This is a genomic window from Phosphitispora fastidiosa, from assembly GCF_019008365.1.
Lineage (GTDB): Bacteria > Bacillota > Thermincolia > Thermincolales > UBA2595 > Phosphitispora > Phosphitispora fastidiosa.
Genome location: NZ_JAHHUL010000006.1, coordinates 57,672 through 173,014, shown reverse-complemented (window position 1 = coordinate 173,014; position 115,343 = coordinate 57,672). Strand labels below are relative to the sequence as shown.

Annotated in this window: 96 protein-coding genes, 1 tRNA gene, 2 pseudogenes and 1 riboswitch (2 of these 100 cut by a window edge); of the genes and pseudogenes, 14 read left to right on the top strand and 85 right to left on the bottom strand. The window is 47.4% G+C overall.

Annotated features, from left to right (window positions below):
• Positions 1-43 carry part of the coding region annotated (locus Ga0451573_RS08275; protein WP_435052286.1) for an Athe_2463 domain-containing protein on the bottom strand (this coding region is incomplete at its 3' end). The annotated region extends 607 nt beyond the left edge of the window, so 43 of the 650 annotated nt are shown.
• 1 nt (position 44) lies between these two features.
• Positions 45-794 carry a copper amine oxidase N-terminal domain-containing protein gene (locus Ga0451573_RS08270; protein ID WP_231683416.1) on the bottom strand — a complete coding sequence of 250 codons (750 nt, stop codon included), beginning with the start codon at positions 792-794 and terminating at the stop codon, positions 45-47.
• A 194-nt stretch (positions 795-988) separates the two neighbouring features.
• Between Ga0451573_RS08270 and Ga0451573_RS08265 the strand changes: the two genes are divergently transcribed.
• Together Ga0451573_RS08265 and Ga0451573_RS08260 are read left to right on the top strand one after the other, a co-directional pair.
• Entirely contained in the window at positions 989-1,282 is a 294-nt protein-coding gene (locus tag Ga0451573_RS08265) for a hypothetical protein (RefSeq protein ID WP_231683415.1), read from the top strand.
• Positions 1,283-1,459: 177 nt separating this feature from the next.
• Positions 1,460-1,678, top strand: a complete 219-nt coding sequence (locus Ga0451573_RS08260; protein ID WP_231683414.1) for a hypothetical protein — start codon at positions 1,460-1,462, stop codon at positions 1,676-1,678.
• Here the strand turns inward: Ga0451573_RS08260 and Ga0451573_RS08255 are convergent.
• The 5 genes from Ga0451573_RS08255 to Ga0451573_RS08235 are packed head-to-tail and all read right to left on the bottom strand — an operon-like array spanning position 1,644 to position 5,714.
• Positions 1,644-2,702 (bottom strand): threonine aldolase family protein, encoded by a 1,059-nt coding sequence (locus Ga0451573_RS08255; protein ID WP_231683413.1) that lies wholly within the window; start codon positions 2,700-2,702, stop codon positions 1,644-1,646. The genes Ga0451573_RS08260 and Ga0451573_RS08255 overlap by 35 nt on opposite strands.
• Before the next feature lie 20 nt (positions 2,703-2,722).
• On the bottom strand, positions 2,723-3,193 hold the full coding sequence (locus tag Ga0451573_RS08250) for an HAD family hydrolase (RefSeq protein WP_231683412.1): 471 nt from the start codon (positions 3,191-3,193) through the stop codon (positions 2,723-2,725).
• A 4-nt stretch (positions 3,194-3,197) separates the two neighbouring features.
• The gene (locus Ga0451573_RS08245) at positions 3,198-3,908 is read right to left on the bottom strand and encodes an ABC transporter ATP-binding protein (RefSeq protein WP_231683411.1); all 711 of its coding nucleotides are present in this window, start codon (positions 3,906-3,908) and stop codon (positions 3,198-3,200) included.
• Entirely contained in the window at positions 3,905-4,711 is an 807-nt protein-coding gene (locus Ga0451573_RS08240; RefSeq protein WP_231683410.1) for an ABC transporter permease, read from the bottom strand. The genes Ga0451573_RS08245 and Ga0451573_RS08240 overlap by 4 nt, the downstream gene beginning before the upstream one ends.
• Positions 4,686-5,714 (bottom strand): ABC transporter substrate-binding protein, encoded by a 1,029-nt coding sequence (locus Ga0451573_RS08235; protein ID WP_231683409.1) that lies wholly within the window; start codon positions 5,712-5,714, stop codon positions 4,686-4,688. The genes Ga0451573_RS08240 and Ga0451573_RS08235 overlap by 26 nt, the downstream gene beginning before the upstream one ends.
• A 727-nt stretch (positions 5,715-6,441) precedes the next feature.
• On the opposite strand from Ga0451573_RS08235, the gene Ga0451573_RS08230 reads away from it, so the two are divergent.
• Entirely contained in the window at positions 6,442-7,491 is a 1,050-nt protein-coding gene (locus tag Ga0451573_RS08230) for a rhodanese-like domain-containing protein (protein ID WP_231683408.1), read from the top strand.
• Positions 7,492-7,856: 365 nt separating this feature from the next.
• Here the strand turns inward: Ga0451573_RS08230 and mutT are convergent, their stop codons facing one another.
• The 40 genes from mutT to Ga0451573_RS08030 form a co-directional block, all read right to left on the bottom strand.
• Entirely contained in the window at positions 7,857-8,243 is a 387-nt protein-coding gene (gene mutT, locus Ga0451573_RS08225; RefSeq protein WP_231683407.1) for an 8-oxo-dGTP diphosphatase MutT, read from the bottom strand.
• A gap of 24 nt (positions 8,244-8,267) precedes the next feature.
• The gene (locus Ga0451573_RS08220; RefSeq protein WP_231683406.1) at positions 8,268-9,401 is read right to left on the bottom strand and encodes an HD-GYP domain-containing protein; all 1,134 of its coding nucleotides are present in this window, start codon (positions 9,399-9,401) and stop codon (positions 8,268-8,270) included.
• A gap of 94 nt (positions 9,402-9,495) precedes the next feature.
• Positions 9,496-9,578, bottom strand: a riboswitch (cyclic di-GMP riboswitch).
• A 104-nt stretch (positions 9,579-9,682) separates the two neighbouring features.
• Positions 9,683-9,880 (bottom strand): aspartyl-phosphate phosphatase Spo0E family protein, encoded by a 198-nt coding sequence (locus tag Ga0451573_RS08215; RefSeq protein ID WP_231683405.1) that lies wholly within the window; start codon positions 9,878-9,880, stop codon positions 9,683-9,685.
• A gap of 148 nt (positions 9,881-10,028) precedes the next feature.
• Entirely contained in the window at positions 10,029-12,206 is a 2,178-nt protein-coding gene (locus tag Ga0451573_RS08210) for a cell division protein FtsA (protein WP_231683404.1), read from the bottom strand.
• 57 nt (positions 12,207-12,263) lie between these two features.
• A complete protein-coding gene (locus tag Ga0451573_RS08205; protein WP_231683403.1) occupies positions 12,264-13,040 on the bottom strand; it encodes a CheR family methyltransferase in 777 nt (258 codons plus the stop codon).
• A 29-nt stretch (positions 13,041-13,069) separates the two neighbouring features.
• Positions 13,070-13,318 carry a hypothetical protein gene (locus tag Ga0451573_RS08200; protein WP_231683402.1) on the bottom strand — a complete coding sequence of 83 codons (249 nt, stop codon included), beginning with the start codon at positions 13,316-13,318 and terminating at the stop codon, positions 13,070-13,072.
• Between the two features lie 101 nt (positions 13,319-13,419).
• A complete protein-coding gene (hemL, locus tag Ga0451573_RS08195; RefSeq protein WP_231683401.1) occupies positions 13,420-14,712 on the bottom strand; it encodes a glutamate-1-semialdehyde 2,1-aminomutase in 1,293 nt (430 codons plus the stop codon).
• 173 nt (positions 14,713-14,885) lie between these two features.
• The gene (gene nirJ2 / locus Ga0451573_RS08190; protein WP_231683400.1) at positions 14,886-15,881 is read right to left on the bottom strand and encodes a putative heme d1 biosynthesis radical SAM protein NirJ2; all 996 of its coding nucleotides are present in this window, start codon (positions 15,879-15,881) and stop codon (positions 14,886-14,888) included.
• The gene (gene hemB / locus Ga0451573_RS08185; RefSeq protein WP_231683399.1) at positions 15,881-16,864 is read right to left on the bottom strand and encodes a porphobilinogen synthase; all 984 of its coding nucleotides are present in this window, start codon (positions 16,862-16,864) and stop codon (positions 15,881-15,883) included. The genes nirJ2 and hemB overlap by 1 nt, the downstream gene beginning before the upstream one ends.
• Positions 16,865-18,397, bottom strand: coding sequence for a uroporphyrinogen-III C-methyltransferase (cobA, locus tag Ga0451573_RS08180; protein ID WP_231683398.1), 1,533 nt, complete (start codon positions 18,395-18,397; stop codon positions 16,865-16,867). It abuts the gene before it with no gap.
• A gap of 2 nt (positions 18,398-18,399) precedes the next feature.
• The gene (hemC, locus tag Ga0451573_RS08175) at positions 18,400-19,332 is read right to left on the bottom strand and encodes a hydroxymethylbilane synthase (RefSeq protein WP_231683397.1); all 933 of its coding nucleotides are present in this window, start codon (positions 19,330-19,332) and stop codon (positions 18,400-18,402) included.
• 61 nt (positions 19,333-19,393) lie between these two features.
• The gene (hemA, locus tag Ga0451573_RS08170; protein WP_231683396.1) at positions 19,394-20,812 is read right to left on the bottom strand and encodes a glutamyl-tRNA reductase; all 1,419 of its coding nucleotides are present in this window, start codon (positions 20,810-20,812) and stop codon (positions 19,394-19,396) included.
• Complete coding sequence (locus tag Ga0451573_RS08165) at positions 20,781-21,428, bottom strand: precorrin-2 dehydrogenase/sirohydrochlorin ferrochelatase family protein (protein ID WP_231683395.1); 648 nt, start codon at positions 21,426-21,428, stop codon at positions 20,781-20,783. The genes hemA and Ga0451573_RS08165 overlap by 32 nt, the downstream gene beginning before the upstream one ends.
• Positions 21,429-21,644: 216 nt before the next feature.
• Complete coding sequence (ccsB, locus tag Ga0451573_RS08160; protein WP_231683394.1) at positions 21,645-22,493, bottom strand: c-type cytochrome biogenesis protein CcsB; 849 nt, start codon at positions 22,491-22,493, stop codon at positions 21,645-21,647.
• 52 nt (positions 22,494-22,545) lie between these two features.
• On the bottom strand, positions 22,546-23,880 hold the full coding sequence (locus Ga0451573_RS08155; protein WP_231683393.1) for a cytochrome c biogenesis ResB family protein: 1,335 nt from the start codon (positions 23,878-23,880) through the stop codon (positions 22,546-22,548).
• A 239-nt stretch (positions 23,881-24,119) separates the two neighbouring features.
• Complete coding sequence (locus tag Ga0451573_RS08150; protein WP_231683392.1) at positions 24,120-27,152, bottom strand: cytochrome c3 family protein; 3,033 nt, start codon at positions 27,150-27,152, stop codon at positions 24,120-24,122.
• Positions 27,153-27,175: 23 nt separating this feature from the next.
• Positions 27,176-28,147 carry an SMP-30/gluconolactonase/LRE family protein gene (locus tag Ga0451573_RS08145; RefSeq protein ID WP_231683391.1) on the bottom strand — a complete coding sequence of 324 codons (972 nt, stop codon included), beginning with the start codon at positions 28,145-28,147 and terminating at the stop codon, positions 27,176-27,178.
• Between the two features lie 330 nt (positions 28,148-28,477).
• The gene (locus Ga0451573_RS08140) at positions 28,478-28,966 is read right to left on the bottom strand and encodes a ribonuclease toxin HepT-like protein (RefSeq protein WP_231683390.1); all 489 of its coding nucleotides are present in this window, start codon (positions 28,964-28,966) and stop codon (positions 28,478-28,480) included.
• Positions 28,963-29,328, bottom strand: coding sequence for a nucleotidyltransferase family protein (locus Ga0451573_RS08135; protein ID WP_231683389.1), 366 nt, complete (start codon positions 29,326-29,328; stop codon positions 28,963-28,965). The genes Ga0451573_RS08140 and Ga0451573_RS08135 overlap by 4 nt, the downstream gene beginning before the upstream one ends.
• Positions 29,329-29,454: 126 nt before the next feature.
• A complete protein-coding gene (gene ccsA / locus Ga0451573_RS08130) occupies positions 29,455-30,309 on the bottom strand; it encodes a cytochrome c biogenesis protein CcsA (protein ID WP_231683388.1) in 855 nt (284 codons plus the stop codon).
• 1 nt (position 30,310) lies between these two features.
• Complete coding sequence (locus tag Ga0451573_RS08125) at positions 30,311-30,799, bottom strand: hypothetical protein (protein ID WP_231683387.1); 489 nt, start codon at positions 30,797-30,799, stop codon at positions 30,311-30,313.
• On the bottom strand, positions 30,796-31,809 hold the full coding sequence (locus Ga0451573_RS08120; RefSeq protein WP_231683386.1) for a cytochrome c biogenesis protein ResB: 1,014 nt from the start codon (positions 31,807-31,809) through the stop codon (positions 30,796-30,798). The genes Ga0451573_RS08125 and Ga0451573_RS08120 overlap by 4 nt, the downstream gene beginning before the upstream one ends.
• Positions 31,810-31,834: 25 nt before the next feature.
• On the bottom strand, positions 31,835-37,291 hold the full coding sequence (locus tag Ga0451573_RS08115) for a cytochrome c3 family protein (RefSeq protein WP_231683385.1): 5,457 nt from the start codon (positions 37,289-37,291) through the stop codon (positions 31,835-31,837).
• A 315-nt stretch (positions 37,292-37,606) separates the two neighbouring features.
• A complete protein-coding gene (locus Ga0451573_RS08110; RefSeq protein ID WP_231683384.1) occupies positions 37,607-38,854 on the bottom strand; it encodes a cytochrome c3 family protein in 1,248 nt (415 codons plus the stop codon).
• A gap of 28 nt (positions 38,855-38,882) precedes the next feature.
• Entirely contained in the window at positions 38,883-39,935 is a 1,053-nt protein-coding gene (locus Ga0451573_RS20040; protein ID WP_231683383.1) for a 6-bladed beta-propeller, read from the bottom strand.
• On the bottom strand, positions 39,932-40,621 hold the full coding sequence (locus tag Ga0451573_RS08100) for a tetratricopeptide repeat protein (RefSeq protein WP_231683382.1): 690 nt from the start codon (positions 40,619-40,621) through the stop codon (positions 39,932-39,934). Before Ga0451573_RS08100 ends, Ga0451573_RS20040 begins: the two co-directional genes overlap by 4 nt.
• 285 nt (positions 40,622-40,906) lie before the next feature.
• The gene (locus Ga0451573_RS08095) at positions 40,907-43,852 is read right to left on the bottom strand and encodes a B12-binding domain-containing radical SAM protein (protein ID WP_231683381.1); all 2,946 of its coding nucleotides are present in this window, start codon (positions 43,850-43,852) and stop codon (positions 40,907-40,909) included.
• A gap of 31 nt (positions 43,853-43,883) precedes the next feature.
• Positions 43,884-44,732, bottom strand: coding sequence for a c-type cytochrome biogenesis protein CcsB (gene ccsB, locus Ga0451573_RS08090; RefSeq protein ID WP_231683380.1), 849 nt, complete (start codon positions 44,730-44,732; stop codon positions 43,884-43,886).
• A 14-nt stretch (positions 44,733-44,746) separates the two neighbouring features.
• Positions 44,747-45,838: a cytochrome c biogenesis ResB family protein gene (locus Ga0451573_RS08085; protein ID WP_231683379.1), complete on the bottom strand. Its 1,092-nt coding sequence runs from the start codon at positions 45,836-45,838 to the stop codon at positions 44,747-44,749.
• 212 nt (positions 45,839-46,050) lie between these two features.
• Positions 46,051-53,724: a cytochrome c3 family protein gene (locus tag Ga0451573_RS08080; RefSeq protein WP_231683378.1), complete on the bottom strand. Its 7,674-nt coding sequence runs from the start codon at positions 53,722-53,724 to the stop codon at positions 46,051-46,053.
• 495 nt (positions 53,725-54,219) lie between these two features.
• Positions 54,220-57,336 carry a cytochrome c3 family protein gene (locus Ga0451573_RS08075; RefSeq protein ID WP_231683377.1) on the bottom strand — a complete coding sequence of 1,039 codons (3,117 nt, stop codon included), beginning with the start codon at positions 57,334-57,336 and terminating at the stop codon, positions 54,220-54,222.
• 345 nt (positions 57,337-57,681) lie between these two features.
• The gene (locus Ga0451573_RS08070) at positions 57,682-59,520 is read right to left on the bottom strand and encodes a cytochrome c3 family protein (protein ID WP_231683376.1); all 1,839 of its coding nucleotides are present in this window, start codon (positions 59,518-59,520) and stop codon (positions 57,682-57,684) included.
• A gap of 172 nt (positions 59,521-59,692) precedes the next feature.
• Entirely contained in the window at positions 59,693-60,772 is a 1,080-nt protein-coding gene (locus Ga0451573_RS08065; RefSeq protein ID WP_231683375.1) for a cytochrome c3 family protein, read from the bottom strand.
• 21 nt (positions 60,773-60,793) lie between these two features.
• Complete coding sequence (locus Ga0451573_RS08060) at positions 60,794-61,762, bottom strand: NHL repeat-containing protein (RefSeq protein WP_231683374.1); 969 nt, start codon at positions 61,760-61,762, stop codon at positions 60,794-60,796.
• Between the two features lie 13 nt (positions 61,763-61,775).
• Positions 61,776-62,417: a tetratricopeptide repeat protein gene (locus Ga0451573_RS08055; protein ID WP_231683373.1), complete on the bottom strand. Its 642-nt coding sequence runs from the start codon at positions 62,415-62,417 to the stop codon at positions 61,776-61,778.
• 79 nt (positions 62,418-62,496) lie between these two features.
• Positions 62,497-64,026, bottom strand: coding sequence for a cytochrome c3 family protein (locus Ga0451573_RS08050; RefSeq protein WP_231683372.1), 1,530 nt, complete (start codon positions 64,024-64,026; stop codon positions 62,497-62,499).
• A gap of 507 nt (positions 64,027-64,533) precedes the next feature.
• Positions 64,534-65,760, bottom strand: coding sequence for a cytochrome c3 family protein (locus Ga0451573_RS08045; RefSeq protein WP_231683371.1), 1,227 nt, complete (start codon positions 65,758-65,760; stop codon positions 64,534-64,536).
• 73 nt (positions 65,761-65,833) lie between these two features.
• Positions 65,834-66,901 (bottom strand): cytochrome c3 family protein, encoded by a 1,068-nt coding sequence (locus Ga0451573_RS08040; RefSeq protein WP_231683370.1) that lies wholly within the window; start codon positions 66,899-66,901, stop codon positions 65,834-65,836.
• Positions 66,902-67,124: 223 nt separating this feature from the next.
• The gene (locus tag Ga0451573_RS08035) at positions 67,125-68,093 is read right to left on the bottom strand and encodes a polyprenyl synthetase family protein (protein ID WP_231683369.1); all 969 of its coding nucleotides are present in this window, start codon (positions 68,091-68,093) and stop codon (positions 67,125-67,127) included.
• A gap of 246 nt (positions 68,094-68,339) precedes the next feature.
• On the bottom strand, positions 68,340-68,522 hold the full coding sequence (locus tag Ga0451573_RS08030) for a TatA/E family twin arginine-targeting protein translocase (RefSeq protein ID WP_231683368.1): 183 nt from the start codon (positions 68,520-68,522) through the stop codon (positions 68,340-68,342).
• A 195-nt stretch (positions 68,523-68,717) separates the two neighbouring features.
• Here Ga0451573_RS08030 and Ga0451573_RS08025 point away from each other — a divergent pair.
• Positions 68,718-68,815 (top strand) — tRNA-Sec (locus Ga0451573_RS08025).
• Between the two features lie 127 nt (positions 68,816-68,942).
• Positions 68,943-69,458, top strand: a complete 516-nt coding sequence (locus tag Ga0451573_RS08020; protein WP_231683367.1) for a hypothetical protein — start codon at positions 68,943-68,945, stop codon at positions 69,456-69,458.
• Position 69,459: 1 nt separating this feature from the next.
• Here the strand turns inward: Ga0451573_RS08020 and Ga0451573_RS08015 are convergent, their stop codons facing one another.
• The 5 genes from Ga0451573_RS08015 to Ga0451573_RS07995 all read right to left on the bottom strand — a co-directional run bounded on the left by Ga0451573_RS08015 (position 69,460) and on the right by Ga0451573_RS07995 (position 77,501).
• Positions 69,460-71,691 (bottom strand): diguanylate cyclase, encoded by a 2,232-nt coding sequence (locus tag Ga0451573_RS08015; RefSeq protein WP_231683366.1) that lies wholly within the window; start codon positions 71,689-71,691, stop codon positions 69,460-69,462.
• A gap of 175 nt (positions 71,692-71,866) precedes the next feature.
• A complete protein-coding gene (locus tag Ga0451573_RS08010; protein ID WP_231683365.1) occupies positions 71,867-75,040 on the bottom strand; it encodes an efflux RND transporter permease subunit in 3,174 nt (1,057 codons plus the stop codon).
• A 177-nt stretch (positions 75,041-75,217) separates the two neighbouring features.
• Positions 75,218-75,943: an amino acid ABC transporter ATP-binding protein gene (locus Ga0451573_RS08005; RefSeq protein WP_231683364.1), complete on the bottom strand. Its 726-nt coding sequence runs from the start codon at positions 75,941-75,943 to the stop codon at positions 75,218-75,220.
• Entirely contained in the window at positions 75,927-76,607 is a 681-nt protein-coding gene (locus Ga0451573_RS08000) for an amino acid ABC transporter permease (RefSeq protein WP_231683363.1), read from the bottom strand. Before Ga0451573_RS08000 ends, Ga0451573_RS08005 begins: the two co-directional genes overlap by 17 nt.
• Before the next feature lie 120 nt (positions 76,608-76,727).
• A complete protein-coding gene (locus Ga0451573_RS07995; RefSeq protein ID WP_231683362.1) occupies positions 76,728-77,501 on the bottom strand; it encodes a basic amino acid ABC transporter substrate-binding protein in 774 nt (257 codons plus the stop codon).
• 283 nt (positions 77,502-77,784) lie between these two features.
• Between Ga0451573_RS07995 and Ga0451573_RS07990 the strand changes: the two genes are divergently transcribed.
• Positions 77,785-78,693, top strand: coding sequence for a DMT family transporter (locus Ga0451573_RS07990; RefSeq protein ID WP_231683361.1), 909 nt, complete (start codon positions 77,785-77,787; stop codon positions 78,691-78,693).
• 27 nt (positions 78,694-78,720) lie between these two features.
• On the opposite strand, the gene Ga0451573_RS07985 is transcribed toward Ga0451573_RS07990, so the two are convergent.
• The 20 genes and pseudogenes from Ga0451573_RS07985 to Ga0451573_RS07900 form a co-directional block, all read right to left on the bottom strand.
• The gene (locus tag Ga0451573_RS07985) at positions 78,721-79,650 is read right to left on the bottom strand and encodes a DMT family transporter (RefSeq protein WP_231683360.1); all 930 of its coding nucleotides are present in this window, start codon (positions 79,648-79,650) and stop codon (positions 78,721-78,723) included.
• 157 nt (positions 79,651-79,807) lie between these two features.
• Positions 79,808-79,960 (bottom strand): annotated as a pseudogene (locus tag Ga0451573_RS07980) (SAM-dependent methyltransferase); the annotation flags it as partial.
• A 126-nt stretch (positions 79,961-80,086) separates the two neighbouring features.
• A complete protein-coding gene (locus tag Ga0451573_RS07975; RefSeq protein WP_231683359.1) occupies positions 80,087-81,346 on the bottom strand; it encodes a LysM peptidoglycan-binding domain-containing protein in 1,260 nt (419 codons plus the stop codon).
• Between the two features lie 130 nt (positions 81,347-81,476).
• Positions 81,477-82,118, bottom strand: coding sequence for a class II aldolase/adducin family protein (locus Ga0451573_RS07970; protein WP_231683358.1), 642 nt, complete (start codon positions 82,116-82,118; stop codon positions 81,477-81,479).
• A gap of 60 nt (positions 82,119-82,178) precedes the next feature.
• On the bottom strand, positions 82,179-82,742 hold the full coding sequence (locus Ga0451573_RS07965; RefSeq protein ID WP_231683357.1) for a GDYXXLXY domain-containing protein: 564 nt from the start codon (positions 82,740-82,742) through the stop codon (positions 82,179-82,181).
• Positions 82,732-84,099 carry a DUF2157 domain-containing protein gene (locus tag Ga0451573_RS07960; protein WP_231683356.1) on the bottom strand — a complete coding sequence of 456 codons (1,368 nt, stop codon included), beginning with the start codon at positions 84,097-84,099 and terminating at the stop codon, positions 82,732-82,734. Before Ga0451573_RS07960 ends, Ga0451573_RS07965 begins: the two co-directional genes overlap by 11 nt.
• A 27-nt stretch (positions 84,100-84,126) precedes the next feature.
• Positions 84,127-84,612 (bottom strand): DMT family transporter, encoded by a 486-nt coding sequence (locus tag Ga0451573_RS07955; protein ID WP_231683355.1) that lies wholly within the window; start codon positions 84,610-84,612, stop codon positions 84,127-84,129.
• A 27-nt stretch (positions 84,613-84,639) separates the two neighbouring features.
• Positions 84,640-85,458: an ABC transporter permease gene (locus tag Ga0451573_RS07950; protein WP_231683422.1), complete on the bottom strand. Its 819-nt coding sequence runs from the start codon at positions 85,456-85,458 to the stop codon at positions 84,640-84,642.
• An 11-nt stretch (positions 85,459-85,469) separates the two neighbouring features.
• Positions 85,470-86,273 carry an ABC transporter permease gene (locus Ga0451573_RS07945; RefSeq protein WP_231683354.1) on the bottom strand — a complete coding sequence of 268 codons (804 nt, stop codon included), beginning with the start codon at positions 86,271-86,273 and terminating at the stop codon, positions 85,470-85,472.
• On the bottom strand, positions 86,266-87,102 hold the full coding sequence (locus Ga0451573_RS07940) for an ABC transporter ATP-binding protein (RefSeq protein WP_231683353.1): 837 nt from the start codon (positions 87,100-87,102) through the stop codon (positions 86,266-86,268). Before Ga0451573_RS07940 ends, Ga0451573_RS07945 begins: the two co-directional genes overlap by 8 nt.
• Before the next feature lie 465 nt (positions 87,103-87,567).
• Positions 87,568-87,699 carry a type I restriction enzyme endonuclease domain-containing protein gene (locus Ga0451573_RS20275; protein WP_353740070.1) on the bottom strand — a complete coding sequence of 44 codons (132 nt, stop codon included), beginning with the start codon at positions 87,697-87,699 and terminating at the stop codon, positions 87,568-87,570.
• Positions 87,644-87,787, bottom strand: coding sequence for a hypothetical protein (locus Ga0451573_RS07935; RefSeq protein WP_231683352.1), 144 nt, complete (start codon positions 87,785-87,787; stop codon positions 87,644-87,646). The genes Ga0451573_RS20275 and Ga0451573_RS07935 overlap by 56 nt, the downstream gene beginning before the upstream one ends.
• A gap of 13 nt (positions 87,788-87,800) precedes the next feature.
• The gene (locus Ga0451573_RS20035) at positions 87,801-88,094 is read right to left on the bottom strand and encodes a PDDEXK nuclease domain-containing protein (protein WP_331459397.1); all 294 of its coding nucleotides are present in this window, start codon (positions 88,092-88,094) and stop codon (positions 87,801-87,803) included.
• 35 nt (positions 88,095-88,129) lie between these two features.
• On the bottom strand, positions 88,130-88,708 hold the full coding sequence (locus Ga0451573_RS20030) for a DUF1016 N-terminal domain-containing protein (protein WP_331459396.1): 579 nt from the start codon (positions 88,706-88,708) through the stop codon (positions 88,130-88,132).
• Positions 88,709-88,961: 253 nt separating this feature from the next.
• Positions 88,962-89,252 carry a hypothetical protein gene (locus tag Ga0451573_RS07925; RefSeq protein ID WP_231683351.1) on the bottom strand — a complete coding sequence of 97 codons (291 nt, stop codon included), beginning with the start codon at positions 89,250-89,252 and terminating at the stop codon, positions 88,962-88,964.
• An 86-nt stretch (positions 89,253-89,338) separates the two neighbouring features.
• Entirely contained in the window at positions 89,339-89,566 is a 228-nt protein-coding gene (locus Ga0451573_RS07920; protein WP_231683350.1) for a helix-turn-helix domain-containing protein, read from the bottom strand.
• A gap of 458 nt (positions 89,567-90,024) precedes the next feature.
• A pseudogene (locus Ga0451573_RS07915) lies at positions 90,025-90,213 on the bottom strand (IS30 family transposase); the annotation flags it as partial.
• Between the two features lie 291 nt (positions 90,214-90,504).
• Positions 90,505-90,645, bottom strand: a complete 141-nt coding sequence (locus tag Ga0451573_RS07910) for a hypothetical protein (protein WP_231683349.1) — start codon at positions 90,643-90,645, stop codon at positions 90,505-90,507.
• A 49-nt stretch (positions 90,646-90,694) separates the two neighbouring features.
• Complete coding sequence (locus Ga0451573_RS07905; protein WP_231683348.1) at positions 90,695-90,898, bottom strand: DUF3006 domain-containing protein; 204 nt, start codon at positions 90,896-90,898, stop codon at positions 90,695-90,697.
• A gap of 109 nt (positions 90,899-91,007) precedes the next feature.
• Positions 91,008-92,198: a hypothetical protein gene (locus tag Ga0451573_RS07900; protein ID WP_231683347.1), complete on the bottom strand. Its 1,191-nt coding sequence runs from the start codon at positions 92,196-92,198 to the stop codon at positions 91,008-91,010.
• A 275-nt stretch (positions 92,199-92,473) separates the two neighbouring features.
• Here Ga0451573_RS07900 and cotE (Ga0451573_RS07895) point away from each other — a divergent pair, with 275 nt between their 5' ends.
• The 8 genes from cotE (Ga0451573_RS07895) (at position 92,474) to Ga0451573_RS07860 (ending at position 101,293) form a co-directional block, all read left to right on the top strand.
• A complete protein-coding gene (cotE, locus tag Ga0451573_RS07895) occupies positions 92,474-93,001 on the top strand; it encodes an outer spore coat protein CotE (protein WP_231683346.1) in 528 nt (175 codons plus the stop codon).
• A gap of 30 nt (positions 93,002-93,031) precedes the next feature.
• Positions 93,032-93,664 (top strand): outer spore coat protein CotE, encoded by a 633-nt coding sequence (cotE, locus tag Ga0451573_RS07890; protein WP_231683345.1) that lies wholly within the window; start codon positions 93,032-93,034, stop codon positions 93,662-93,664.
• 144 nt (positions 93,665-93,808) lie between these two features.
• Positions 93,809-95,230 (top strand): YheC/YheD family endospore coat-associated protein, encoded by a 1,422-nt coding sequence (locus tag Ga0451573_RS07885; protein ID WP_231683344.1) that lies wholly within the window; start codon positions 93,809-93,811, stop codon positions 95,228-95,230.
• Positions 95,230-96,609, top strand: coding sequence for a YheC/YheD family endospore coat-associated protein (locus tag Ga0451573_RS07880; RefSeq protein WP_231683343.1), 1,380 nt, complete (start codon positions 95,230-95,232; stop codon positions 96,607-96,609). Before Ga0451573_RS07885 ends, Ga0451573_RS07880 begins: the two co-directional genes overlap by 1 nt.
• Positions 96,606-98,078, top strand: coding sequence for a YheC/YheD family endospore coat-associated protein (locus tag Ga0451573_RS07875; protein ID WP_231683342.1), 1,473 nt, complete (start codon positions 96,606-96,608; stop codon positions 98,076-98,078). Before Ga0451573_RS07880 ends, Ga0451573_RS07875 begins: the two co-directional genes overlap by 4 nt.
• 5 nt (positions 98,079-98,083) lie before the next feature.
• Positions 98,084-99,199 (top strand): YheC/YheD family endospore coat-associated protein, encoded by a 1,116-nt coding sequence (locus Ga0451573_RS07870; protein ID WP_231683341.1) that lies wholly within the window; start codon positions 98,084-98,086, stop codon positions 99,197-99,199.
• Positions 99,200-99,238: 39 nt separating this feature from the next.
• A complete protein-coding gene (locus Ga0451573_RS07865) occupies positions 99,239-100,777 on the top strand; it encodes a putative amidoligase domain-containing protein (protein ID WP_231683340.1) in 1,539 nt (512 codons plus the stop codon).
• A 90-nt stretch (positions 100,778-100,867) separates the two neighbouring features.
• Positions 100,868-101,293 (top strand): hypothetical protein, encoded by a 426-nt coding sequence (locus Ga0451573_RS07860; RefSeq protein ID WP_231683339.1) that lies wholly within the window; start codon positions 100,868-100,870, stop codon positions 101,291-101,293.
• Positions 101,294-101,749: 456 nt separating this feature from the next.
• On the opposite strand, the gene Ga0451573_RS07855 is transcribed toward Ga0451573_RS07860, so the two are convergent.
• From Ga0451573_RS07855 to Ga0451573_RS07795, 13 genes are all read right to left on the bottom strand, one after another.
• Positions 101,750-103,144, bottom strand: a complete 1,395-nt coding sequence (locus tag Ga0451573_RS07855) for a UDP-N-acetylmuramoyl-tripeptide--D-alanyl-D-alanine ligase (protein WP_231683338.1) — start codon at positions 103,142-103,144, stop codon at positions 101,750-101,752.
• 78 nt (positions 103,145-103,222) lie between these two features.
• Positions 103,223-103,603 carry a hypothetical protein gene (locus Ga0451573_RS07850; protein ID WP_231683337.1) on the bottom strand — a complete coding sequence of 127 codons (381 nt, stop codon included), beginning with the start codon at positions 103,601-103,603 and terminating at the stop codon, positions 103,223-103,225.
• Between the two features lie 120 nt (positions 103,604-103,723).
• Positions 103,724-104,641 (bottom strand): NrfD/PsrC family molybdoenzyme membrane anchor subunit, encoded by a 918-nt coding sequence (gene nrfD / locus Ga0451573_RS07845; RefSeq protein ID WP_231683336.1) that lies wholly within the window; start codon positions 104,639-104,641, stop codon positions 103,724-103,726.
• Positions 104,634-105,527, bottom strand: a complete 894-nt coding sequence (locus tag Ga0451573_RS07840) for a 4Fe-4S dicluster domain-containing protein (protein ID WP_231683335.1) — start codon at positions 105,525-105,527, stop codon at positions 104,634-104,636. Before Ga0451573_RS07840 ends, nrfD begins: the two co-directional genes overlap by 8 nt.
• A 27-nt stretch (positions 105,528-105,554) precedes the next feature.
• Positions 105,555-106,016, bottom strand: a complete 462-nt coding sequence (locus Ga0451573_RS07835) for a HyaD/HybD family hydrogenase maturation endopeptidase (protein ID WP_231683334.1) — start codon at positions 106,014-106,016, stop codon at positions 105,555-105,557.
• Entirely contained in the window at positions 106,013-107,560 is a 1,548-nt protein-coding gene (locus tag Ga0451573_RS07830; RefSeq protein ID WP_231683333.1) for a nickel-dependent hydrogenase large subunit, read from the bottom strand. The genes Ga0451573_RS07835 and Ga0451573_RS07830 overlap by 4 nt, the downstream gene beginning before the upstream one ends.
• Positions 107,561-107,563: 3 nt before the next feature.
• Positions 107,564-108,661: a hydrogenase small subunit gene (locus Ga0451573_RS07825; protein WP_231683332.1), complete on the bottom strand. Its 1,098-nt coding sequence runs from the start codon at positions 108,659-108,661 to the stop codon at positions 107,564-107,566.
• 252 nt (positions 108,662-108,913) lie between these two features.
• Positions 108,914-111,118, bottom strand: a complete 2,205-nt coding sequence (locus Ga0451573_RS07820) for a sigma 54-interacting transcriptional regulator (RefSeq protein WP_231683331.1) — start codon at positions 111,116-111,118, stop codon at positions 108,914-108,916.
• Between the two features lie 213 nt (positions 111,119-111,331).
• Positions 111,332-111,862, bottom strand: coding sequence for a hypothetical protein (locus Ga0451573_RS07815; RefSeq protein WP_231683330.1), 531 nt, complete (start codon positions 111,860-111,862; stop codon positions 111,332-111,334).
• 40 nt (positions 111,863-111,902) lie between these two features.
• Entirely contained in the window at positions 111,903-112,229 is a 327-nt protein-coding gene (locus tag Ga0451573_RS07810) for a YbaB/EbfC family nucleoid-associated protein (protein WP_231683329.1), read from the bottom strand.
• An 84-nt stretch (positions 112,230-112,313) separates the two neighbouring features.
• Positions 112,314-113,561: a nickel-dependent lactate racemase family protein gene (locus Ga0451573_RS07805; protein WP_231683328.1), complete on the bottom strand. Its 1,248-nt coding sequence runs from the start codon at positions 113,559-113,561 to the stop codon at positions 112,314-112,316.
• Positions 113,562-113,747: 186 nt separating this feature from the next.
• The gene (locus Ga0451573_RS07800; protein ID WP_231683327.1) at positions 113,748-114,692 is read right to left on the bottom strand and encodes a GGDEF domain-containing response regulator; all 945 of its coding nucleotides are present in this window, start codon (positions 114,690-114,692) and stop codon (positions 113,748-113,750) included.
• A gap of 191 nt (positions 114,693-114,883) precedes the next feature.
• On the bottom strand, positions 114,884-115,343 hold the 3' portion of the coding sequence (locus Ga0451573_RS07795; RefSeq protein WP_231683326.1) for a formate dehydrogenase accessory protein FdhE. 341 nt of this gene lie beyond the right edge of the window; the window shows 460 of its 801 coding nt (coding positions 342-801); its start codon lies beyond the right edge, outside the window; it ends in the stop codon at positions 114,884-114,886.

The following is a 115,343-nucleotide window of genomic DNA, read 5'->3' as shown; positions in this document are numbered from 1 at the left end:
TCATGAGTAAAAAGACTGCCAGACAGGTTATCCGCTTGAACATATTACACCCCCGGAAGATAAATAAGAATATATATCCACGCTTCTCCTGACAAGGAACCTACTTTAATCTGCTGGTTATTAATCTGCCAGGACCTGTCCGGCAAATAATCAAAACTGTCTTTTTTGCTGAAAACATAGTCGGTTATTTCCCGACCTGACTTTTCCCCGAATTTGCTTGCCAATAGGGCGTATAAATCATCCTCTTGTGAAGCCATATCTTTATACATCAGGACCAGGATTTCGATATCAACATCATTGAAGTTTTTCCCCACTGCAGGAATTTCAATATCTAAATCCGTCTCCTCGGGCAGCACATAGCCATTGTCCAGCACAATCATCACAGTCCGGGTCGCGCTGTCCCAGTTCACCGTACACCCCAGCGCTTCGGCTACAAACCTTACCGGCACCATAGTCCGGCCCGGCGGCAGAATCACAGGGACTGTATCCATTGTTTTGCTTTTCCCGTTGACGGTGTAGTCCTGCCTGCCCGCCCAAAGGTAGACTGCATTTTCCTTTCGTTTCACACTCACTCCCTTTGTTTTCTGGTTCCAGTCCACTTCTGAACCCAGGGCTTCAGCTACAAAACGAATGGGGACCATTGTCCTATCATTGGCATCGATATACGGCTTGACATCACTGGCTATTCTGCTGCCATTTACCGTGATTGTAATCTCCGGATAGGCAGCCAGTGCCGGTGGGGATATTGTCAGTAAGCATACCAGGGCGGCAAACAAAAACACAATTTTCTTCACAGTTCTCCACTCTCCCATCATTTTTGAACCCATCTGCTCCCAAAACACATATTATATTATACCATTTATTACATTTTATGCCAATATATCTTTTCCCGTGTGGCATAAAAAATATTATTTGTAACTTGTTATGTAACCAAACCAATCCGGACTACATAAAATGTATCGTGAACCAGAAAGGAGTGAAGCTGGCAATGAATAATGTCCAGAACTGCTATCCCTATGATGGAACGTATGGAATGATGCCTTCACCTCCCGGTACTGTTTTGAGGGTGCATATTCCTGCAGGTGCTGTGATAAACTTATTAAACATACTTGAGGTGACATCTCCGCAGGGTATAAGTCTTATTGTAAGAGTTCCTCTATTAGGAGGTTCAATGGGATTACAAAACCTGATGACATCTATAATGAGCGCAGGCGGTACAGTACAACAGGTAAGTGGTGGTAATTACGACTACTTAAACTATAACCAGCCGTATTACTATTAGATTTTGAACCGCAAAAAAACGAGGGGTTAACTATTCCCTCGTTTTTTCATCTGATGCCAAACACCGCATATTATTTTTTAACTCAACAATGTTCTCAAAAGCGGAAGGGTATTTCTATCTTTTATAGAATATATATCATGTATTGTCAAATACCGCAATTCTAAACGGAGGATTCAGATGCGCCAACAATATAATTGCATTATCTGTGGTCATGTCACCGGTCAGCCTTTTTGTCAAGGCTGCATGATCAGAGCAAAACAATATTATGATACAATTTCTGAGTTTATCAAAGCCAACCCCAATGCCACCGTTATGGAGATTTATAACAGTACCTCTGTACCGCTCTCTGTAATTAAGGGAATTATTCAGATTGGCTGGATGGAACAAAGCAGTTGATTGTCTCCCGCACCATCCCGGCAAAGCCGCGCACTTCCTCTTCACTCGTATCAAAGGAAGTCATCAGCCTAACTTCATTCTTTCCCTCATCCCACACATAAAAATAGTACTTTTCCTGAAGCCTGGGAATTACTTCCGCCGGAATGACCGCAAAAACAGCATTTACTTCAACCTGCTGTGTCAGCTTTACCCCTGGGATTTTTCCCAGCTCCGCGGCAAGAAGCTGTGCCATTTTATTTGCATGCCTGGCATTACTTAACCAAAGGTCATTTGTCAGCAGGGCTTCGAACTGTACAGCAATAAAGCGCATCTTTGAGGCCAGCTGCATCCCCTGTTTTCTGATAAATATGAAATCCCGTGCCAGTTCCCGATTAAAGAAAACAACCGTTTCCCCAAACATCAGCCCGTTTTTGGTCCCACCAAATGACAACACGTCGACACCGGCATCCCCGGTTAACTCCATCAGCCCAGTCCGGAGGCCTGCCGCCGCATTTGCCAGCCTGGCCCCGTCCATATGCACAAGCATACCGTTTTGATGGGCAAAACCGGCAATCTGGTGTATTTCTTCCGAAGTATAAACAGTGCCATACTCCGTGGCCTGAGTAACAGATATAACCCGCGGCTGGGTGTGGTGTTGATTGCCAAAGCCGTGCATATATGCCTTTATCCCGGCAACTGTTAACTTCCCATCTTTCGTGGGCACAGGCAGCAGTTTACAGCCGGTGAACTTCTCGGGAGCGCCGCACTCATCAACATTTATGTGGGCAGCATCAGAACAGATAATTGCATTGAAGGACTCTGCAGCTGCCTCCAGTCCCAGGACATTGGCAGCTGTACCGTTATATACGAAAAAAACCTCTGCCTCTTTCCCAAAGACATCAGCAAACCTCTCCCGGGCCCGCAAGGTGTATTCGTCATCACCATAAGATAACACGTGGCCCTTGTTGGCTGCCGTGATTGCCTCCATGACCCGCGGATGGACCCCCGCATTATTATCACTGGCAAATCCTTTAGTAACTGTCATAGCCTCTTCTCCTTTGAACTCTATTTCCGCAGAGTAGCAGCCAGTCTGACAGGATTGAGGAGCAGTCCCAGCCCTTCATTGATATCCCTTACTACCACATCTGCCCTTGCCAGGGCTTGTCCCGCACAGCCCTCGGGCCCCATAACGACAACACCCAACGCTGCCTTGGCCAGCATCAGTACATCATTTACTCCGTTTCCGAATGCTGCCGTATGCGCAGCCCCTATTTTTTCAATAAAGGCCTCTTTATCAGGTCCGCCATCATCCTTGTCAATCATCACCAATTCAGCCTTCAGACCGGCACACTCCCGCCCGGCTGAACCAAAGGTGTCTGCTGTCAGGACATATACTTTAAGCGACCCGGCTGCTTCATTCACCAATTCTCTGGTCTTACCGGACAGCCTGCCATCAGAGGCCAGAGTGCCGTTAAAATCCAGCACCAGATTCTCCAGGTTAATATTCTGGTAACCCGGTATAGATAGTAAAATCATAATATCACCCCTTCATACAATGATAAATCTCATTCTTAATGGCTTCTCTCAAGCTGTCTTCCGGGAAATATTCTCCATCACTTAGTGTAACTGCTATTTTTTTTATTATGCGAACCGGGGGTCCGCCAAAAATATAAATTTCATCACACAGCATAAGGGCTTCATCCACATCATGGGTAACGAACACAACTGTCCTCCGGTCAGTGTCCCACAGTTTCCGAAATGAGTTAATCAGGGACCTTTTAAGCTTCAGGTCAAGGGCCCGAAAAGGTTCGTCCATAACCAGTATATCTGAAGGATAGGCAAACGCCCGGGCCGCGGCTGCCCTTTGTCTCATTCCGCTGCTGATCTCCCGCGGGTAGTGACCGGCAAAGTCCCCCAGGCTGACCATTTTCAGCAGACCCGAGACAATTTTGCTCCTGTCATTTTGGGGAAAAAGGTCTTTTAAGACAAACTCCACATTTTCACTAACCGTCTTCCAGGGCAGCAGCCTTGGTTCCTGAAAGATACAGGAAACCCTTTTCCCTGCAAGGCCGAGGAATTCTCCCGAATCAGGAGCGATCGTTCCGGTAATCATATTCAACAGCGTTGTCTTGCCGCATCCAGAAGGGCCCAGGATTCCGGTTATCCTGCCTTCTCTGAATTCGATTCGAAAATCTTGGTAAAGGTCTACACCAGGAAAACTCTTATAAAGACCACTGATACTTAAATTCATACTATCTCCCGTCTCCAGGCTGCCGCCCTCTTTTCGAACAACCGGATGAGTACTTCAAATATGTAACTAAGCATAACGGCGATAACCGTCCAGGCAAGTAGTTCAGCCACCATCAGGTATGACTGGGCAGTATGCATCTGGGTCCCAATGGCAAACCTGGGCTGACTTAAAACCTCACTGGCAATTATTGCTTTCCACCCAATACCGGCAGCATTGGATATACCTCCTGTTATAAAAGGTGAAATTGCCGGAATGTATACTTCCCGGATGAGCCTTGAAGTCTTAACCCGGTAAGTTTTGGCCATGTCCACAAGTTCCCCGTCCACACTTTTTATCCCTTCGGTAACATTTGTCGATATTATTGGATACATTATCAGAAAACCAATAAAGACCGGTACCAGGTCAGTTGATAACCAAATCAGGGCCAAAAGAATAATAGAAATAACCGGTGTTGCCCTTACGGCAACCAGAACCGGTTTTATCATTACATCAAATGTTCTGTTTAAACCGGCCAAAATGCCGGTTATTATCCCAACGGCCAGAGAAAGCAAAAATCCCAGGAAACCCCGCAGTACTGTATACCCCACAGAGATAACAAATTCATCAGAGGCAACCAGCTTCACCAGAACCTGAAATGTCTTTTCAGGTGTGGGTAACAGCAGCTCCGAAGCAGCAGCCAGGGAGATTATCTTCCATAGAAAAATTAAGCTGATGACGGAAAGTACCACCAATCCCCTGTCCTTCATAAGCGCTGCCCTGTCTTTTGTACGGATTGCCCTACTTTTTGTAATAAAAACCTTCATCAGGCAGTTTGCCTCCAACAATATTGGGATCGAAATCATAGAAAACCTTAAGATATGCGTTAATGCCTTCTTTTACACTCGAGGCATCCTCATATCTCATATTACATCTTGGGATAGTATCTGAAGCCACATCTGCTGCCGGCATTATTCCGTGCTTCACTGCCAGCTGCCCGGCTTCTTCAGTGTTGGCATTAACCCACTGTATAGATTTCTCGTATTCCTTTAAAAAACCTGCAACAATTCCGGGATACTTCAGGGCAAACTCCTTTTTTACAAAGACACAGGTCTGGGCAAGAGGTATTTTATTTTCCGCAGTTTCATCCCATTCCCGGGTCAGATCCATAATGATTTTCAAGCTGCTGTTTTTGGCAAGCAGAGTGCTTACCATAGGCTCTGACAATACAGCGAGGTCAGCCCTGCCCGCCCCCACAGCGCCGGCCAGCTCCTGAGGCATAGGATACCTGTAATCGAGGATAACATCTTTCTCAGGGTCAATGCCTTTTTTCTCAAGCATATACCGAAAGGAAATATCAGGTGTCATCCCTTTAGCCATCAGGTAAATCCTTTTATTTTTCAGGTCATCCCATTGCCGGATAGCTGAATTATCTTTCCCGACCAGGTAGAGCGTCCCCCAAAGGCCGATAGCTGCAGTTTGATACTGTATACCTTTATTATATAATATTGAAGCAAGGTTAGTGGGTATTGTGGCAATATCAGCCTCCGAATGAATCAGCATTGCTCTTACAGTCTCCGGGCTGTCTTTTATGATATACTCCGCCTTTGCATCATTACCCAGGGAAGGGTTGTTTTCAATCATATGAATCATACTTAGAGCAGAAGGCCCCTGGATTGATGCCACCTTTAAGGTTACCCCGGTATCAGTAGCATTGCCTGAGGCCGCACCGTCCTCACCGCCCTTTTCCGGTGTACCGCTCCCCGTACATCCAGCCGTCGCTGCCAACAGCAGTATTGAAAGAAAAATTAGCATAAATCTCTTCATCATATAGTGCCTCCGTTCTGTAAACATAACCGGACTATGTGCTATATATATGCCGACACCCCCGGTCAATGACTATATTCTACCATTATTCTGCAAATACTGTCCAGTCCCTGGTAAAAACCCGGCAAAAACCCGGCTAAAAGTTTCAGCCGGGTTTTTGTCAGGTTTATATATTTTGGAAATGAGAGGCAGTTTACTACTGCACATAATATTCATTCTTCACAAAGTTATAAATTCCTGCTATACTAAGATACATCTAAAAATTATTTATTGCGACTTCACTAAATGCTATTATAGTATTTCCTGATTAAAAAACACCTTTATATAAACTTTTTTAATTGCTAAATTTATGGCTTACTGCAGATAGTACTAATGAAAGTTTTTTTATTTTTTTGAAAATTAAAACTTCCTTAGTCTAGCAGGAATTACCACAATGAAGAAGAATATTATGTTTATACTTATCGAATAATGTCTTATTTTATCAAAATATGTTTAAATTCACTATATTTTGGTTTAATTATAAGAGTGTTTGTTATGTGAATCACTTAACTTTATGAACTGGATGCTTCATTTGCTTTGAACTTCCGGTCATAAACAAGAATTTCTGAAAGGAGGTCGATGAGACCGGTATTGAGATTTAATTTTCCCCGGACCAATCATCTGGACTCTACCGTAGTCAGGAGAATTCCGGGAGCAAAATACTAATAAAATCTAAGGAGGCAGAAAAAAAATGTTAAAGAGAAAAGGACTTTATTCTGTAATGGCGCTGCTTATCGCCCTCAGCCTGATGGTAACACTGGCAGGGTGCGGGGGCACGGAAAATTCGGCAGATGATCCTGCAAAGGAACCGGTCGAAAACAATCAGCCCGCTGAAGAAAAAGTAGTTGAATCCGCCGCGATTATTGAAGCTACCGCTGCTTACCTCGGCGCAGATCCAGCTCCGGCTCCGACAATCAGCGCTGAAGAGGTTAACGAAAAAGTAGTTCAGGGCGGCGATGCCGGCTATTTCCTCCTCAGTATCCAAAAGCCTGAAGACTATGCCAAAGGCCATGTAAAAGGAGCAATCAATATCCCTTATGCTCAAATTGCTAAAGCAGAAAGCCTGGCCCAGCTTCCCAAGGATAAGAAGATTGTTGTTATCTGCTACACCGGCCATACCGCCAGCTATACCTCAATGTTCCTCAACCAGCTTGGTTATGATTCCTATGCAATGAAGATGGGGATGAACGGCTGGAACGAAGCATCACCGGGAATGGGCGCGGTTGTACCTTACGCCGGGTCAGCCGGTTTTGATGTGAACACCGAAGCTGTTGAAGCTCAGGCTGTTAACGAAATTCCTGAAGTTAACACCGGCGCTCAGACTCCTGAAGAAATCATTATCGCAGCTACCGATGCCTACCTGTCCGCAGGCAGAGGACCTACAGTAAGTCCTCAGGAAATTGATGAAAAAGTTATCAAGGGTGGAGATGACAGCTACTTCCTCCTCAGCATCCAGAAGCCTGAAGACTATGCCAAAGGCCATGTTCCGGGAGCAATTAATATCCCTTATGGCGCTATTGCCAAGGAAGAAAACCTGAAGAAACTTCCTACCGATAAGAAGATTGTTGTTATCTGCTACACCGGTCACACCGCAAGCTATACCTCAATGTTCCTCAACCAGCTCGGTTATGAATCTTATGTCCTCAAGTTCGGTACTATGGGCTGGAATGACAAAACTGAAGGAATGGGCGCTGTTAAAGCCTTTACCAAATCACCTGGATTTGAGACAGTCGCCAACTAATAAAATAGCTTACCAAAATACAAGCGGGTGTCCCATAATGGGACACCTTTTCTTTTGGCCTATAAAATTGAAGGGAGGGGCAGATATAATTCCTCCACGATGGCAACGATTCCGCTTGTTTGCGGCTCCCGCTTACGCGGATTGCCGACAAGCGGACATCAGTCTCATCGTTCCGGAACCATATCTGCCCCTCCCTAATTCATAGGCCTAATCCAGAGCGGGTGCCCCATTTGGGACACCCGCTCTATTATTACTTGGCTTTACTATTTTTCACTTGTGTTGTTGAATAGGGGTAGATGTGTTCCGCAAGGCCGAATACATCTACCCCTATCCAGATTACAATTGAAAAATAATAAGCCCAGGTTTTACTGACCCAGCAACTTCCGCACAACCGGGATATCTGCCGGGGCAAATTCATATCCCATCATTTCCTCAGGGTCAGCCCACTTCCAGTCCTGGCAGTCGATGCAGGACGGCTGGCCGCCCTTTAGGCTGCAAAGGTAGCAGAGCAGGATAACCTGCCTGTCCTCATAGATGTGGGAGACGACCTTGAAAATATCTCCCACTTCAACATTAATGTCAAGCTCCTCCTTGATTTCTCTTATCAGGCAGGCTTCGGGATCTTCTCCCTGCTCTACCTTGCCTCCGGGGAACTCCCATTTCATCCCCTGGTGAGAGCCTTTTTTCCTTTGGGCAATGAGGAACTTACCATTATTTTCTATAATTGCTGCCGTGACAACCAGTATTTTCATGGTTTTGCGGTAATCTCCTTCCGCCTACGAATTTACAACCTTTTGCCCCTGATTATAGATAACCCCAAGTTCATCGGCAAATCCACTGTCATCCTGCAGCGCCCTTGCTATATTCAGGCCGGTTTCTTTAACTAATTCAATTTCCTGAACGTAATCAGGACCGGCAGGAATTTTATTGCTATCGGTAAGTATCCTCACCACAGGCTTCTCTGGGTGAATGCGCCTATTGCATACAACAAGCCCTATCTCACCCGAGCTAAGCTCCACCAAAGAACCGGCAGCATACCGGGCGACATTTTGCAGAAAAAGCTCCATTAATGAGCTGTCTATTTTCAGCCCTGCTTCTTCATTCATCAGTTCTATAGCCTCACAGGTGCTGTAAGCCTTCCGGTGTTTCCGCTCACTGGTAAGGGCATCAAACAGGTCAGCAATGGCTGCAATCCTGGCAAATTCACAGATGTCAGTATTCTTTAGGGCTCTCGGGTAACCAGTACCATCTATGCGTTCATGATGCTGAAAAGCAACATGTGCTGCCAGCAGGTTAACATCTTTCTGGTCTCTCAGGAGGTTAAAACCTTTGATGCTGTGCTGCTGCATTTGACTGAATTCTTCGGGCGAAAGCCGGCCCGGTTTTTCCACCACCTTGGGATCAACATACATGGACCCGATATCGTGCATAACTGCCCCCACTCCCAGGTCCCGCAACTGAACCTCGTTATAGTTTAAGGCCAGACCGATGCGCAGTGACAGGATACATACATTCAGGCAGTGGGCATACAGGTAACTGTCATAAGAGCGGATATCACAAAATTCAAAAAGCAGCTGCCTGTTCTGCAGAACCTCGTCTGCCAGCCTGTTTACCAGATCCTTAATCAGTTTGGTATCTACCTTTTGGTACTTTTTAGCCTCTTCAAAAACCCTTCGCAATGTTATAATCCCGTCTAATCTTGTACTGTCAGAAACTACATCGGGGAACTCGATGTCCCGGCAAAAACCGTCAATAATAATGATTGTCGGGTAACCCAGGGCCTGCAGCCTTTTGGCATATGCAGGGTTAAGTTCACTCCCGGCAGAAAGCAAGACGCTCCCATTGGCTGAATAAAGACTTTTCCCCAAAATCATCCCTGACTGCAGCTTGCTTACAGATATTTTGCGCATAGACCTGCCCCCTCTCCTGTCATTTTCGTCACTTTCGTCATTTTAGGAAATAAAAATTCCGCCTTGCTTGCCGGAAAAGCAGACGGATCAGTTTTTCGGCAGCCTGGCTGTCATAGCAAAAGCTTTAGACCCATGGCTTTGCGTCCCTAACTTTCGGTAGGTTTGCCTTTACGGTAAAAAAATATGCGGTTAGCTTATTATATTTATACGTTACAAGCCAATGTAAACAGGGTGTCCGGTAAAGAAATATTAATCCCAATTGAGCAACTGTATCAAAAGCCCTAATTATAATAATTATTAAATAATGTTGTACTGATAAAACAGTTATATCTTTTCATATACTCTACTATCAAACAGTCAATTTCACAGCTCTTGTTGTACACATCCGGGTCATTTAGACCCTTATTCTTTACCAAACTGTACATTTCTCTCTGTTTTTCCCGGATCTTTTTCCGGAATTCCCGACGGTTTGTCCACATTTTCATCTCTCCCACACTTTATTGTGGTTGGATTGTTAATCTGTCCCAAACTGTGTTTTTTTTATGTTTTCTTCTAGGAATTATTGCAAATATCCTTCAGAGAAAATGTCGAATACCGTCAAATCGAAATTTTTTTTCCAAAATATTATTATTTCCATTCTAATAATACATTGTCACCATCTTTAAGTGGCGTTGTAAATTCAGCGGAGCTCCCGTTAACTTTTAGTTCAAGTCTCATTCCGGTTTCGGGAGGTATTAACTGAAGATTGGTCCGTGTCAGTACATCTGTAAGAATAGCATCCACCCCAGGAATTTCTACCGTTTCATTATTAACCGTGACAATAGTAAACCTGGGGACATTAGATTCGTCCTCACCTGCCGGATCTACTGTCTCTGCATGCTCTACTGTCTCTGCATACTCTACTGTCTCTGCATGCTCTGCCGTCTCTGCATGCTCTGCAAGCTCCGCCGCTTTCATTGGCTCTGCCGCAGTATCCGGCTCAGTTTGGATATCGCCGGTATCATCTCCTGGAACAGGCTCAACGTTTGGCATTGGTTCACCGGTCGGTATTGGTTCAGCAGCCCTTTCCAGGATTATGTCATCCCCGTCATTAACTTCAGCCATGGAATCAACCAAACGCTCGTTAATATATATGTAGCAATCGTCACCGGAATCAGCACAGCCCGCTATTTCCAGGACCTCTGTCACAGTCCTGGGTAAATAATGGACTACCCTGGCATTATCCACGAGCTCTTCGTGGTAGGCCGCAGGTTTACCGTTCATAGTAATCACCGGGTTAATCACAAAAGGTTCGCTGTTAACAGAAATATTCAAAGCAAAGATGTGGGGCACCAGATCGTAAATGTGTCCCCGGGCGTTTTCACCATCCCGGGCCTCAACAAATTCTATGATATCATTATGTTTTACCGGGACATCAATGGTAACGTCTTCCCCGTTCAGCCGGATAACTGCCGGTTTGCCTCTGCCGCCTTTGATGATCTTTAAATCTCCGTTGACCGTCAAAGTAAGGGCCATTCCCAGCCGCGGTTGTGTCTTGCGCATACTGATGCCTGCTGCCAGCAGGGCATCGGCCACTGTACCCCGGTTGACCTCAAAAAGCCGGATCTGCCGGTCATTAACCATCACCTTGGCAAACCCAAGGCCCTTATGTTCATATGCTGTCACAGCTATTCCAATTGGAGTTACGGCCTCAGGCCCCATCAGTTCCTGGGTACCGAACACCTCTGCAATCGCCTCCCGGCCCCTGACTGCCACTCTCTGCCTGGTAAGCCCAATATTGTCTGCCAGCATATCCTTTAATAGAGGAGTAAGGCTTCCTCCGCCAATACAAATAACGGCCTGCGGGGTCTTTCCGTTAAGTTCAATTATTTTATCACTTATCTGTTTCGTTAAATCCTGGACAGCTTCTCCGACAATATCAAGAACCTCCCTGGCGGAAACAGTATGCTCAATTCCCAGGACATCGGTAAAACCAATGTCACTGTTATCCTGCAGGGACCGCTTAATCCTCTCTGCCGTGTTAAAATCAAGCAGGTATATTTCAGAAATCTTCTCTGTTATTTCATCACCGGCTACCGGAACCATTCCGTAACCGGCTATGGACCCATCGTCGGTAATAGCAATATCCGAAGTTCCGGCCCCTATATCAACAAGTGCAATATTTAGCTGTCTCATACTGGGCGGCACCACCACCGCACTTGCGGCAATAGGCTCCAGGGTCAGGCTGGCCATTTCCAAACCTGCCTGCTGCAAAGCAGCAAAGAGAGAATCGACAACAACCCTGGGCAGAAAAGTTGCAATAACCTCAACACTCATATTCCTGCCCTTCTGACTGTATAAGCTGCCGATTTTATAGCCATCCAGCTCATAATAAACTACACTGTAGCCGACACAGTGATAATTCAGGGACTCTGCTGTCTGGGTATCTTCCTCATTTGCCAAACGGCTTTGAGCTTCCTGTACCGCCTGAAGTTCAAGCCTGAGGATATCATCCCGGTGTATCTCCCGGAATTCTGGAATATCTGCACTCACATTAAGCCTTGTAGTCTTCAGAGCCCTTCCTGCGGCTGCCACAGCAGCCTGTTTAAGGGTCTGGCCAAGTCTGTTCTCAAGCTTGTCCTTAATCGCCTTAATTGATTCGGCCACCTGTTCAATATCATGTATCTGTCCGTCAATCATAGCCCTGTTTTGGTGCTCCCTTTGTTCTGCTGCCAAAATTTCAAGACCTTTGGTTGTCTCCTGCATGATGACACCGGTAATTGACCTGGTGCCGATATCCAGGGCAAAAATTGTTTCACCAGACATAATTTAACCCCCCTCTCCGTTAAGGGCAAATTGAAATCATTGTTTGATTACCTTTCCTCAGTCACCTTTCTTGTAGAAAAAAGATGATACAAGAGAAAAGCCAATTTCCCTGGCCTGAAATATCTGTTCGGTACTCCCTGTAAAAAGGATTCCATTTTGTTTCAATCCGGTATAAAACTTCCGGTAAAGCTGGGCCTTACTTTCCTCTGTAAAATAGATAACCACATTCCGGCACAGAATCAAATCAAAATTTCTGTCAAAAGCATCTGTCAAAAGGTTGTGTTTCATAAAATTGACTCTTTTTTTTACTTCATCTTTTATTTTGAAGTTGCTGCCTTCCTTAGTAAAATTCCCATTAATATAATTCTGAGGCAGATTCAGGACAGCCTTATCATTATATACTCCCGTCCTGGCTTTGTTTAGCACCTCGTCATCAACATCGGTGGCCAGCATAGTGAAGTTTATATGGGGAAAACGGTTCATCATCACCATAGTTAGGGTATAGGGCTCTTCACCGGTGGAACACCCCGCGCTCCATATTTTCAACGACCGGGACGCCTGAATCAGTTCAGGCAGAATCTTTTCTTCCAGGACCTGCCACTGAGAAGGGTTCCTGTAGAATTCTGATACATTAATAGTTAATGTATCAAGAAACTTCCTCCAATGGGCTATTTCTTTTTCCAGCAGACCCAGATATATGCCGTAATCAGTGATTTTCAGACTCCGCATCAGACTGTTGATACGCCTCTCCATCTGGGGACGTTTGTAACCGGTTAAATCCAGACCTTTTTTTCTCCGTAAGCCATCCAGAAATGTTTCATATGCATCCGCCATAGTGTTCTACCTCTCTGCACAATAAATTATTACTTTACCGGTTCAACATTATTTGGTATATGACACTTATTACAGAAGTTTTCCTTGGTATGGCTGAACTTTTTACTGTGGCAGTCCAGGCAAAATCTCTCAGGGTCCCCGCGGCGTTCCGTAATCACACCGTGTTCCTTCATCCACTCCTCAGGGTTCCCGTGTTGAGTCCGGTTGATATTAAAATAAATAACAAACACCAAGGCCACTGCAAGCAGAATTGTGATAAGGTTCTTCCTGTTTACCACCCTACCCACTCCTTACCAATTTTTAATTATTCGACAAAAATTAACGTTTTTCCTCTCTTTTTTTGAAATATCTCCCTCTTTAGGAGTAATTTTTTAATCTTCTATAAGACTTCACGAAAGGCCTCAGAAGCCGCAGCAACTGTCCGGTCAATGTCTGCATCAGTATGGGCCAGGGAGACAAAGGCTGCCTCAAACTGTGACGGCGCCAGGTAAATACCCTTTTCCAGCATGATCCTGAAGAAGGCAGCAAATTTGTTGGTATCAGAGCTGCAGGCAGTCGCGAAATCGGTCACCTGCTCACCGGTGAAAAAGGTACATACCATTGAGCCGACCCTGTTAAAGGAGGCAACAGCGCCGGCCTTATCTGCCGCATCAGCAAGTCCTGCTGCCAGCCGGGAAGCCTTTTTCTCCAGTTCGTCATAGATACCGGGTTTTTGCAGTTGTTTTAAGGTAACCAGCCCTGCTGTCATTGCCAGGGGGTTCCCTGACAGGGTACCGGCCTGGTAAATGGGGCCTGAGGGAGCAATCCTTGACATGATTTCCTGTCTTCCGCCATAGGCGCCTACCGGGAGACCGCCTCCGATAACCTTACCCAGGCAGGTCAGGTCAGGCTCAATGCCAAAACGCAGCTGAGCTCCGCCATAGGCCACCCTGAACCCTGTCATTACTTCATCAAATATCAGCAGGGCGCCATATTTCCCCGTTATTTCCCGGAGTCCTTCCAGAAATCCGGGTTGGGGCGGGACGACTCCCATATTGCCGGCTACCGGCTCTACGATAACGGCCGCAATGTCCTCACCCTCTATTTCAAATATCTTTTTTACTGTGTCCAGGTTATTAAACTGGGCCGTAATTGTGTTCACAGCGATATTCTCCGGCACCCCCGGGCTGGTGGGGACTCCAAGAGTCAGCGCTCCTGAACCTGCCTTAATAAGCAGGGAATCGGCATGTCCATGATAACAACCCTCAAACTTGACTATCTTGTTCCTCCCGGTATATCCCCGGGCAGCCCTTAAGGCGCTCATTGTAGCCTCTGTTCCTGAATTAACCATCCTGACCATATCCATAGCCGGAAAGGCAGCAATAATGGTTTTAGCCATTTCAGTCTCCAGTTCGGTTGGCGCTCCATAGCTGGTTCCTTTATCCAGGTATGCTTTGAGGGCCGCAACAACCTCAGGATGCTGGTGTCCGAGAATCATGGGGCCCCAAGACCCTACATAGTCTATGTACTCATTTCCGTCAGCATCATAAATTTTGGAGCCATTGGCTTTCTCGATGAAAACAGGGTCGTGTCCGACAGATTTAAAAGCCCTTACAGGACTATTGACTCCACCCGGAATATATTTTTGGGCCTCCTCAAAAAGTTTGACAGATTGACTGTAGCCTTTATGCATTATTTGTACCGCCTTTCACTAGATTTGCGCCGGAAATAAGCGCACATTTATTGTTCCCACAGGTTTACTTTTAATTATGTAAAAGGTAGAGAAGTACCTCGGCTGCCAATCAGTCCGGGCAGCCCGGTGCCTCTCTACCCTATTTGTGTTAGCTGTCATTGCGGCCTACGCCCTCAATAACCTTTTCTCCCCTGATACAAGCACCATGGTTCTTCAGCCATATAGTCGCCGTCATTGTAAAATGCGGCTCTGGCACGGCAGCCGCCGCAGATTTTCTTATAGCCGCAACTGCCGCAGCCACCCTTGTAATCCAGTGTCCTCAGGGTCCGGAAAACCTCACTGTCAGTCCATATTTCACTGAATGGGGTTTCCCTGACATTGCCGACCTCCATGTCCATATAGGCACACGGCTGAACCTTGCCCTTAGGACCGATAATGCAGTATGAGGTCCCCGCCAGGCAGCCGCGCCCAAACCTGAGGTCCATCCCCATCTGTTTGGCAATCCTCATGAACTGGGGCGCACAGGTGGGTTTCAGTTCAATATCAACCTGCTGCTGTTTCTTCATAATCCGGGTCAGAATTTCTTCGTATTGTTCAGCCCTGAGGGACTCTTCTTCAATATTTTTGGCCCTTCCGGTAGGAACCAGGAAGAAGAAGTGGTGGGCCTTAGCCCCCAGCTCAATAGCAAAATCTGTAATTGCCTCGGCCTCGTTCCAGTTCCAGTCCATCAGGGTAGTATGAATCTGGAAAGGAACCCCGGCAGCATGGCAGTTCTTCATTCCCTGTACAGCCCCGTCCCAGGCTCCTTTAAACTTCCTGAGCCGGTCGTGTTTCTCCCTATCCAGGCTGTCCAGGCTGATGCCAACCCCATCCACACCGATTTCTTTCAACCTTTGAGCCACCTCGGGGGTAATCAGGGTGCCATTGGTACCGAAAACCGTAATCAGGCCCAGACTTTTTGAGTATTCAACCAGTTCGAAGATGTCTGGCCTCATAAACGGTTCCCCGCCGCTGAATATCATGATTTTGAACCCGGCTTTTTTAATCTCGTCAAGCAGGGCCTTCCCTTCCTCGGTATTCAGTTCTTCATCTGCCCTGGCGCCGGCATCCCGGTAACAGTGATCACAGTACATGTTGCATTGATTTGTCGTATTCCAGGAAATGATCATTACTGTTCCTCCTTCAGCCATTTGGCAACATCTTTTGCATGATAGGTAATTATAATATCTGCCCCGGCCCTTTTCATACCCGTCAGGGCTTCCATGACCACTCTTTTTTCGTCAAGCCAGCCGTTTTGGACAGCTGCCTTAATCATGGCAAACTCGCCGCTGACATTATAAGCTGCCACAGGCATATTGAATTCATCTTTAATTCTCCTGATAATGTCAAGGTAAGGCAGGGCCGGTTTAACCATCACAATATCCGCCCCTTCTTCCACGTCAAGCCAAACTTCCTTCAGAGCCTCATCACCGTTCGCCGGGTCCATCTGATAGCCCCTGCGGTCACCAAACTGTGGGGTTGATTCGGCAACATCCCGGAACGGCCCGTAAAAACCTGAAGCATACTTGGCTGAATAAGACATAATCGGTATATTACTGTAACCATTGGCATCAAGGGCCTTCCTGATTGCGGCAACCCGCCCGTCCATCATATCTGAAGGGGCTACCATATCTGCTCCGGCCATTGCATATGACAAGGCAATCTTGGCCAGAATCTCAATTGTCTGGTCATTCAGCACATTACCCTTCTCGTCAAGGAGACCGCAATGCCCGTGACTGGTGTATTCACACATACAAAGGTCCGGAATCACCAAAAGCTCAGGATATTTCTGCTTTATTTCCCTGATAGCGCGCTGGACTGCTTCATTATCATCATAAGCCGAAGAACCCTGGGCATCTTTGTAGGCAGGGATGCCAAACAGCAGCACCCCGGGAATGCCCAGTTTTACAATCTCATCTGTTTCCTTTAAAATATTGTCAACTGACTGCTGAAAAACCCCTGGCATTGAAGCAACTGGATTATTGACACCATCACCGTTTGTTACGAACAGGGGATATATGAGGTCATCAGTTGTCAGGCGGTTTTCCCTGACCAGACGGCGCATATTCTCAGAACTTCTCAGCCTCCTCGCCCTTACAACCGGAAAACTCATTTACTCCGCCTCCTGTGTTTTTATATAGTCCAAAACAGCCTGCACCAGGCCATCTATAGTATATACCTCGGCCTCAACAGCAACCTCAAGGCCCAGTTCCCGGGCTGCCGCTGAAGTAATCGGCCCGATACTGGCAACTATAACACCTTCTGTAAGTCTGGGGATATTATCTGCCCCGATTTTCCTGACAAAATTCTTCACAGTTGACGAACTTGTGAAGGTGAGGACATGTATCCGCTTCTCCTCCAGCATTTTAATAACCTCGGCGCTATCTCCGGAACCCATCACCGTCCGGTAGGCAGTTACCTCATCAACTATCGCCCCCATGGATTCAAGGGTATCAGGCAGCACCTTCCTGGCGATATCAGCACGCGGCAGCAGGAATCGCTTGCCTCTGAGATCGTGTTCCCGGAAGATGTCAATTATTGCTTCAGCCACAAACTCCTCAGGCATAAATTCGCAAAAGACCCCATATTTCTCAATCTCTTCCCTGGTTTTGGGGCCAATGGCAGCAATCTTGGTATCCTTCAGGCATCTGACATCTTTTTTAATCTCCCTCATGCGATTCATAAAAGACTGGACACCATTGACACTGGTCAGGACCAGCCAGTCATATGAGTCAATATCCGTAATAGCTCTGTCCAGCGGTCCGTAATCCTCGGGAGCTGTGATTTCAATGGTCGGAAACTCCCAGGGTTCACCGCCCAAAAGCTCAATTTCCCGGGCCAGCGCACTGGCCTGGCTGCGGGAACGGGTCACCAGAACTCTTTGCCCAAATAACGGTCTCTGTTCAAACCACATCAGTTTTTCCCTCAGAGAAACCACTTCACCAACCACAATTATTGCCGGGTGTCCCATCTGGGCCTCCCTGGCCTTTTCCACAATGTTGCTGAGGACGCCGGTCACCGTTTTCTGTTCCGGCCTGGTGCCCCATCTGATAACTGCTGCCGGAGTTTCCGGAGGTCTCCCGTTGGCAGTGAGCTTTTCCACTATATAAGGAAGATTGCTCATGCCCATATAGAATACGATAGTCCCACATCCGGTGGCCACCTTATCCCATTCGACTGATGTATCCTCTTTGGTGGGGTCTTCATTTCCGGTAATAATTGCCAGAGTGGAATTAAAATCACGGTGGGTTACCGGAATTCCGGCATAAGCGGGAACTGCTATCCCGGAAGTTATTCCGGGCACTACCTCAAAGGGAATATTATTTTCCAGGAGGAATTCCGCCTCCTCGCCCCCCCTGCCAAAAACAAAGGGGTCGCCACCCTTGAGCCGGGTAACTGTTTTCCCTTCCTGGGCCTTATCAACCAGGACCCGGTTAATCTCGTCCTGCTTGAGGGTATGCCTGACAGGAGACTTTCCCGCATAAATCAGTTCCGCTCCCGGTTTAGCATGAGACAGCAGCCGGGGACTGGACAACCGGTCATATACAATGACATCTGCGGTCTGAATACATTCCAGGCCTTTTACAGTAATAAGTTTGGGGTCTCCGGGACCCGCGCCTACCAAATAGACTCTGCCATTTTCCATAATTATAATAACTCCTGCCTTACAGATTTTAGGATTCGGTCCGCTCCCATCTCAATGAGCTTGTCAGCCAGCTGCTGTCCAAGTACAGCAGCATCACCAACAGGACCGGATACACTTGCCTTGATTAGTTCCTTACCGTCCAGGCCTGCCACAACACCCTCCAGGGTCAGCTTGTCACCGGTAACGGTCCCAAGCGATCCGATAGGAATCTGGCAGCCGCCTTCAAGCTTCCTGAGCATTGCCCTTTCGGCAGTAATTGCAGCCTGTGAGGGAAAATGATTAAGCTTGCTGACAATCTCATGGACCTCCCGGTCATTTTCCCTGATTTCTATACCAATAGAACCCTGTCCGACAGCGGGCAAACTGACATCGGTTGCGAGGTATTCAGTTATTCTGTCCCCCCACCCCATGCGTTCCACCCCGGCAGCAGCCAGGACTATGGCATCAAGATTATTGCGCTCCAGTTTGGCCATTCTTGTGTTCAGGTTCCCCCGTAAGGGTTCTAGCTGCAGGTCAGGTCTGAACTTCAAAAGCTGGGCACACCTCCTGAGACTGCTTGTCCCTACTCTGGCACCCTCAGGCAGTTCTCTGAGAGTCTTACCCTGCCTTGAGATGACCACATCCCGCGGGTCTACCCGCTCACATATGCAGCCTATCATCAGGCCCTCAGGAAGCACGGTTGGCAAATCTTTCATGCTGTGCACAGCCAGGTCAATATCACCTTCCAGCATCCCTACTTCAAGTTCCTTGGTAAACAGGCCCTTATCACCGATCTTTGCCAGGGCCACATCAAGAATCTTGTCCCCCTGAGTTTTCAGGCTTACAATCCGGAAGGAGTAATCTGGATTATGCTTCCTGAGGCTATCCACAACCCAGTTTGTCTGCCACATCGCCAGTGCGCTGTCTCTGGTGCCGACTATAATTTCCCTTGCCATGATCCTACCTCCAAATCAACTGCCATATATTTTAAAGTCATTCACTTCAAAATTCCCTGTCTTATTCAATGCCCACTGCATGATTACGCATCGGGTGTTCTCCGGGATGTTCTCCGGGGTGTCCTCCCGGATGTCCTCCCGGATGTCCTCCGGAATTGCTCTCAGCATCAAGAGGACATTCTTCCGGCCTTTCTGCAGCAAACTTCTTCTCATTAGGGACATCAAGGTTAAACAGATTCTGCAGGATTTCAGTATACAGATGCCCCTGTTTGGTCAGGGCATATTTTTTCAGTTCCATTACCGGATCATGCAGCAATTGGTTGACAATAGAGTTTGTCATGGAACTGATGATCTTTTTCTCCCGATCTGTAAGGTTACCCAGACGGTTATAAGCCTTCTGCATTTCTTTCTGCCTGATTTCCTCACCGCGCTTCTTCAGTGCAGCAATGGTAGGGGTAACAAACTGCATGCTCAGCCATTTCCAGAACTCGTTAATTTCCTCTTTAATAATCTTTTCAGCTTTATGGGCTTCCTTCTTCCTCTGTTCCAGGTTACTGTCAACAACATGCTGCAGTTCATCAATATCAAAAAGGTTTACCCCCGGAATTTCAGCCACAGCAGGGTCAACATCCCGGGGAACCGCGATATCTATGATAAAAATTTTCTTTCCATTTCTCATTTCCATAACCTTTACCAGTTCAGGCTTTTCTAAAATACAATGGGGTGCGGCTGTCGCCGTTATTACAATATCTGCGGCAGCCATATGGTCAATGAGTTCATCAAACCGTACCGCCCTGCCGCCAAATTGTTTTGCCAGAGCCTCAGCCTTAACAGCAGAACGATTGGAAACGATAACACTCTCCACTCCATTGGCCACAAGATGCTTGGCTGTCAGTTCACTCATCTTGCCAGCCCCTATAACCATCACTGTTCTCCCGTCCAGTCCTTCAAAAATCTGCCGGGCCAGCTCAACAGCCGCATAACTGATAGATACGGCATTCCGGTCAATCATGGTTTCAGTCCTGACTTTCTTGCCTACAGTAATTGCCTGACGAAAAAGAGTATTCAGAACCCTATTGGTGGCGCCGTGTTCACATGCCACCTGGTAGGCAGTTTTAACCTGTCCCAAAATCTGGGTCTCTCCGAGAATCATGGAATCAAGTCCGGAGACAACTCTAAACAAGTGAGGGATGACATCAAACAATGTGTAGGTATAGAGATAGTTCTTCAGTTCACTATGTTCACTGCGGCAGCATTTGGCAAGATGTTCCCTTATCCTGGTCAGTCCTTTATCAACATCCAGAACGGCAGCATAAATCTCGGTGCGATTACAGGTAGACAGAATAACACAACCGCGGACTATCCCGCTGGATGTCAGCTTGTCCAGATGCTTAGGCAGCGAATCCTCGGTAAAGCTGAGTTTTTCACGGATTTCCACCGGCGCAGTCCTATGATTGAGTCCAACTGTTACCAAGTACATAACTTATCCGCTCCTTCACTTTTTCACGCTGACCATCTTTCAGCAATTGAATAATATCTGAATAAACAAGCTCTTTAAACATATCCCGGCGCTGTTCCTCATCAGGAACAGTCCTTATAATGTGCTCTCTTATTTCACACATCAACTCAAGAAATTCGTGATATTCGGGCCCGAATTCCATCTCCAGCTCTTCCCTGATGCGGCGGGCCAGCATCGGGCTTTTACCATCGGTGGAAATACTGATACTCAAAGATCCCTGCCGGAAAACTGAAGGGACAATAAAATTGCAGTCTGCAGGACTGTCAACTATATTCACCAGGATATTCCGGTCATGACAGTCACGGGCAACCCTGCTGTTAATAACAGGGGCATCGGTAGCGCCAATAACCAGGAAAGCATTTTCCAGGTCAGTTGTAGTATAATTTCTTCTTATTACTGTAACTGTGCCCATTGCAGCAGCCTCTTCAAGCCAATTGGTAAGTACCGGGCTGACAACATATACCCTGGCACCTGCCTCCAAAATGCTCCTGACTTTTCGCTCAGCTACCTTACCGCCGCCCACCACAAGACACTTTTTGCCATCAAGCTTCAAATATACGGGATAATAATTAAGCAACCAAACCACTTCCCTAAACAGCCTTTTGCCGAAAGTATTGTGTATATATTCTCTACTGTGTCAAATATTCCTGCAACCAAAAACCACAGTTCTTATTATAACGCAAAGGCGCACACTAACCAAGGGAAAATCTTTTCCAAGTTATCCCCGGCACAAACTACAAACATCAGCAAGCCATGGGATTGCCATGGCTTGTTAATTTCCTGAAACTATATCTTAGAGCCCTCCATAAGCGTGAAGCCCTGACAGGAAATAGTTTACTCCAAAGAAGGTAAACAGGACAAAGGCAAATCCCAGCACAGACATCCAGGCTGCCTTATTGCCCCGCCACCCGTAAGTAAAGCGGGCATGCAGGTAGGCGGCATAAACTAGCCAAGTGATCAGGGACCATGTCTCTTTGGGGTCCCAGCTCCAGTAACGGCCCCAGGCAAATTCAGCCCATATGGCCCCGGTTATAATTACAGCTGACAAGAGGGGAAACCCGATAGCAATGGCCTTATAGCTCATATCATCCAGGACGTCAAGTGAAGGCAAGCGCTTATTGAAGCTGCTTTTGGAATTATTATCTTCCAGTACCTTCTTAACAATGTACATAATACTGGTTCCGCAGGAAAGGGCAAATGCTCCGTATGATACCATGGCAGTAGCCACATGAATGGTCAGCCAGTTGCTTTGGAGCGCCGGCATCAGGTTGCCTGCATACCTTGCCTGTTGCGGCATTTTCATAGCTACCCAGGCCAGGAGAAACCAAGCAATGGGCATTACAAAAGCCCCGATTATTTTTGTCCGGTAGCGCCATTCAGCAAACAGGTAAATCACGGCAATCCCCCATGTAAAAGAGAGGAGGAACTCATACCCGTTGACAAAAGGTGCATGGCCGCTTATCTTCCATCTTAGAATAAGAAATGCTGTATTAGTAATTAAACCGATTATAGTAGCAATAGTTCCCAGGCGGGCAAAACTTTCATTTTTATACCCCAGGTATATTACGTAAATCAGTGATGCCACTCCATAAGCAATAAATGTCGCCGTAAACGATTGCTGTTCCAGTGTAACCAGGTCCATTAATTTCACCCCTTATATTAGTTGGCTCCTGAAGTTCTCTTAGGAACTCCGGCTACTTCTTCAGAGCTGCCGTTATTTCTTCAAGGTCGCTGTCCAGACCGCGCTTATCCTTTGCTGATATGCCGCCAATCTGAACCAGGGCTCCCTTGGCATCAGGCCTGATAATGGACCAAATTTTTCTCTGCCTGAGGATAAAAGAAATAACAACTCCCACAATCAGCAGAATAGAACCGGCGCCTATAATAGGAACTCCGGGGTCTTTCTTGGCTGAGAGCACAGTATAGCTCCTAACCCCTTCAAAAACAACTTCCACATTTTCATATTTAACCGGCTGGTTCAACACTGCATCAACTTCATCAACAATTTGCTGTCCCTTATATATCTGCAGCTTGACCCTTTTAGTCCCATCCTCGAAGCCGGTTGGCACAAATGCCAGATTGGTCTCTTCATCCCAAAGATAATCCTGCCCTCCCTGGCCTATAGTAAACTCATGAGTATCCTCAGGATTATGGGAATATTTCCCAACATATTGATGACCGTAAGATGACTGGTAAAACTTGATTCCATTATAAACGAGAGGTTGATTCACGAAGATGCTGAAATCAGTTTCCTTATCCCCGTCAATTACCGTCACATCACTGAACCACTGTTTTATCTCATGACCGTCCGGCCGGTATTCTGTCCGGAAACTGTTCACCCTGATATCAAAATAATCGTCATAGTCAACATTTTGGATGCCCTGAACATCACCCAGGCTGTAGGTTTCCCCTTCCCAGCCGGCGAATTGGCCGTCAAAGCCCACCAAACCACTGAATTTAACCACAATAGCAACTATCATAATAAAAAAGCTCAGGTGAGTCAGGTAAGGCCCCAGGATGCCCAAATGCCCTTTATCTGATGCTATCTTAATTGCATCACCTTCCTGGCTCGAAAAAATACGATATCCTTTTCTTTTAAGCAAATCTCTGACTTTCTCCGCCGCCTGAGCGGGATCTGCCTTAATCTTAAGGGCTTCCCCCGACTTTTTAACAACGTTTTCGGCAGCGGCAACACTCGGACCACTCAGGGTACTTTTGATTAATCTCCACCTATTGATGCTGCAAACCAGGATATTGAGCGCCAGCAGGGCCAGAATAATATTAAACACCGGGTGGTTATAAAACTTAAGGTAATCAGGCTGGCCATACATATCCCTGGGTACCCAGATAGTCCCGATAATTGAAGCCGCAGCTAACACCAGCAGGAGAATAATCCCCAGCTTCATGGAACTGAGAAAGTTCCAGACTACGTCGATTATGTTCCTGTCAGCTTCTGAGCCACCCTCTTTGCCTGTCAGGAGATTTCTTTCTTCGGTTCCGGTTGCATCTTTTTTCCTGTTTTCGGGCATTAATGATAATCCTCCTTCATGGTCGGTAGTCCAGACGTGCTTAAAGCAACAATAACCTCACTTTCTTAAATTCGCCTGAAACCTTATTTTTCCTTCAAAATTATACTATTGCTCAGCGTAGTTTACAACCCTTCCTGTCAATATTATCACTATTTTGTGGCAAAAGTATGGCAATAACGGAACAAACATTTATCAAAATTTATTATGCCCGTCATGAACACAATTATTGAATAACTTCATTAATTTAAATTGTGCGGGCTGCCGTGACAATTGAGGCATGCTGCCCTGCTGCTCTGGCGGTGTCCCCCTACTTTTTGGGGCGGAGGGGACATGGCTATTCCGACCACCGTTTTACCGTCTTGGTGGCATGCCAGGCATTCATTCCTGCCATCTCCCAGGCTAACACCAAGATTATCTTTTAGAGAATACTTATTATTGTTAGCAGAACCGTGCAGGGAGTGACAGGTCTCACAGGGCATCACAGAGCCAACTTCAAGTGTGCCTCCTGCTGTCTTGATTCGGTGTCCTCCTTCAGGTGCATTATACTGACTCTGGATATCATAATCAGGATTCAGGCTGCTTTCGTTATGGCATTGAAAACATATCCCGAAGTCTGCGGCAGCAAAACTGGTTTTCCCGTCATTATATACTCCTCTCAGGGTTTTTACTCTGACTCCTGAGGTACCGTCAGCCGTCCCGTGGACATCATGGCAGTTGGCACACTGACCTGCCTGACCTGCCGCACCCGGCAGTTCGGTATTGGTATTCAGGCTGCTTACAAGACCGTGTTTTGATCTGTCAAATACAGCCTGTCCGGGATATCTGCCATCGGAACTCGCTGTGTTGTGGCACTCGTAACAAAAATTCCGGTCATTGGTCTTTACGCTGACAGCATCTCCATTGGGATTCTCTTTTAATATTGAAGATATCCCTGAACCATGATTATCATGACAGCCCAGACAGGTGATATCAGTACCTGAACTGCCGTTAAAGGGCTGCATTCCGTTGATTGTGAAATCAGGGTCATTATGCCCCTCCCCAGTGGCAGGATAGTTGTCCGGTTCAATAGCCCTTGCTCCGTCCTGAGCTGTCCGGTGGCAGCTAAAACAAAACTGATTGCCCCCATTGGCGCCAGGGTCTGCAGAACTCTGCAGCAGCCTTGGCCAGTGTATAAAGTTACCGTCAGCATCCTGCCCTCCATCATGGGGATTATGGCAGTCGGTACATCTCTGAGTTTCCTGGGGAACATCGTGATAGCTGGTACTGTTAATTTCATACTGTCCTGCCGTGTCATACCGGCTTTGACCACCGGCATCATGGCACAGGTAACAGAGGGAATTAACCGATTCCACTGATATCAGGCCCTGTCCCTGGCCGTCATGGGTTATATGGCATTTGGAACACTCATTAGTATCATCAAGGTAGCTCCCATGAGGAGTCCGGACTGCTGCCGCCGATCCGTTGAAACCGGCAGTGTTTTGGGTGGTGTCGATAACATTGCCGGCAGGGTCTCTGACGCCCTGCACCGTTACCGTATATGCCTGCCCCGGGGTGTGGGATCCTGTGGTAAGACTCACAGTCATACCATCAGGCTGCAGATATGCTTCAATGACACTAAGCTCCGGAGATATGGAGTAATTGGCGGCAGCTTGTGCTGTGTAAGGGTTAACCGCCCCGCTGAAGACCACATCAACCCGGGAACTGTTGGGTGCTGAAGCAGATAATACAGCTAGCGGCACACTGTCTGTTACTGCTCCGGTAAATGTACCGGAATTCCTTGCACCCACTGAATTCCCCGCAAGATCCTTGATATTTGAAACTTTTACTGTGTAAATGACATCAGGGGTCTGTGCCGCTGTGGTCAGGACAACGGTTTTGCTGTCCTGCTGCAGGGCAGCGCTGTTAACCTCCATGTCCGGAGTAACAGCATAGTTGGTAATATCCTCAGCTGTCAGCGCCTCCACTTTTTCGCCGAATTCCAACCTTAAGGTGCTGTTATTGGTAACGGTTACATACATGAGTTCAGGGGGAAGATTATCCACTGCCGCGAAATCCACTGTGTTCCCTTCAGTACCGGATATAATATTACCCGACACATCACTTACACTGTTAACCGTAAGGGTATACTGAGTCCCCCACCCCTGTGGCTGTGTTGTCAGCCTGACTGTCTTCCCGTCAGGCTGAAGGGCTGCCTCGCTTACCGCCAGTTCAGGGGCGATGGCATAATTAACCGTATTTTCTGCAGCTGTCCGGTCCAACTGCTCACTAAAGACTACGTCCACAGCAGTACTGTTAACCGAAACCGCTGAGACTATCACGGGCAGCGTAGTATCAATACCCGTAAAACTGACAGTCTCTTCTGCAGACATGATATTTTCGGAAACATCTTTTATCCCGTTAACCGCAATAGAATAACCGGCATCCTTCGCCTGGGCAGCGGTTTGCAGTCTTACCGTGACGCCGTCAGCCTGTAACACCGCTGTATTAACTGCCAGTTCAGGGGTGAGCGCATAATTTGAGGTATTTTCAGCAGTAATCCGGTCAACCTTCTCATTGAAAACAATGTCTGCCGAACTGTCGGTAACGGCAGCAGCAGATACCGGAGCAGGAGGTGTGGTATCATATGCCGCATTGATCTTTACCTCATCAAACCACACTGTCATCCCGGCCGCAGGGTCACTGCCGGTTACCCCCTTTTGAATCAGCCTGAGTTCATATTGAGTATTTGCTTCATTAATCACATTCAGTTCCTCAGATGGCAAAGCAGTAAAATCGATATTGGCATTGCCCGCATCGATAGCAATGGTTTTTAGCGGCTCAGTTGCGCCAACTTTCCATACCTCTGCCAGGACATCCCATTCTCCGGTCAAAGGCTGAACTGTGCCGGAGTTTTTCCGGTACACCAGATCCAGGGTAACCGATACCGGAGCCCTGTCAGATGTAGTAAAACGGTAATAAACATAGCTGTCAAAAACAGCATCTGCCCCTACAGATGAACTGAGCCTGCCGGAACCGCTCCCGGCAAACATCTGGGTATCATCCGGGTCCCAGGCGCTTATCCCGGCGGCGTTTACCAGAGTCCAGGCGCCTACCTGTGCTGCACTATCCATTGCGCCGTCACCATTAAGCGCTTCCTCAACCGTTCCTGAAGCCGGCATCAGGAAATAGCCGACAGCCATCCCGGCCGCCAGCACTGTTGAAACCACGGCAATTATTGTTTTCCTTTTAATAAAACGGCCAAAGGTCCTGATATCCCGCTCTGGTTTCTTCATATATCATCAACTCCTGAACCGATTTAATTTGGTGAAAAGACCTTGATATCACCGGTGCCGCGGTCGACAACATACAGACTGCCATCATCGTGGATAAAAATCCCGGTAGGGAAAACCAGAGTCCCTTCACCTTCTTCTGTGCCGGGAAATACGGAAATTTGCCTTCCTGTGGAATCAAATATCCTGATATGGTGAGAGATGGTGTCAGAAATGTAAACCCTCCCCACTTTATCCACAGCGATGCCGCGAACCATCGAAAAAGGGGTTTCCGGTTCCCCGCCTCCGGTTATTTTTTTGATGAAAGTACCCTGATGGTCAAAAATACCGACCGAGAAATTACCACTGTCTGCAACCCAAATCCTGCCTTCTTTGTCAACTGCCGTACCCTGGGGATAACTTAATGGCTCCTGGGTATCGGAAACTTCCTTAAGATTCCGGCCATTTTCATCAACAGCCAGCACCCGGTTGTTCATCAGGTCGGAGACATAAATAACCCCGTCGCTGCCCCTGGTAAGGGAACCCGGCTTAACACCTGCGGTGTTTTCCATTATTGTTCTGAGATACCGGCCTTCCGGACTGAAAACCCGGATGTTTTTCTGCACTGAATCGGCAATTATAAGGTTTCCGTCACCGGCAACAACAAGGCCATTGGGAAAACTGAAATCAGCCTCACCGTTTCCCGGCCCCCCAAACTCGGATATCTTCCTGCCCTTGGCCGAATAAACAAAAACCTTGGCTGTTCCGGCATCAGTTATATACACCCGATGCTTACGGTCAACAGCAACTGCATTTGGCCTCACCGGACCGTCTTCTTCGCTGCCGATGGAATAAAGGTATTCAGGCGTCTGTTTGTCCTCGTCCCCGGTAATCCCCAGTTCAGTTAAAAGCGGATTGGAACCGGCCAGGCCGGGCCATAAAAAAACTCCGCCATAAACAATTAACCCGGTCACCAGGCACAAGGACGCAATAGATGCCGCCACTCTTGCTGCCCGCATTTCTGCATCATCTCCCGAGGTAATATTGGAGGCTGAGATCTTTAATTTGAGAAATTTTTCTTAAATTTAATAATAGAAAAACCTATTACTTGTCTGTGCTCTATTTTCTAGAATCTATACGCGATTCCTGCCGATTCCCCTGAGAATTTGTCTGAAAATTTCGGGAACTTGAGTTAAACTCTGCCTAAGCTGCCAGTAAAGTGTCTGTAGGCCTAATTTATCCAGAGAAAGTCTACAAAAAAACACCCTCTTTCACTACCTGAGGGTGCTTGTCAACTTTAAGTTTGGTTTTTTATCTTTAGGGTTGGTTTTTTATCTTTAGGATTGTTTCTAATTAATTTGACCTTTGGTTATATCTTCAATGATTTTTACAAAACTATCTGCCTCGTCTCTTATCCAATCAACTACTTCCGGCAAGTCTTTAGCCAGATAGTCCATCTTTGCCCATTCCAGTTGGAAACCGTAAATATTGCGGACCAGATGCCTAAATGCAAGGTATTCCATCAATTTGGCGCCTAACTTTTCACTAATAACAGCAGGTCTTCTCTCTTCAAGCGATAATGTCATTTGTTCAAGTAATAATTTATGCCAGTTATCCCCATCCGGCACATATTCATCTAGACCTTTAGCTACAGTCTGAAACATTCTTTCCACACAGGTATAAAAATCATGCAGCAGTGATGAAAAAGCCCTCTTCCTTTCCGAATCATTCTCTGCACCACCCCGTTCCAACATTTCGACAATCTCTTTCCTGAGCATGTCAAGATTTTTTAATTCTTTTCTTATCCGTGCCGTAACAACCAATACAGTCCCTGTCATAAGGCCACTCCCCTGCTCCTGATCTCATTACGAAAATCATCATCAATATCCTGAAACATCACCAGGTCAAGTTCAAAAGGTGATACCACTTCCCAGGCTTCACCAAAGACCTTCAAATATTGTTTGGGATCATCCAGCCCTTCCAATGCCAGGTCAATATCCGACTTCTCCCAAAACCCACCCCAGGCAAGAGAACCAAAAAGATATACCTCTACTCCATATTTCTCTTTGAGAAATTTTGCAGCAGCCCGGGCTTTTTTAAAAGCTTCTGTTTTTCGCTTTCCCAGCAGCTGTTTTCTGGCATCTTCTCTCTTACGCCAACCAAGGGAATATTTTCTTTTCTTCTCCGGTGTCAATAACATAGTAACATCTCCTCAGGAGAAAATAGATCATAACATCCGCTTGAGACAGTTTTTAATCAACTTAATTATACCAGTGATTAGCCCTGCTGGCAAAAGGAAATGCTGTCGAAAACCACCTGCGCCTGCTTATATAAAATACGGCGCATGAACAGACTGATACACCCAGCCTATTCCGGCCAGGATGAAAACCAGCACCAGAAAAGCGGCAAAGGAAAACCAGGCCGCCCTTTTTCCGGCCCACCCATGGATTCTTCTTAAATGCAGGTATATCCCGTACAGGAGCCATGAGATAAGTGACCAGTTTTCCACCGGGTCCCAGCCCCAGTACCTGCCCCAAGCATAGTTGGCCCAAACGGCTCCGGAGGCAGTCATGACACCGACAGCCAGGAAGGCAAACCCATGAAACCTGTAGCTCAGCCTGTCCATGTTTTCCAGTGTAGGCATGTTCCGGTACACTCCTGTCACGGCCCCTCTGTTCTGGGCCTTTTCTTTCAACAGGTACAGCAGCGCCAGCCCTGCCCCAATCAGACCGGAACCGTAAGAGGCCTGGGCAAACAGGACATGAAGCACAATCCAGACATAATTAAAGCTGGCCGGCATCTCCACAACCGCTGATGATGAAGTCAGAGCCAGGCCCATAATTATCAGGGACACAGGCATCACAAAAATCCCCGCTGACCTTAAGCCGGGACGCTTTTTCAGGACTCCCAGGTACATGTACATGGCTATCAAAACATATGATGACAGGATCTCATATTTTTTCATAAACGGCCCATGCCCGGCAGCCGCCCACCTGACACCCAAGGCGGCTGTATGGACAACAGCGCCGCAAATTATCAGGATTACCCCCGTTTTTGACCATCCATCTTTTTTAAAGGCAAACCCCAGGAAGAACAATACTGTGGCGGCAGCATAAAACACTACTGCCGCCCAGTGAAACCCTGCTGCTGTCAGGAGTAAAATGTCAGCCCCATTATTCATTTCAATTCACCAGTTCTTCCTCAAAATCAATATTGTCAACCAGCCAGCCTTTGTCACTGCTTACAAGAAGGTAAACGGCCTTATATCTGATTTTGCTCCATTGGCCCAGCGGTTTAAGTGTAGCGCTGTCCAGATGGCGGTACTCCCATATTTCAAGAGCTTGTACAGATACCTCCCCTGAGGAATCCCGTTCGATTTCATTAACCTCCAGGGAGACCGGATTTACTCTGATTACCTTATTCTCTTCAGCCAACTGAACCTTAAACAGCTCCACTCTTTGCATCTCCCGCTCAGTAGCCACACTTTTCAATATCGCCGTCTCCCCTGCATAAGCCAGGGGCAGGGTTTCATTATATTTGATAACAGTATTTCTGATCTGGCCGTCATCCTTACCCTCCAGCCGGCTGCACCCACTCACCATACTGAAGGTGAGCGCCGCCAGAATCAAGAGCGCCTTCGCCCATACAGTTAAGAATTTAACTTTTCTCACAGGTCCCGCCTCCCATAGAGGATCAACATCCCGGCTGCAGCAATAATCATACCGGCATAGATGATATAAAAACCATATTCGTACCTGGTGCGGAATATCATCCAGGGAGTAAGGTGACTCAGGGTGATGTTGTGCCGCTCCAGTGATACTGTGTCCCCAACTGCAGCCGTGCCCTGATAGACAGTTTCCGCCTGCCTGCCGGTGCCGTTTTTGTCAACTGTGATATCAAATTCCGGAATATCCCGGGACCTAACCGAAATCACGTAATCTGTTCCGAAAATTGTCCTGCTGCCGCTGTATGCGCTGCCGCCGGGTGTCTCCATACTCTGCAGAAGCAGGGGATAAACAGACGTTTTACCCAGGGTGTCGGAAAAATCAAGCATAAGATAATAACCCATCCGGTTAAAGGCAATATCCATCCGTTTATAGGACAGGCCCCCCCCCTTACCAACCCAGTCTTTGGCAACAACCTCCCCGTCCCTGACCAGAGCAAGCAGACCCTTGGCCTCTTCAGGGGCATTACCAGGCGGGATATCTGTCTTTTGCAGGAACAGTTCTGATTTTCCTGGTTCCTGCAGGTGAAAAATTCCCTCTCTGGCAATATAGTACTGGTTCGGGCTATTCTCAATGACAGCTCCTTCAGTGATACGGACATATCCGGTAAAGCCAAAGGCAAGTTGAATCAGGGCCCCAAAAACTATAATAATCAAACCTGTGTGGAACAAAACCGAGGCCTTCATGTGGCGGGTAACCGCCTTTTTCAACTGCCTGACGGTACAACTGATAAGGTTAATCTCAAACATGAGAACCACTGCCAGGAACAGGGGAGAAAAAAATATCTCGGAACTAAGGCTGTCGGTTCCTGATGCGCTCTTAAACATACCGGTCGTCCCCAAATACAGGAAGACAAGCAGAACCGCCAGAAGCACAAGGGTCAGTACAGGGCTTGCCGGTAATCCTGCCAGTTTCCTGATAAACTCCTGGTTACTGCTATCTGCCGGTTTTGTCATGTCTGCCGCCCTCCGCTGCTAATCTTTAATGCTTGCTGGTACAGGCCGGGTCTGAAGATGTACAATTCTGCCAAATCAGCTCATCAGGGTGTGGAACTGCGCTGTCAATCACTGACTCGGGGTCATAACTTTCGTCAGCAGGGTTATTGGTCCTGATGATATGTGCCCTGTTAGCCCCATGGACCTTAATTCCATGGCACTTCTTACAGGAGGCGACTATATGGGCCGGGTTGCGGTTCACATGTCCCGTCTTGTACCATGTCTCATCATGACACTGGAAACAGATGAAGTCAGATGGCAGGTCCGCCCTGGTTTCAATGGTAGTATCATAGCTCCCCTTAAGGAGCCCGGGGTTCGGTGAACCGTGGGGCCCCCTGGCCCCTGAAGGTGTGCCGTGGCAGTCGGTACAGTACATTTTGCTGGTATTTGTCCATGGATTACCTTCATGGTCAACAGCGCCCGCGGCCAGGTGCAGGGTAACATTGGCGCTGGCATTGGGGTTTGAGGTTAATTCCACAAAGTGGAATGAATATACGCCGCTGGTGCTCCCGATAGTTGCCGTCCGGTAAAATTCTGCAGCAATGTCCCTGCTCCCATCAAGATTGCCCCAGTAGTCAGAATGGCACTTGTAGCATACCTCCCAGTCCTCGGCCGCCGGGTTTACTTCTGTTAAGCTGCTGCCCGAACGGGTAACACCGGAAACGTTCAATAGGGGTCCTGACAGGTTATCTGTAGAATCCTCCCTGGCAGCATGAGGGTCATGGCAGTCCACACACTCAACATGGCGCGCTGCAGTGCCGAGGTTTTCTGTGTCAACGTGGACCCCGGTACTTGAAAAGATAGGGTGCTTACTGGGTTGCTCAAACCCATTGGACCACACATCAAGCCTGCTGACATCATCTCCCGGGCTGCCGGCTATATCGCCATGACAGCGTAAGCACATCCCGTCAGATGACGGTCCTCCGGAAGTATCCTCATCATATTTGGACAATCTGACATATTCCGACCCATGAGGGTCATGACAGTTATCACACATTACCGGGTCCAGAGCAGAACTCCTGGTCGGGTTGTAATGCCCGGCCTTGGTGCTGCTGGTAATGTCAAAGTATTCTTTTTTGTTCCAGCTATAACCAAAGTTGCTTATACTCAGGGAACCGTAATTTATGGTAAACGGCCTTATCTTGTCAGCTGAGGTCACTGCCGTCAACGGCTCACTATACAGCGGAATCCCCCCAGAATCAGGAACATTATGGCACTTGTTGCAGTAGCCGGCCATGTCCTGAGTATCTGACCTGTACCAGTTCTGTTTGGTGTTTTCCGGGTCTGAAATTGCCGCAGGCGCTGCACTCCCTGACTCTGCAAACGGCCTCCCAGCGATACTATGGGGCCCGTGGCAGCTGCTGCAGGTCAGACCTGTATTCAGGGGATCATTTATTTCATGAGTACTGGCCAGGCCGAACTTTGCCTGGATATCCTCACCACTCATGGTGTTTGGGGTGAAATTGTTATGGCATTTGAAACACAGATCCTCCCTGTCATTACCCGCCAGGGAATTATCAATCAGGCTGCGGTACTGGGAACCATGCCGCTCGTGGCAGCGGACACAGGTTACATCTGACCGGGAATCAGGGCTCATGTCCGTATAAGCCTCGGAATAGTGCGGGATTGGCTGGAAGCCCGGCAGGGGGCTGCCGTCAACACCCATACCCCAGGCATGGCTCCCTCCGATCTCATCCCAGTAAACCGCCATACTAACTGAAGTCCCCAGCGCCTTGCCCTCGGCGCCGTCGCCGTGGCATCCCAGGCAGAACCCATTACCCTGTGTATACACCGTCCCGGCAACATCGGCAACCCGGAGCAGTTTGGGGTAGATATTGTTTGTCCCGGGGCGTTTATCCCCATGTGGGTTATGGCAGTCAGTACAGTAAAGGAAATTGTACCCGGCATCATCCAGTGACCTGTGCAGGGTATATGACATTGTGGAACCATCTGCCGTGCGGTCGGTAAATTCATCCTGGACCTTGTAAACACTGATACCTCCTGTCCCATGGCAGATGAAACAAACCTGCTGGATAGTTGCCCTGTTGACCAGCCTTTCCCCGACAGCGCTGTGGGCGCTGTGGCACTGGCCGCACAGCATGGTATTATTCAGGTCGGTAGCATTGACTTTGGAATACTTGCCATGAGGACTATAGCTATCCCAATAAGCATAATTATATACTGTATCGATAACATTCCCCCTGAGGTCATAGACCCCGTTGACCATAACCTTGTAGCGCTCCGGATTGGGGTATTGGTTGCCCGGGTCCTGGTCCACCCCTTCAGCCAGAGCGACCCTGGCTATCCTGCGGTCGGCATCAATAAGCTCAGGCGCTTGGTAAGCTACGGTGAATTCTTCATCGGAAACATATTTATAAATAGCCCAGTTAACCGGCGGGTCAGGGTCAAAACTGACAGGCTCACTGAAAGTAAGGTAAATGAGCTGTTTACTGGTGGCTTCAGCCTTAATCAGGGCCGGCGGAATATTGTCCGGCACCCGCAGGGTCACTTCTACAAAAGCGCTGACCCCATTAGGGCTGTAGGTGACCTTTACCTTGGCCTCACCTGCCGAAACCGAGGTCAGGGACACAACTGCCTCACCTGACGAGTCGGTAACAGCAGTAGATGAGGACAAGTCCCCAAGGGTTGTAGTAAAAGTGACACTTAACGGGCTTTGCATGGGCACACCGTACTGGTCAAAAAGTACAGCCGTTATCGCCGCTGCATCAGCGCCATCAGCGTCGATGATGTCAGGGGCCGGCGAAACCTCCGCAGAACTGACCTCCTGGGCAACAAAATGTATATCTGCAGTATTATTGGAACCATCCAGGGAGGCGCGTACTGTAACTGTACCCACCGTTCCTGATTTCACCTGGACTGACGCCCGTCCGAGGCCTCCCGTAATGGGCGCTTGTGTGCTTACCGTGCCATCACTGAAGGTTCCTGTTCCTGCTGTAATCTCAAAAGTAATCAGTGTCCCGTCAGGAAGCGGGATACCACCGGCATCGTTCACTTCTGCAGTAACTGTGGAGTTCGTGGTATTGTTGGCCGGAATGTTATCAGGCAGAAACGCCATAGCAATGGTCTGTGCCGGTGGATAAAAGGTTAGCTGTACAGACCCGGTCACTGTTGTCCCGTTAACTGTCCCGGTTACTGTTGCAATCCCGGAGGTCCCGGACTTCAGGTCTACTGCAGCAATCCCGGCAGCATCTGTTACGGCGGCAGCAGCAGAAGTACCGCCGGCAAAAGTCCCCAGGTCTGTAGAAAAATCAACTGTCTTCCCCGCCATCAGATTGCCATACTGGTCGGTAAGCAGTGCAGTAATAGCTGCTGTAGAAACATTATCATAAGGCACGGAAGTGGGTACAGCCGATATCTCCACATTTTCCGGAGCCGGAACGGTCCTTAAGGTTACGGCCGCCCCTGGAGAAGGGACCCCGGAATAGGTGTTCCCGGCCACATCTTCACCTGTAACTGAAGCTGCCAAGCTATCCCCGTCATCAGCAATACTGACTTCCCAGTCATATTTCCAGGCCTCTGTAGCAGCATCCCAGGTAAATGCCGCACCGGTTATATCATTTACTGTGCCGGGAGCATCAAGGGAAACCGTATTCACCCCAGGTGCAGAGCTCAAAGATTCATTGGTAACAAGCTTGATATAGGTGGTTCCTGCCTTAACAACCGGTTTCCCTCCGGAAACCGGCAGAGGGGTTGTCAAACCGGCATCTGAGTAATACTCCAGTCCCAGGACCGGCTCTGTTGTATCAATCCTGACAACATCCCCGCTCTCCGGAGCCCCTGTAGTCTCATTCCCGGCCAGGTCTGTTCCCTTCACGGTAATGGCAATGGTGTTCCCATCACTGCCGGCAGAAACTGTCCAGGGATAAACCCAGGTGCCCGTTATTCCATCCCAGATAAAGTTGGCATTGGAAATATCATTGTTTATTCCTATCGCATCAATACTTATCTGATTGTCCCCGCCGGCAGAACTCAGCGACTCATCTGCACTCAGCCTGACATATACCGTTCCGGCTTTGGCAGCGGGAATCCCTCCGGAGACCGGCAGCGGTTCAGTCAGAGCGCTGTCGGAATAATACTCCAGGTTTAGGGTTGGCGCCGTATTATCAACAATAACAGTAATATAACTGCTTGTCAGACTGTTACCCGCAGCATCGGTAACCACTGCCCTGATATAACGGGTCCCGTCACCCATTGTGGATGTATCAAAGGAAGCCGCCGTCCATGTACCATCAGTAATTGTCCCCCCGGTCAGCTCTGCTCCGCTGACTGTTTGCGCTCCGCTGAACACGGTATTGTCTGCCCACTCAAAAGCAACTGAACTGACCTTCATATTATCCTTTGCCGTGGCTGCGAGGTCAATAACACCCCTGACCCGGGCCGCATCGGCGGGTAAAATCACTGTGGCCGTATCCGGCGTCGTATTATCTATATAGTAAGTGAAGTAACTGCCCGAGGTTACCGCAGGATTAACCCCGTCATCTGCCTTAGCCCTGACATAATAGGTCCCGTTAAGGCCTGTGGTGTCCCAGTTTATCCCCCAGACACCGTTTTTAACGGTTCCGGAAGCCAGTGTGGCCCCTGACAGAGTTGTGGCCCCTGTAAATGCAGTATTGTCGGCATATTCAAAATCAACCTGGGTTACTCCAAAATCGTCACTGCAGGATGCCAACAGTGTTATGGTGCCTTTTTGGCTGCTCAGATCAGCAGGTGAAGACATACTTACTGTAGGAGCATTATCTGTATAGACAGCATTTAAAACCACATCATCCCAGTTAACGGCAATACTGGAAGTACCGTATCTCTGAGCCTGATGCTGAGCATCAACAATCAGGCGGAGCTGGTATGTGGTGTTTGGCTCCAGCCCGGTAACATTGGCCGAGTAAGGGGTCCCCCCCCAGAGAACGCTGACAGTGGCTGAATCAATCACCGCACCGTAATTGATCACAGTTGTGCCCGCAGCATTCATCACCTGCCACTTGAGGTCACACTTGCTGACATTGGTTGTCCCGGATGAACCCGGAATAATACTTATCAGCTTGTTATAGTACAGGCTCAGGGTCGCTGTAAAATCAGCCACATCCGGTGTGGTAAAAGAATACCTGTACCCGCCGTTTAATGTCCGTGCCGTAACCCCATATCCTGATGTAATGCTGCTGGACTGCCCGGCAGAATACGTGCCTGACTTGAAGGTACTGCTGTCCTGGGCATAACTCCAAACTGTATCCCCGCTGTCAAAATCATGCAGCCAGCTATTGTAGTGGTTTGGAGGATTCAGGTCTTCAAAATCCCCCTCACCGTTTAGTATATCTATAGTTACCTGTGCCGCACCGGCTCCCATTACCTGGTAACCGGCAACTGCTGCAATCACCAAGATCAGGCCGATGGCGAGCATCATTTTCTTCCGCATTATTTTTTTCCGCATCTACTTCTCCCCCCATACCAAAGCATCCCTACAGATTCTTGCTACTATTTCCTGTAATATTACGTATAATATTCAATTTATTACCATCCTTAGTAGGCGAAAAAAAACAGCCGCAGCATAAGCTGCGACTAGTAAGAACAATATTAATAATGCGCCCGGAAAGAATACCATTTTTAGCAAACTCACTACCAACCTTTCGGAAACAAATGGCTAACTCCTATACTTATAATATCGTATCAATTATAACACAGCTAAAGTTGTTTTTGTGTCGAAATCTGTTACCGTACTATCCTGATCCAATACCGGTTAACAGTCCTACTTCTTATGGCAGGACTGGCAAACTCCGTAATTGTCCAGTCTGAGCATTTTTTGGCTCGATATGGTTTCACCGGTGTCAGGGAGAGATACATTAAAGGATTTGTAGGTGCCATGTGCAAAGTGGCACGTCTCGCAAACCACAGCATTTCTCTTGTCAGTGGTGCCTGCCCCCGGGTCCACCTGCAGCGGCAGATAATCCCCCGCAGCCGGCCAGAAGCCTTTAGCTTCAGCAGAATAGACAATTGACCCGACTGTCACCGGATGTTTGTAGACACTGTTGTATACACCGCCGGCATAATGAGCCGACCCTTCGTCATAGTCCAGGTGACAGGCGGCGCAGAATTCGGTGTTTCCGGAAATAAAGTAGACATCCTCACCGACAGTCGCATCCCTGACAACTGCATATGCTCTGAAATCGACTTCCTGGGGATTCCATTCCTCATCAGCAGGGTAAACTGTTTTCTTCAGCAGGCGGTAATTATCGTTTTTCCCCCCATGGCCCTTATGGCACGACACACACGTAAAGGTCAGGAATTTGCCCGGTTCGCTTCCATATACGCTTGTCATAACATCAGCGGTATCATCCACATCATGTTTGGAGGTTATCCCGGTGACCCCGCTTCCTATGGGACCAGCCAGAGAATCAACCCATCCCGTTTCCGAACCCATATAAACCCTGCCGGTTTCCACATCATATTTACTTTGAGAACTGCTGTTTCCATGACACAACAGACAGAGTTCGTAATATGTTGCCTGTCTTAACAGGTATTCGCCCAGTGCGGCATGGGTGGTATGACACGCCGCACACATACCGGTGCCAGGGCCAAAGTTACCGTGTGCGTAATCGTTCTGGTATCTTTCAGAATTGGTACTGTTGTTAAAATCGACCGGAAATGCACGGGCAATGGTGACCTTGTTTCCATCACTGACCCTGAAAAAATAATTAATGTATTTGGTTACCGGAAGCTTAAAGACCGCATTGGCCGTTCCGGCATTATCAGGCGTTTCGGTCTGCCAGTCCAGGTCATCACCACTGGCCAGCACATCATCTGCCCAGGCAAAACTATACGGCCCTCCATTTTCAGCGGAATCATTCCAGTAGACATAAGTATCCACACCGGTCCCATTATTGAAATACCTGATGTATACATATGGTCCATCATCAGCAGAACCAATTCCCGTAAAAACTGCCATGACCCCTAGCGCTATTATGAAAATCAATAAATATTTAATCTTAACATTCATGCCCAACATCCCCCGCAGCAGTTCCCATTCAGTACCCCCACACCTGAATGCGGTTATTCCCCCAGTCAGCTATGTAAATTTTCCCTGAATCATCAACATGAATTCCTACAGGATAAACGAATTCTCCGTCACCGGAACCAGGTTGGCCAAAACTGAATAAATATCCGCCATTTTTGTCAAATACCCTGACCCTGCCGCTGATGGTATCAACCACATACAGGCGGCCATTTCCATCAACAGCAACTCCCCTGACCATACTAAAGCGATTTCCGGGCGTAATTGAATCAATTACCCGTTGTGGTTCTGTTACCGTCTCTCCCAATTCTCTTTCAGTCTCTCCCTCAAGTTCATAAACCTTTACAACTGATGCTCCGGAGTCACTGACATAGAGTTTATTTCTTTCCACATCAACTGCTATTCCATGTGGGTATGAAATATTCCTGAATCTTTCCAAAACCCTGGCATTCCTGTCGAACTTTACCACCTGGTTCCCCGAAAGATCGCCAACGTAAATATGTCCCCGTTTATCAACACAAATCGGACCGGGTTTTTGGATCCCTGCTTTATTGCCCGGTTCCAGAAAATTTTTCACAAACTTCCCCTCAGGACTATACTCCTGTATCCTGTAATTACCTGTCTCAGCAATTAGGATTGCGCCATCCGGCAAAAAGTCAATCCCATAAGGAAACATCAAGTCCCCGGGCAAATCACCGGCTCTCCCAATGACACCTTTGGACTTTCCGTTTGGGCCAACTATTTCAACTGTATGATTTCTGTTATTGCTTATGTAAATATTTGAACTGTTATATACAGCAACTGCGATTGGATGTGAGAACCTGTTTTGGCCTTCGTAAATACTAAATCGAAACTCCGGTGGTTTGTTATTTATTAACGGTAAAACGCTGTTAACAGGTTTTTGTTCGAGGTAATACAAATACCCAAAAACTGCAGAAATTATTATTGAAGTAAATAAAAGCAACAACAGCAGGGTTTTCAGGGTTACTGTCTTCCTCCTCCGCGGGCGGTTCCCCTTAAACTCCCCTAATTTGCCGGCTAAATTTTCGTCATTATGCTCCTTCACCGGCCTACCACCTTCTTCAATGCCAACTCAGCCTCTTTATATTCATTATTAATGGCCAATGCCCTCTCATATGCATTAATGGCATTTTGCCTGTCATTTAGTTTTTCGTAAGCCTGCCCCATATAGTAATAAACAACAGGGTTTGCCGAATCAATCTCAGCAGCCTTACTGAGAGTGGTTACGGCAGGACCGATGGCGCCTGTTTCAAGATAGTTCCGTCCCAGATATAACAAGGCAATTCTGGTTTCAAGTCCCTGATTTTTCTCCAAATATCTGGTCAGAAAAGCTATGGATTCCCGGTAATTTTTCTGTTCTGAAAGAATCAGCCCCAGGTATAATACAGCAGTATCATTTTCAGGCTCATCTGCCAGCACTTTTCGCAGAACTCCCTCTGCCTTCTCCGCTTGCCCGTCAAGGTAATATGTCATTGCCAGTTCAACCCTGACACTGGTGGATGCGGAATTTTCGGCAAGCCGGTCTTTTAAAGATTCGATGCGGTACTCATAAAGGTTTTGATCTTTAACCCAAAACCACTGCTCCCCGATGTAGTATCCGGAAAGCGCCATAATTACAGCAAGAAGGGCAACCAAGACAATGGCCTTGCTGCGGCTTATCCTTTGGTCAAAATTTATTCTAAAATGGATTTTGTGGTTTATTAGTGAATTAACGAGGTGCAGCAATCTCACATTTTAACCCCTTCATCGCAATAATTTTCAGGAGCAGTTTATATTTTCAACATTTATTCGGTAATTTCCTGCCGCAGTTAATAAATCTATGCTAATATTTTGCAATTTTCTTAACTTTCTCAAATATTTAAAATCCCAGGTTATTAGATTGCAAAACATTTATAACATTCAGTATTGAATAATTCAAGATTCCCCCCACTATTTCCTTTTCAAATTTATGCACAGTTGTTAAAAGGCTGTTAACAATTTGTTAACGACCTGACAGCAGCCAGGTATACAGCCCCATTATTTCACCTCTGCTTTACCTTTTATCATCCCATCGGCAACTGTGGAGCACGGCGCTCCATGGGCCTTCATCATCCCGTCGGCTACTGTAGAGCACGGCGCTCCATGGGCCTTCATCATCCCATCGGCAACTGTGGAGCATGGCGCTCCATGTGATCTCATCATCCCATCTGCTACTGTAGAACACGGCGCTCCATGGGCAGGTGCCAGCATTTCAGCCGTTGCAGCCGAACAACCCTGGCCGGGATGTCCATCTCCGGCAGCTGGGTGACCATGACCAATGGCTGGGTGGCCATGGCCTGTCGTGGGATGTATCCCGGCTGCACTATGGTCCTCCCGATGGCCTGCCAGTATCCAGTCCTTGACACTGGTCGGCTCAAGGCCAAAGCCCAGGAGATTGCCCTGTGCCCTGCCGATTATTTCAAACCCGCCTTCTGTTTCATAACCGATATTGTCAGTTTGCACAGCCAGTACCGTAGCCCGGTTAGTCAAATCGTAATGCCGGATCAGCCCTATTTCCCCTTCGGGCAGCCGCTGTCCGGTTCTGGGGCCAACCACAACAGTCCTGGTCCAGGGAAGAGCAACCTTATAACGTTCTTTTTCCGCCACACCATTAAAGAAATTCCTGATTGTATTGTCAAAATAGTTTGTCCCGCTTTCACTCATCCCCAGGGTATTTATGCACATATGAGGGGGTACCCCCAGGTACTCCGCGCATCTGGCATAGAAATCATTCCGGGAACAATCACCGAAAGTACCCTGGTAACCACCGCCGTCACAAAGCCGGCTTCCTTCCGGGAGCCGGAAGGCGAGTCCTTTTTCAATACAACCGTTGAAGAAATGCACAAATCCGGAGGTTGCGCCTACCAAAGTAACAGGAGCGCCGCTTTCCTCAGCCTCACGTAAGGCCTCAATCAGCGCTTCGGTCTCAAAGCCGTTGGGTGTTATCAAATACATGCTGTCATCAGTACCAAACTCGTTTTTCATCTGTTCCAGTCCAAAAGCCATAGCCATAGCCGGCGCTACTTTTGGTGATGGAACCAGAAGCAGAATGCGCATCCGGTCAATATCAGGAAACAGGAGGGATTTGGTTATCATCTTATTAGCCTTCAGAATCATATCCAGACTGGGCTTATCCCGGTAAATTTTGCCCCTCATGCCCGGTTCGGTGGTCCCACTGGTCAGTAAAGCCAGTTCGGCATCCTTTAAGGGGAACGAGGTAATTATGTGCTCTTTGAAGGCAGAGGTGGGAATCGCAGGTATCTCTGACCAGTGGCTTACTGTTTCCGGCGTACGTTCCTGTTTCTCACAATACTCCCGGTAAACGGAACCGGCCATAAACTGAATCCTGAATTCCCTCAGCGCCAGCAGGTTAAATTTTTCTTCATCGTTGTTATCCAAGCCCTGTTGGATAAATTCAACAATATCAGCATCAAGCTCGCTTGACAGTGCGGTCACTTCTTTCTCATTTAACATCTTGCCGTCCTCCTTACTCATCCCAATTATGGAGTCTATAATATTGCCCATTTCAGCAGGCAGTGATATCGTGTTTTTCCCAAAATTATTAACAAAAAAGTGGGTATGCATGATGCGGACCGATTTCAGCATATAGTCCTTCTTAAACCCGTCCTCCATCAATACCAATTGCTGCACCTTATTGAGGTAAAATACCCGGAAGCAGTTAACCAATGCCGACCATAAGCGCGGTATTTCCATTTGTGCCGGCTTTATCACCGGATAAACAAAATGGTATTTGGAGTAATCGTTCTCTACAATATATTCCCTTACCTGGTCATACATTTCGGTATAAGGCCATGGCGTCAGCAGCAAAAAATGTGCCAGGTCAGAGGCATAGTCCAGTGCGGTCTGCAGGGTTGTCTCAATATCCTCTTCAGTGTCACCGGGATTCCCAATGATAAAAGAACATTCGGTAATAATATCATGCCGGTTTAACAGATCGATAGCCCTGCGGGAGATGTCAACCGTGAGCCCTTTCCCGAAACCATCCATGGTTTTCTGGTGCACTGTTTCCACACCCACATAGACATGTACAATCCCTGCCTGGCGGTATTTGTGCAGAATGCTGCTGTCCCTGACAACCGCATCTGCCCTTGTCTCCAGACTGATGTGAATATCAAGCCCTTTAGTGATAAGCAGGTCCAGGACTCTTTCCCAGACCTCCGGCTCACAGGTGGCGAATTCATCAGCCATCATAAACATACCGACACCATAATCCCGGTGCAGCATTTCCAGCTCTGCGACAAAGTTCTCAGGGGTTCTGGTGCGGTAGGTACCCTTCCAGAACAGGTGCTGGGAACAAAAACTGCAGCTGTGCGGGCATCCCCGTGACAACCCCACCAGAGCCAGCCTTCTTCCGGTTACATTATATTTATACAGGTTCCAGTCCAACAAATCCCATGCCGGGATAAGATGGTCCATTTCTTTGGTAAATTCGCGCTCAGGGGTCATGATAACAGCGCCATCAGCAAGCCAGGCCAGGCCCCTGACATGGTCAGGTGTCTCCCTATCACTAATAGCCTGTGCCAGTTCCACAGCGGTCTGCTCCCCCTCACCCCTTACTATATAATCGATAATTCCGGGCATTTCCTTAAGTAGTTCGCAGCCGCAGAAGGTAGCGTGAATACCACCGAGACAGGTTACCATATCCGGATTGATATCCTTGGCTGCCTTCAGGACTTCAACAGCAGCATTAATACTTGAAGTAAATCCCCCAATCATTATCACATCCGGGTTTTCCTCTGAAATAACCCTGCTGACATCATTGATATCGTGGTCCAGGGACATGGCATCATATATCTTAACCTGAAATCCGTTTGCTCTCAGGTGACCGGCCAGGTACACCAGGCTCAGCGGCGGCCATTTTCCGGTAACTTCAATTATGCCGGTATGATACGGAGGTGTTACCAGAAGGATATTCAATGACATAAACAAAAGCTCCTTTTCTGCCCTGGATGTGTTATATCATGGCATATTTCAAGTGTTCGTGAACACTGGGATAAAACAGGGGAATGCCAAAAAACGCAAAAACAATCATAATAAGTGCAAATACAGCCAGCCAGGAAGCGCGCCTGCCCTTCCAGCCGAGAGTTACCCTCAGGTGCAGGGAAAGGCCATATACCAGCCAGCTTACCAGGGCCCAGGTTTCGATAGGATCCCAGCCCCAGTAGCGCCCCCAGGCCTTATAAGCCCAGACAGCCCCTGAAGCAATCATTATTCCCAGCATTACAAAAGCAAAGGCGGTAAACTGATAGCTCCAGTGGTCCAGTTTGGTCAGGTCCGGCATTTTCAGCAGAAATGGATGGACCCTGCCCCTGTCCTCCTGCCGCCTCTTCAACAGGTAAATCACTCCCAGACCTGCTGATACCAAAGCCGCTCCATAGGAAAGCTTGGCAAATAATATATGAATCCCCAGCCAGTATGTGAAAAACGTGCGGGGAATTTCTTTCATCTCTGAAGAACCCATCACGGCTATACCCACCATCAGCATGACCACCGGAAGAACAAAAGCGCCCAGAATCCTGAGCTTTGGTTTCCAGAACCAAACTACAAGGTAAAAGAAAAGCGCTCCCCAGGCATATGACATCATCACCTCATAGACACCCCAATAAGGGAAGTGTCCTGTCTGTACCCACCTATTCACCAGTCCCGCCGTTAAAGGGATAAATGCCAGCAGCGCAAGACCGCCGCCATATTTTTCAAAATTGTCTTTTTTAAAAATGAATCCGGCAATAAAGAATACCGTTCCTAAAAAGCAACAGCCTACTGACATCCAATAGAGGATGAGCTGAATTTTTACATTAAACATTGCTTCCTAACTCCTTATTTTTGCCGGGCATTCTTGGATGCCGGCAGGTACATAATTACCAAACCTGCCAGAGCAACCCATAAACCGGCAAACACAAAATTCGCTCCCAGGTCATTGACCAGGTCAAAGGCATTCCAATGCCTGATATCACCAATTTTAACCCGATACCCTGCAAATTCCATAAACCCACCGCTTCTCACAACCTCCCTGGCAATAATTTCAGCGCCATCGGTGACTGTGATTACTGCTGCGGGATTACTGAGGATATACTTTTCGGTGGTTATTTCCGCACCCTGCTGAACCATGTCGGGGTAAAACCTTATATTTAATGAATATGGTGTCCCCGGCACAGTGAAACCTTCGAAGCCAAACTCCGTTTTACCCCCGGTTTTTCTTGACTCCAGCAGGAGATATGTACTAACCAGGACTTTATTTCCGGGTCCGCTTATTTCTATTGATGGGGCAAATCCTGCCTGTCCCTGATAAATCCTGATGCCCCGGTAAACCAGGGGTTCCTTTTGCGATATGGCTTCCTGTCTGACCACATAACCATTCTCCAGAATTGCCAGGTGGGAAATAATTTCGTCAACATCTCCGTTATCATCGGGTATAACCTCCTGACTATTCAGCCTAAGACCAAACCCCCGATGCCGGCGCTCCCTGAAAAACGGGCCTTCATTAATACTGTCATAATTATGGTGCAGCTCATACCGTTCTTCACCTTCCGCCAACTTGATCTGTCCTGCCATTTTGGCAGAACCGCTGACCAGACCTCCTACAACAATAATGATCAGACCTATATGAAAAATACCGCTTCCCCATAACCTCCAGGGTCCCTTAACCCGGAAAGAATTCCTTCCGTTATCCGAAACCGGCTTTTTCCTCACCAACCTGAAGCAGTTGATAAGCTGCTGAACTGTACACGCAGTCAGATTAATCAAAAATATAATTCCAATCGCTGTAAACCAGGGGGTTTGAAAAATATTCGCCTGTTGGATGACCATTCCGGCAGCAGATACCAATGTCAATAGCAGTATCATCACCGCCGCAAGTTTTTTCGACCTCACAAAACTCCACACATTTTGAAGGGAATAGTTTCCCGCCATCAGATTGTCCCGCTCCTTAACCCTTATTCCGTTAATATAGCAATGAGTTTTACATCCAGTAGGAGAAAAAATGGTACTAAAGCTGTGCCGTTTTAACAGCACAGCTTTAGTTATCCTGATAAAAAACACTAAATAAGCATTAAATCTGGTTCAATGATATAATTCGACATTTATTGCCATTATCCTTTTTCAAAAATAGCATCCAATTTCTACTAGTATTCATCATGCTCATCACATTCATTGACATTTGAACCACAACTGCTCTCCCGGTACTGACCGCTGGCCGGGTGGGTGAAGTTGGTCAACACGTTACCCTTGGAGTTGGGTTCACCAATGGTAACTATGAGATGTGCCTTGTTGGTGCCATGCGGCATAGATGCGTGACACCAGGAGCACCGGAGACCATCCTCGTTATGGTCGCCAATATTATGCAGGTTATCTCCGTCGCTGAAACCGGTTCTGCCGGCACTTTCGCCACCGACGCCATATGTATATCTGTCATGGCACATGAAGCAGAGCATATCAGATTGCCTGGAGCTGCTGGTGTATGTATATGGCCTCTTTAGAATATTTGCATAGGCCAGGGTGCCTCCAGGGGTACTGGCGCCGTGACAGCCCTGGCAGCCAACATAGCTGGTTGCCGTCCATGGGCTGACATAGGTGCCATAACTACTGTTGGCCTTACTGGTTAAGGTGTCAACTACATGGTAAGAACCCTTGGCAGATACGAAGTCCTGCTGCTGTGTGCTGTGGCAGTTGAGGCAATCACTATCAGTAGCAGTCGGGAAAATTCCTGTCAGGTGAGCGCTGTTCAGGTCACTGTGAATTACGCCCGCGCCGTCGGCAGTTCCGGTATGGCAGTTACTGCACCTGCGGTTGCTGCCATCGGCAGCAGTAGTTGCAATTGCTCCCTGAACCTTGGCCTTGGCGCTGTCGTGACATGTTGCGCAATCCAGACCGCGGTTGGCGTGTTCATCTGTCAGCACGGTGGTATGACACTTGCCGCAGTTCCAGGTATAGCCGCTGAAACCGTATGCCGGTGCGGTATGCATTGTGCCTATATCGCCATGGATGGTGTGACAGGCGCTGCAGTTGGCATTGCCGCCGGCTACCGCTGTCTTCACATCTGCCCTGACAGTACTGCTGTGACAGAGAGCGCAGGTCCGGGCTTCTCCCTCGACAGGTGTGGGAGCAGGCCGGCTGCTATCGGTGGATGCTGTCCAGGCAAGGTCAAGCTGAGCCGAGTTGTATGCACCTGCTGTCAGGCCTGTCGGGTCTGTCGGCGGAACCGTATCTGTTCCGCTGTTATCAGCAGGAACAGTGGTTGACGATGTAGTAACTGAGTCTTCAGAGCCGGTTGAGCCCTGGCTTTCCAGAATGAAGCTTACTTCACTGAGCTTGGCCCTTTCTGCGCTGCCGTCCCTGCCCGGCTTGATGCGGAATTTAATGAACCCATAGCCGTCCATAGCATGAGCGGCCTCGGTCACATCAACCTCATACCATGTATAACTGGTGCTCGGCCTGCTCAGTTTATAGTCCACAACAGCTCCGGTATTGATGTTTTTCCCGTCACTCTTATACGGGTAGAATAGCATATTCCCTGACCAGTCACTGTCATCCCAGCGGAACCTGACTTTCAGCTTCACTGACGAGTAATCCCGGGCATCCTTATCTGCCCTGACATATACCCACCAATCACCGTCACCGTTTTCCCTGATTTCCACATTACTGCCGTCGTTATTGTCACTTAAGCGGGAAGTAACGGTAGAGTCAATGTTCCGGTCATAATACCTGTCGGCATCGATATTTTTCCCCCATCTGGCATCATCAGGGCCAACTGTCTCGGATGGCGACGTTACAGGCGCTGCCTTGGTCGTTGCCGTGGCGGTATTGCTAAATCCGGAAACATTGCCTGCGGCATCATATGCCTGAACCTTAAACCAGTACTGGGTAACAGGGGTCAGTCCGCCTATTGAGAACGCGGTTCCCGTTGTTGTCCCTGCCTGTGACCAGGTAGAGCCGTCACTGCTGCGGAACACTTTGTAAGCCACCTTGCTGCCAGTTTCATCCGTTCCACCGGTAGAGTCCCCGGTATCAAAATACCTGGTATGCTCTCCCGGCAGGTAATTGTTATGGCAGTTGGCACAATTCATATCGGTATCTGTCGGGAATACGGGTTTATGCAGTTGTTCCCAGCCCAGGTGAATGACACTGTGGCAATCCTCGCAGTCATATATGGGGTTATTCTGACCGGTCTTTGCAGCCACAAGAATTTTTACATCACTTCTGACATTATCACCGTGGCAGGTAACACATCCATCGCTATGTACCGCAGCTGACTTAATATCCGCTGCTTCCCCTGCAGCTGCAGAGAACCCGTGGCAGCTTGAGCAATCCATATTGGTGGCACTGTGTTTGGCCAGGTGTTCCGGCTGGTGTCCTGAATCCACGGTATTTGTCAGTGTTCCATTGTGGCAGTCGGCACAGTAAATGGACTGTCCGTTCCTGTTCATGTTCAGGCTTCCGTCTCCGGAAATCACCTTACCTGTCCCCTCAAAAGTACTGTTATGGCAAGTGCTGCAGCCATATCCGGTAATACCCGCATTTTCGTGCAGGGATGCCAACTCAGTTTCACCGGTCGATACATCAGTGGCATGACAGGTGGAACACTCTGCTGAGCCTGCCCCTGCCTGGCCGGACTGATAACCGTTTTTAGCTACCCGGTGCTGGTGGGAAACACTGCCGTGGCAGTCTGTACAGGTATATCCGGTCCGGTTCACATTTGAACTCAGGTTTGACGTGATTATCTCCGGTGTCTCCGGCAGTGCTGCCGCAGCTCCGGCACCATGGCAGGTATCGCAATTAAGCCCTGCCTTGAAGCTTTCACTATGCTGAGCAGTGACATCCTTCTGGTGACAGTTGGCACACCCGGTGGCTCCATCTGCAGTGAATGCGGTTACTTCGTGCATCTTGTTATGCTTCGGTGTAATGGAATCATGGCACGCGCTGCAGGCATAAACCGAATTGTCCTGACCTGTTCCCGCGTCGATAAAGGCCTGAACCACGCTGTTGGCAGTGGTATGACACTTGTTGCAGGTCGGGTGGATATCGCTGTCACTTACAGTGGCGGTTGTTCCCGCAGGTGCATTGAATGCTCCGGTCACCGCAGTTCCGTTATGGCATCCGCTGCAGGTTACCGGCTCATCACCTGTGCCGGTATGTTCATACCGGTGGCCGTAAGTCAGGGAGTTATGACAGTCTGAACAGTTGTAACCCGCCTTATCTGCCGTACGGCTCCAGTTGGATTCAATAACACCGACCACTCCCGCCGCTGTATTGGCATGGCAGGAATTGCAGTCTGCCGCTGAACCCGTATAAATATGGTTGTCATAGATATCCAGCGTTGTATGGCACTGGGCGCAATCCACACTGGAATCCCAGTTATACAGCCCGTAACCATTGGCAGTTGTTGAGTGATTGCCATCATGGGCCGGGTACTTGGTCCCAAGGGCATCTGCCAGTGTGCCGTTGTGGCAGTCGGTACAGTAAATCGGTGTTCCGTTACTGAGCATATCCAGGCTGCCATCCATGGGAATTACGATACCTTCGAATGCTGCATTATGACAGGTATCACAGCCATAGTCTGTAATCAGGCCTCTGTCAGCCGCATCTTGGTGTACCGCAGCCAGTTCGGCGGTCCCGTCTGCCGTATCCGAATGGCAGGCGCTGCAGTTAACTTCGGGGGCTGCCGCATAACCATTTGCGGCAACGGGGTGGCTATGCCCCTGTTGGATACCTGTGTGACAATCCTGGCAGGTGAACCCGGGTGGGGCAGTTTTATTGCTTAGGTTAGCCCATATAGTGGGCAGAGTATCCGGCAGGGCCGGTTCCAGTGTATGGCAGGTCTGGCAGCTCATGCTGACATCCCAGAGACCGCTGTGCTGGAAGGCCACGTGGTTTGTATGACACTTGGAACAGCTTGTGTCAGCGCTGTCCTTCAGGTAGCTGGTTACCTCATGCTGTTCATTGTGTCCGGAATGGCAGTTCTCACAATAGTATGGCGGTGAAACTCTGTCCTTAAAGTGGTTAATATTCCAGACCACGTTTTCCTTGGTGCTGGCATGGCATAGGTTACAGTCTTTGGTCCCATCTGCAGCCAGGTGAATATCTGTGACATTCGCCGTAGTATACCCGGGCAGGTTGGGAGCATTAAAGTTCCCCACCGCATTAGTCCCATCGTGACAGCTATTGCATTCTATTGGATCCATTCCATATGATTTGTGTTCCGGCATATGTTTGTATGGCAGAGTGTTATGGCAGTCAGAACAGGTATAGGCGGCCGGCGTATCGGCACGGCTCCATGAACCCTTAATCACTGACTGTACAGCCGCGTTTGTGCTGTTATGACAAAGGTTGCAGTTCAGATTGTCTTTGTCATGCACAACCTTGGTATCCAGGCTGGGGTGGCACCCAACGCAGCTTAACATACTGTCATTAAAAGCAATGCCGTTATATGTTCCCTGGTAAGCACCATATCCTGTGGCATTGATATGATTGCCATCATGGGCCGGGTACTTTGTCCCAAGGGCATCTGCCAGTGTGCCGTTATGGCAGCCGGTACAGTAGATGGGAGTTCCGCCACTGAGCATATCCAGGCTGCCGTCCTTGACAATTACAGTTCCTTCAAATATCGGATTATGGCAGGTACTGCAGCTATAATCTGCTATCAGCCCCCTATCAGCCGCATCTTGGTGTACCGCAGCCAGTTCAGCCGTACCATCCGCAGCATCCTTATGGCAGGCGCTGCAGTTAACTTGAGGTGCAGCCGCATAGCCATTTGCCGCAACATTATGTTCGTGACCGGTCCCGGTTCCGTGACATGCCTGGCAGCTGATATTATTGGCAGCAATAGCATCCTTGGCAGTCTGCCTGGCAGCAGCGCCGTGGCAGGTATCGCATGATACCGTGGAAGCGCTGTCCTTCTTATGCACTCCCAGGAGGCTCTGCCCGTCTGCAGTGGCATCTCCGGCGTGGCACTCAAGACATCCGGTTGTTTCCGGATATGTTGATAAATCAGCAAAATGGAACTCCTTATGAGTATCCACCATATCCATAGCCGGATTGATATCAGCGTTATGACAGCCGCTGCAGTCAACACTAAGGCTGATTACCGCAGGCTTATAGGCCTCGATATAATGGCAGGTATTGCAGCCCACATAAATATCTGAATGCAGTGTAATCAGTGAATTATTGGTATGGCAGGTACTGCAGTCAGTATCGTATTCCGGCATAAAGACCGGGAAGGGATTTGCTATGTGTCTCGGATAATACTGGCTGTCGGGGTGAGACCTCTCTGCATCTGTCCCGTTATGGCAGTCTTCACAGCGTGTAAGCCCCAGAGCTATCTGATCCCTGACCGGTGAAGCCGGGTCATGACAGGTAGCACAATCCATTGCCCTGGGCAGGTCAATACCGGGATTAACGTGTGTATCAATCAGTTGGTTTGAATGACACCATGAACAGTTAATCATCCCACCGGTAAGCGAGCTTGTGCTGACATGCCTGGTTTGAATGTCACCATGGCAGTCACTGCACATGTATGAGTCTGAAACCCCTTTATTGCTTTCAATGAATCCCGATACATCAGCATCCCCGCTGCCGTGGCAGGTTAAGCAGTCCGGGTGGTAGGCAACGGTATCAGCAGGCCCAGATGCAGTATCCATATCAGCCTGGTGCAGCGCCGCATAGGTAACTGTACCGTTATGGCACCGGCTGCAGTCATAACTGCTCTGGCCTATGAGTTCCTTGATTACGGGCTTGGCCGCAGCGCTGTCGTGACAACTCTGACAGGCGGCATGGTAACCGGTGGTATTTTGGTCAACAGCAGCAGTACCGAAATCAGCAGTATGGCTGTACGTAATCACCGAGTCGGGTGTATGACAGTCATCACACAGGTATGCCGTCTCAGTCTTCAGAGCCGCTATCGTCCCTTCCGGCAGCCTGGCAGAGCCATGGCACATCCCGCATGCGGTCTCTCCATCTGCATCAAGGTGATAATCGGTAATCGTTGCTTCTGCTGTATCTGCAGCTACCATTTTAGCCTTATGGTTCGGTGCCATGTCCAGAGTTTCATTATGACACTCAGAACACAGGTATGGCGCAGTAACTGTTCCTTTGAGTCCATCCAGTACCTGCCGGACAACTGAATTACCATGACACGTACTGCAGGCCTGGTGATATGTGGTGGAAACATCCTCAGGATTTGCTGCAGCGTCAGCCTTTGCCTGGTGATAAGGGTCGTTGGCTATAGTCCCATTGTGACACTCGGTACAGGCATAGCCAGATGCCGGCAGGTTGTCCCTCATGGGGTCAAGGCTGATCACATATTGACCGTTCGCTGTACCATGGCAGGTATTACAGGATTGCGGGTGGAAGCCGACAATCTCATCTGACCCTGCGGCATGCGCCGGGTAATACGGTGAATCACCTTTTAAGGCCACAGCCGTATGGCAGGCTGAGCAGTCATAGCTGCCCCCGAGTTTAACCTCATCCTTAAGCCTGGTGATGGTGGACTTATAGGTTGGCTTGTGACAGTCTGTACACTTTAGGTGGAAGGCAGTTGTGTCATCATAGACAACACCTTCAAAAGCGGCCTTGTGGCCGGCTGATAAATCAGTGTGGCATTCTGTACAGGAATAACTGTCACTGCGATTTTCCGCAATAATTGTGTCAATTGCTGCAGCATATGTAGTGTCCGGAGTATGACAGGTTGCACAACTGGCATGAACATCCATGATATTCATCTGCTGGCCGTTATAGTCAGCGCTGTGTACCGGAGCCTTGGGATTGGAACCGCTGGTCCCGTCACCGTTGTGGCAGTCAAGGCATGAGTAGTTCTTTACAGAACTACCTGCCAGTGCGGCAATCTTAGGAAAGATTTCCTGCCTCTGGTGACAGGTGTTGCAGGAATCATGGGGCGCACCGTCAATCCGCAGATTGCTGCTCTCTGTAGCAATGTGGAAAAGGGTATGTTCTTCAGGCACTGGGATCACTCCGGCATTAAAGTGACACTTGTCACAGGAGCGGTTGGCTGCCAGACCGCCGGCTGTATCAATTACGTTGAGTATGGCGGTGTTTGTTGAGTTATGGCAGGTAAAGCAGTCTATATCCTGATTTGCGTGCTCAGTATCAAGAGTACTGTTGTGACAACCGGAACAATCTACCGGGTAAAAGCCTGTTAATTGGCCGGAAAACATGAGTTCACTGGGAAATGTTGTAGTATGTACTGCTGCGAGTTGGGTATCATCATGACCGGTTTTATCGGTGCTATGACAGTTAAAGCAGAGGTTTGTTGTATCGTCAGGACCTGATGGAACAATGCCTGGGGAGTAAAATTTGTGACAATTGGAAGCGGAACAGCTAATGTCCTGAGAACCAAAACCTATGCCGATAGCTACGGTATATGATGGATAACTCTCCATTTCGGTACTGCCGTGTGGCTTATGATTGACCGGAGTATGACAGGTTTCACAAGATGCTGCTCGATGACACCTGGCACAGGCATCGCTTCCAGCAGGCGTATTCATACCGTTGTGATATGAGTGTATATTGGGGGGACCGGTTAAAACACTGTCCGGTGATTTAAAATATCCCGCACCATCCACATATGCTGCTATCCATCCAGGTGAAGAATGCCGTGCACTAATCACTCCATGGCAAACTGTACAAGTCTCGCCTAGCACAGGTGATGCTACCGTAAAATCAGAAACATTTGTTCCATGGCAATTGGCACAGTCAGCGCCAGCAGCAGATGCACCTCCTCCACTGGAAGCGAATAGTGTCATGATAACAAACAAACCCAAAACTGCCAAAATTATTTTCTTCAAATACCCAACCTCCTTTCGGCACATTTTTCTTCTACATTTTAGCATTATCTTTATCTCACCTCCTCTCGTAAAGTCGAATAACCTGTTTATTACCCTCTTTCCATTTACTACCTTTTTGTGAAGCAAGAAAAATTGCTAACCCGTCCATGTTGTTAGCAAATAATGACAATTTTTCTTAATATATCTAAATATATTTCCCAATATTATTATCGTAGATTTAGAAAAACTAGTTTATAGTCGGATTTCATATTTTCATACATATTTATATAATTGCATTTCAAATCTTTTACACTTTGTAATATTACACAATGTGACAATTTTTCCTGCTACATTTTTTCAATTTTCAATTTCTTTAGTATCTTTAACACACATGATGTAGAACCTGCCTTTTGTAGCAGTAGTATTACTTTCCTTAGGAGTTTTCGCCTGTTCAAAGCTGTGCCTGTGACCGGCACAGCTTAATGAACTTATTGGTCTTCCTTATAAAACAGCAGTTTACCTTCCGATCCGCTTCTGGGGAGCGGACTCCTGACCGCCCCGCTGGTGGGAAACAGACTGGTGGCAGTCGGTACAGCTATATTCCTTAACGGTAGTATTCGAACTGAGATTCTGCTCAATGACTGTTGTGGTAATAGCTATAGCGGGGCTGGCTGTATGGCAGGTGGCACAATTTCCGTTATGTGCTAAAACGACATCATTAGCGCCATTACCGTGACAATTGATACAACCTTCGCTATTAACAACCCTATGCAATTTCACATGTGTTTTTGCATCTGAACCGTTGTGGCATAAAGTGCAATTGTAGTTATTACTCTCACCTACCATGGGATTAATAATCTCCTGAATACCTGTATTACCGTGACAGGTATTGCAGCCTCCCTCATGGACAGCAGATCCCTGACCGGTGAAAACATATTCTGTACCGGCTGTAATGTTAAAGGAGTGACACACACTGCAATCCAAATCCGTCTGTTCAATATCCTGAACAGCCTTATGTTCAGGCAGGTGAGCAGCATCCCGTGTTACCGGGTAGCCATCTGCCGTATTACCGTTGTGGCAGTCACTGCAATAAATGGAGGTTGATCCGTTTATCAGCATATCAAGCTCTCCGTCCCTGGCAATGACTTCACCATAAAACGGCTCAGTATGGCATGCCGCGCAGTCTTTATCATACGCGTTATGAAGTTCAGCCAATTCCGTATCGCCACCGGTAGAATCAGTAGCGTGGCAAGCAGCACAATCTACTTCCTCAGGTTCCTCGTAAACAACTACGTTATGGGTGTGGTCTCCTTCCCCATGACAGGCCTGGCAGCTTACATCCCCAGCTGCAATAGCCTCTTTCACCGAATCCCTGGCTATTGTCCCGTGACAGGAGTCACAGGTCACTGTAGAACTGCTGCGTTTCTTATGCACGGCCAGGAGATTCTGCCCTGCAGCTGAATCATCTGTCTGGTGACAGTTAAGACAGAATACGGTATCCGGATAAAGCGCGGTATCAGCGTCATGGAAAGGTTTATGAGTTTCCGCCATATCCATTTCAGCATTGACTGAGGCGTCATGACAGCCTTCACAGGATACATCAAGACCTACCACTGCAGGTTTAAATCGCTCATCAGTATGGCAGGCGCCACATCCAACACTGACAGCTGAATGGATGTCTATTAAGGAGTCGGCATGACAGGTACTGCAATCAGGACTGTATTCAGGCATAAATACCGGGAACAAATCCACCTCATGCTCTGGAGCGTATTGGTCTTCCGGGTGTTTTGCAGGTGCGGAAACATCATTATGACATGCTTCACAGGCTGTCAAACCGGTGTCAATCTGAACCCCTACCGGAGCATCCGGGTCATGGCATACACCGCAGGTATAGTCTTGGTTTAAAGTGATATTTGGCTCCACATGAACCCCGATGAGGTTATTTACGGCATAGGTTTCGTTTGTTGATGTGTGGCACCAGGAACAGTCAACCGGCTTATCTGCAGCAATGAGGTCAGTTGTTGCCAGGTCTGTCGTGCTTTGATGCATTGTGGCAATATCCCCATGGCATGCGGAACATGAATAACCTGGTACAGGGACATTGTCTCTGATGGGGTCAATATCAACCCGGTACTGTCCGTCAACCACTCCATGGCATGTTTCACAGGACAATGGATGGTAGCCTACAATCTGTTCTCCGTCAGCCTGGTGAACAGGATAATATGGTGATGTGCCTTTTTCATTATCTTCCAGGTGACAGGCAGAGCATTCATAACCTGTACCATCTTTTACATCTTCCTTCAGCCCGGCAATAACACTCTTATAGGCCTCATTGTGGCAGTCTGTACATTTCAGGTGGAAGGCGGTTGTATCATCATACAGAACCCCTTCAAAAGCGGCTTGGTGGCCTGATGATAAGTCAGTATGGCATTCTGTACAGGAATAACTGTCACTGCGGCCATCAGCAATGATTGTGTCAATCACTGCGGCATATGTGGTGCCCGGAGTATGACATGATGCACAACTCGTGTGTACGTCCATAACAGCCATCTGCTGACCGCTGTAATCGGCGCTGTGAACAGGCGCCTTGGGATTGGACCCTGTGGTCCCGTCACCGTTGTGGCAGTCAAAACATGAGTAGTTTTTAACTGAACTGCCTGCAAGTACTGCAATCTCAGGAAGGATTTCCTGCCTCTGGTGACAGGTATTGCATGACTCATGCGGCACGCCGTCAATCCGCAGATTGTTACTCTCTGTGGCAATATGGAAAAGTGGATGCTCCTCAGGTACTGGGATAACTCCGGCATTGAAATGGCACTTGTCACAGGCGCGGTTGGCTTCAGTGTTGTCGGCTATATCAATCACGTTAATTACAGCAGCGTTGGTGGATTTGTGACAGGCCATACAGTCTTTATCCTGATTTGCGTGTTCAACATCAAGAGTACTGTTATGACATCCTGAACAATCAACCGGATATATACCTGTCAGTTGGCCGGTAAACATGAGTTCACTGGGAAATGTGGTAGTATGTAGTGCTGCAAGTTGGGTATCGTCATGACCTGCTTTATCGGTGCTGTGACAGTTGAAGCAGAGGTTGGTTGTATCGTTTGGGCCTGATGGGACAATGCCCGGGGAGTAAAATTTATGACAGTTGGAAGTGGAACAGCTAATGTCCAGAGAACCAAAACTTATCCCGGTAGCTACAATGTATGATGGATAACTTTCCATTTCGGTACTGCCGTGAAGTTTATGATTGACAGGAGTATGACAAGTTTCACAGGATGCTGCTCGATGGCATCTGGCACAGGCATCACTCCCAGCAGGAGTATTCATTCCGCTGTGATATGAGTGTATGCTGGGGGGACCGGTTAAAACACTGTCTGCTGATTTAAAATATCCTACGCCGTCAACGTACACAGCAATCCATGCAGGGGAAGAGTGTCGTGCGGTAATCACTCCATGGCAGACCGTACAGGTCTCTCCCAGCGTAGGTGACGCTACCATAAAATCAGAAACAATTGTTCCGTGGCAGTTGGTACAGTCATCACCGGCAGTAGCTGCACCGACTCCACTGGAAGCAAATAGTGTCATGACAACAAACAGACCCAAAGCTGCCAAAATTGTTTTCTTCAAATATCCAACCTCCTTTCGGCACATTTTTTTTCTACTTTTTAGCATTACTTTTATTTCACCTCCTCTCGTATGATTAACATTTTTTCCTTGGTTATGTTACATATTTTTCCATTTCCCGACGACAATAAAAATTGCCAACCGGTCAAGTTGTTAGCAATTAAAATAAAATTTCTTACTTTTAAACCTTATACTTGGTAATATTAAACAATGTTATAATTTCTCCTGCAGTATTTTTGTAATATTCGTATTTTTAAAACTTTATGTTAACGTTTATTCTTTAGAACCTGCCTTTTGAAGTATAATAAGCCGGTATAAAACTATACCGGCTTATCCGCATGCAACAAACTACTTGTAAAGTATTTCCAACCGGTAACCACCAGGCAATATTGGTTCAGCAGCGTGATTTTCACCACCGTAGAAAAACACGGTGACTTTTCTCCTGTCTTTTACAAATTCAGCTATAAAGGAATTTGTGGACAGTTGTACTGAAGGCATTGACCATCCATTTGACGACATTTCTTCCCTGTAATAATCCCATACTTCAACCCTGGAAACGTTCGTACGGTTGGATATAATTAACTTTGCCCCTTCGTAACCTGAAGGCATCCAGGCTTCATCAGCCCAGATCAAAGCCGATTGTGGTGTTGACCATTGGAAACCCGGATAAAGAGCGATATCAACCGGCACTTTCTGAATCATATTGAAATTATGTGCCTGATTATGACAGGCCGTGCAATCAGTATTTCCGGTCGTAATAGCTATTTTTATTTCTATAGTATTATTTTTATGGCAGGTGCCGCAAGTGAGGGGATTATCCTCATTGCTTACCTGGGTAATGGGGTTGTCTAAATGCTCCAGTGTAAGTGCGCTCTTATGGCATGTTGTTGTACAATTAGCATCAATTATCCCGTTATGTTCTTCGTCAAGAGTTTCACCGGAATGACATTCCATACATTCATATCCGCCCGTACCATTGCTCAGGTCGGTAAGAATTTCCCCTACCTTTTCAGAATACTCACTTCCTGGAGTATGGCATGTGCCGCACCCTGGATGTACCTCGGTAATCTCAGTCTCATCCCCATCAAAACCTGCCAAATGCACAGGTTCCATATCAAACTGTTCATTGTGGCATGTAAAACAGCTATAGCCCCTGTCTGATATTGGGGTTTTAGCCAGACCATAAATCGTGGACATCAAATCTGTATTGGCATGACAGGTGTTGCAGTCCTCATGTGGCGCTCCCGAAATATCAATATTATCACTTTCTGATGCGATATGATAGGTCACATGTTCCAGTGATCTGCCCGGGAGGACAACCTCATCAAAGTGGCATTTAGAACAGTTCCTGTTCTCAGCCTGGATCCCCGGATCATCAACAGAACTGTTTATTTCCTTAATTTCATATACAACACTGTTAACCTGAGGCGCTGCCGAACCGCCGTGACAATACCCACATTCAGTGTCCTCCGGTAAACTGTCATTTTGTACTGCTGCTTTATGTTCTGCTGTCAAGGTATCGGCATGGCAGCCTTCACAGGATACAATATAGTCTGCGACGCCCAGCCTGAGAGCAGCATTCTTAGAAGAGTGAACCCCGGCTAAGTTAGCTTCATTATGTCCGGATTTATCTGTACTGTGGCAATTTATACATAACTGCTTTCCGTCTTTTCTAATATCAGTTACCCCCGGAACATAAAAGCTGTGACATTCCGACGTTGAACAGGACAACGTTTGGCTACCCCATACCGAGCCGGTGGCTAATGTGAAAGAAGGGTAATCAGCGTACTCGGTACTGCCGTGTTCCGTATGAGCTACCGGCTTATGACAGGCTTCACATGTTACTGCTGAATGACATCTTTTACAGGCATTACTGCCAGCAGGGAGGTTACTGCCATTATGATAGCGGTGAATAGTGGCAGCAGGGGTTAGAATACTCTCAGGACTTTTAAAATAACCTGCCCCATCAACTAAAACCGCCCGCCAACTGGGAGACGGATGTCTAGAACTGATTACGCCATGACATGCTAACATACACGTCTGGCTGGTTACCGGAGGATCCACAGTGAAGGTGCCTATTACCGTCCCATGACATTTGGAACAATCGTCAGAAACAGCAGCAGCGTTTCCCATGCCCACCATCATAAATATTGCCGTTAAAGAAATCAGCAGGAGTATTTTTTTCAAATTAACTCCTCCTCTCATAAACGATTACACTATCAATCTATATGTTAATATGCTTTAGCAGCTTGTTTTCTAAAGTTATATATATGGCCTTTATTCGTATCACATGACGCATTATTAAAACTGTGGTAAAGTGCCCGGTAAAATCACCGGGCACTCACCATTTGGATGCAAATTATTCTTGCTGGCTCGGTTTGTTGAATTCAGCTGCACCGTGGCAGTCAAAACATACATCTCTTTCTTTTTCCCGCAACAGAACTGTAGATTCCTGAGTGCCGCTTTCAGCTGTTCCATCACCATGCAGGTAGTTCCATGCCCGGTTAAAGACAGTGCCTGCAGTGACTGTTGAAGCAGTACCATGGGCCCTGTGGCAGGTCAAACAGGTCAAATCGCCGCCAACCGACAATGCCAGCTTTTCTAATGTAGCATTTGTAATGTCACCCACGTTAGCAGCATTCACGGTAAAGTTCATGCGGTGCATGTACTTGTCCGCATTTCCGGTAGAAGCATTATTCACTGCTACCTGACCGGCATCATGGGCTGTCTGGTTAAACAGGTCATGACACCCGGCACACCAATTACCTGCTTCGTCACCATAACCTGTAAGCACCTTGGCTCTCAGGTCGGTCCCGGAAGAGGCAGTCTCAGCAGAAAATGTCCAGTCCTGGAAGTCAGCTACAACAAAGTCAGTACCGTACAGGTTGGCTTTCAGGAGACGGGGCATCACACCGGCTGCCGGATAGGTACCTCCGGCGTGAGGGTCATGGCAGGAACCGCACCTAAAATTCCCTACCAGTGTGTTGGTACCACCCGGGATTTGGGCTCCAATATCCCAATCACTGTCTCCGGCTGGACCATCATATGATTCAACCCCGTGGACTGAACTAGAAGCTATGTAGTTAGCCCCAACCGCACCGTCGGTAGCATCATAGTTCTTAGTGTCAAAATCAAAGGAACTGTCAAATCCACCGGCCAGAGATGGCCATACTTCAAGGTCTGTCTGGATTTTACCCAGAGCTGCGTCATAAGGGTTTTTAGTGATGTCGGCATGACAATAATAGCAAAATTCCGTTTGAGTTGGGCCGGCAATCAATAAAGCTGCGGCACTACCGGCGTGAGTAACGTGGCACTTGGCACACCCTACGGAGTTGGTGTCAAAATCTCCATGATAATAGGGTTCAAGGGCCACTGCGGATGATGCAAAAATTAATGTCATCAGTAACGACATCATCACCAAAATTAATACCTTTCTCATCTTTTTCACCTCCTTTCCAGGCTATTTTCTTTTATAAACCAATACACGCTTAAAGGCGTGTTCTAGCACATACATCCGCCCAACTTCATCAAAAGTAACATCAGTCGGTAAAGTAATATCCTGGGCCTGGTCCTCAATTGTTTCGCTCTTGGTCACTCGCAAATCAATTTCTCCCTGGTCATTGATGGCCGTCACCTGATGAGCCATACCTTCAACAGTATAGAGCCTGCCGTCATCGTCAAAGGCGATGCCATGCGGAACATAGAGCCCGCCGCCTTTGGCCCCTTCCTCGAGTTTGGGCAATTTCTTAACAAAATTACCTTCAAGATCATATATGTTGATTCTGTTGTTGAGAGAGTCAGCTACATATATATTGCCTTCTCTGACAGCAATTCCATATGGGTAGTACATTTTCCCTTCTTCAACACCGCTACCGCCAAAACTCGTGACCATTTCCCTGGTGTTCAGGTCATATTTCAGTACATTCATTCCGATGTTATTCAGGACATACATAAACCCACCGTCAATCGCCACATCAGATGGAAGAGTGTTTTTTTCCATCTTGAAACTGTCAATTATAACACCATCGGGGTTCATCATAACCACCTGTTTGGCTTCAGGGACAGCCACCCACAGATTAGTCCCGTCCCAGCACATCCCGGCAGGTGAATAAGTTTCTTCAGAGACTATTTGCCTGGTAAATTTGCCTGTCCGGTCATAGACCGCTATTCTGTTATTCTTCCGGTCTGACACATAGACCTCATCATCAAATGCCAGCACCTCATATGGGTTGTTAAAAGCGGTATCGCCCCCATAAATAGGAAAGGCAAACTCGTACTCAGGTAATGACTGAAATGGTACTGCTGCAGTCATTACTTCGACCGGACTGAGTTTCTTAATGTAAAAGTAGCCAAAAATCGCAACCACAACCAATACAGAACCTAGTATTAAATTTAGTAATGCATGTTTAGATATTCTTTTCTTGCTCATATTCGCCACCATTTCATTTTAGTTCATTCAGAATTTTCACTGCATCCTCGTAATCTGGAACTAAACTTATAGCCTTCTGCAGGTTTTCCTTAGCTTTTTGGGTATCTTTCATAGCTACATATACTTTGGCTTTTTCCACAAGAATATCGGCTGCGCCAGGTTCGATCTTTAGTGCCTTATCAAAAGCTGCCAAAGCCTCATCATTTTTTCCTTCTTCACGAAGTATCATGCCATAATTAACATTGGCCATCACAAAGTAGGGTGACTGCTTTAACACCTTTTCGAGCAGCCTCTTGGCCTCTTTGATGTCACCGGCTTCTTTTTTGAATACAGCATAATTAATCAATACTGCAGTATCCTTAGGAAAGCGCGTTTCCAATTCCTTAAATCTCTTAGATGCCTCTTCCTCTTCACCCTGGGTGTAAAGCGCGATAGCATAAGCAAGAGCCGCATCTTTTGATTGGGGGTATTTTTGGTAGACCTGTTCGGCCACTGCAAATTTCTTTTCAAGTATATTTTTTTCTTCAACCGGTTTCCAAAAGTACGTATTACCTAAATAGAGACCAACAGATACAACCACGACAATAACTACTACTACAGAAATTACAGCTGTGCGCAGAGATACTTCTGAAACCTTCTGCTCCTTTTCTTCCATTTCTTGCCCTCCTACCAGGTTAGCCGGTTTTGGTTGGTAATTAACCGGTTTCTATCATCCAGATGAAACAATTATTTTGTTATGTTCCGGCCTTCTTATTAATGACATCGGTCCGGTTCTGTTCCCTTGGCGGAACTGTGGTATCTATGGTCTTTTCCTTGGGTTCATTTTTGGGTTTAATAACCTTATGAACACTAAAATACTTCTCATTGTCCTTTCGCCTTTCCCCATGACACTTCAAACACAATTCGTCATCAGAGAGCAGCGTAAACTGCTTATGCTCTGTTCCATGCGGCCCGTGGCAGCTAGTGCAGTGGAGTGTGCCTCCACGCCAGGGATCGGTGTACTTATCCCCAAAGGGGTGGTTTATTCTGGCCTTACCTATAGCAGTATGGCAGCTGTTGCACATCGGTTCCTGCTTATCCAGCAGCAGGGGCTTATACTCGGACCCATGTGGTACGTGACAGTTGGTACAGGCTCCCAAGCCTCCTTTCCCTTCGGCTTTGGTAGCATGCTGGAGCTTTTCATAGGTACTTTCGAGTCCTAAATGGCACATATAACACAAATCGTTCCCGGCTTTTCTGACCAGGTTGGGCCCTGGGCCCACATGCGGGTCATGACACCCGTCACAGTCCAGGAGGCCGTTGCCCACCGGGTGGTGGGAGGCTTTTGCAAATTCAGGTCTCATGGATGAGTGACATAGGTAACACAGTTCCGTCCTGGCTTCAGGAAGCAGGGCCGGTTTTGCCGATGCGTGTGGAACATGACAATTGGTACACTTTTCTTTCACCGGGGTATGGATATACCCGTTTTTCGCACCTGCCTGTATTTTTTCATTTAAGCCATAATGGCAGCTTAAGCAAAGTCCGTTTCCCGCCACCAGGGTCAGTTTCTCCCCTGGGGTTGCATGAGCGCCGTGGCAGTTGACACAGTCGCCGTTTGCATAGGGCTTGTGCTGCACCGGCAGCAGGAGCTCATTTTGCCTGTCATAGTGGCAGGTAAAGCATAACTGCTTACCCGCAAGCCTGGTCATGCCTCTATTTTTTGATGCATGGGGGACATGGCAGTCGGAACAGGCGCCAATTTCGTAAGGTTTATGTTTAACTGGGAAATCGTAAACCAAATCCAGTTTATGGCAGGCTGTACATAAAGTAGTAGGTGAGGTCCTTAACAAATACCGGTAATCAGATGCATGTGGGTCGTGGCAGTCTGTACAGTGTCCCAGCTGATATGGCTTATGCTGGTAAATATATTCGGTTTCATCAAGCCTGTTAAAGTGACAAGTGGTACAAAGCTGGTCAATATCAACTACAAACTCGTGTTTCCCTGAACCCACATTATGCGGCACATGGCAGTCTTTGCAGTACCATTTGACAAAAGGCGCGTGCTGAAACTGCTTGTTAAAGTCTCTGCTTTTATCTGAATGGCAGATGCCACAAACCTCTTTATCAGATTCTCTGTCAGCCAGTTTTGGCCCTGTATCAGTGGAAACAGTCTGGAATGACTGTAAAAACTCGCTGATCTGTTTGCGAACGGCAGGCAGGGATATTAATATACCAACAACCATCACCAACAGCAAACCGAATACCAATATCCTGTTGCGTTCCATACTGAACCGGCTCCTTTCGCCGTTCTTGGACCATGACAAATATGTGAGTCCTGTTATATCAATTGGTATTCTTTGGGGAGTCCCCCGAGGTTATGTCAATACCATTATTTACTCTCTATGTATATATCGTCAAAACAGCCTGTTAAGTTTAGAGAAAGACATCTTATTTAATCTTTGATGTTCTAATTAATAGAGTACGACACAACATACCAACTTTCCTTCTGGATGTTAAGAAATTTTTCTTCAGAACCCAAATATTTGTCATAATACCAGTAATTCACAATATTATCTTATTTCCTCCCTGGGGCTCTCGACTGATTATTCTGAAAATTAATTTCACTAAACCAGGTACTAATAAGCCGCAAAAGCATTCCCAAGGCAATTTATGCATAACCAGGGGTAATCATCCAGTCAAAAAGGGCCCGGTAAAAGCAGGGAAACTAAGTTCCCCTGCTTTTACACATGTCCCTGAGTAAATATTGCTGATTATCCCTTGTAATTTAGGTTCTATAAGCTGTTGGTATGGCATCTTGAACAGTGTGTGGTATCATGGCAGTTCCAGCAGCCTTCGTTGCTGGCGCCTTTTTCTTTGACAACAGTCGGATGGTAAGTCCGCCATCCACCCGGGTGATATTTTTCAAACTTAACTGTCCCGGGTTTAACATTAGCGGGAGGATTATCCGGATCACCCGATTTTGCATCCCCTCCTGCAGGCTCTGTACCGGCACTCTGACTGCTATGACATTTGGCACAATACGTAGGTACTGCCTTGTCCTCAGGTTTCGGTTTGGCATTATTGTGGCAAACCAGGCATCCTGATACATCTCCATTGGTAACATCCTGTTTATGGATCATCCGCCAGTCCCCGGTATGCCCCGCCGGTCTTTTCTGGTGACAGTCATAACAGAAAACATTGCCCCTGGCATACCTGGCAACCGGATCATCCGCCGGAATATCCTTAGCCTCCAGTGAATAGGAGTGGCACTTATTACAGTAATCCAGCCCTTCACTTTCCACCAGCGGACTATGATTTGAGTCAAACTTCTCAACCTTGTGGTCAGCCGGCATGCTAATCTGTGTATGGCAGGCCTCACAGGCCTGGGTAACACTCTTGATATTTTTAATCCCAAACTTGACCGGTTCCATATGACAGGCCAGACACCTGTTCATTTTGGGTTCAGTAAACTCTTTGGTCATCTGAGTCCTGCCTGCTTCCACGGTCCATGCCTCATACCTGCCGTCTTCGGTAACCTTCCTGGCAGCTATGGCACCATGGGCCACGCCATCATGGCACTGAACACACAATACATTTTTGGCGGCATGTTTATCATGTGGAATAATCAGGTCCCCAGACGGAGTGAATTCCCTTTTCATAGAATGACAGGCGGTACAGATTTGATCCTCTAGCATATGATTCATCTTAATCGGGCGCTCATATGTGCCGGTAAAATATAGATAGAGTTCCTTTGTTGCCGATAAATTATTAATCAGAAGATTACCGAGTCCCGGTTTGATATGACAGTCAGTGCAGGAAATGTAGGCATGTGAGGATGCCTTCCAGGTAACATATTCAGGTGTCATCACATGACATTTGGAGCAAAACTCAGGGCTGATTGTCATTCTGACAGCTCCCGCAGTCAAAACCAGCAGTATGGTTACTACGCCGCTGATAAGGACAAATGCCTTTAAACGATCTTCTGTTCGCTCCATATTAAGCTTGAGCCTTTTAAACATCCCCATCCCCCACTGAAGACCCCCGTTAAGCCTGCACCGGGACCCTGATCAGAATTCCATAAATAATATTGACTTACTTAAACCAGTGACAGTTGTTGCAGGCAACTTCCTTGGCAGGTGATTGCAGAGTTTCTCCTGCCTTTGGCTTCTGAATACTGTGGCATGCAATACAATTATTCATCCCTTTACCGGCAACGGCTTGCTTATGATTTGGCATCCACTGGGACTTATCCTTGTGGTCATCTGGCTTTTGACTGTGGCAGTTAATGCAGAACTCAGTGGTCCACGCAAAATCCTTTGCAGTCGATCCGGTTTTGATAACATTATTTTTCACACCGTCAGCGGCAAAGGTAGGTTCCACACCCATGGCATGGCAGCTGACACAATCCTTAAGCTGTCCGGCTGCATCCAGACCATGGTTCCTGGTCCAAGTGGCTTCTTTGTGTGAATTCGGGGTGAATATGTCTTCATGGCAGGCGCCGCAATCCCAGGTAACACTCTCTATTCCTTCAACCCCATATTTGGCAGGGTTGATATGACAGGCAACACAGGTGTCCATATCAGGCCTTACAAACTCCATAGCCATGTTTTCCTTGCCTTCTTTGTCGCTCCAGGCAGCAAGTTCACCTTCTGTGGTAGCAGCTCTGCCGGCAATATTACCGTGGGCCACACCGGAGTGACACTTGACACAGCTAACGCCGACCTTTTCATGATATTCATGGGGATCCTTAAGATCTCCTGACAGGGTAAATGACCTGGTTTCAACTGAGTGGCACTGTTCACACAAGTGGCTGGGAAGCTCATGCTTCATTTTGATAGGCAGTTCTTCCTCATACGCTGCAGTAATGTAATCATAGAGATGTCCGGTAGCCACAATTTTTTCCTTCATGATATTAATGACTCCCGGTTCCATATGACAGTCCACACATGCTATATTGCTGTGGGAAGAATACTGCCAGGTCACATACTCCGGCTGCATGGCATTATGGCAAAGTTTGCAGAAGTCAGGTGACATGGTCAGTGAAATTCCGCCAACTACAGCCACCAGCAGGAATAACAACGTACCACTAACCAGAATAAATAATTTTAACTTATCTTCAGTTTTTGACAGGTCAAACTTAAACTTATCTCTTATACCCATCTTAAACCAGCCTCCCTCAACCGTTAGATTTCTTGCACTACAAATCACATTCCATCCAAAAAAAATTAAGAATCTTATTAGAGCCAGCATTACTCCGGATTCTTGTCTGTGAACTTATTCTACGTAAAATGACAAAACCCTTCTTTTGTTTGGAATTTTTTGATTAGTAGGTAAATTCATACAAAACAAATGTCTGGCCTCTTATTGGCGATTTTTTCTTTTTTCAGAACCTTCTTCTACCAATAAAATCTGCAATAGTTCTCAAACTGTTGGTTGCTCTGCCAGCAGGTAGATACTCTAACTGCTTTTTGGCTTTAGCAAGATAGCGGTCTGATAGTTCGATAGCTTTGTCAATGGCTCCGCATTCCTTGATAATCTTAATAGCCTCTAGGACTTCACCCTCCTTTTTTTCCTTTTTCCGAATAATTTCCGCCAGCCTGGTTCGCTCATCCGACCAAAGAAGTGCATAAATAGCCGGCAAGGTAACAATACCTTGTCTTAAATCACTCCCGACGGGCTTGCCCAAATCCTGCGCACTGGCAGTGAAATCTAGGATATCATCAGTGATCTGGAAAGCCATGCCAAGGTAATGACCATAGCGTTTCAGGGCTCTTACATGATACATAGGGGCCTCACACGCAATAGCTCCCAGTTCACAACTAGCTGAAATAAGTAAAGCCGTCTTCCTCTTGATGCGGAAAAAATAGTCTTTCACTGTCTGTTGTGAATCAAAAGTTGTCACAATCTGCTGAATCTCTCCCTCACACATCATAGCGCTGATGTCTGCCAGGATTCTGCTGATAACAGGATGATCGCATCTGGCAATCAAGACAAGAGACTGGGCAAAAAGATATGTTCCGGTGTAAATGGATACCTGGTCTCCCCAGCTTGCCTTGACAGTGGGTATGCCTCGCCTGGTATAGGAATCATCAATCACATCATCATGTACCAGACTGGCCATATGGATAAGCTCCAGAGCAGTGGCCAGAGGTATCAATTTGTCAGAAGGTCTGGCACATGTTTTGCCGGCAACCAGAGCAAAGGCCGGTCTTAACCGCTTGCCTCCCGCATTAAGCAGATGAGCAGATGTTTCCGTAAGTAAAGGGTCATTAGTTCTAACAACCTTATGCAATTCTTTTTCCACAACATCTAGTTCGTCTTTTATGATATTAAAAAACCCAAACCCCTTCATTGTTCCACCCGCCCGCTAATTCCACCTTCTTGTTGTAATAAAAGCTCATCATAAGCTTTTTGGGGGAATAATTTGTCCGAATTAATCATCTAAATTACTCAATTGCAATATATTCGATATATCACGGAAAATTCCTGCCGGTTGTAAAAACTGTTGGACAAAAAGGTGTTCTTGAAGTAATACAACTAAGATTATTCCTTTTAATGTATCCAAAAAAGGAGCAGATTCATCCTGCTCCAAAACTGATTATTTATTATCGGGTTCTTTGACCGCTTCATCGATTTCCTTCTGGATATCCTTAGAAGCGCTTCTGAACTCATTTAACGCCCTACCCATTGCCCGCCCTACTTCCGGCAGTTTGCGGGGGCCAAATATGACAAGAGCAATAACGAGTATTAATGCCAACTCCTGAAAACCTAGGCCGAACACCAAGCCACCCCCACCAAGACACTGATAATTATACTGCCCGCAAAAACCAATCCATTAACAACCAATCCATTAACAATAGAGACAAGGTTCTTTCAAACATATTATCTCACAAACTTCTCAAAAAGTAAACTGATATTACCACCAATTCTCTGTTTGCTTTGTTATTAGGCTTATGTTATAATAAAATTTGCCTGTGGGAGCGGATTGGGCCTGGTGGCCCGCCTGGTCTTCAAAACCAGTTGACGGGCAGCGATCCTGTCCGTGGTGGGTTCGATTCCCACACGTTCCCGCCAAACTATGTTTTTTTATTTTCCCCAAATACCGGTAATAATATCAATGGAGCAATTTGCTGTCTTTTGGCAAATTGCTCCGTTTTTTTGTATATACATATAACAACTACACATTTGGAGGTATCCTTTGTTGAAAAATAAAAATATTTCTGTTACCGACCTGGTCCGTTACTCGCTTTTAGCCTCACTTACCGGATTGCTTCAGGTTTCGGCAGCCCTCTTTCCGGGCCCGGGGAATATGCTAAGCTTTTTCAGTACCCTGCCCATAGCCCTGGCAGCATATATCAACCCAGCGGGAGGTTTGGCATGTACCGTTATCTCCGGTTGGCTGACACTGGTCATCCGCCCCGTCGGGTTACCGGCCTTTGCCCTGATGATGGCGCCACTGGGACTTGTTACCGGCATAGGCCTTCATTATTCCGTAAAACGGTCTGCTGCCATCCTTGCCGGAACCGCTGCAGTTACGGCAGGACTGCTGTTTATCACTTATGTCCTCGGGTTTCCCGCATTCGGCTATTACCTGGAACGAAGCACGGTTGTTGTGGCACTACCGTTTTATGCTTCCTTTTCACTGGTGTACAGCTATGCCTGGTATAATTTTATCAAAAAAGTAATCAACAGGCTGACCAGATTTATCAAATTGTGACTCAGCCCACCTTGACTTTTTCTGCCTGAAGAATGCTCAAAAAGACATCAACCACTTCCGGGTCAAATTGTGTACCCGAACATTTCCTAAGTTCTTCTATGGCTTCATCAAGATTTTTACTCTTCGTGTACGGCCTATTGCTGGTCATGGCATCAAAGCTGTCGGCAACAGCCATTATCCGGGCTTGCAGCGGTATCTGCTTCTCTTTGAGACCTAGCGGATATCCGGTGCCGTCAAAACGTTCATGGTGGTACTTGATTAGCGGAAGTGTGGGATGAAGAGACTCCACAGCCTTGATAATCCCCGCTCCCCAGAAGGGATGCTGCCTGATAGTTTCAAATTCCTCCTCGGTCAATGGTCCCTTCTTCATCAGGATACTTCTGCTTATTTCGATTTTCCCCACATCATGCAGGAATGCTCCCATCCTAATTGTCTGCACTTCTTCAGTTGTCAATCCAATTGCCTCAGCAATGGAAACAGCGTACTTACCAACGCGTTCTGAATGGCCGAAAGTATACTTGTCCTTCGCGTTTATAATCCTTACCAGCATTTTTATGGAATTAATCAATTCGGCCTCTGACTTATTGAGATCGTGCTTCAGGTCATCAAGTACCGAGAAATATAGCTCGACCTTGTTCCTCGAACAGCACTTGGCCTTGTACAGAGCCTCATCAGCCAGCCTGACAAGTTCTTCCTTGCTTTTTGCATTCTCGGGGAATGAAGCCACACCTATCGATACAGTCACTCTGCCATCAGGCTGCTGCTCCCGCCCCGGAAAGGGAAAAGCTTCCACTGCAGCCCGGATTTTTTCTGCTGCTAAAATTCCGTTCCTGTTATCGGAATCATATAATATAACTGTAAATTCCTCACCACCGTACCTGGCAACCATATCATTGGGTCCCAGTTCCCGGATTAAAAGCTGGGCCAGTTCCTCAAGCAATTTGTCACCTGCCTGGTGTCCAAAGAGATCATTATAGTACTTGAAATAGTCAATATCAAGAATCATCAGGGTTATCGACTTAACTTCCTCTTGGGCCAGGGAGACGGCTTTGCCCAGACAGTCCTGAAAATACCTGTGATTATATAACTTAGTAAGGCCATCGGTTATGGCCATAATCTGCAGCTCGATATTGGCCTTTTCCAGCTTTTCCTGTTTTTCCAGGATGTCCTCTCTCATATCCTTGATTCGTTCCACCATTGCATTAAAGGAATCGGCCAATATACCTATCTCATTATTGGAGGAAACATTTACATTAAAGTGATAGTCGCCGTCGGCAACTCTCTTGACACCTTCCATGAGTTTCTCCAAAGGCTTCGTAATAGCTTTTGATTCCCGGTAGACGATGCAAAAAATCAGTATACTTAGCAGTATGGTAACAATTGCAATCAGGTTTCTGAGATATATTGCCGATCGGAAGGCGGCTTTTGAAGGATAGGTGACGATTACTCCCCACCCTAGTTTCTCCACTGGAGCATACCCTATCAGATACGGTTCATCACCGATTTCCAGAGCACAAGCACCGGCCTTACCTTCAAAAAGAGCCTCTGTAACGATACTTGGTTCGGCTTTCTTCATAATAAGCTGTTTATCCGTATTGTAAATGAACATCCCTTTGCGGTCGATTATCTGGATAACCATTTCGGGATTATATGACCTGCTGCTGATAATAGTGGAAAACTTGGTGCTTTTCTTCAGGTCCATACTACCCCCGATAACACCAATAACCTTGCCGGTCTTATCTTTAACCGGAGTGGCGGTTACAACCACCTCATTGCCGGTTGCAGCTATATACGGTTCAGAAATAAACTGTTGGCCGCTGGTAAGAACCTCTCTAACCCAACTGCGCTGTGACAGGTCCAACCCGATTATTCCCGGCTGATCAGGAACAAAAGCCACCATTTCCCCTTTGCTGTCCGTGAGGGCCAGTCCGTCAAAAATCCCGGCAATCGGAAATAACCGCCGCATTTCCGGCTGCAGAACAGCGGAATCCATTTCCCTGACAGCAGGGTCCATAGCTAATAAAGCGCCGGCATTTAAAGCGCGTGACATGCGGACATTTATTTCATTGGAAATATATCCGGCAATTTCCCTGTTTCTGTCCAGCACCTGTTCTTTGGATTGCTGGTAAAATACCAACAGGGCACATACACCCAATACGAATGATGCCCCAAGAGCCACACTGAGGGTTAATGCAAGTATTTCCTTGTTTAGACCCTTTAGCCAGGATTTCAACTGTTTCACCCCGGATTCATAATACCTTCTAACATGTTTTTTTCGACAAATTATTGATATTTCCTTTAATTGCCTCTGCTTTTCCTAAATAAAACAAAAGGGGAATGCCCCATATGCAGTCACGGAAGCATTCCCTTTGTATTCCCCTTTTGCGCCCTCCCGGCGCCCTTGCGTTTTACAGGGTCTCGCCTGTGGAGGCTTCTACGGCTGATTTCCTGAATTTTCTCTTCAAAAATTTTTTAAAGTCATCCATAAGGGTATAAATTACCGGAATTATAATTAGGGTAAATAACGTTGAGGTCAGCAGCCCGCCAATCAGAACCCATGCCATTCCGGACCTGGTCTCAGCGCCTTCTCCCAGCGCCAGGGCAGTTGGCAGCATCCCGACTATCATGGTAGTGGTAGTCATTATAATAGGCCGCAGCCTGGTCCTTCCTGCTTCCAGCAGCGCTTCTCTTAATGGTACGCCGCGTTCCATTACAGTATGGGTGTAGTCGATCAGGAGTGTGCCGTTCTTGGCCACCAATCCGTCCATCATAATCAGACCAATCATGGAAAACAGGTTCAGGGTATTCCCCGTCAAGGCCAGAGCCAGAAACGCCCCTACTACCCCCAGGGGCAGGGCCATCATTCTTATGAAAGGGGTCATAAAGGATTCATAAAGCATCACCAGAACCATGTAGACCAATACAATGGATAATACCAGCGCCGAAATAAGGTCAGCAAACGTTTCCTGCATCCCCTGGGCCTGACCGGCAAAACTAACCCTGTATCCCGGGGGCAGTTTTATTCCCTCCAGTTTTTCAGTAGCCTCCTTGAGAAAGTCACTCTGAGATCTCTCCCGCAGGCTTCCGCCAACGGTTATGGCCCTCTGCCGGTCAATCCGGTTAATCTGTGTCGGCCCACTCCCGGGACCAATGTCGGCAACCTGCTGCAGCAGCACAACTGAACCGTCCACGGTGTTTAGGGGCAGATTCCTGATATGGTCAATATCAGCTTTGCTGAGGCCGGCCATTTTTACCACAATATCTGTCTCATCATTACCTTCGCGGAACTTACCGGCCGCATCACCGGTCAGGGCTGCCCGTACCGAACGTGATACTTCATCAACAGAAAGGCCCATTGAAGCCGCTTTTTTGCGGTCAATTTCCACCTGAATCTCCGGCTGGCCAAGACGCCAGTCCGTATCCACATCAATGGCCCCTTCTATTCCAGTGATAATCTTCTTAACCTCTTCTGATATTGCAATTAGCTGTTGGGTTCCCGGGCCGGTTACTTCTATCTGGATATCCCCGCCCGGAGGTCCCATCGAGTCTGCCTCACTAACAGATATCTTGCCCTGAACAAAACCTTCCCCCCATTTTCGTATCTGGTCACTAACCTCCCAAACCGAACGTTCCCGCTCTTTTTTGTCATGAAGCTGGATACCCACACGTCCAAGGTGAGAGCCAGAAGAGGAACTCATTCCTCCTGATGAACCGAGGGTAGTATGATAGTACTTTATTTCATCAATTGTTTTGAGGTATTCTTCAATATCCAATAACACATCATCGGTTTTCCCGATGGGTGTGCCAATGGGCATCTCCAGGTTAACGGTCATTTCTCCCTGGTCAATCTTGGGCATCTGTTCAGCTCCGATAACATTAAGAGCCGGGAGTAAAAGACTGGCGCTAAACAGCGCTGCAGCGATACCCAGCACAGTCCACCTACGCCTGAGGGACCATTCCAATAAGGAGATGTATTTTTGTTTCATCCCTTTACCCAGGGGCGTCGTCCTTTTCCACAGCCATCCCAGCATTGATTTCCTGCCTGAACTGGTCAGGTCTCCATTCGCCTTCGTAACTTCTTCCGATTCACCCGGTTTATTATTGCCGTTTTCTTTCTTGAAAAGCCTGGCTGCCATCATAGGAGTAAGGGTGAAGGAGACAAACAGGGAAAAAATTGCAGCAAACACCACCGTAAGGCCGAACTGGCGAAAAAACTGGCCCACCATGCCCTGCATAAAAGCAATCGGGGTAAAGACAACAATATCTGAAAGGGTTATGGCCACTGCAGCCATCCCTATCTCCATCCTCCCGTCCAGAGCGGCTTGGGCAGGCTCCTTGCCCATTTTCAAATGCCTGTGGATATTTTCCAGAACAACTATGGAATCATCAACCAGGATCCCGATACACAGGGCAAGGCCCATCAGTGACAGCATATTAAAGGTGAAGCCGGCGAAATACATCATCATCAGGGCAGCCAGGAGAGATGTGGGGATGGCCAGAGCAACAATAACCGTGGAACGCCATTCTCTCAGGAACAGGTAGAGGGCCAGGGCAACAGTAATTATTCCTTCAATAATTGAATTTCTGGTATCATCGAGGGATATTCTGATAAAATTCGATGTATCACGTGACACCATAATTTCCACATCTTCGGGCAGATCCTGCTGCAGCAGCTCTATCTCCTCTTTAACCCGTTCCCCGACCTCGACAATAGAAGCATCACTCTGCTTAAAAACCATCAGGGAAACGGCGCTGATACCGTTAATCCGGCTGTATTCCCGAACTTCCTGAAATCCGTCTGTAACAACCGCAACCGCGCTTAAAGGAACTGAGCCTCCCCCCGAGAGAGGAATATCAAGATTACGGATGTCTTCAATATTTTTAAATTCACCAAGCACCCGGACATTATACTCCGCTTCCGGACGGTCCAGCCTTCCACTGGGCTGGTTCATATTTTCTGCCCTGAGTCTGCCAATAATCTGGTTGAGGGATAAGCCATAGCCTTCCAGTTTAGTCCTGTCAACAGCAACCAAAATCTCACGCTTCTGCCCACCAACCACTGAAACATCAGCCACCCCTTCAATTCGCTGCAGGCGGTCTTTTATCAAGTCCTCTGCAAATTCCTTAGTCTCATAAAGCGGGCGATGGCTCTGCAGGGCCATAATGAGCACCGGCTGGTCGTTCATATCCTGTTTGTAAACAATCGGGTCAGAGGCATCCTCAGGCAGACGCCCCTTAAGCATGTCAATCTTTTTCTGAACATCAAGGGCAGCCTGGTCGGCATCTGCTGTCATTTCAAATTCCAGTACCGTAAAAGTAAAGCCCTCAGAAGCCTGTGAATTAATTCGCTTCAACCTGCTCAGGGAAGCCAGTTCATCCTCCAAGGGTTTGACTACCTGTGTCTCTATCTCCTCGGCCCCTGCTCCGGGATAAGTTGTCACAACTGCTACATATGGCAGGTTAACGGCGGGAAACAGTTCAACCCCCATCTTGTTATATGTATAGAGTCCCAAGACCACAAAAACCATGATTATCATAGACATCATGGCAGGCCTTTTAATAGCGATTTTAGTAAGGTTCAAGAAGCATCAACCTCCGGAAATATTTTCCGACCGACTAGTCGGTCTGATACGATTTTACCATAACAGGTAAACGCTGTCAATCATTCTGTTTCCAAAGCCTTTCTGTTTCCCTGTCATCATTGACAAAGCAGACAGAAAAAAATCCACTGCCATATGCAGTGGATCGGTTCAATTCATTTAAATCAGGATTTTGCTGAGAAAAGACTGAGTTCGTTCATGCTTGGGGCTGCCAAATACATCTTCAGGGGTTCCCTCTTCGATAATAATACCCTCATCCATAAAAAGAACCCTGTCACCGACCTCTTTGGCAAAACCCATTTCATGTGATACGACAACCATAGTCATTCCTTCCTTGGCAAGTTCCTTCATGACTGCCAGAACTTCTCCGACCATTTCCGGGTCCAGGGCTGATGTAGGCTCATCAAACAACATCACTTTCGGTCTCATGGCCAGGGCCCTTCCAATTGCAACTCTCTGCTGCTGCCCTCCTGATAACTGACCGGGATAATTATCGGCCTTATCACTCAGGCCTACCTTTTTAAGCATTTCAGCAGCAACGGACTCCGCCTGGGCTACAGGCATCTTGCGGACTTTTTCAAGAGCCAGGGCTACATTCTCCAGGGCAGTCATGTGGGGAAACAGGTTGAAATGCTGAAATACCATCCCGACCTCTTCCCGTACTTTATTAATATTGGTATCCTTGTCTGTCATGTTAAAGCCGTCTACAACTATTTCACCATTTGTCGGCATTTCCAAAAGATTAATACACCTAAGAAACGTACTCTTTCCAGAACCGCTGGGTCCAATGACAACAACAACTTCCTTAGGCTTAATATGACAATCTATCCCCCGCAGAACTTCAAGCTTATCAAAACGTTTATGGAGGTTACGCACGTATATCACTCTTGCCAAACCTCCTTTCCAGATAAGCCACAAATTGTGATAGAATCATTGTCAGTATCAGGTACATAATCGCTACCGGAACATAGGCTTCAAACGGTCGTGCCGTTCTTCCGTTAACCAGGGACCCGGTCATTGCCAATTCCTGAACGGCAATAACAGAAACCAGTGATGAATCCTTAAGCATGGCAATAAATTCATTTCCCAGGGCCGGAAGCACTCGTTTAATAGCCTGGGGTATGATAATATATCTCATTGCCTGGGGGTACGACATCCCCAGAGATCTGGCAGCCTCCATCTGTCCCCTGTCAATTGATTGGATACCGGCTCGGAATATTTCAGCAATATAAGCCCCGCTGTTAAGACTTAGGGCCACAAAACCGCTCACTATGTTGGGGAAGCTCCCTACGGTGGGAAGTACAGCAAAGTGAATAAACAGTATTTGGACCAACAGCGGAGTGCCGCGGAAAAAATCAATATATACTTTTGAAACCAGGGAAAACAACCTGAAATGGGAAAGGCGCATTAAGCTTAGAATAAGACCAAGCAGAGTTCCGACACTTACGGCAACAACAGTCAGTTCGAAAGTGGTCTTGACACCGATTTTCACCAGCATCGGCATGTAATCTGAAATGATATCCCATCTGATAAGTCCAAAAGTAATCATGTTTAGAAAAATCACCTTTCTAGATTTTCATCCACATCCATGAAAAGGCGTAATGCCTCAAAGGCATCACGCCGGGCTAAACAACTATGTTGTCAGATTTTCATAGACTTGACGGATTTTTTATTCACTGAACCACTTGCTGTATACCTTATCATATTCACCATTGTCTTTAATCTTTTGCAGACCGCTGTTAATTTTCGCAAGCAGTTCAGCATTACCCTTGGTAACTGCAATACCATAGAACTCCTTGGGGAAATTCTCATCCTTAACTATCTTCAAATTGGCATCCGGGTTGTTTTTCACGTAGTTACCCACAACTCCGGAATCTGCAACAGCAGCATCGGCTTTGCCGTTTCTCAGCTCCAGAAATGCTTCGGGGGTACCTTTAAACCTCTTGATATCTTTGTAATCCTTGCCCAGGAATTCAGTAAGAACTTCATCTCCGGTGGTCCCTTCCTGTACGGATATAACTTTGCCGGTCAGGTCTTCCATGGAAGCAATTGCAGAATCCTGAGGTACAGCAATGTAGTTTGTGGACTCAAAATACGGTTCGGAAAAATCCATTTCCTTTTTACGGTCGTCTGTGATTGTTACAGCAGAGATAACAATATCATTCTTACCGTTAAGGGAGGAAAAAATCCCTTCCCAGGCGGTATTAACAAACTCAACCTCAAAACCTTCGGCAGCTGCAACCGCCTTCATAATATCCGTGTCAAAACCTTCAATTTCTCCGCTCGGAGATACTGATTCAAAGGGGGCATATGCAGCATCGGTGCCAACTTTGTACACTGCACCCTCATCTGTGGCAGCCTTTTCACCGCCACATCCGACAGCAAAAATAAGACCTAAAACAAGGATACTAAGGGTAACTAACTTGAGAATCTTTTTCATCATCGTCCTCCTTTTTCCTTTTCCATTTGCACATGGAGCGAATTTGTTTTTCAAACTGTATTTCGCTTAAATTAACAAAAATCCTGCAAAAAACCACATTTTATTTCCAGAACATTTTTAACTGTCACTATAAATAGGCCACTTATTATAACAATTATTATTTTTCAGAGATTAAATCCTTGACACTGCGATACCAATATGTGAGAATTATTTTTATAGTCGCAATTTAGGAGCATATTATTAGGAAGCATATTATTAGGAAGCATATTTTTCTGGAGGTACATCAATGGGAAGCAGAAAAGTACAAATAATGGCAGACCTGGCCCTTGTCTTTGTCGCCCTTGTCTGGGGGGCCACTTTTGTTTCCGTTAAAGAAGCGATCAAACACATCGAACCTTTCTATTTTCTGGCAATAAGGTTTGCCATAGCTGCCGTGATCATGCTTGTCGTTTCCAACAGACGTCTTCTCAGACTGACTCTGCCCGCGTTGTTTAAGGGGATTCTAATAGGGCTTTTTCTCTTTGCCGGCTATGCCTTTCAGACCTTTGGCCTGAAGTATACCACGGCATCCAATGCAGGATTTATCACCGGGCTCACAGTAGTACTGGTCCCCGTTTTTTACACCCTGCTCACTAAAAAAGCCCCCGGTATGATATCACTGTTTGGCATATTATGTGCAGCTGCCGGTCTGGGGCTGTTAACAATAAATGAAAACCTGCGGTTTAACTATGGTGACATTCTTGTCCTTTTCTGTGCCGTTTCATATGCCCTGCATATCCTGGTGGTGGGCAAATTTTCTCCTGACAATGACTCTTTTATCCTGGCAACGGTACAAATAGCCACTGTTGCCGTCGCCAGCTTCATTGCCGCGTTATTTAAAGAAACCACCCCGACCCTGGGGAACTTTAACACCCAGGTATGGAGCGCTATCCTGATTACAGCGGTTTTTGCCACTGCACTGGCCTTTTTTCTGCAGACCTGGACTCAGAAATATACCTCCCCTTCTCATACGGCGGTAATCTTTACCATGGAACCTGTATTTGCCGCTTTATTTGCTTATCTTATCGGCGGGGAATCATTTACTCCCAGACAGGGGCTGGGAGCCGTATTTATCCTGACAGGAATGTTGGCATCAGAGTTGGGCAGCCAGAGGGAAAATAAAAAAGCTATCATTGAAGATACAGTCAACGTCTGACAAAGTGATGGGGTACTTATGCAGTACTTACGCAGCATTTCTATTGATACCGGCAAGAATAACCCGGAACCCCTTTTTAAACCATGTTCCAATATCAGTCAGATAAACAGCAAATACAACAAGGCCTCCGCCCGCAAGCTGGGTGTGGGTTATTTTTTCGCCAATAATAAAGTAACTGGCAATTACGGTCACCACCGGAATCAGGTTGATAAAAAGGGATGCCATGCCTACTCCGATTTCCCCCATGGCATACACATAAAAATAATAGCCAATGGCTGAACAGAATACCCCGAGGAACAGGACATTACCGGCAACAACCCAGTTAACCGAAGCCCATTTGTTTGATTCAAAAAAAACAAAGGGAACAATGGCAAGGGTCCCGAACAGTGTCTGGTATGTAGTTATAGCAAGATTCGAGTAGCGTTTTGCCATAGGCCGGGTCAACAGGTTGTAGGCCACCCAGGCAGCCGCGGCCCCCAGCATGGAAAGGTTGCCTAGAAAGTATTCAGATGCAAAACTTAACTCTCCCCGGTCCCTGAATATCAGGTAGATCCCCAAAAAAGACAGTACCACTCCCAGGGCCTTTGGCCAGGTGATCCTGTTACCGCAGAAAATAAAGTCTGCCAGCACCGCCAGCACCGGTATTGTGGCTATTATTATAGAAGCGGTGGAAGCAGTAGAAAGTCTTACACCGTTGTTCTCAAAGAAAAAATACAGGGTAATCCCAATTATCCCGGAAAAGGCCATCCGGGGAAGGTCCACCCGGTTAAGTTTCGCATCCGGCTCCTTGATTTTCAGAATAAACAAAAGCATTACTGAGGCTATTACAAACCTGCTCAGGGCCAGGGTCATAGGACCAAGGACAGCCACCGACACCTTGATACTGAGAAAAGACAGGCCCCAAACAATCATTACAAAAGTGATTGCCGCAAAAGGCAGCGCTCTGTTCTTTGCCATCTCGTTACTCCTTCTGGAAAATTGCTCCTGCATAAATTCTTGGAACTATAGTATTAATTCACTTTTCCATATCCTATACTATATTACTACAAAAGACTGTTACTAACAATACTAATACAAAGACCTGGGAATGAAGCAGTAAAATAGCCTTGATCTCTCAAGGCTGATTGTCATCACATTCATACATATACTTTCTGGTTAAAGGCAGTGAATTATTAACACCCCTGGTGAACAGAAACTGATGAACATCAATATTGCCGGTATGAAATGAAGCTGCACAAGAGTTTAGATAAAGCCGCCACATTTTTAAGCATAGCTGACTGCACTTGGCGGGTACACAGTCAGCTTTCATCCACAACTGAACCTGTTCCAAAAAAGCATCCGGGGATCGTCCCTTATAAGACAATCCCCGGCCTCATCATCTCCTGAACATATCCTAATTTCCCGCCGCCTTTTGCACCATTGCCTGGTGTTCCGGGTCAATACTATTGGTACTGTGTTTCCTGCTGTTCAGAAAGTGCAGGTCAAAATGTCCCGGAAAATCGTTGTCAGATATGGTCTGAATGTCGTGGGGCATCCCTGCCATTGACCCGGCGATTACCTTTCCGTCTACATAAACCAGCACTGCCCGCCGGTTCCAGTTCCAAGAACCCCCGAAAATCTCCTTCATAATGCGCGTATCTGCTGCAGTCAGGGGCTCCATATCAGCATGGTTTGAACCGCCAAGGCGCCTGGCCTTAAAGCTTTTTCCCGTTACCAGGTCTTTTAAAACCGCAGTATTTTTTGTATCCAATATCCATGACACATACTCCCAGTCATAAAGCATGCCATAACCCGCTTTTTGCACCGCTTCCGGATATGGGATATTAACCGGACTCTGGCTGTTGGCAGGAATAAATAAAGGCTGGTTTACCTGGAGGAGATCTGTATGTAAGTGGTTTGTTGTCATAATAGCGGCCTGAGTGGTCTTATACCGCTGTGCCAGTTCCCAGAGGGTTTCACCTGACCTTACATGGTAAAGACTCACACCTTCAGGAACAGGACCCCACTGCCCGCCAACCGGTACAGGCGCTGTGCCGCCATCGCTGCCGCCCCCATTATCCGTATCCGGCTGTGTAGTCCCGGTTTCACTGCCAGGAAGCAGGAGAGCCTGTCCGGGCCATAACTCCGTGGTTTTCAAGCTGTTTACCCTCACCAGGGCATCAATGGATGTACCATACCTTTTGGCAATCAGATATAGGGTATCTCCGGCTTTGACAATATGCTGCCTTTGCAGCTGTCCGGGTATGGCCAGGAGTTGGCCGGGATAGATCTCAGTTGATTCAAGCCCATTGGCCTGAATTATGGCAGCGGCATTTGTGCCAAACTTCAGTCCGATGAGATAAAGGCTGTCACCGGGCTGTACAGTATACCGGACGGCTTCCGGAACGTCACCGGGAGAGTCTGCAGCGCCGGTAATCCTCAACTGCTGGCCCGGATATATCTCGGTCGAAGTCAGATTATTGATTGCCATGAGGGCTCCGGGGGTTGTGTGATACTTTAATCCAATCAGCCACAGTGAATCTCCCGGCTGAACCCGGTAATAATTACTTTCCGGGTTTACCGCTGCCGCTGCCGGAAATGCCGACAGAAACAGGGATAGGGTAACAGTGGTAACAAGAAGGATAACGCGGAGCATAATTTTTTTAGCAGTCATTAATTACCTCCTTATTTCATAATTGGTGGGTTTGGTAATTTTTTCGACATTTTTCGTGCTTTTTCCTCTTGGTAATTTGAACCAAATAAAAACAGTGAGGCGCTTTTCCTCACTGTTGGTTATATCATCCTTAACGCTGCCCGTACCCGGTCTTTAAGAAGTCCTGCATCACCTTGACATCCTGTTTAGAGATAATCCTGGGTGTACCGATAGTTCTGCTTAGGATGAGTATTTGAGCAGTCTTTTCCAGGACATCAGATATCTTAAAAGCCGTCTCCATATCAGGCCCGACACAAACAGCGCCATGGCTGGCCAGAAGTACAGCCCTTTCCTGACCCAACGCCCTGACGGCATTTTCTGCCAGTTCCTTTGTCCCGGGCATGGCATACTCAGCACACTTCACAGTATATCCTACAACCTGGGCAAACTCCTCGGTTATCGCCGGAATACCCTGCCTGGTTACGGCAAATACCGTAGAATAAACGGGATGAGTATGTATAATGGCATTTACATCAGGACGGTGCTGATAAATCCTTATATGCAGGTCTTTTTCAATAGAAGGCCTGCGTTCACCGGCCACCACTCTGCCATCTTTATCAAACACCACCATATCATCAGGAACACAGGCTTCATAATCCATCCCGCTTGGAGTTATCACAATGTATTCACTCTCCGGATCCCTTACGCTAATGTTACCCCAGGTAGCCACAGTAAGGCTCCTTTTGAGCATTTCCTTACCGGCATCCACGACAATCTGCCTCAACTTTTCCACAGTTTTACCTCCAATACCCTATAAGTTAAGCGGTGCAGCGGTGCAGCAGTTCACCATATTCTACTGGAATTCAACTTCCTGCCCGTCTATCAGCAGCCTCACCAGCGCTGAGTTCCCCCAGCGGTCAACACTGGCTTCCACCTCCATTGACCGGCGTTCCTGTTCTATTTCCTTGCCCCGGTGCTGGGGGACAAAAAAGCTTTCGATTCCGTAATCAAGTACCAGGAGTTCCTTGTTTTCCTGGCTGCCTTCGAGTTTCTGGGTATCCTGTGGCTCCATATGCAACCGAACCTTACCCTTAATCGCCAGACTGCCGTCATTCGGTCTCCGGTGGGAAATAGACGCAGCAGTCCAGTATTTACCCTGCTTTTTTAACTGTACATAGACAGTCTCATTTTGATGAAAATCATTTTTATCAACAGGGACCTGAGACAGGTCCAACTGGGAAATCTCATAACTCAGGACCACATAGTCCCCACGGAACATATCCCATGGATCAACAGGAGCAGTTTTGAGGAGTATTTTAGTCCCAAACGCCGCGGTCGACCATTTCATCCCCATCATTACCAGTAATATCGCAATTTGGAGAACAACCGCACAAACAAACTTTTTCCTATGCTTCATAGCTATTCACCTTCATTCCCTGAATAACTTTTCTCCTGTTGCGTTCCAGGAGAGTCCCCCCGATGAGCAACAGCGCCCCGCCGGCCATAAAAAACAGAGATTTGGGCAGCATATCCCAAAAGAAGTCAAAATACCTGGCAATCACATCAAGGACAAAAAATACTATCCCAATATTAATCCATTCCGGTTCCCGGTTGGAGTAACCAATCACAACAACAGCAATGATACAGGCAAACAACAGGATATTAACTGCTGCCACAAAGACGCCTTCACCTATCATCCCTGCAAAAACCATAATCACCGGCAGCAGCGCCGCGGCCATAATCAAAAAAATGTTTTCTCTGATAATCCTCTTGTTGTGGCGGCTTTTGGTATGCACATATATCCCGCCGGCAGCAATACCGGCAATAATAGTCAGCAGCGCTGCCAGGAAAAATGGCGGGTAGGAAATGCCCTCCTGAAAAATATTGTCAGAGGCGTCTGCCAGGACCCGGAAACTGAGAAGGTACAATGAAATAAAGAAAACCGGAAGACCAGTGAGCTGATAAGGAAGCTTCATGTGGACAAGTTCATCCCGGATTCCATGTACATTACCGGTTATGTAGATCAAAATTCCCAGCATAGCGGTCAGGAACAGTGTGAAAAAAAATGCTTCCGTCTCCCTCATGGACAGGATGCCTGCTATTCCAAGCCATACCGCCAGTCCCGGGAGGGTAATCCCTACAGCAAGCTGGGACTCCACTTTGTAGGCAACCACCATGACCAGGATAAAGACAGGCAGATATAACAGGTTGCTGTGCTGAAACCCGGTCTGTTCGAGTAATGTCCACAAAGTCAGCAGCAGCGATGCCTCCACCAGGACTGACAGGGAACGGCATACCAGGACGACAGGAATTATTCCCAGCACCCAGAATAGCACCCCATTGGGATAGTGGGCATTAATATGAAATATCTGGGCTATCAGCCATATCCCGGACCCATAGAGTACGGTTCCCAGAAAAATAAGCGCCCTGCCCACACGAGGGTAATTTCCTTTTTCAAAAGCAAGCCAATATCCCGTTCCATATGCAAGCAGGATACTACCCAAGACAATCCCCACCTTGAGCCATTTGGGCATCACCTGCCAGTTGGCGGCAAAGAAGAGGATCACCCCCACCCCCAGCAGCAGCGCCCCCATCACTGACAGAAGAGTTATCAGCCTACTGCCGCGAGCCGTCTCTTCACCGGTCTGTGGGTATCTGCGCATAATATTGCGGGCCTGGGTATCATCAATTATTCCTTCATTTTTCCAGAGAGCGACTTCACCCTCAAGCCACTTCAACCACTGTCCGGGCATTTTCCTTCCGGCTTTTGGCATTACTAATCCCCCCTTTTTTTATCCCACTTATTTAAAAAACAGGTATACACCGGATCCCATCAACATCAGAGCAGCTATCCTGACAGGTTCAACGGGGATATGCCGCACCCCTGCCAGTCCGTAGTGGTCAGCAATCATGGCAAAACTCAGCTGGGCCATAATAATAATACTGGTAGTAATCGAAACACCCAGTTTGGGAATCAGGAAGGTACTTCCCATAACAATCACCAGACCCAGCACCCCGCCCAGGAAGGCATACCATTCGGCATCCCTGAGGACTGTCAGACTCTGCCTGCTGAAAAGGAGATAAATAACCAGGGAACTAACCATAGCTATAGTATTTACTACCAGGACAGTCAGGGACAGGTTTGCGGTTTTATTGAGATTGCTGTTGAGAATTACCTGTGTGCTGGCAGCAGTTCCCACGGCTGCAGCAATCAGAATGTAAAATACCAGGGTCAAAGTCTTCTCCCCACCTTCCATAAGATCATTGCCATATTTTGCTTCAATCATATATTATGCGCCTCTGGCGGCGGTTTATCAGCTGCCTGTCCCCCGATACCTCTTGATTCCGGCTGTCCAGACCAGGTAGGCAATAACAAAGCAGACAATCCCGACAACCGGGGTCAGCAGTGCATATCCCATATACTCATATCTGTGCATTAATATGGTTGCCGGGTAAAAACCGACAAAGGCAAAAGGAAGTATCCAGGTCAGCATAAACCGCACCGGTCCGCGGTAAATGGTCATCGGATACCTGCCGTATTGAGACAGGTTGTAAACCATTGGCATCAGACCAAGGTTCCCTTCACTCCAGAACCCCAGACTGGCCAGGAAGGTATAAACCCCCGCATAAACCAGGGCCGCCCCAATAACCAGTATCACCGCCAGGGGTATATCCCACCATACGGGAACAAGGTTCATGTTGCTCCCGGTATATATCATTATAATGATACCAACTATCATACTTACCAGCAGCTCAGGCTTCATAGTCTCGACAACCACCTGATACCAGGCATTTATCGGCCTTAGAAGTATCCGGTCAAACTCTCCCTGGAGGACATACTTTTCCGGCACGTCAAAAAGGTGGTTAAAAAAGCCGCTGTAAATGCCAAAGGGAACCAGGAAGAAGCCATAGATGAACAATACCTGGTCCCTGGTCCAGCCCTGAATGGCTGGAACCTTGGAAAATATTATCAGGATGAAAATCAGGCTTACCGACTGCTGCAGGAACTCAGTAAATATATGTATAAAGAAATCCCACCTATAGGCCATTTTTATTTTTGTATACTGGGCCAGATAATGCAGAAATATTGTCAGATACCTGGCCGCCGGTCCTGATGGGCGGTACTGATGCATACCCACAGGTATCAACCTCCCTGGATAACGACATGTTTTACAGCAAAACGCCAGAACAGGTGGGCCAGAAAGCCAAGCACAGCTATCCAGAATACCTGCAGGAGCAGAACCTCAAGGGCAGCCGCACCCCTGATTTTACCGAGATAAATCATGTTAGGCAGATAGCTTACCGTCTGGAAGGGCAGCAGTTGAATAATTTCCCTGGCCCAGCCGGGATAAAAACTGATTGGCAGTAAAAGTCCTGACAAGAGGTCCATGATAACGCGTTTGGCCTTATATACCCCGGTGGGGCTTTTGGTAAAAAAAACTGCAAACCCCGCAATCATACTAATTTGGGCATTGATTATAAAGGCTCCCAGAACAGCCGCCAGAAACATGGCCACACTGTCCCATCCGGTTGGAAGAGTAAAAGGCCTGATCAGATAAATAGCAGCGCCGGCCGGAAGCGCAAAGAAGAACATCCTGAATGCCGCTTCACCAAAGGATCTGGCATATTTGACCATCTGGTAGCTGTAAGGCCTGATAAGCTCCAGGGCGATTTTACCATCCCTGATATCTGTACCCACCCTGCGGTCCAGATTGCTGAAGTAAAATGAGCGCACTACCCAGGCAATAATAACATATGTTATCATAGCCTCCCTGTCAAGACCTCCGATAACCCTGCTTCCCGCATACACAGCATCCCATAGAAAAAAGTATGCCCCTATCTGGATAGAATAATTAAGGATTCCGGTGAAGTAAAACGACCTGTAGGCAAGGTTGTTGACAAACTCCATTCGGACCAGTTCAAGATAAAGCAGCAGGCGGTTAAACAAGGCTGCCGCCTCCCCCCGTTAAGCCCGGTTCCGGTTTTTGCCCCATGTAGATCCTCTTCACGATGTCTTCCAGCTTATCCTGGCCCCACTGGGAAAAAAGGTTATCAACCGAGCCATCATAAAGCATTTTCCCCTGATCAATGATAGCCACCCTCGGACATAGGGCCTCAATATCCCCCAGGTCATGGGTAGTAAGGATAACTGTCGTCTTAAACTCATTGTTTATTTCCTTCAGGAATTCCCTGATTTTTGATTTAGCCAGTACATCCAAACCAATGGTGGGTTCATCCAGAAACAAAATAGCCGGGTTGTGCAGCAGGGCTGCTGCCAGGTCACACCTCATCCGCTGACCCAGACTGAGTTTTCTGACAGGAAGATTGAGAAAACTGCTTAAGCCCAGGATATCGTCAAACTGCTCCAGTCTGCGGTTAAAATCCGATTTGGGCACATCATATATCCGCCGCAGCAGTTTAAAAGATTCGATAACAGCAATATCCCACCAAAGCTGGCTGCGCTGTCCGAAAACCACCCCGATGCCCTTGGTGTATGACTCCCTTTGCTTATGGGGAACGTACCCGTTAACGTTGACAGTGCCCGCAGTAGGCACCAGTATCCCGGTGAGCATCTTTATGGTAGTTGATTTTCCGGCGCCATTGGCCCCGATATATCCCACCATCTCCCCCCGGTCAACGGCAAAATCAATTTCATCTACAGCCCGGAGTACCCGGTATTTACGGTGAAACAGGTCCCGGAAGGCACCCATGACACCTTCACTTCTGCTGAATATCCTGAATTCCTTAGTCAATCCCCTGGCCTCAATAAGTTTCATTCTTTACCTCCAACTGTGACTCCCTCCGGCGCATCTTTCTCCAATTTAAGTTAAACATCGAAGTATAAATTCCTTCTTTTAGTATGTACCGCATTATATAGAAAGAGGTTGTGAATTTTTTCTTTTATTTATCATGATTCGACATTTTTTTCATCACGCTTGTGATATAATTAACTTGGGGGGGAGACTTATGAAAAGGTATTTAAGGTTATTTAAAAAAATCCTTAGGGTAGAGGGCGTAATTCTGAAAAATATGTTCAAAACTATGTTTACCTTACCCTGGTGAATATTAAAAACCGCGACAGCGCGGTTTTTTTATGTCCATTTTTCATTTTTTCACTTACTGATTGTGCCAGTAATTAAAATAAACACCTGCCCGTTGCTTGGTTTTTTGCGATTAACATTCCTTCTTTTCCATAAAATCATCTTCTAATTACACTCTAACTCAATCCAACCAAAAAATTATCATATATGCTCCCGTTCGTACTTCTTGAAATTTTCCGCCTGCTCCAGAACTTTCTCGAACACTTCCTCATCCCATTCAGGCGGGTATCCATTCTTGTAGAGCAGAACGGTCAAGTCTTTCGCCGAGGACATAATCGTGATCCTGCTCTTGGAACAGACCGATGATAGCCGCCTCAAGTTCGGCTTCGGTAAACTGTCCTCTTATAAAATTCAAATCCACGGCGTTCCCTCCTTTATTCGTCGTCTTCATCTGCGGTGCTTTCAGCAAGCTCCGTCAACTCACGCAGTTTGTTTTCAAGTATGCGCTTATCCGGTAAATGCAATTTATAATCTGCAATCATGGCGGGCGACATACTGCGGCTCAATGCGTACTCGACTACCGTAGCATCCTTCTTAGTACAAAGGATAAGCCCCACGCTTGGATTCTCATCGGCTTTCCTGATGTCGCGGTCGAGAGCCTCAAGGTAGAACTCCATCTTGCCGAGGTGTTCCGGTTCAAACTCTCCGATTTTCAGTTCTATCGCCACAAGGCAGTGAAGCTCGCGATTATAGAACAGAAGATCTACAAAAGGTCTTTTTCTTTATGGCTTTCGGGTAAGTCCAAAAATTCAAGGACATAGCTGTCACGCAGGGCAGTCAAACCTTCACTCCGTTCGGTTATCAGCTTGTTGGTGATTTCCGACATCATAGTGCGCTCATACAGGCCGCTGTCCATCTGCCTCTTCAACTCGCGGAAAGAGTGGCGGTTTCTGACCGACAGCGTGAGATAAAACTCCCGCTCCTCGTCCGTTTTGCACGACATAATCTGAAGATTGTGCGACCACGTCAATTCTCGCAACAATGTTGCGAGTTTTTCATTGCTGTGATATGTTTCATAAAATTGCTTCATTCGCCAAATATTGGACGCAGAAAAACCTTTAATGCCAACATAGCGACTCTGTATGAAGTCAGAAAACTCCTTGACGACAGACTTGCCCCAACCACCTTCAGAAACTCGGCGGCTCACATACTCGCCGATGTCCCAGTACATATTGATGAGTTCCCGATTGACGGCTCGGAATGCACTCTCGCGGGCATTCTCTATGATGGAAATGACCTCGTCAAAAGCATTCGCGTTGTTCGGGATTAAGCTGTCACCCATAAGTGTTCCTCCCTCAGTTAAGATATTGAAGTGCAGAGGCAATCAACGACATACAGCGGTTGAATATGTAGTCGAAGTGTCTGCTGTCTGTTATATCGACTTTATCGGTTTCATGATGGCGAATCCTGAAGCCATTGCCTATAGCTGTCAACGCCTTGAACTCGTCCTCAAACAGTTTGGCGAATTCTGTCTGCCCGCCGCTCATATCCGTAACGATTTTCGCCGCTGAACCTTTCTTGTCCAGTGTCGTGTATTAGGTCTTCAAACGCTCAAATGCATCCCACAGCTTTTCCACGGCATCATTTCGAGCCGCTGGGTCAGGCTGCTTAAAGATGACAACTGCTTCTTCCAATAAGTCTTTTAACCCTCGTTCCTTAACGGATTCGATATCATTCTCCACTCCGGGTGTTAAAGTACTGTGTTCAAGAACCCGTTCAACTACTTTTGCAGGTGTCAGAGTGTACAATAATCCGGATTCTATAAGGATTTCATTGATTTCGCGCTGATAATCGCCAAGGGCGGGAGGTCTATCGAAATGTTGCACAAATCTTCCCAGGAGAACGCTTCGCGCGCCGAACCCCACGAGTTAAAACGAGCGTAACGGTCAAACTCCGGGCAATTGAAGTACACTTAAGATTTGTCTCTTTCGATTGTCTGATCCGGCACCAACTCCATAATTTCACAGAAGTCTACGCCAAGAATGGTACACACCTTAATCAGAACATCCATACTGACATTTTCATGATTTGACAGTTTGGCAATGGTTGTTGAGCTTAGCCCTACTGCCAACTGCAGATCTTTCTTTTTCATGTCTCTGTCGATAAGAAGCTTCCAAAGCTTTTTATAACTTACTCGCATAGTAGCCACCCATTTTCTAAGTTTCACTTTCACTTTATTATATCAAATTTCAAGTGCGTTTTACAATATATTTTACGCATTTGTAAAGATTTAATCCGCATTTATGCGAAATTTAGATGCATATATCGAAATATATATAGCTATCTCCAAAAAGCTTTCTAAAATTGTGCTAAATTGAAAGGCGAAATGCCACTTTGTAAATTGAAATGCACTCTTTATAATCGACAACTGAATATTTGTAAACGAAACGAAGTTTTTGTACCCGAAAAGCCAGTTTTGAAAATGAAACGCCACTTTTGTAACCCATATGCAGTTTGATTTTTTCGTTTATCTGGCGTATCATGAGAAAAATGGGCATACCAAACGGAGATCGACTCCCTCTCGGTGTTTTTGTAATCGGAGAATCCACCCCTGTTTTTATGGATGAGCATGGTTGGTTGGCGGCGCAGTTTTTAGTTCTATCTTTTGAGAAGCGTTGGTTTTAGCAGGATGTCATTGGCTGCAACCGGTGAACATCCAAGTTTGTGTAAAACCTCTTCTCCGTGGTAGAAGCTGAACGTTTCGTAGGGACTACGATTGTTCAGCTTTTTTCTTTTGTAGGAATTGATATGGTTCATCATCCGGGTTATATCTTCCTGGTCCAGGTGAATTGCTGCTTGGGGGTCTTTGTCTTTGCCAGGACCGGTCCTAAACAAGTCACGAAGGTTCATAAGTTTTTCTCTCCTTCAATTAATGATGAGTAATTACCAGAAAAGGTTCCATAATATTTCCCAAAATTTCAATGAAAATAAAAAAACCTATCTATTATGACAGGTCCTGTTTGTTAACTCACTATGCAGCTTTCTTTTTGTTTCTCTTTTTTCCCGTATTTTCCTGTCGAGATGGCATAAAATGCCCTTTTGAGGGGCTAAAATACGGTTTTCGCGGAATAAAATGCTTCACTTCCCGGCCTTCCTCTTTTGAGACTTAAACTTGAATTCCACCTGTACAGGAGCCGGGCAGTAACGCTTGCATTCTACAATAATGACTGACTTTTCCTGTTTACATTCCCTGAGACACAACCGGCAGAGTTTATTCATATATCCAAACCCCCAAGGCCGCTTTCTGAAATATTCTGTCCGACTGATATTATTCAGCCGGGTCTTCTGTGATAACCTGCCTGCCTTTGTCCAGCCTCAGACGTGCTGAATCAGTGGGAAGGCTGACTGCAATCTTAATCTGGTCACCCTCTTTGACACCGCCGGGAACGAGAAACTTGGGAATTCTAAAGGTATCTTTGCCCCACTCAATAATAACCCAGGAGCCTTCCATTTTTTCAACCGTAAGTAACAAATTATCCCACTCCAATCCATACGGTGGCAGTTCGTGGTGTTTTGTCCTGTTTCTTACTTATTCTAGCACACCCGGACTATTTTGTCATTACAAAAGGTCCCTGATATGGCTAACCATTGTCCGTTTCAGCCTCCCGCAGCATCTCCGTAACACTGGTTCCCCGTACCTGCCAAGGAAAAGGCCCGGATACTTTTATCAGCTCATATTTTATCTCCCTGTTTTTCACCAGGGTACCGTCTTTAAGCCCGTAAGAAGCTTTTACCGTAAACACAGTCCCGTTTTCACCGGATGGTGCGGAAACCTCTCCCGCTGAGAACCAGCTCAGTCCGCTAAGAGCGCTGTCAATTTCCCCTGCCCCTGCTCCGGGTTCATATTTTACCAATCTTTTGCCCAGCTTGTAATCAGCCTGTTCCACAGCAGTGAGCATTATTTTAAGCACCTCCCCGGCTCCGGCCCCTGCCAGCATTTCATCAAACCTGCCGGCTGCCTTCCAGACCATCACCTGATGTGCCAGGTCAACCTTATTTTTGTGAAGCCTGCTGTCCCGGAAGTGGATGCAGAAATGTCCGTTAAAATCATTTCCGCCTATGGCGCCGGCGCCATGGGGCATTCCGTTCATAGATGCCGCAATCCTATGCCCCTTTACTGCAACAACAATAGCTCTTCTTTTCCAACTCCAGGCGCCCCCGTAAATTTTTTTCATGATACCGCTGTCCTCTGCTGTCAGAGGCTGTACATCGGCATGTAGGCTCCCGGCCCTGCGCTGCACCGTAAATGACTCCCCTGTCTCCAGATCGGTAACCCTGGCCTTGTCAAATTTGCGAAAAATCCGGTTAACTTCTGTCCAGGTGAGGAACTCACCATAGGGGCTTTTCCCATCAACCTCATGAACTGCTGCCTCCAGGCAGTCGCCTCCGTCTCTCAGGAGGTATCTTCGGCCGGTTTCAGGTTCGTACATTTCCCCCGGCTTTTCAAACAAAAAAGTCTGGGTCCCGTTTCTTCTTTTAACCACAAGCTGATACCCCTTCCCGGTCCTGTCCCGGTTAGCCTTACCTTTTACCTGCCCCGGGTCTCCGCTAATCCCGGCCTCCGCGATTTGCCTGTCCAGTTCTGCAAGGGTGTTGTCATCAGATATGGTTATTTTCCCCTTAAATGAAGCGGAACTTAATTCAGCAGAAATAATTTGGCTTATCCAACTGTACACACCACGACTAAGAAAGAATATAAATAAACAGAAGACCACAATAATCAGGAACCCTTTTTTACCGGACCTGCCGGTACGAAAGCCGATAATTCTCAACCGAAATACCTCCCCGGATAACCGCCGCGGCAGTGCGGCCGGACTAAACCGGCTTCAAAATCCGCCGGACTGCATTCACATACAAATACATATGAAGAGATGTCCCGATTATGTCAAAAAAAGAGTCAAAGGTGTGTCACCATATACAAGTCAGTATCATAGTATACATTAGTATTAAGTGGCCTGCGAAGGGAGCTGATGTCATAAGGGAGACCCATGCTTCCCAATCATATAAATAATTCAATTTATAAATTTTGTACAGGAGGGGATTGTTAATGGCCGATGTTGGCGGCAAACTGGAGCAGGAAATGGCTGCTCCTACAGACACTTCTTTCAGGGAAATTATTACTAAGGCTATCTGCGGGACAGGACAACAGGATTTCCGGTATACAGAGATTTTGGCCATTCCGGTTGGACGTATCCCGTCAAGCATCCTCGGATCTTCGGTAACCAGGCTGAAACTCACCGAACCGCTGGTCACGGAGATATCTGGGGATGGCAGTAAAAGTGTCCGTGTCAGCGGGACATTTGATATTAATGTCTGGTATGCCTTCAATGATGACCAGACAACAGATGTGGCCAAAGAAACTGTTAAATTTACCGAGGTCATTCCCATCAGTGTTATCAGTGAAAATATCATTGGTCAGGTTGATGCCAGAGCCGTACTGGTCAAGTCACCTAAATGCCATAAAACTATTATCAGTGCGGCAAGTCAGGTCCAGGTGGAGGTTGAACTCAGCATTTATGCTGAAATCATCGGGGAAACAAAGGTATATGTTCAGGTGTACTCCGAAACCGAATAGCAGAACACTTCTTGAAGGGAGGATTGGTAAATGACCACCGACCGCCCCGTTGTGCGGGAAATTATTACGAAAGCGGTTTGCGGAAAAGGTACCTACAAATACCAGAGGTCTATTGACCTGGAAATACCGGTAAAACATAAAATCATCCAGGTTTTAGGAAATTTTGTCTCAAATTCGGCAATAGATGAAGCAGCAATTGTAGATAAACCCTTTCAGGGCGAAGCCATCCAGGTCAAAGGCCACTATGATGTCCATGTCTGGTATGCATATGACCAGGAAACCTGTGCCGCAAAGACCACCGTTACGTTTATTGAATTTATACCTCTGAATAAATTCGGTAAGAAAGTTATTTCCAACCAGCAGGCTTCCGCAAAAATAATTGAGAAACCGCGCTGCCGTAAGGCTTATGTGAAAAACATCGGTGAAAAAACAGTTATCAGGGTTGAAATCGAACAACTGATGGCAGCGGAAGTTCTCGGACTGACAAAGGTAAAGGTAGGTGTATTGCCTCCGGCAGCAGACAGCAGCGAGACAGTGCAGGGCCGGGAGCTGACAGCTCCCATGGCTGTGGAAGCAAGCGCTGTAAGTCCGGTAAAAAACTACTATTTTGATCTAAAATATGATGAAGATCTTCCAGAAGATGATGATGATTACGACTACTAAAATAATTAGAAAAGCGTCCTGGTTCTAAATTTTGAACGACGCTTTTTTTTTGGGGAAATAGCACCAGAGTAACTGTTAACATACTATATATAGCAACTCGGTTTTTTAACACTATCTTACAACCTGAAAAGAGGCGGAAAAATTTTGCCGAAGATATACAGCATAAACCTTGCCTGTTCACCTTCGCTTCCTGGGGGCAGCCTAACTGTTTCTGATTACCTCTTGCGGCATCTCCGGTGTACTTTTAATGAAGAAATCAGGCTCCTTACAGGTAATCACTCTTTGGTTGTCAGATTCAGGGGCGCCCACCGGGGTAATTTGCCATCAGTGCAGATTGACCCCGGAACCAGCCGGGAACTGCTGCTTCCGGTCCCGTTAAAAATGGCGCTCCTGGCAGACACTTCCTCCGGCACATGGCGCCTGGGACCTGTTATCGGAATTCTGGCCCACCGAAATAACAAAAAATTAAAGCCCTTTGGAGAACAGACATCTTTTTTCCGGAAATTGATTAATTGCGCTAATCGTATCAATGCTGTCTGTTTCGCTTTTTCTCCGGGTGACATCGACTGGGAGAATGAGACCATCCATGGCTCTATACCTGAAGACAGCACTAAGGAAATGCAGCAGTGGAAGCAGGTAATTTTCCCTTTCCCCGATGTCGTTTATGACCGTGGGTTATTCCCGAAAGGAGAAAAACGCAGCATGGCGACAGAGGTTCGGAGATTTTTCAGAAAACACCCCCGGACAAAACTTTTTAACCCTGCCTTTTTCGGGAAATGGAAAACTCATAACTTTCTTTCCGGCCATGAGGATATATGCCCTCATTTGCCGGAAACCATGCTGTACACAGCAGCAGCTGATATCGCCAAACTAACTGCCCGGCATGGTACAGTTTATCTGAAACCCAGCGGCGGAAGCTCAGGAAAAGGTATCATTGTGCTTAAAAAAAGAGATTCCGGATATTTGGCCAGCTACCGGGAATTCCGCAGCCTTAAAACAGTCGTTATTCCGGATTTCCCGCAATTGAATACAGTTCTGGATAATCTAATCAAAGGCCGCAGGTATATTGCCCAACAGGGAATCAGGCTGGCAAAAATTCACGGAAATCCCTTTGACATCAGAGTCCTGATGCAAAAAAACCGGTATGGGGAATGGCTGCGCACCGGAAGCGCCGCCAGAGTCGCTGCCCCGGGAAACCTCATCAGCAACATTCACGCCGGCGGGCATGCAGAGAGAATTACTGAAGTTCTGCAGACCGTTTTCCCCAATCCCCGGCTGACACATAGAGTCCTGGATGATATCAGGAAACTGAGCTCCCTGATAGCCGGCTTTATCTCAACAGAGGGGAATCCCTTATTTGGTGAAATAGCAGTTGACCTGGGAGTTGATGAAACAGGCAAGGTTTGGGTTATCGAATGCAATGCCATCCCGGGCAGGAGTGTTTTCAGGCGTATCGGTGCAAACGGCATCGTTGCCCGGGCTATCTCCCGGCCGATGGAATACGCATATTATCTTTCCGGATTTGCCTCTCAGGCAGATAAATATCAAGAGGAGGAACAGAGCTAATGGCCTTCATAAACTTAAGCATTACAGATGAAACCTCTCAGGTTATATACTTTGACCCCGGTGACTTGGAGTCACTTAATCTGGTACCCTGTAATACCATCACGGTAAAAGCAGGATCGCTGACTACAGAAGCAAGGGTCAAAGTTACTCCCGGCGGAAGGCAAATTTCTATGGGAACTCTAAAAAGCCTGAATCTTCCTCCGGTAAATGGTTTAAGGCTCAGAAGTGAAGGCCCTTCACAGGTCCGGATCGGCCCATTGATTGGGATCCTTACCAGCCAAGGCGGCAGATACAGGACCCCGCCATATTCCTCACAAGGCAAACTACTGCAGCGCTTTCTGACATATGGCCAGGAAACAGGCAGTATCGCCTTTGTGTTTAACCCCAAGGGGGTCAGCAGGGATACAGGAGAGATTAAAGGACTTTACCTGCATCAGGAACAGGATGGAACAGTCATCTGGAAGGTACACACCTTTTCCCTGCCTGACATCGTTTATGATAGAATCCTGTTCCGCTCTTATGAGCGAAAAAAGCTCACTAAACAAATAACATCATTTCTGGCACACCATAAGGAAATTGTTTGTTTCAACCCCAAATTCCTTAACAAGTGGGAAACCCACCTGGTGTTGTCCCAAAACAGTTTTCTGAAAGAACACCTGCCTGAAACGGGAAAATTTGAAAGTCCGGAATCACTGAGGAGTTTCATTAATATATATAAAACAGTATATCTCAAACCTGTGCACGGCAGTCTGGGAAAGGGCATTATGAAAATATCACTCCTGCCGGAGGGATACGGCTATCAATACCGAAACCGGAAAAAAAATATCAAAGGCATCTGGACGGATATTCACCGGATGGACATTGAAATTACTGATTTCATCAATAAAAAACCTTATGTAATGCAGCAGGGTCTGGATTTAATCAGCTATAATGGCCGGGTATTTGATATCAGGGTCCTGATGCAGAAAAACGCTGCAGGAAGCTGGGTTAACTCAGCTATGGTAGCCCGGGTAGCATCAGAGGGCAATATTTTTCCAAATGTCGCCGCCGGAGGCGAGGCCAAAAATGTAGAGAAACTATGGCGTGATTTAACCACACAGGGGTGGATCGGTAGTGAAGCATATTTGTCCACACTTTCAATAAGCCTGACAGCAGCAGAAACCCTGGAAAATACCCTGGGCACCTTTGCCGAAATAGGTCTTGATATAGGCATTGATAAAACCGGCAATATATGGATTATCGAAATTAACTCCAAACCCTCATACAAAGTCTTCCCTAAAGACCAGCTATACCTGAAACAAAACGCAATCAAGCTGCCCATGGATTTTGCGGCACACGTGGCAGGGTTCACCAGTAGGGAGGAGAGGGACTTGAATTGAGAGCCCCGGCCGCCGGAGCAGGCTTCAGGCTGATGAAAGTCAGATGGGGAGGACTAATGGGGGAACAGGATAATTTTATATATCTTTCACCCCAAATCTTAAAAATTTTTGGAATTCAACCAAATACCGGGATTGATTTTAAGACAGGCGCCTTGCGGAACACGGCAGTCGTAAGCACAGTCAGGTGCTCAACCGAGTACAGTGAACCTATTATTTTTATTTCTCCGGCCCTCGACCGCTGCTGCCAGATTCCTCCGGGCTCTGTTATTACCCTTAAATTTTACCCCGCTAAAGCGCTACTGTGTGCCGGCCCGATAATTGGACTATTTACAGTTCGCAGCCACCTTCCTGATACAAATACAGAATTCGGAAGTTATGAGCAAGTTTTGGCCGCACTGGCTGAATCGGCAGAAAACATCTCAGGCTTTATTTTCGTCTTCTGTCCTGAAGACATAGACTGGAAAAACTCTTTGGTAACGGGGTATATTCCTGATTTGATGCCAATATCCGGAACTAAGGCCTGGAAGCCCCTTACCCTGCCCCTGCCTGACACCGTTTATGACCGTATCCCAACCAGGTCAATCGAATCCAGGCCTGAGATTCAGGAGGCCAAATCCTGGCTGATGCTGCATTCACAGTTGCCTTATTTCAACCCAAAATTTCTTGATAAATGGGAAACCCATGCACTCCTGCAGAATATTCCGGAAGTGGCGCCCTATCTGCCGCCGACCAAACCCGTTTATAGTCCTGATGACATCCGCGATTACCTGGAAAAATTCCATTCAGTGTTTTTAAAACCATCCTCCGGCAGCTTGGGGCGAAGAATAATAAATATCCGGCAGCGCGGTCAGGATCAATTCCAATTCATGTACCGTACCAGGGATAAGCAGACCGTTTCCGGTTCGGCAGCCGGTTTCGCAGAACTTTTGGCTGCCCTTGCCCCGGTTATGGGCAGCAAAGACTATATAGTACAAAAAGACCTTCACCTGGCCAAATATGAAGGCTGCCCTTTTGATATCCGCGTACTGGCTCAGAAAGACAGGTGGGGAAACTGGCGGCGGACAAAAATTTACGTCCGTAAGGCCGCCCCGGAAAGCTTTCTCTCTAACCTCAGTGACGGCGGAAACCCGGAATCCATAACAACCGTTCTCAGGGAGGTTTTTCAGGCCGACTTCCTGGCAGGTGAAGGAATTGGTGAAGATATCCGCCAGGCAGTAAAAAAACTTCCTGATGCTCTGGAAACAGCCTCAGGAATGACCTGGGGAGAGTTGGGACTTGACCTGGGTATAGACCACAATGGGAGAGTATGGCTTATCGAAATAAATGCCAAACCCTTCCGCACCCTGGTATCAAAAAGCGGGTCATATAAAGTCATTGAGCGGTCCCTGATGCGCCCGCTGGAGTTCGCAAAATTACTGGCCGGGTTTTATGGTCATTCACTAAACCCGTCTCAGACCAAAGGAGGGTAATGCCATTGGAAATTGGTCCGCTTCTTGGCATTCTTACTATTTCGCGGCCCGGCACTACCCCTTTCGTCGGAGGCCAAAACGAGTCCTTTACGGAAATCCTTGAAGTTGCCAATGAAATGAGATGTGCCGCCTTTGTATTTAATCCTTTTGAAATTGACTGGTCTAAAAAAGCTGTATGGGGTTACCGGTTTAACTCTAAAGCAAACCCGGGAGAATGGGAACGTCAGATATGCCCCCTTCCCAGCGTAATTTATAACCGGATACCCAACAGAACTCTTGAGAACAGAGAGGATATCATACCAATTCTTGATACCTTAAAGCGGAAATACGGTTCCAGATTTTTCAACCCATTTTTTCTGGATAAATGGCAAACACATAGAATATTATTTAATAATGATAAAACCAGAGCCTTTCTCCCTGAAACCCATCAGTTGAAGAGCACGGACATACTGTCTGACATGATGTCACGCTATCTCTCGGTATATCTTAAGCCCAAAGCCAGCAGCCTTGGCAACGATATTTTTAAAATTAACATGACGGAAACTAAAATGTTCCGTTTTGTCCACCAGGCTCTTGATCAGGCACCTCGGGAAGGTATTATACATAACTGCCGGGACATTTTAAGCGAATTGCCGGAAACCGGGGAGGAGTCCGGATATCTGGTGCAGCAGACAATACCCCTGGCACACTTCAGAAACCGGCCGTTTGACCTGCGCCTCCTGGTGCAGAAGGACCGCAACGGAAAATGGCGAAAAACGGGTACAGCTGCACGCATTGCCGGGGAAGGAAGTATCACCACCCATATTTTATACGGGGGAAGCAGATTTCATGCAGATACAGTTATCAGGGAAGCAGCTCAGAATCATGGCTTTTCCTATAAAAAAGTCAAAAAAGAACTGAAAAAAATTGAGTTCCTGTTTCCCAGGATTATCGAATATGCCTACAGGCAATCTTTTGGCGAACTGGAAATGGATATTGGGATTGATGTAAAGGGCAACGCCTGGTTTTTCGAAGCCAATTCCAAGCCGTTCCGGTTTGATGAAAAACTGCTGCGGGCAAAATCACTTATCCGCCTGATCCACTATGTCCGTTTTCTTGATTATATGCAAAACCGCGTCTGACAGCAAATACTGCCGGCACTCTCAAAGGAAGGTGATACGATGATGCTGGCCTTTCTTTACGATAAGCGCCTGACTCAGCCAGAACTGCTGCATGCATTTAGCGGCTGTATCCTAACGACCGGCCCGGTTACGGCCTGCAGTGTCCTCCTCCGCTGGGGGAATCCCGAAGGGCCTGATAACGTTTCCCGGGCTGTCCTCAACAGAAAGCAGCCTTTGAAAAATTCTCTGGATAAGGAAAAGGTATTCGAGATACTCAAATTGAACAGAATCAGGCGTCCCCGCTTCATTGCGCCCGGACCGAACTCACCTTATCCTCTGATGGGTAAGTGGAATAACCAGACCTCCGGGGGCGTTACTGAAGCGTTAATTCAGACTTTTGACAAGGCCCTGGCATCAGGGGCCGATTTCTTTGTGGAGCATGTTAATGTCATTAAAAAGTACAATATCTATTTCTTTGACCTTAACAGCTTTTGGGTCACCAAAAAAGTGGCTGTAAAAACCAGCGCCCCGCACAGCCACATAACACCCTCATGGGTATATGAACAAATCCCTCCCGACCTGGACCGGGATACTGTAAAAACCTGTCTGTTGGCCCAGCGGGCTATCTATATTTTGGGACTGGATTTCGGCATGGTACATGCGGCCATTGACATAAGAGGCCGCCCGGTCATCCTGGATATTTCCCCGGTCCCTGTTCTTCCGTTTAAAGCTGTAAATCTTTTTTCTGAGCATGCCAAAAGGTTTACTGCTGATATTGAGAGAACTGAAACGGGGTCTGACAGCCTTATGGAAAATGGTATCCTCCTGGGCGCTGACCCTGAATTTATGTTGAGGCATCCGGAAACCGGCAGAATTGTTTATCCTTCAGAATTTCTTAAAATGGAGGGGCCTCTGGGATATGATGAAAGAAGTGAAAATAGGGAGGGCAGATTTTTTCCCCTGGCTGAGGTCAGACCTGCTCCGGATCAGTGCCCTCTCAGGCTAACCAAAAAAATAAGGGAAATCCTGGGGATGGCTGCATCCCTGATTCCCCCGGATATTGAATGGCTCGCCGGCAGTCTCCCCTTTGACAAATACCAGATAGGAGGCCACATACACTTCAGTAATATTAATATTAACTGCCGCCTGCTGCGGGCTCTCGATAATTACCTGGCAATACCCCTGATGCTTATTGAGGATCCCGGCAAGTCGTCCAGACGCCGCCGGCAGTATGGCTGGCTGGGAAGTATCCGCCCTAAACCTCATGGCGGCTTTGAGTACCGGACCCCCGGCAGTTGGCTGGTCTCACCGGAAATGGCCAGAGGCTGCCTGTGCCTGGCCAAAATTGTGGCCACAGATTACCGGTCACTGACCAGGGATTACTTCACTGATATAGAGCTGCAGAGGGCATTTTACCAAAGCAAAAAGTACTACTTTTATGACATTTTTCATGAAATCCTGGAAGACCTCAGGAAAACACAGCTCTTTAGCAAATACGCAGCATACCTGTCCCCTGTTGTGGACCTCATCAAGTCAGGCGGCCACTGGAACGAGACATCTGATATACGTAAATCCTGGGGATTGCTTCCAACGCCTTGACGTAAGTAATCCATAATGTAACCTCCTGATGACTTTTTCATATAATGTATTGATACAGAGTCTTACAGAAACAGAAAGGAGGTTGAGTTGATGGGCAGACATCGTTGTAACCCTCAGGTCAATTATAACTACAACTTTATGATGCCGGCTGCCGGCTATATCGGTGATCCTGGCATATACGGAGCTTATCCCGGGACTCATATGCCCGGTGCAGTTGCAGGGGTTTATTCTGAATTCCCCGGCGCTTATCCGGAAATATATGCCGGTGGTTATCCCGGTGGTTATCCGGGTGGTTATCCGGGTGGTTATCCCGGTGGTTATCCGGGTGGTTATCCCGGTGGTTATCCCGGAATGTATCCGGACTACTATCCTGACATGTATCCGGGAATGTATGCAGGTTATTATGCCGGCTACAGTGGCTGCGGTCATGGTCATCGCCGCCGGCACCGCAGAAACTTCCCATGGTGGCTGCTGCTGCTGCCGTTCGTTTTCCCGTTTTTCGGTCCCTTCTTTTAGAAAGAAAAAAGGAGTGTCTCATATCAATTTGAATTGGGGCACCCTTTCTTTTTAGCTAATGAAATTAAAGAGGTGGCAGATAATATCTGCCACTCAGACTGTTGACAAAGTTAACAATTTTGAACTATAAACATGTTGTAAGACAGGGGTAGATGTGTTCCGGAGGGCGGAGTCTGTCGTCCGTCCGGGCAGGTCGAACGGGCACTTTGCGCTTTAGCGCTTAGAGCCCGTTGTACCCTTTGGGTAGACCCGCAAAGCGGGAGCGGATGCCGGCGGAGATGTCTGGGGGTCCCCCCGATCCGTCGAAGCCCCGGCCTTTCTAAAAGGCCGGGGTTCGGTAACGGATTGGGGGCCCCGCCCGAGGAATTCATCTACCCCTGTCCCTATTACATTTTTAAAATCAAAAAACATGGGGTTTGCCAATTAGCTGAATGGCAGATAAATATCTGCCACTTCTTATTGACTCCTCTCTCTCCTCAATCCTCTGATAACTGTTTCCATATAAGACCCCCGGGAGCCCTTTACCAGAACCACGCTGCTTTCCGGAATAGTTTCCCTAAGGAATTGCACTGCCTGTTTTTTTAGCAGGAATGACCATATCCTCATCCGGTCAGAGTTTAAAGCTGCCCCTGTGGCGATCTGTTTCGCCAGCCTGCCTACCGTAATAAGCCAGTCTATCTTTAATTCCGCTGCCCTTTTCCCAACTTTGCGGTGATTTTCCACGGCATTTTCTCCCTGTTCCAGCATATTGCCAAGTACGGCAATGCCTGTTTCCCCCCGGGACAGCGCCGACAAGACCTCCAAACCTGCCATCATTGAACCGGGATTGGCATTATACGTATCGTTTATCAGAGTACTATTCCTGATACCCCTTAGCAGTTGGAGTCTCATAGCCGGTTTCCTGTACTTGGCAAGGCCTTTTCTAATCATATTAACATCGAGATCAAGAAGACGGGCAGCTACTATTGCCGCTAGGGCATTGCTTACATTATGCTCCCCAAAAGTCGGAATAAAAAACTCGTGTTCCTGTCCATCTATTACTGCCTTAAAAGATGTTCCCCTCTTGTCAAAAGTTATGTTACCCGCATTAAAATGGGCCTTGTTTTTCAGCCCATAATAAAGAACCTTGCCCTTAAATCCCGAATAGTCTATTTTCTCTGTATTGGGGTCATCGGCATTTAACAACAGGAATCCGTCATCCGGTATTCCCTCGATTATCCCCGCTTTCTCCTTGATGACGTTCTCAAAACTGCCCAAGTGCTCAACGTGCCCTTCACCTATATGAGTAATAATGCCAACCCGAGGCCGAATAACCCGTGACTGTTTGCTAATATGCCCAGGCCTGTTCATCCCGATTTCAAAAACAGCAGCCTCATAACCATAATTAAGGCGCATAATATGAGACGGGACATAATGGGGCAGGTTCAGATTACCTATCGTTTTCAGGGTCTTCCACCTAAGCCGGAATATTGATGCTAACATTTCCTTGGTGGTGGTCTTTCCCGATGTTCCGGTCACCCCGACAATGGGAATATCGTGCAGGTCACGATAGTACTTTACGGCCTTCCAAAAGGCTTCCCCAACTTTTGGCACAGCTATGACCAGAATATCCGGGTCTTCAAAAGGCAGAGTCTTTTTATGTCTGGAAACCACGATACCTGAAGCTCCCCTGCTAATAGCTTCAAGTATATTCTCATTGCCTGGCTTACCACCTGCGATATCAAAATAGATTAAGCCTGGCCTTGCTGACAAGCACCTGGACATGATTCCCCTCAAAGGCAGGTTGGCATCACCCCTGACCAGGCTGCCCTCCATTATTTCACATAATTTGAGAGCGGGTATTGTTCGCAAAATTATCACCCTTTCTGATGCAAAAACTGGATACCCATGGTAAAGTGATGAGTATTTTTACTTTGATGGCGGACAATTTTATACCAGAGTACCTTCCGAATCCCCAGAATCAGCAACATACTCCTCAGGGCGCTCAGCATTATCATCAACTTCGTGGCTTAAAGCCAGAAGGTTCCCCGAAAGGATGAGAAGGATTAAAATTAGGAATAGTACAAAAACAAGGTTGAGTGATAGGGTAAGGTTACCTGTGGCTGTTTTTAAAGTAATTGTCTTTCCTTCACCTCCAAACGATGTAAATGCCTTGCTCATAGTTTTTACCGCTTCCTGTCCGGAATTGCTGGTGATAACGTCGAACAGGCTCACCAGCCCATCGGTGACAACCTGCCCTTTTTCCCCAAGGTAAGGTCTAAATCCCTGCAGCAGCGGGACAATATTGGGGTCAATGGGAACGTAACTCATATCCTCTGCCTCCTGCTAATTTATTTTTAAAATATCTATTACATATTATGAGTAAAGGGATAATACGTTCCGCCTCCAATTAAAAAAGCCATTTGGCTGTCCAAATGGCTTAAGTGTTTTTCACACTGCAAGCAGGATGACATATCTGAGAAAAAACCCGCCACACAAGACCAGGATAGCTGACATTACAGCCAGTCCCTTGGTATTGGCGCTGGGCATGCGCAGGCTGTACCGCTGAATACTGAGGGGCAGCAGCAGTCCCACTACGATAACACCCAGCCAGAAGAAAACTGCGTAACTGCCAAACATCACATTTCTTACCAGTCCCGAGGTGTCAGGAAGAAACAGTAATATCAAAAATATTAAAACTACAAAGGTTAGCTCAATCTTGATAATAAGGCTGTCCCCTTTTTCAAGGCGGGTCATAATACCATGGTCATTACTGCCTGTCAGTCCCATGAGAAGGATGATGGCAGCAATCCCGGTAGAGGTTGCTGACAGCATAAAAAGCGCCGGCAGCAGAGGGGTGTCTGCCCAAACCGGCACTGATGTGGCTGCCAGCAGCACCCCGGTATAGGCCGCTACCAAAACGGCCAAGGGTATCCCCAGCAGGCCGATGCTGCGCCTCAGCTTTTCCTTCCCGGCAAGACCGGATATCAGCGGCAGACTCCGGCCCGTTTTCTCTTCTGCCAGCCACATCAACGGGTATAGGACGCCACAGATGATTACAAAAGCGCCCAATAACCACACCCCAAGAGACATTGCTGAACCTGCTTTGAAAACCAGTCCGCTATGGAGAGGTCCGGCCTGGAAAATCAGGTGCCAGAACCTTAATGGCCTGCCAAGGTCCAGAAACAGCATAATAAGGCCGATACAGATAGGTATAAATACGGAATATGAGCCCAGACGGGCGATATCCCGATACCTGCCCTTTCCGGCAATGTCAGCAATAACGCCGATATAATAGGCTGCCGCAGCCATCCCCCCGATAAAAAGGTAAACAGCCACCGGAAGTCCCCAGTTAATTCCTTCAGGCATTCCCGTTCTCCCCCTCTCTTGATCCGGACTCTTCATGTTCATCCATAGGGCTGTCACTGAACATTTTCCTGATGGGAGAAGCCACCAGAAATCCTCCCATGGCAAGTCCTGTAAGCCATTTCAGGATTGAATCCCCATTAGCCTGCCGGGGGTTGTCCGGCAAACCGCAGACCTCCGGTGTATCAGGCAGCAGGTAAAGTACTCTGAGCCCGCCCAGTTCTGCATTGCCATACAGGGCTGCATTGGGAAAACCATTGGACTTAAGGTCAGCCACTCTCCCTTCAGCCTTTTTCTGCAGTTCAGCAAGGCTGCCAAACTGGATAGCGCCCGCCGGGCAGGCTTCAGCACAAGCTGTTATCCGGCCCTCTTTCACCCTTGCCTCACAGAAGGTACACTTACGCACTGTTCCAGTTTCCTCAGATAATCCGGGAACCTCAAAGGGACAGCTCATAACACAATACTTGCACCCGATACAGGTCTCCCGGTCAATTACCACTATCCCGTCATCACGTTTAAAAGCCGCTCCGGTTGGGCATACCGCAACACAGCTAGGGTTGCCGCAGTGCATACATTGAACCTTAAGGTTTACAGGAACCCTGGTTTCACCGGCCCCTTCTTTGGAAAACTTAACCGTAGTCCAGTTATCTCCATTAGTAACCGGGGAATACTCCAGGACATCAGGCAGTTCGTTGGCCTTTTTACAGGCAATGGCACAACTTAGACAGCCGATGCATTTAGAGACATCATTAAGCATACCCTGCCCTTCCATGCCGGTCAGTTCACTGCCGGCGGCGCGGCCTGTACCGAGCGGAATAAGACCACCGGCCACAGACCCGGCCGCAATCAAACCGGATATCTTTAAAAAGGTCCTCCGGTTAATACCCATAAATTTCACTCCCTTCACAGTCAGTCCTTAACTTCTGAAGGTCCGAATTTCGTCTCTAACCACATCAACTATCTGAGGTATCAAAGAAGCAAGCAGCGGGCTCAGTTCAGTGCCCCAGACAATATCCCGGGGCTGAATTCCGATAATAACCGTCTCCGGATAGCCCCCCAGGAATTTTGCCAGTTTCAGGGTTTCAAAAAGGTCAACCTGATGCAGAGAGGTCTTGTGCCGGTTAATCATCACATCAACCTCATCTGCCCTGAACCGGTATATAGTCCCCGGCCGGTCTCCAGTATCAATAGCATCAACAATAATCAGCCGCTCAGTATTTTGGATTTCCTGAAGCAGGTCAATACCGGCCACCCACCCATTGACGATCTTGACACCGTCCGGAAGCTGCTGCCCCTCCATAGCCTTGATAACATGAACACCGATACCTTCATCACGGAGCAGGTCATTACCGACACCCATTACCGTGACCCTGTTCATATAACCCTGAATTCCCGGATTTCGTTGGAATCGGCCCTTATCAGGTGCACAGCACAGGCAAGGCAGGGGTCAAATGATCTCACTATCCGGACAACATTGATGGGATTATCAGGGTCAGGAACAGGCGCTCCTATCAAAGCCTCCTCGACAGGTCCCCGAATTCCTTTATCATCCCTTGGTGAACAGTTCCAGGTAGTGGGAACAACACACTGGTAATTTTTCGATTTACCGTTTTCTATTTCCACAAAATGCCCCAGAGCGCCCCTGGCTGCCTCTACCAGGCCCATCCCGCGACCGCTCGGGGGAACAGGCTTTTCATCACAGACAGGCTGGCCGGGCTTCAGTTCCTCCAGCCAATTCAGCATACCCTCAGCAACCATCTTGCATTCCCAGGCGCGTGCCGCATGGCGGGCCACAGCCGAAGGCCAGGCTCCGATTTTGGTAACCAGGTCCATAAAACCCTTGTCCTGAGTAACCAGCATCCGGGCCAATGGGCCGACTTCCATGGGATTACCGTCATATCTCGGGGCTTTAAGCCATGAATAAGCGCCTGCCTTATGCGGATCAGGGCTGGTCTCCCCCTCTGTGGGGTGTTTACCGGTTGTCGTATCAGAATACCAGGAATACCTGACATATTCGGCAATCTTATCAGGGTCCAGAGGATTAACTTTTGTAATGTCACCCCCGAAAATTGCACCTGATTTTAAGAAACGGTTAGTATAGTCACCTGACTTGCCCAGGTCAAAGTTGCCATAGGCCAGAAAATTGCCGCACCCAAATCCAATCTTGGCGTCATGGATGGGTTTCAGGGGGCCTGTGCCAAATAAAAGCACATCCTTCAGATATACATTATTAACAAAATCAATAAGTTCCAAGAGCCGGCTTCTGAAGGAGGCAATCCTGTCCGGAGTAGGTTCTATGGTAACCCCTCCGGCAACAAAAGTGGCATGGTGAGGCATTTTGCCGCCGAAAATGGCCAGCATCTCCTGGGCCTTTCTCCTCATCTCCAGGGCCTGAATATAATGGTGCACTGCGGTTGTTACTATTTCCGGGTCACTGACACAAAACTGGTCAGGCTCATACCGGGGAGTAAGCGGCGAAGTATCCCCCGATTTCACCAGACCTACTATTTTTTCCTTGACCCTGAGAAGATTGGCATCCATCCCTTTATACCCGGCAACTGCCATAATATCCAGGTAATCAAGAGCTGCCAGATGATAAAAGTGCAGGATATGTGAGGCCACAAAATTGCTTCCGGAAACCAGGTTGCGGATTATCCGGCCATTGTCAGGTACTTCAGCCCCAAAAGCCGAATCCAGGTTTTGTACTGAAGCGTGGGCATGTTCTGCCGGACATACTCCACAGATACGTTGGGTGAGCACTCCGGCATCCCGGGGGTCTCTCCCCTGCAGAATCACTTCAAACCCGCGCCACAACGTCCCTGCAGCCCTGGCATCGATTACTTTGCCACCCTCAACCTCAACCTCAATGCGAAGGTGACCTTCTATCCTGGTTATGGGGTCTATGACTACAGTCTGTGCCAATTGTTACACCTCCTCTGCCTTAGCGGCCTGCTGCCTGGATTTTTCCTTGGCGAAATACATCCCCCCGGCTGCAGCCGCTGCTCCCACAACAGCCCCTCCGAGGCTGGCTCCGAAGGTGCCGATAGCTGCCTGCTTGTCATCACTTTCCTGAGCCTTAATAGTCTTGGCTACCTCAGGTACCGCTTCATATAACGGTGTTTGCGGAAATTCCGGTTCCACACAGCCGGCACACGGCGCCCCAGCAGCTATACAAAAATTGGTACCCGAATTCCACAGCCGGTGGGGACAGTCTGCTGACGTGACCGGACCACGGCAGCCTTTGGCTCCCAGGCATCCTTCAATATCCGGAAGTTCACTCCCAAAATTCTTGATAAATTGGCCCTGCTCGTATCCGCCGCGCCGCGGGCAGTTCTCATGAACGACTTTACCATAAAACATCCTGGGCCTGCCTTTACTGTCAAGGTCAGGAACCTTGCCAAACAGCAGAATGTTCACTATTGTACCCACCAGCCAGTCAGGGTGTGCCGGACACCCGGGAATATTCACAACCGTACCCCCAATAACATCCTTTAAGCCTTTAGCGCCGGTAGGATTTGGTCCTGCACCCGGTATCCCCCCATAAGAAGCACAGGTGCCCAAAGCCACATTGTATGCAGCTCCCTTGGCCACCTTTTGCACAATATCCACAAAGGGTTTGCCTCCGATCTTGCAGTAAACACCACCGTCCTTTGTAGGAATCGCACCCTCGACAATCATTACATATTTGCCGTTAAAATCCCTGACGGCATCATCAAGGGCTTTTTCCGCCACATGTCCGCTGGCTGCCATCAGGGTTTCATGGTATTTAACCGACAATGTGTCCAGCACCAGTTCGGCGACAGACGGATAATGTGAATTAGCAAAAGATACTGTACAGCCGGTACATTCAGCTCCATGCAGCCAGATCACGGGTGTCTTCCGGGACACCACTGATTCCAGGGCATTTGCTATCTGGGGCACGTATAATTCGGATAGCCCCATAAAGACTGCCAGACTTGAACTGTACTTGAGGAAATCTCTCCTGGTAAACTCTTTCCGGAAAACCTTGCCCAGTTCAAACATAACTTTCTAATACACCCCCTTGCATTTATAAAACTAAATTTACTATAGTTGTAATGCAAGATTTATGCCAAAGAAAAATGGGGTTAATCAACCCCATTCTGTTTAGTTACTGTACATGCGTTTTTCATCCCGCACCAGTGTACAGGCATCTTCAATTGTCATTGTATAGTTTCTTTACATGTTAACAATATCTTACACTCGTAGTTTTTGGACTCAGAAAAATCCCCGTTAAACGTCACTCCCCTGGTGACCTTATTCAGCCATTCTAATATCATATTCCCTCATTTTCTGATACAGGGTTACCCTGGTAATGCCCAACAGCCTTGCTGCCAGGACTTTATTATTATTTGTCCTGTGCAGGGCCTCTAATACTAAACGACGTTCCACTTCTTTTACAGCATCCTTCATTGGTCTGAATTCATTGGTTGTCCCGTCCTTACCCAGCACTTGTATCTGTGGCGGGAGTGATTCGGGACGAACCACGGTTCCCTCTGTAAGAAAAAGGGCACGTTCCGTAATGTTTTCCAATTCCCTGACATTACCCGGCCAGCTATATTTCAACAGCAGTTCCATGGCCTCTTCAGAAATTATTTTGGGAGAGATGTTTTTTTCTTTGGATATCTTCTCAATAAAATGACCTATCAAAAGAGGAATGTCATGTTTTCTTTCCCTTAGGGACGAAACATAAAGTGGCAGCACATTTAGCCTGTAAAACAGGTCAATCCGGAATTTACCTTCTGCGATAAGTTTTCGCAGGTCTCTATTGGTAGCTGCGATAACCCGTACATCAAACTTAATTACCCGGGTCCCTCCTACCCTCTCAAACTCCCTTTCCTGTACCACCCTCAGCAGCTTTGCCTGCATACTGAGGGGAAGATCCCCTATCTCGTCAAGAAGTATGGTCCCACCATTAGCAAGCTCAAACTTTCCGGGCTTGCCACCCTTCCTGGCTCCGGTAAAGGCCCCCTCTTCATAGCCGAACAACTCGGATTCTAAGAGCAATTCCGGTACGGCTGCACAGTTTATGGGAACAAAGGGGCTTTTGCTGCGGGAACTGATATTATGGATAGCCTGTGCCACTATCTCCTTCCCGACACCGCTTTCACCCTGTATCAGCACAGTTGAGTCACTTGCCGCCGCTTTTTCGATCAATCGCTTCAAGCTGCTGATAACCGGACTTTCCCCGATAATGGTATCAAGTATATATCTGGTTGCTTGGGGAAAATTGAGCCTGTCCCTGTAGTACTCAATTTCACCGCGTGACTTATTTAGCAGGTACGGGAGACACATATCGATTTCCGCCAGCCCCTGGTAAACCGCCACAGCCTTATCACGACAGGTATTGTAGCCACATGACCCGCAGTTCAGTTCATCCTCGGGAGCAGTCTTGTATGTATGTTTAAGAATCTCCCGGATTTCATTTTCCGAGGGATACTGCAAAGGAACTGAGCGGTCTGAAAACTTTCGGCTTAACTCCAGTTCAGGCATACCGTTTTTGAAATAGGAACAGGCAGCCTTGGCGTGCCGCAGCACCAGTTCCTTGCGGGTGAAGAAGTCCACATCTGTATCTATCTCAGGGCCATCGACACATCCCTTGCAATAAAGGATATCCAGAAACCTGGGCGCTATTTTACCGTTACTCAGGTTTTGAATAACCTCCACACAGTCGTCTTTTCCTTCCACCACAGACAGTTCAGGAACAATCTCGTTATTCAGGCCAAGGTTTTTCAGGAGTCCCCCGGAAACAGGAAACAGGCTGGGCAGAAACTCCCCGGACTCTGGGAGGAACCCTTTTTCCCCTTCCAATTCAATGCCCTGCTCACGGAAAAGGCATTTCAACTCACGAAATGTCAGTACTGCATTGACCAGATTCCTTTCATCACTCCGGGATTCCTCTTTTTTGGCCACACAAGGTCCAATAAAGACTACTTGCACCTTTTTCTGCTTCAATCTTACCAGTTTGGCTGTTGCCATTACAGCTGAATCTATGGGTGCCAGCATGGGGATAAGGTTTGGGTAATGCTTCTCGATAAGCCCTACCACAGCAGGACAATATGAAGCAATAACAGTCCCCCAGTTTTCGCTAAGGTACTGTTGATATCTGGGAACTGTAAGCTCTATCCCCTGGGTCACTTCCACTATTGAGCTGAACCCCAGTCCGTATAGTGCCGAAAACAATTCCTTAACCTCAATACCTGGAAAAGCTGCCGGAAAAGAAGGCGCCAGCATGGCAACGGTATTCTTGGTTTTTAGAAATACCCTAACCATATCAATATCTATAGTATCGATTTTTTTTGCTTTCTGAGCACATACCCGCACACAGTTGCCGCAGCTGACACACCGTTCCTCAACAATTTTGGCCTGCCCATCCTCTACCTTGATTGCTTTAGCAGGGCAGTTCCGCACACATGAATAGCAGGTTTGGCACTTTTCTGAAATTGTAACAACAACACTCATTATTACACCTCATTGTGCTCTCCTTTTTGATTTTTTGACAATATTTCGACAAATATTTCCTGATTCCTTTTTTGGGGTATTAAAAAAAAGGGAATGCCTTCCGGGCATTCTACCTTGTAATCATTTTCATTAGTAATATTAACAGGAATAATTTAAGGCCGCTGGCCGAGTCCTCTTTTTCGTTCAAATCCCGGTCCACTGTTTTGCTCATCATCAGGAGTTTTTTTTATAATCACCGGTTTTGGAGTTTTCTGTTGACTGCGCCGGTGCAGCAGACACACCGGCTGCAGCTGCGGATTGTGATGCCGGAGCCGGGCCGGGGTTAGGTTCTGCAGGCATGTTTTGATTTGCTCCGGCGCTTCCCTGATTTAACATGCTGAATAATGAAAGCAGCAGGCCTGGATTTATCTTCTTCTTTGAAGCCAGATTCCCTAATAAGCCCATTAAATCCGGCTGCCCGCCTCCCTGGCTGTTCATTAAACTTCCCAATGTATCATTCAGGGTCTGAGCCTGAGCCTGAGCGTCCCCGTTGCTCTCCACCGGATCCGTTACCTGCCTAACACCGCTGCCTGGGGTTTCCCGGACTACGCTCATAATAGTGAGAACATTAAACAGCCCCAGAATACCCAGCAGGACATTTGGACTTATTTTATGGTCTGTCTGCCTGTCAAGCAAACTAATCAGCTTGTCGACAAGGTCTTTTTCGTTCTCCCTGGACCCCAACAATGCAGTTATGTCTTCCAAACCATGACCTCCTTCTCAATATTTTCAGAACAATCCTGCGCTAAAAAAATCCGGGGATATTGGGGATATTCATCCCGCCTGTTACCCTGTTCATTTCCTGCTTGGCAAGTGTGCGGGACTTTTCCATGGCCAGGTTTACGGCATTGACCAGAAGTTCCTGAAGAACCTGCGCATTGGCAGGGTGTATGATTGCAGAATCAACCACAATATCAACGATTTCCTGCCGCCCGTTGGCAATTACCTTTATTGTACCTGCATCAACTACGGCTTCCACCCTCATATTCTTTAATTCTTCCTGAACCTTGGCCATATCGGACTGTAATTTCTGCGCCTGCTGCAGGAGTTTACCCAATTGGTCATCAAGCAAATTAAGGCCCCCCTAATCTTCAGATATCTACACATTAAACTATATTCAGACCAGCCCGATTTGTTTCACGTTTTTCCATATTTTTTAGCAAAAAGGGAAGGTCAACCCTCCCCATGGCATAATTATAGCCCGGGCCTGTGCTCCCACTTCTGTGGCTGCTGCATCAACCGCAGCCTGCAGCGAATTGAAAGGCGTAAAAAAAAGTCTGGCCACATCAGCAGCCTGCATTTCTGAAACCCAAAAAACCCGGCACTGCTTAACCGCTTTTATAATAAAGGCAGCCTTATGTCCTCCGAGCACAAACTCTTTATGGGTTCTTTCTTCCAGTTCCGCCAAACCCGCCGCTTCTTTTAGCCACTGTTCAAAAACAGGGTCGCCAAAGCCTTCAGGGCACCTTGCCGTTACAATAATGATACCTCCGTTGGCAGCCACTTTCAAGGCATTACCGACAGCCTTTTGAGCCTGGTATACCGCATTATCCCTGGGACTGCCGCCCGGTGAAACAATGACTATTTCGGCAGGGTAATCAACCTCAGCCGTATACATGCGCTTCGCAAAAGAACACCCGGCACGGTGAGCCGCAACAGGGTCACCGGCAACAACCGCGGTAACCTCTTTGCCTTCATTGAGAACAACATTTATAATGAACCTAAGCTTTGTACAGCGGGCGAACTCCTCCATATCCTCTCTTACCAGGTTCCCGTCAAGGACACCGACTGCATTCTCCTGCAGGCAGGTGAGCCTGTGATTGTGTTCGATGGCACGTTTACTGGCAGTTCCAATGGCTATACTTTTTACCCCGCCCGAATAACCGGCCAGCTGGTGCAGCTCAATATTGCCCAGGCTTATCACCATATCTGCAGCTGCCACGGGAACGCTGACTTCCACGGGAGTTCCTCTTGTAGTGACCCCCAGCACCCTGTAGCCGGTTTCGGCGCTGTGGAAACATTGCAGTTTGCCATACAGGGGCCCCATCAAGTGTTTCTTTTCACTTTCTGTGGCAGGCCTGTGATTCCCACCCCCGATAACCACAGTAATTTTATCTCTTTTTATCCCTGCCTGTTCCAGTTCGTTGCACAGGATTGGAAGCAGAGTTCCTGAAGGCAGGGGCCTGGTATGGTCACTGATTACAATTGCAATTTGCTCCATTCCTTCCACCATTAGCTTAAGTGGGCTGCAGCCCCTCGGGGACCGAATGCAGTTAATAACCTCCTGCTCCAAATCCGCCACTTCCGGAAGCTGGTTTGGCTTGACCTCTGTCAAACTCCAGGCCTCAGGAATAATTGCTTTAACCCATTCATCCCCATACTTCAGACTAACCTCAACACCCAATACGTTCCCTCCTCGAGCTCTTTAATGCCAATCAGCGGCATAGTCTGCCACCGTTATTTTGGGCAGCTAAATCTGAGGCTATGCACCCGCTTACCTAAACAACGGTAAAAAGAATAAAGGAAGCGCCCGTAAGAATCATCCTTTGGGTCACTTCCTCACTATTTTCTCATACCCGGAGACTGCCCTTTATTTGCAGGCAATCCCTTCATTCGCTCCTTCAGCTATTTTGGTGGCATTTCTTCCCGATTTTTTAGCATTATACAAAGCTACGTCAGCCAGAGTAAAAAGAATTTCTTCTGTATCCCCGTGTTCGGGACAGCAGGCAATCCCTGCACTTATTGTAACCTGATTTTCGGTGGCAATACCGTCTTTTTTATGGTAGAAACGAATCTCCTCCAAAGACTGTCTTAAACGTTCTACTAAAAAATAGGCTCTTCCTGAGGTGGTGTCAGGCAGCAGAACCAAAAACTCGTCTCCTCCCAGCCTGGCTATCAGGTCTGATTTTCTGAGCCTTGTCTGTAAAAACCTGACAAACTCCACCAGAACCGAATCCCCGGCATAATGCCCATAAATATCATTGATATTCTTAAAAAAATCAATATCCAAAACCACTATGGAAAACGGTCTGCCGGTCCTCCTGACCCGGTAAAACTCTTCATCCATACGTTCCTTAAGGTATCTCCTGTTATAAGCGCCGGTTAGTTCGTCCCTCATGGAAATACTATAGTAACTATTTATCCGGTTTAAAATTGCCTGTATCCTGGCCAGCAGTTCTTCTTCGGCAAAGGGCTTGGTAATGTAATCATCACCGCCGGTCTGAAAACCCTCCAGCTTATCTTCAAGGCTTGTCTTTGCAGTCAAAAAGACTATTGGGATCATTTTCAGACGGGAATGGGACTTAAGCCACTTACATAATTCATAACCGTCTACATCTGGCATGATTATATCAAGGATTATCAGGTCGGGGGTTACCTCTTCCAGCAATGTCATGGCATCATCGCAGCGCTTGCACGGGATGATACTGTATCCCTGTTCACCCAGGTAATCCCGGAGCTGACAAAGCGTGATACAGTTATCTTCAATAACCATTATTTTTTTGGCATTATCTCTTATTGTAACCGGCTCTAACAAAGCCGCCACCCCCTGAATTGTCTTAATTATGAAATTATTTCGCCAATAATTTCCGTATTCCTGCAAATGCGAGAAATTTTTTATAACCCCGGTGCGTACGACTTGCCTCCATTGGCAGTGTAACATTTGCCGGCCAGGCATGTTGAAAATGGGACCGCCGTAATATTGGCGATCCCTGGTAAAAATTAAACTTATATATTCAATGTACTCCTGGTATATCCTCTCTGGTTAGCCACAACATCCAGGTAAATTGTCTCAATATCTGCCATTTCCGGCAGCCGGGATACCCCGCCTGTTTCATCTGCTATTACCTTAAGGTAACTCCCGCAAGCTTCACAGACATCAATCCGACAGCCGGGAATATCATCGACAATAATTACTGACAGTAAATTATGGTCTTCATTGAGGCAATATGGGCACTTCAGCCTCTTGGAAAGCCATTCATGTCCACATAATGAACAGTGTAAATATCTCTGCCCACCAGGGTTTACCGCCCTTCCCATATCAGGACTGCCGCCGCAGACAGGACAGAACGGATGATTTTCAGCTGCCTTAACCTCCCCCTTTTCCATGCTCTGGGCAAAAGCCTTCAGAAAGGGTTTAATCGAATTGGTAAAGATGAATTTTAACAGGCCGTTGTCTTTATTCACA

What these genes read in the sequence shown, in the direction of transcription:
- cotE (WP_231683346.1), top strand. Translation starts at nt 92,474, where the DNA reads ATGGCCGATGTTGGCGGCAAACTGGAGCAGGAAATGGCTGCTCCTACA.
- Ga0451573_RS07850 (WP_231683337.1), bottom strand. Translation starts at nt 103,603, where the DNA reads ATGAGTTACGTTCCCATTGACCCCAATATTGTCCCGCTGCTGCAGGGA.
- Ga0451573_RS08045 (WP_231683371.1), bottom strand. Translation starts at nt 65,760, where the DNA reads ATGTTTAAAAGGCTCAAGCTTAATATGGAGCGAACAGAAGATCGTTTA.
- Ga0451573_RS08095 (WP_231683381.1), bottom strand. Translation starts at nt 43,852, where the DNA reads ATGTCATTGAATATCCTTCTGGTAACACCTCCGTATCATACCGGCATA.
- Ga0451573_RS07880 (WP_231683343.1), top strand. Translation starts at nt 95,230, where the DNA reads ATGGCCTTCATAAACTTAAGCATTACAGATGAAACCTCTCAGGTTATA.
- hemB (WP_231683399.1), bottom strand. Translation starts at nt 16,864, where the DNA reads ATGAGTTTTCCGGTTGTAAGGGCGAGGAGGCTGAGAAGTTCTGAGAAT.
- Ga0451573_RS07865 (WP_231683340.1), top strand. Translation starts at nt 99,239, where the DNA reads ATGATGCTGGCCTTTCTTTACGATAAGCGCCTGACTCAGCCAGAACTG.
- Ga0451573_RS07840 (WP_231683335.1), bottom strand. Translation starts at nt 105,527, where the DNA reads ATGGGTATTAACCGGAGGACCTTTTTAAAGATATCCGGTTTGATTGCG.
- Ga0451573_RS08085 (WP_231683379.1), bottom strand. Translation starts at nt 45,838, where the DNA reads ATGGCGGGAAACTATTCCCTTCAAAATGTGTGGAGTTTTGTGAGGTCG.
- Ga0451573_RS08115 (WP_231683385.1), bottom strand. Translation starts at nt 37,291, where the DNA reads ATGCGGAAAAAAATAATGCGGAAGAAAATGATGCTCGCCATCGGCCTG.
- Ga0451573_RS08265 (WP_231683415.1), top strand. Translation starts at nt 989, where the DNA reads ATGAATAATGTCCAGAACTGCTATCCCTATGATGGAACGTATGGAATG.
- Ga0451573_RS08150 (WP_231683392.1), bottom strand. Translation starts at nt 27,152, where the DNA reads ATGAAGAAACCAGAGCGGGATATCAGGACCTTTGGCCGTTTTATTAAA.
- Ga0451573_RS08120 (WP_231683386.1), bottom strand. Translation starts at nt 31,809, where the DNA reads ATGACAAAACCGGCAGATAGCAGTAACCAGGAGTTTATCAGGAAACTG.
- Ga0451573_RS08060 (WP_231683374.1), bottom strand. Translation starts at nt 61,762, where the DNA reads ATGAGCAAGAAAAGAATATCTAAACATGCATTACTAAATTTAATACTA.
- Ga0451573_RS07965 (WP_231683357.1), bottom strand. Translation starts at nt 82,742, where the DNA reads ATGAAGCATAGGAAAAAGTTTGTTTGTGCGGTTGTTCTCCAAATTGCG.
- ccsB (WP_231683394.1), bottom strand. Translation starts at nt 22,493, where the DNA reads ATGGACCTGGTTACACTGGAACAGCAATCGTTTACGGCGACATTTATT.
- Ga0451573_RS07835 (WP_231683334.1), bottom strand. Translation starts at nt 106,016, where the DNA reads ATGAACAGGGTCACGGTAATGGGTGTCGGTAATGACCTGCTCCGTGAT.
- Ga0451573_RS08250 (WP_231683412.1), bottom strand. Translation starts at nt 3,193, where the DNA reads ATGATTTTACTATCTATACCGGGTTACCAGAATATTAACCTGGAGAAT.
- hemA (WP_231683396.1), bottom strand. Translation starts at nt 20,812, where the DNA reads ATGTACTTGGTAACAGTTGGACTCAATCATAGGACTGCGCCGGTGGAA.
- Ga0451573_RS08065 (WP_231683375.1), bottom strand. Translation starts at nt 60,772, where the DNA reads ATGAGAAAGGTATTAATTTTGGTGATGATGTCGTTACTGATGACATTA.
- Ga0451573_RS08055 (WP_231683373.1), bottom strand. Translation starts at nt 62,417, where the DNA reads ATGGAAGAAAAGGAGCAGAAGGTTTCAGAAGTATCTCTGCGCACAGCT.
- nirJ2 (WP_231683400.1), bottom strand. Translation starts at nt 15,881, where the DNA reads ATGATCATTTCCTGGAATACGACAAATCAATGCAACATGTACTGTGAT.
- Ga0451573_RS08230 (WP_231683408.1), top strand. Translation starts at nt 6,442, where the DNA reads ATGTTAAAGAGAAAAGGACTTTATTCTGTAATGGCGCTGCTTATCGCC.
- Ga0451573_RS08135 (WP_231683389.1), bottom strand. Translation starts at nt 29,328, where the DNA reads ATGTTATTGACACCGGAGAAGAAAAGAAAATATTCCCTTGGTTGGCGT.
- Ga0451573_RS08145 (WP_231683391.1), bottom strand. Translation starts at nt 28,147, where the DNA reads ATGCGGGCAGCAAGAGTGGCGGCATCTATTGCGTCCTTGTGCCTGGTG.
- Ga0451573_RS07995 (WP_231683362.1), bottom strand. Translation starts at nt 77,501, where the DNA reads ATGATGAAAAAGATTCTCAAGTTAGTTACCCTTAGTATCCTTGTTTTA.
- mutT (WP_231683407.1), bottom strand. Translation starts at nt 8,243, where the DNA reads ATGAAAATACTGGTTGTCACGGCAGCAATTATAGAAAATAATGGTAAG.
- Ga0451573_RS08040 (WP_231683370.1), bottom strand. Translation starts at nt 66,901, where the DNA reads ATGGGTATAAGAGATAAGTTTAAGTTTGACCTGTCAAAAACTGAAGAT.
- Ga0451573_RS08000 (WP_231683363.1), bottom strand. Translation starts at nt 76,607, where the DNA reads ATGATTACTTTTGGACTTATCAGATGGGATATCATTTCAGATTACATG.
- hemL (WP_231683401.1), bottom strand. Translation starts at nt 14,712, where the DNA reads ATGCATAAAGGCTACAGTCAATCTGTCAAACTTTTTGAGGAGGCCCAA.
- Ga0451573_RS08110 (WP_231683384.1), bottom strand. Translation starts at nt 38,854, where the DNA reads ATGAATGTTAAGATTAAATATTTATTGATTTTCATAATAGCGCTAGGG.
- Ga0451573_RS08155 (WP_231683393.1), bottom strand. Translation starts at nt 23,880, where the DNA reads ATGCCCGAAAACAGGAAAAAAGATGCAACCGGAACCGAAGAAAGAAAT.
- Ga0451573_RS07820 (WP_231683331.1), bottom strand. Translation starts at nt 111,118, where the DNA reads ATGAGTGTTGTTGTTACAATTTCAGAAAAGTGCCAAACCTGCTATTCA.
- Ga0451573_RS08205 (WP_231683403.1), bottom strand. Translation starts at nt 13,040, where the DNA reads ATGGCGGATGCATATGAAACATTTCTGGATGGCTTACGGAGAAAAAAA.
- Ga0451573_RS07990 (WP_231683361.1), top strand. Translation starts at nt 77,785, where the DNA reads ATGGGAAGCAGAAAAGTACAAATAATGGCAGACCTGGCCCTTGTCTTT.
- Ga0451573_RS07955 (WP_231683355.1), bottom strand. Translation starts at nt 84,612, where the DNA reads ATGATTGAAGCAAAATATGGCAATGATCTTATGGAAGGTGGGGAGAAG.
- Ga0451573_RS07975 (WP_231683359.1), bottom strand. Translation starts at nt 81,346, where the DNA reads ATGACTGCTAAAAAAATTATGCTCCGCGTTATCCTTCTTGTTACCACT.
- cotE (WP_231683345.1), top strand. Translation starts at nt 93,032, where the DNA reads ATGACCACCGACCGCCCCGTTGTGCGGGAAATTATTACGAAAGCGGTT.
- Ga0451573_RS08240 (WP_231683410.1), bottom strand. Translation starts at nt 4,711, where the DNA reads ATGAAGGTTTTTATTACAAAAAGTAGGGCAATCCGTACAAAAGACAGG.
- nrfD (WP_231683336.1), bottom strand. Translation starts at nt 104,641, where the DNA reads ATGCCTGAAGGAATTAACTGGGGACTTCCGGTGGCTGTTTACCTTTTT.
- Ga0451573_RS07825 (WP_231683332.1), bottom strand. Translation starts at nt 108,661, where the DNA reads ATGTTTGAACTGGGCAAGGTTTTCCGGAAAGAGTTTACCAGGAGAGAT.
- Ga0451573_RS08140 (WP_231683390.1), bottom strand. Translation starts at nt 28,966, where the DNA reads ATGACAGGGACTGTATTGGTTGTTACGGCACGGATAAGAAAAGAATTA.
- Ga0451573_RS08220 (WP_231683406.1), bottom strand. Translation starts at nt 9,401, where the DNA reads ATGCGCAAAATATCTGTAAGCAAGCTGCAGTCAGGGATGATTTTGGGG.
- cobA (WP_231683398.1), bottom strand. Translation starts at nt 18,397, where the DNA reads ATGGAAAATGGCAGAGTCTATTTGGTAGGCGCGGGTCCCGGAGACCCC.
- Ga0451573_RS07910 (WP_231683349.1), bottom strand. Translation starts at nt 90,645, where the DNA reads ATGAATAAACTCTGCCGGTTGTGTCTCAGGGAATGTAAACAGGAAAAG.
- Ga0451573_RS08260 (WP_231683414.1), top strand. Translation starts at nt 1,460, where the DNA reads ATGCGCCAACAATATAATTGCATTATCTGTGGTCATGTCACCGGTCAG.
- Ga0451573_RS07985 (WP_231683360.1), bottom strand. Translation starts at nt 79,650, where the DNA reads ATGGCAAAGAACAGAGCGCTGCCTTTTGCGGCAATCACTTTTGTAATG.
- Ga0451573_RS08255 (WP_231683413.1), bottom strand. Translation starts at nt 2,702, where the DNA reads ATGACAGTTACTAAAGGATTTGCCAGTGATAATAATGCGGGGGTCCAT.
- Ga0451573_RS07860 (WP_231683339.1), top strand. Translation starts at nt 100,868, where the DNA reads ATGGGCAGACATCGTTGTAACCCTCAGGTCAATTATAACTACAACTTT.
- Ga0451573_RS08050 (WP_231683372.1), bottom strand. Translation starts at nt 64,026, where the DNA reads ATGGAACGCAACAGGATATTGGTATTCGGTTTGCTGTTGGTGATGGTT.
- Ga0451573_RS07950 (WP_231683422.1), bottom strand. Translation starts at nt 85,458, where the DNA reads ATGCATCAGTACCGCCCATCAGGACCGGCGGCCAGGTATCTGACAATA.
- Ga0451573_RS20275 (WP_353740070.1), bottom strand. Translation starts at nt 87,699, where the DNA reads ATGTCCTCGGCGAAAGACTTGACCGTTCTGCTCTACAAGAATGGATAC.
- Ga0451573_RS08035 (WP_231683369.1), bottom strand. Translation starts at nt 68,093, where the DNA reads ATGAAGGGGTTTGGGTTTTTTAATATCATAAAAGACGAACTAGATGTT.
- Ga0451573_RS07960 (WP_231683356.1), bottom strand. Translation starts at nt 84,099, where the DNA reads ATGCCAAAAGCCGGAAGGAAAATGCCCGGACAGTGGTTGAAGTGGCTT.
- Ga0451573_RS08235 (WP_231683409.1), bottom strand. Translation starts at nt 5,714, where the DNA reads ATGATGAAGAGATTTATGCTAATTTTTCTTTCAATACTGCTGTTGGCA.
- hemC (WP_231683397.1), bottom strand. Translation starts at nt 19,332, where the DNA reads ATGGCAAGGGAAATTATAGTCGGCACCAGAGACAGCGCACTGGCGATG.
- Ga0451573_RS08245 (WP_231683411.1), bottom strand. Translation starts at nt 3,908, where the DNA reads ATGAATTTAAGTATCAGTGGTCTTTATAAGAGTTTTCCTGGTGTAGAC.
- Ga0451573_RS07940 (WP_231683353.1), bottom strand. Translation starts at nt 87,102, where the DNA reads ATGAAACTTATTGAGGCCAGGGGATTGACTAAGGAATTCAGGATATTC.
- ccsB (WP_231683380.1), bottom strand. Translation starts at nt 44,732, where the DNA reads ATGTTTAATGTAAAAATTCAGCTCATCCTCTATTGGATGTCAGTAGGC.
- ccsA (WP_231683388.1), bottom strand. Translation starts at nt 30,309, where the DNA reads ATGAATAATGGGGCTGACATTTTACTCCTGACAGCAGCAGGGTTTCAC.
- Ga0451573_RS07920 (WP_231683350.1), bottom strand. Translation starts at nt 89,566, where the DNA reads ATGCGAGTAAGTTATAAAAAGCTTTGGAAGCTTCTTATCGACAGAGAC.
- Ga0451573_RS08215 (WP_231683405.1), bottom strand. Translation starts at nt 9,880, where the DNA reads ATGTGGACAAACCGTCGGGAATTCCGGAAAAAGATCCGGGAAAAACAG.
- Ga0451573_RS08210 (WP_231683404.1), bottom strand. Translation starts at nt 12,206, where the DNA reads ATGTCTGGTGAAACAATTTTTGCCCTGGATATCGGCACCAGGTCAATT.
- Ga0451573_RS20030 (WP_331459396.1), bottom strand. Translation starts at nt 88,708, where the DNA reads ATGGGTGACAGCTTAATCCCGAACAACGCGAATGCTTTTGACGAGGTC.